This window comes from Chromobacterium sp. Ag138 (assembly GCF_055181315.1).
In genome coordinates this window covers 4,973,642-5,086,673 of record NZ_JBUPWA010000001.1, presented here as the reverse complement: position 1 = coordinate 5,086,673, position 113,032 = coordinate 4,973,642, and the positions used below count along the sequence as shown (strand labels likewise).

104 protein-coding genes and 5 tRNA genes (1 of these 109 only partly in view) are annotated in these 113,032 nt (G+C 62.6%); 43 read left to right on the top strand and 66 right to left on the bottom strand.

Annotated elements, in window-relative coordinates:
- A protein-coding gene (gene clpB, locus ACY3GB_RS23580; RefSeq protein WP_463090884.1) for an ATP-dependent chaperone ClpB crosses the window boundary here: on the bottom strand, positions 1 to 1,028 show its 5' portion. Its footprint begins 1,552 nt before the window's first position; only the first 1,028 of its 2,580 coding nucleotides appear in the window; the start codon lies at positions 1,026 to 1,028; the stop codon falls past the left edge of the window.
- 165 nt (positions 1,029 to 1,193) lie between these two features.
- Between clpB and ACY3GB_RS23575 the strand changes: the two genes are divergently transcribed.
- Together ACY3GB_RS23575 and mnmC are read left to right on the top strand one after the other, a co-directional pair.
- Complete coding sequence (locus ACY3GB_RS23575; protein WP_463090883.1) at positions 1,194 to 1,667, top strand: hypothetical protein; 474 nt, start codon at positions 1,194 to 1,196, stop codon at positions 1,665 to 1,667.
- A 99-nt stretch (positions 1,668 to 1,766) separates the two neighbouring features.
- A complete protein-coding gene (gene mnmC, locus ACY3GB_RS23570) occupies positions 1,767 to 3,749 on the top strand; it encodes a bifunctional tRNA (5-methylaminomethyl-2-thiouridine)(34)-methyltransferase MnmC2/FAD-dependent 5-carboxymethylaminomethyl-2-thiouridine(34) oxidoreductase MnmC1 (RefSeq protein ID WP_463090882.1) in 1,983 nt (660 codons plus the stop codon).
- Positions 3,750 to 3,755: 6 nt separating this feature from the next.
- Here mnmC and ACY3GB_RS23565 read toward each other — a convergent pair whose 3' ends face one another.
- Positions 3,756 to 4,181: an acyl-CoA thioesterase gene (locus ACY3GB_RS23565; protein WP_463090881.1), complete on the bottom strand. Its 426-nt coding sequence runs from the start codon at positions 4,179 to 4,181 to the stop codon at positions 3,756 to 3,758.
- 379 nt (positions 4,182 to 4,560) lie between these two features.
- On the opposite strand from ACY3GB_RS23565, the gene crcB reads away from it, so the two are divergent.
- The 3 genes from crcB (at position 4,561) to ACY3GB_RS23550 (ending at position 7,007) form a co-directional block, all read left to right on the top strand.
- The gene (gene crcB, locus ACY3GB_RS23560; RefSeq protein WP_463090880.1) at positions 4,561 to 4,941 is read left to right on the top strand and encodes a fluoride efflux transporter CrcB; all 381 of its coding nucleotides are present in this window, start codon (positions 4,561 to 4,563) and stop codon (positions 4,939 to 4,941) included.
- Between the two features lie 130 nt (positions 4,942 to 5,071).
- Positions 5,072 to 5,521 carry a hypothetical protein gene (locus ACY3GB_RS23555; protein WP_463090879.1) on the top strand — a complete coding sequence of 150 codons (450 nt, stop codon included), beginning with the start codon at positions 5,072 to 5,074 and terminating at the stop codon, positions 5,519 to 5,521.
- 70 nt (positions 5,522 to 5,591) lie between these two features.
- Positions 5,592 to 7,007, top strand: coding sequence for a Dyp-type peroxidase (locus tag ACY3GB_RS23550; RefSeq protein ID WP_463090878.1), 1,416 nt, complete (start codon positions 5,592 to 5,594; stop codon positions 7,005 to 7,007).
- Between the two features lie 62 nt (positions 7,008 to 7,069).
- On the opposite strand, the gene gltX is transcribed toward ACY3GB_RS23550, so the two are convergent.
- The gene (gene gltX, locus ACY3GB_RS23545; protein WP_463090977.1) at positions 7,070 to 8,458 is read right to left on the bottom strand and encodes a glutamate--tRNA ligase; all 1,389 of its coding nucleotides are present in this window, start codon (positions 8,456 to 8,458) and stop codon (positions 7,070 to 7,072) included.
- Positions 8,459 to 8,544: 86 nt separating this feature from the next.
- Positions 8,545 to 9,171: a LysE family translocator gene (locus ACY3GB_RS23540; RefSeq protein WP_463090877.1), complete on the bottom strand. Its 627-nt coding sequence runs from the start codon at positions 9,169 to 9,171 to the stop codon at positions 8,545 to 8,547.
- A gap of 223 nt (positions 9,172 to 9,394) precedes the next feature.
- On the opposite strand from ACY3GB_RS23540, the gene ACY3GB_RS23535 reads away from it, so the two are divergent.
- Entirely contained in the window at positions 9,395 to 10,822 is a 1,428-nt protein-coding gene (locus ACY3GB_RS23535) for an aminotransferase-like domain-containing protein (protein ID WP_463090876.1), read from the top strand.
- Positions 10,823 to 10,849: 27 nt separating this feature from the next.
- Here ACY3GB_RS23535 and ACY3GB_RS23530 read toward each other — a convergent pair whose 3' ends face one another.
- The 21 genes from ACY3GB_RS23530 to ACY3GB_RS23430 form a co-directional block, all read right to left on the bottom strand.
- Positions 10,850 to 11,629 (bottom strand): hypothetical protein, encoded by a 780-nt coding sequence (locus ACY3GB_RS23530; protein WP_463090875.1) that lies wholly within the window; start codon positions 11,627 to 11,629, stop codon positions 10,850 to 10,852.
- Between the two features lie 111 nt (positions 11,630 to 11,740).
- Complete coding sequence (locus ACY3GB_RS23525; RefSeq protein ID WP_463090874.1) at positions 11,741 to 12,544, bottom strand: EAL domain-containing protein; 804 nt, start codon at positions 12,542 to 12,544, stop codon at positions 11,741 to 11,743.
- An 80-nt stretch (positions 12,545 to 12,624) separates the two neighbouring features.
- On the bottom strand, positions 12,625 to 12,888 hold the full coding sequence (locus ACY3GB_RS23520; RefSeq protein ID WP_463090873.1) for an acyl carrier protein: 264 nt from the start codon (positions 12,886 to 12,888) through the stop codon (positions 12,625 to 12,627).
- 88 nt (positions 12,889 to 12,976) lie between these two features.
- On the bottom strand, positions 12,977 to 14,014 hold the full coding sequence (locus ACY3GB_RS23515) for an IpaD/SipD/SspD family type III secretion system needle tip protein (protein ID WP_463090872.1): 1,038 nt from the start codon (positions 14,012 to 14,014) through the stop codon (positions 12,977 to 12,979).
- Positions 14,015 to 14,095: 81 nt separating this feature from the next.
- Positions 14,096 to 14,965: an IpaC/SipC family type III secretion system effector gene (locus ACY3GB_RS23510; protein WP_463090871.1), complete on the bottom strand. Its 870-nt coding sequence runs from the start codon at positions 14,963 to 14,965 to the stop codon at positions 14,096 to 14,098.
- 20 nt (positions 14,966 to 14,985) lie between these two features.
- On the bottom strand, positions 14,986 to 16,752 hold the full coding sequence (gene sctE, locus ACY3GB_RS23505; RefSeq protein ID WP_463090870.1) for a type III secretion system translocon subunit SseC family protein: 1,767 nt from the start codon (positions 16,750 to 16,752) through the stop codon (positions 14,986 to 14,988).
- Positions 16,749 to 17,252 (bottom strand): type III secretion system translocator chaperone SicA, encoded by a 504-nt coding sequence (gene sicA, locus ACY3GB_RS23500; protein ID WP_463090869.1) that lies wholly within the window; start codon positions 17,250 to 17,252, stop codon positions 16,749 to 16,751. Before sicA ends, sctE begins: the two co-directional genes overlap by 4 nt.
- A 159-nt stretch (positions 17,253 to 17,411) precedes the next feature.
- Positions 17,412 to 18,476, bottom strand: a complete 1,065-nt coding sequence (locus ACY3GB_RS23495) for an EscU/YscU/HrcU family type III secretion system export apparatus switch protein (RefSeq protein WP_463090868.1) — start codon at positions 18,474 to 18,476, stop codon at positions 17,412 to 17,414.
- 1 nt (position 18,477) lies between these two features.
- Entirely contained in the window at positions 18,478 to 19,251 is a 774-nt protein-coding gene (sctT, locus tag ACY3GB_RS23490; RefSeq protein ID WP_463090867.1) for a type III secretion system export apparatus subunit SctT, read from the bottom strand.
- Positions 19,252 to 19,255: 4 nt separating this feature from the next.
- Positions 19,256 to 19,516 carry an EscS/YscS/HrcS family type III secretion system export apparatus protein gene (locus tag ACY3GB_RS23485; RefSeq protein WP_046155940.1) on the bottom strand — a complete coding sequence of 87 codons (261 nt, stop codon included), beginning with the start codon at positions 19,514 to 19,516 and terminating at the stop codon, positions 19,256 to 19,258.
- Between the two features lie 20 nt (positions 19,517 to 19,536).
- A complete protein-coding gene (locus ACY3GB_RS23480; protein WP_463090866.1) occupies positions 19,537 to 20,196 on the bottom strand; it encodes an EscR/YscR/HrcR family type III secretion system export apparatus protein in 660 nt (219 codons plus the stop codon).
- Positions 20,186 to 21,085: a YscQ/HrcQ family type III secretion apparatus protein gene (locus tag ACY3GB_RS23475; RefSeq protein WP_463090865.1), complete on the bottom strand. Its 900-nt coding sequence runs from the start codon at positions 21,083 to 21,085 to the stop codon at positions 20,186 to 20,188. The genes ACY3GB_RS23480 and ACY3GB_RS23475 overlap by 11 nt, the downstream gene beginning before the upstream one ends.
- Positions 21,085 to 22,869 (bottom strand): SpaN/EivJ family type III secretion system needle length determinant, encoded by a 1,785-nt coding sequence (locus ACY3GB_RS23470; RefSeq protein WP_463090864.1) that lies wholly within the window; start codon positions 22,867 to 22,869, stop codon positions 21,085 to 21,087. Before ACY3GB_RS23470 ends, ACY3GB_RS23475 begins: the two co-directional genes overlap by 1 nt.
- Positions 22,857 to 23,312, bottom strand: a complete 456-nt coding sequence (locus ACY3GB_RS23465) for a hypothetical protein (protein ID WP_347369287.1) — start codon at positions 23,310 to 23,312, stop codon at positions 22,857 to 22,859. The genes ACY3GB_RS23470 and ACY3GB_RS23465 overlap by 13 nt, the downstream gene beginning before the upstream one ends.
- A complete protein-coding gene (sctN, locus tag ACY3GB_RS23460; protein ID WP_463090863.1) occupies positions 23,296 to 24,585 on the bottom strand; it encodes a type III secretion system ATPase SctN in 1,290 nt (429 codons plus the stop codon). The genes ACY3GB_RS23465 and sctN overlap by 17 nt, the downstream gene beginning before the upstream one ends.
- 71 nt (positions 24,586 to 24,656) lie before the next feature.
- Positions 24,657 to 26,753 carry an EscV/YscV/HrcV family type III secretion system export apparatus protein gene (locus ACY3GB_RS23455; RefSeq protein ID WP_463090862.1) on the bottom strand — a complete coding sequence of 699 codons (2,097 nt, stop codon included), beginning with the start codon at positions 26,751 to 26,753 and terminating at the stop codon, positions 24,657 to 24,659.
- A 94-nt stretch (positions 26,754 to 26,847) separates the two neighbouring features.
- Complete coding sequence (gene sctW, locus ACY3GB_RS23450; RefSeq protein WP_463090861.1) at positions 26,848 to 28,002, bottom strand: type III secretion system gatekeeper subunit SctW; 1,155 nt, start codon at positions 28,000 to 28,002, stop codon at positions 26,848 to 26,850.
- Positions 27,992 to 29,668, bottom strand: coding sequence for a type III secretion system outer membrane ring subunit SctC (gene sctC, locus ACY3GB_RS23445; RefSeq protein ID WP_463090860.1), 1,677 nt, complete (start codon positions 29,666 to 29,668; stop codon positions 27,992 to 27,994). The genes sctW and sctC overlap by 11 nt, the downstream gene beginning before the upstream one ends.
- 53 nt (positions 29,669 to 29,721) lie before the next feature.
- A complete protein-coding gene (gene invF / locus ACY3GB_RS23440; RefSeq protein ID WP_463090859.1) occupies positions 29,722 to 30,408 on the bottom strand; it encodes an AraC family transcriptional regulator InvF in 687 nt (228 codons plus the stop codon).
- A gap of 283 nt (positions 30,409 to 30,691) precedes the next feature.
- Complete coding sequence (locus ACY3GB_RS23435) at positions 30,692 to 32,749, bottom strand: YopJ family acetyltransferase (protein WP_463090858.1); 2,058 nt, start codon at positions 32,747 to 32,749, stop codon at positions 30,692 to 30,694.
- 279 nt (positions 32,750 to 33,028) lie between these two features.
- Complete coding sequence (locus tag ACY3GB_RS23430) at positions 33,029 to 34,642, bottom strand: hypothetical protein (protein WP_463090857.1); 1,614 nt, start codon at positions 34,640 to 34,642, stop codon at positions 33,029 to 33,031.
- A 483-nt stretch (positions 34,643 to 35,125) separates the two neighbouring features.
- Here ACY3GB_RS23430 and ACY3GB_RS23425 point away from each other — a divergent pair, with 483 nt between their 5' ends.
- From ACY3GB_RS23425 to ACY3GB_RS23390, 8 genes are all read left to right on the top strand, one after another.
- Positions 35,126 to 36,796 carry a HilA/EilA family virulence transcriptional regulator gene (locus tag ACY3GB_RS23425; protein ID WP_463090856.1) on the top strand — a complete coding sequence of 557 codons (1,671 nt, stop codon included), beginning with the start codon at positions 35,126 to 35,128 and terminating at the stop codon, positions 36,794 to 36,796.
- Between the two features lie 135 nt (positions 36,797 to 36,931).
- Positions 36,932 to 38,122 carry a PrgH/EprH family type III secretion apparatus protein gene (locus ACY3GB_RS23420; RefSeq protein WP_463090855.1) on the top strand — a complete coding sequence of 397 codons (1,191 nt, stop codon included), beginning with the start codon at positions 36,932 to 36,934 and terminating at the stop codon, positions 38,120 to 38,122.
- 16 nt (positions 38,123 to 38,138) lie between these two features.
- Complete coding sequence (locus ACY3GB_RS23415; protein ID WP_463090854.1) at positions 38,139 to 38,366, top strand: type III secretion system needle complex protein; 228 nt, start codon at positions 38,139 to 38,141, stop codon at positions 38,364 to 38,366.
- A gap of 46 nt (positions 38,367 to 38,412) precedes the next feature.
- Positions 38,413 to 38,709 (top strand): type III secretion system inner rod subunit SctI, encoded by a 297-nt coding sequence (gene sctI, locus ACY3GB_RS23410; RefSeq protein ID WP_046155928.1) that lies wholly within the window; start codon positions 38,413 to 38,415, stop codon positions 38,707 to 38,709.
- Entirely contained in the window at positions 38,706 to 39,425 is a 720-nt protein-coding gene (locus tag ACY3GB_RS23405) for an EscJ/YscJ/HrcJ family type III secretion inner membrane ring protein (RefSeq protein WP_463090853.1), read from the top strand. The genes sctI and ACY3GB_RS23405 overlap by 4 nt, the downstream gene beginning before the upstream one ends.
- A complete protein-coding gene (locus ACY3GB_RS23400; protein ID WP_463090852.1) occupies positions 39,418 to 40,023 on the top strand; it encodes a type III secretion apparatus protein OrgA/MxiK in 606 nt (201 codons plus the stop codon). The genes ACY3GB_RS23405 and ACY3GB_RS23400 overlap by 8 nt, the downstream gene beginning before the upstream one ends.
- The gene (locus ACY3GB_RS23395) at positions 39,998 to 40,711 is read left to right on the top strand and encodes a hypothetical protein (protein WP_463090851.1); all 714 of its coding nucleotides are present in this window, start codon (positions 39,998 to 40,000) and stop codon (positions 40,709 to 40,711) included. The genes ACY3GB_RS23400 and ACY3GB_RS23395 overlap by 26 nt, the downstream gene beginning before the upstream one ends.
- A complete protein-coding gene (locus ACY3GB_RS23390) occupies positions 40,708 to 41,184 on the top strand; it encodes a hypothetical protein (protein ID WP_463090850.1) in 477 nt (158 codons plus the stop codon). The genes ACY3GB_RS23395 and ACY3GB_RS23390 overlap by 4 nt, the downstream gene beginning before the upstream one ends.
- 141 nt (positions 41,185 to 41,325) lie before the next feature.
- Here the strand turns inward: ACY3GB_RS23390 and ACY3GB_RS23385 are convergent, their stop codons facing one another.
- The 4 genes from ACY3GB_RS23385 to ACY3GB_RS23370 form a co-directional block, all read right to left on the bottom strand.
- The gene (locus tag ACY3GB_RS23385; RefSeq protein WP_463090849.1) at positions 41,326 to 43,101 is read right to left on the bottom strand and encodes an ArdC-like ssDNA-binding domain-containing protein; all 1,776 of its coding nucleotides are present in this window, start codon (positions 43,099 to 43,101) and stop codon (positions 41,326 to 41,328) included.
- On the bottom strand, positions 43,101 to 43,493 hold the full coding sequence (locus tag ACY3GB_RS23380) for a hypothetical protein (protein ID WP_463090848.1): 393 nt from the start codon (positions 43,491 to 43,493) through the stop codon (positions 43,101 to 43,103). The genes ACY3GB_RS23385 and ACY3GB_RS23380 overlap by 1 nt, the downstream gene beginning before the upstream one ends.
- 123 nt (positions 43,494 to 43,616) lie before the next feature.
- Complete coding sequence (locus ACY3GB_RS23375) at positions 43,617 to 44,357, bottom strand: bactofilin family protein (RefSeq protein WP_463090847.1); 741 nt, start codon at positions 44,355 to 44,357, stop codon at positions 43,617 to 43,619.
- Positions 44,358 to 44,412: 55 nt separating this feature from the next.
- Complete coding sequence (locus ACY3GB_RS23370; protein WP_463090846.1) at positions 44,413 to 45,279, bottom strand: hypothetical protein; 867 nt, start codon at positions 45,277 to 45,279, stop codon at positions 44,413 to 44,415.
- A 172-nt stretch (positions 45,280 to 45,451) separates the two neighbouring features.
- Between ACY3GB_RS23370 and ACY3GB_RS23365 the strand changes: the two genes are divergently transcribed.
- Positions 45,452 to 46,393, top strand: a complete 942-nt coding sequence (locus tag ACY3GB_RS23365; protein WP_463090845.1) for a prepilin peptidase — start codon at positions 45,452 to 45,454, stop codon at positions 46,391 to 46,393.
- 99 nt (positions 46,394 to 46,492) lie between these two features.
- Here ACY3GB_RS23365 and ACY3GB_RS23360 read toward each other — a convergent pair whose 3' ends face one another.
- Positions 46,493 to 47,191: a hypothetical protein gene (locus tag ACY3GB_RS23360; RefSeq protein ID WP_463090844.1), complete on the bottom strand. Its 699-nt coding sequence runs from the start codon at positions 47,189 to 47,191 to the stop codon at positions 46,493 to 46,495.
- A gap of 31 nt (positions 47,192 to 47,222) precedes the next feature.
- On the bottom strand, positions 47,223 to 47,735 hold the full coding sequence (locus ACY3GB_RS23355) for a hypothetical protein (RefSeq protein ID WP_463090843.1): 513 nt from the start codon (positions 47,733 to 47,735) through the stop codon (positions 47,223 to 47,225).
- 139 nt (positions 47,736 to 47,874) lie between these two features.
- Here ACY3GB_RS23355 and ACY3GB_RS23350 point away from each other — a divergent pair, with 139 nt between their 5' ends.
- Complete coding sequence (locus tag ACY3GB_RS23350) at positions 47,875 to 48,177, top strand: hypothetical protein (protein WP_463090842.1); 303 nt, start codon at positions 47,875 to 47,877, stop codon at positions 48,175 to 48,177.
- Positions 48,178 to 48,287: 110 nt separating this feature from the next.
- Here the strand turns inward: ACY3GB_RS23350 and ACY3GB_RS23345 are convergent, their stop codons facing one another.
- The 11 genes from ACY3GB_RS23345 to ACY3GB_RS23295 form a co-directional block, all read right to left on the bottom strand.
- The gene (locus tag ACY3GB_RS23345; protein WP_463090841.1) at positions 48,288 to 48,611 is read right to left on the bottom strand and encodes a hypothetical protein; all 324 of its coding nucleotides are present in this window, start codon (positions 48,609 to 48,611) and stop codon (positions 48,288 to 48,290) included.
- An 828-nt stretch (positions 48,612 to 49,439) separates the two neighbouring features.
- Positions 49,440 to 50,846, bottom strand: a complete 1,407-nt coding sequence (gene pilV, locus ACY3GB_RS23340; protein WP_463090840.1) for a shufflon system plasmid conjugative transfer pilus tip adhesin PilV — start codon at positions 50,844 to 50,846, stop codon at positions 49,440 to 49,442.
- Positions 50,843 to 51,790 (bottom strand): ATPase, T2SS/T4P/T4SS family, encoded by a 948-nt coding sequence (locus ACY3GB_RS23335; RefSeq protein ID WP_463090839.1) that lies wholly within the window; start codon positions 51,788 to 51,790, stop codon positions 50,843 to 50,845. The genes pilV and ACY3GB_RS23335 overlap by 4 nt, the downstream gene beginning before the upstream one ends.
- A gap of 49 nt (positions 51,791 to 51,839) precedes the next feature.
- Complete coding sequence (locus ACY3GB_RS23330) at positions 51,840 to 52,433, bottom strand: type 4 pilus major pilin (protein WP_231150719.1); 594 nt, start codon at positions 52,431 to 52,433, stop codon at positions 51,840 to 51,842.
- 70 nt (positions 52,434 to 52,503) lie between these two features.
- Positions 52,504 to 53,604: a type II secretion system F family protein gene (locus ACY3GB_RS23325; RefSeq protein ID WP_463090838.1), complete on the bottom strand. Its 1,101-nt coding sequence runs from the start codon at positions 53,602 to 53,604 to the stop codon at positions 52,504 to 52,506.
- Positions 53,598 to 55,382 (bottom strand): hypothetical protein, encoded by a 1,785-nt coding sequence (locus ACY3GB_RS23320; protein ID WP_463090837.1) that lies wholly within the window; start codon positions 55,380 to 55,382, stop codon positions 53,598 to 53,600. Before ACY3GB_RS23320 ends, ACY3GB_RS23325 begins: the two co-directional genes overlap by 7 nt.
- Before the next feature lie 14 nt (positions 55,383 to 55,396).
- A complete protein-coding gene (locus tag ACY3GB_RS23315; RefSeq protein ID WP_463090836.1) occupies positions 55,397 to 57,133 on the bottom strand; it encodes a GspE/PulE family protein in 1,737 nt (578 codons plus the stop codon).
- 26 nt (positions 57,134 to 57,159) lie between these two features.
- Positions 57,160 to 57,564, bottom strand: coding sequence for a hypothetical protein (locus ACY3GB_RS23310; RefSeq protein WP_463090835.1), 405 nt, complete (start codon positions 57,562 to 57,564; stop codon positions 57,160 to 57,162).
- A gap of 1 nt (position 57,565) precedes the next feature.
- Positions 57,566 to 58,843 carry a type 4b pilus protein PilO2 gene (gene pilO2, locus ACY3GB_RS23305; RefSeq protein ID WP_463090834.1) on the bottom strand — a complete coding sequence of 426 codons (1,278 nt, stop codon included), beginning with the start codon at positions 58,841 to 58,843 and terminating at the stop codon, positions 57,566 to 57,568.
- Between the two features lies 1 nt (position 58,844).
- Complete coding sequence (gene pilN / locus ACY3GB_RS23300) at positions 58,845 to 60,485, bottom strand: PilN family type IVB pilus formation outer membrane protein (protein WP_463090833.1); 1,641 nt, start codon at positions 60,483 to 60,485, stop codon at positions 58,845 to 58,847.
- Positions 60,486 to 60,496: 11 nt separating this feature from the next.
- Entirely contained in the window at positions 60,497 to 60,949 is a 453-nt protein-coding gene (locus ACY3GB_RS23295) for a toxin co-regulated pilus biosynthesis Q family protein (RefSeq protein WP_463090832.1), read from the bottom strand.
- A 187-nt stretch (positions 60,950 to 61,136) separates the two neighbouring features.
- Here ACY3GB_RS23295 and ACY3GB_RS23290 point away from each other — a divergent pair, with 187 nt between their 5' ends.
- The 3 genes from ACY3GB_RS23290 (at position 61,137) to ACY3GB_RS23280 (ending at position 63,884) form a co-directional block, all read left to right on the top strand.
- On the top strand, positions 61,137 to 61,856 hold the full coding sequence (locus ACY3GB_RS23290; RefSeq protein WP_463090831.1) for a DotD/TraH family lipoprotein: 720 nt from the start codon (positions 61,137 to 61,139) through the stop codon (positions 61,854 to 61,856).
- Between the two features lie 71 nt (positions 61,857 to 61,927).
- A complete protein-coding gene (locus ACY3GB_RS23285) occupies positions 61,928 to 62,455 on the top strand; it encodes a lytic transglycosylase domain-containing protein (protein ID WP_463090830.1) in 528 nt (175 codons plus the stop codon).
- 151 nt (positions 62,456 to 62,606) lie between these two features.
- The gene (locus ACY3GB_RS23280; protein ID WP_463090829.1) at positions 62,607 to 63,884 is read left to right on the top strand and encodes an O-acetylhomoserine aminocarboxypropyltransferase/cysteine synthase family protein; all 1,278 of its coding nucleotides are present in this window, start codon (positions 62,607 to 62,609) and stop codon (positions 63,882 to 63,884) included.
- Positions 63,885 to 63,948: 64 nt separating this feature from the next.
- Here the strand turns inward: ACY3GB_RS23280 and ACY3GB_RS23275 are convergent, their stop codons facing one another.
- Entirely contained in the window at positions 63,949 to 64,851 is a 903-nt protein-coding gene (locus ACY3GB_RS23275) for a L,D-transpeptidase (RefSeq protein ID WP_463090828.1), read from the bottom strand.
- A 139-nt stretch (positions 64,852 to 64,990) separates the two neighbouring features.
- Here ACY3GB_RS23275 and rlmD point away from each other — a divergent pair, with 139 nt between their 5' ends.
- The 5 genes from rlmD (at position 64,991) to ACY3GB_RS23250 (ending at position 70,287) form a co-directional block, all read left to right on the top strand.
- The gene (rlmD, locus tag ACY3GB_RS23270) at positions 64,991 to 66,535 is read left to right on the top strand and encodes a 23S rRNA (uracil(1939)-C(5))-methyltransferase RlmD (protein ID WP_463090827.1); all 1,545 of its coding nucleotides are present in this window, start codon (positions 64,991 to 64,993) and stop codon (positions 66,533 to 66,535) included.
- A 267-nt stretch (positions 66,536 to 66,802) separates the two neighbouring features.
- Positions 66,803 to 67,993, top strand: coding sequence for a NupC/NupG family nucleoside CNT transporter (locus ACY3GB_RS23265; RefSeq protein WP_463090826.1), 1,191 nt, complete (start codon positions 66,803 to 66,805; stop codon positions 67,991 to 67,993).
- Between the two features lie 100 nt (positions 67,994 to 68,093).
- Positions 68,094 to 68,723 (top strand): YecA/YgfB family protein, encoded by a 630-nt coding sequence (locus ACY3GB_RS23260; RefSeq protein ID WP_463090825.1) that lies wholly within the window; start codon positions 68,094 to 68,096, stop codon positions 68,721 to 68,723.
- Positions 68,724 to 68,835: 112 nt separating this feature from the next.
- Positions 68,836 to 69,663 carry an undecaprenyl-diphosphate phosphatase gene (locus ACY3GB_RS23255; protein WP_463090824.1) on the top strand — a complete coding sequence of 276 codons (828 nt, stop codon included), beginning with the start codon at positions 68,836 to 68,838 and terminating at the stop codon, positions 69,661 to 69,663.
- A gap of 153 nt (positions 69,664 to 69,816) precedes the next feature.
- Positions 69,817 to 70,287 (top strand): NUDIX hydrolase, encoded by a 471-nt coding sequence (locus tag ACY3GB_RS23250; protein ID WP_011135479.1) that lies wholly within the window; start codon positions 69,817 to 69,819, stop codon positions 70,285 to 70,287.
- Positions 70,288 to 70,354: 67 nt separating this feature from the next.
- Here ACY3GB_RS23250 and ACY3GB_RS23245 read toward each other — a convergent pair whose 3' ends face one another.
- From ACY3GB_RS23245 to folD, 3 genes are all read right to left on the bottom strand, one after another.
- Entirely contained in the window at positions 70,355 to 70,945 is a 591-nt protein-coding gene (locus ACY3GB_RS23245) for a hypothetical protein (RefSeq protein WP_115618364.1), read from the bottom strand.
- A 7-nt stretch (positions 70,946 to 70,952) separates the two neighbouring features.
- Entirely contained in the window at positions 70,953 to 71,816 is an 864-nt protein-coding gene (gene purU, locus ACY3GB_RS23240) for a formyltetrahydrofolate deformylase (protein ID WP_021475696.1), read from the bottom strand.
- 178 nt (positions 71,817 to 71,994) lie between these two features.
- Complete coding sequence (gene folD / locus ACY3GB_RS23235; protein ID WP_463090823.1) at positions 71,995 to 72,846, bottom strand: bifunctional methylenetetrahydrofolate dehydrogenase/methenyltetrahydrofolate cyclohydrolase FolD; 852 nt, start codon at positions 72,844 to 72,846, stop codon at positions 71,995 to 71,997.
- Between the two features lie 224 nt (positions 72,847 to 73,070).
- Here folD and ACY3GB_RS23230 point away from each other — a divergent pair.
- The 6 genes from ACY3GB_RS23230 to ACY3GB_RS23205 all read left to right on the top strand — a co-directional run bounded on the left by ACY3GB_RS23230 (position 73,071) and on the right by ACY3GB_RS23205 (position 74,411).
- Positions 73,071 to 73,147, top strand: a tRNA-Pro gene (locus ACY3GB_RS23230).
- Between the two features lie 18 nt (positions 73,148 to 73,165).
- Positions 73,166 to 73,242: transfer RNA gene (locus ACY3GB_RS23225), tRNA-Arg, on the top strand.
- A 29-nt stretch (positions 73,243 to 73,271) separates the two neighbouring features.
- Positions 73,272 to 73,347, top strand: a tRNA-His gene (locus tag ACY3GB_RS23220).
- Positions 73,348 to 73,392: 45 nt separating this feature from the next.
- Positions 73,393 to 73,468 (top strand) — tRNA-His (locus ACY3GB_RS23215).
- A gap of 26 nt (positions 73,469 to 73,494) precedes the next feature.
- A tRNA-His gene (locus ACY3GB_RS23210) sits at positions 73,495 to 73,570 on the top strand.
- A 166-nt stretch (positions 73,571 to 73,736) separates the two neighbouring features.
- On the top strand, positions 73,737 to 74,411 hold the full coding sequence (locus ACY3GB_RS23205) for a GntR family transcriptional regulator (protein ID WP_021475694.1): 675 nt from the start codon (positions 73,737 to 73,739) through the stop codon (positions 74,409 to 74,411).
- On the opposite strand, the gene ACY3GB_RS23200 is transcribed toward ACY3GB_RS23205, so the two are convergent.
- Positions 74,405 to 75,304, bottom strand: a complete 900-nt coding sequence (locus tag ACY3GB_RS23200; RefSeq protein ID WP_463090822.1) for a LysR family transcriptional regulator — start codon at positions 75,302 to 75,304, stop codon at positions 74,405 to 74,407. The genes ACY3GB_RS23205 and ACY3GB_RS23200 overlap by 7 nt on opposite strands.
- A 100-nt stretch (positions 75,305 to 75,404) precedes the next feature.
- On the opposite strand from ACY3GB_RS23200, the gene ACY3GB_RS23195 reads away from it, so the two are divergent.
- Both ACY3GB_RS23195 and ACY3GB_RS23190 read left to right on the top strand, forming a co-directional pair.
- Positions 75,405 to 76,247, top strand: coding sequence for a pirin family protein (locus tag ACY3GB_RS23195; protein ID WP_463090821.1), 843 nt, complete (start codon positions 75,405 to 75,407; stop codon positions 76,245 to 76,247).
- A gap of 95 nt (positions 76,248 to 76,342) precedes the next feature.
- The gene (locus ACY3GB_RS23190) at positions 76,343 to 77,203 is read left to right on the top strand and encodes a pirin family protein (protein WP_463090820.1); all 861 of its coding nucleotides are present in this window, start codon (positions 76,343 to 76,345) and stop codon (positions 77,201 to 77,203) included.
- Between the two features lie 68 nt (positions 77,204 to 77,271).
- On the opposite strand, the gene ACY3GB_RS23185 is transcribed toward ACY3GB_RS23190, so the two are convergent.
- The 4 genes from ACY3GB_RS23185 to ACY3GB_RS23170 all read right to left on the bottom strand — a co-directional run bounded on the left by ACY3GB_RS23185 (position 77,272) and on the right by ACY3GB_RS23170 (position 86,766).
- The gene (locus tag ACY3GB_RS23185; RefSeq protein WP_463090819.1) at positions 77,272 to 82,209 is read right to left on the bottom strand and encodes a hemagglutinin repeat-containing protein; all 4,938 of its coding nucleotides are present in this window, start codon (positions 82,207 to 82,209) and stop codon (positions 77,272 to 77,274) included.
- A 246-nt stretch (positions 82,210 to 82,455) separates the two neighbouring features.
- Positions 82,456 to 84,162: a ShlB/FhaC/HecB family hemolysin secretion/activation protein gene (locus ACY3GB_RS23180; protein WP_463090818.1), complete on the bottom strand. Its 1,707-nt coding sequence runs from the start codon at positions 84,160 to 84,162 to the stop codon at positions 82,456 to 82,458.
- A gap of 224 nt (positions 84,163 to 84,386) precedes the next feature.
- Entirely contained in the window at positions 84,387 to 85,454 is a 1,068-nt protein-coding gene (gene alr, locus ACY3GB_RS23175; RefSeq protein WP_463090817.1) for an alanine racemase, read from the bottom strand.
- A gap of 4 nt (positions 85,455 to 85,458) precedes the next feature.
- Positions 85,459 to 86,766 carry a D-amino acid dehydrogenase gene (locus ACY3GB_RS23170; RefSeq protein ID WP_463090816.1) on the bottom strand — a complete coding sequence of 436 codons (1,308 nt, stop codon included), beginning with the start codon at positions 86,764 to 86,766 and terminating at the stop codon, positions 85,459 to 85,461.
- Between the two features lie 138 nt (positions 86,767 to 86,904).
- On the opposite strand from ACY3GB_RS23170, the gene ACY3GB_RS23165 reads away from it, so the two are divergent.
- The 3 genes from ACY3GB_RS23165 to ACY3GB_RS23155 all read left to right on the top strand — a co-directional run bounded on the left by ACY3GB_RS23165 (position 86,905) and on the right by ACY3GB_RS23155 (position 89,178).
- Positions 86,905 to 87,393 (top strand): winged helix-turn-helix transcriptional regulator, encoded by a 489-nt coding sequence (locus ACY3GB_RS23165; protein WP_231150695.1) that lies wholly within the window; start codon positions 86,905 to 86,907, stop codon positions 87,391 to 87,393.
- A 121-nt stretch (positions 87,394 to 87,514) separates the two neighbouring features.
- Complete coding sequence (locus tag ACY3GB_RS23160; protein ID WP_463090815.1) at positions 87,515 to 88,642, top strand: methyl-accepting chemotaxis protein; 1,128 nt, start codon at positions 87,515 to 87,517, stop codon at positions 88,640 to 88,642.
- A 68-nt stretch (positions 88,643 to 88,710) separates the two neighbouring features.
- Positions 88,711 to 89,178, top strand: coding sequence for a YbaK/EbsC family protein (locus ACY3GB_RS23155; RefSeq protein ID WP_463090814.1), 468 nt, complete (start codon positions 88,711 to 88,713; stop codon positions 89,176 to 89,178).
- 3 nt (positions 89,179 to 89,181) lie between these two features.
- Here ACY3GB_RS23155 and ACY3GB_RS23150 read toward each other — a convergent pair whose 3' ends face one another.
- The 10 genes from ACY3GB_RS23150 to ACY3GB_RS23105 form a co-directional block, all read right to left on the bottom strand.
- On the bottom strand, positions 89,182 to 90,225 hold the full coding sequence (locus ACY3GB_RS23150; RefSeq protein ID WP_463090813.1) for an ABC transporter ATP-binding protein: 1,044 nt from the start codon (positions 90,223 to 90,225) through the stop codon (positions 89,182 to 89,184).
- A gap of 1 nt (position 90,226) precedes the next feature.
- Positions 90,227 to 91,831 carry an ABC transporter permease gene (locus ACY3GB_RS23145; RefSeq protein WP_463090812.1) on the bottom strand — a complete coding sequence of 535 codons (1,605 nt, stop codon included), beginning with the start codon at positions 91,829 to 91,831 and terminating at the stop codon, positions 90,227 to 90,229.
- A gap of 72 nt (positions 91,832 to 91,903) precedes the next feature.
- On the bottom strand, positions 91,904 to 92,896 hold the full coding sequence (locus tag ACY3GB_RS23140) for an extracellular solute-binding protein (RefSeq protein ID WP_463090811.1): 993 nt from the start codon (positions 92,894 to 92,896) through the stop codon (positions 91,904 to 91,906).
- Between the two features lie 125 nt (positions 92,897 to 93,021).
- Positions 93,022 to 94,311 (bottom strand): flagellar assembly protein T N-terminal domain-containing protein, encoded by a 1,290-nt coding sequence (locus tag ACY3GB_RS23135; protein ID WP_463090810.1) that lies wholly within the window; start codon positions 94,309 to 94,311, stop codon positions 93,022 to 93,024.
- Positions 94,311 to 95,033 (bottom strand): LPP20 family lipoprotein, encoded by a 723-nt coding sequence (locus ACY3GB_RS23130; protein ID WP_046167980.1) that lies wholly within the window; start codon positions 95,031 to 95,033, stop codon positions 94,311 to 94,313. The genes ACY3GB_RS23135 and ACY3GB_RS23130 overlap by 1 nt, the downstream gene beginning before the upstream one ends.
- A gap of 113 nt (positions 95,034 to 95,146) precedes the next feature.
- Positions 95,147 to 96,061: a GlxA family transcriptional regulator gene (locus ACY3GB_RS23125; protein ID WP_463090809.1), complete on the bottom strand. Its 915-nt coding sequence runs from the start codon at positions 96,059 to 96,061 to the stop codon at positions 95,147 to 95,149.
- Positions 96,054 to 96,959, bottom strand: a complete 906-nt coding sequence (locus ACY3GB_RS23120; protein ID WP_463090808.1) for an EamA family transporter — start codon at positions 96,957 to 96,959, stop codon at positions 96,054 to 96,056. The genes ACY3GB_RS23125 and ACY3GB_RS23120 overlap by 8 nt, the downstream gene beginning before the upstream one ends.
- Positions 96,946 to 97,158: a DUF1737 domain-containing protein gene (locus ACY3GB_RS23115; RefSeq protein WP_463090807.1), complete on the bottom strand. Its 213-nt coding sequence runs from the start codon at positions 97,156 to 97,158 to the stop codon at positions 96,946 to 96,948. The genes ACY3GB_RS23120 and ACY3GB_RS23115 overlap by 14 nt, the downstream gene beginning before the upstream one ends.
- A gap of 144 nt (positions 97,159 to 97,302) precedes the next feature.
- Complete coding sequence (locus tag ACY3GB_RS23110) at positions 97,303 to 97,857, bottom strand: isochorismatase family protein (protein ID WP_463090806.1); 555 nt, start codon at positions 97,855 to 97,857, stop codon at positions 97,303 to 97,305.
- 98 nt (positions 97,858 to 97,955) lie between these two features.
- Positions 97,956 to 98,576: a LysE family translocator gene (locus tag ACY3GB_RS23105; RefSeq protein WP_463090805.1), complete on the bottom strand. Its 621-nt coding sequence runs from the start codon at positions 98,574 to 98,576 to the stop codon at positions 97,956 to 97,958.
- A gap of 184 nt (positions 98,577 to 98,760) precedes the next feature.
- Between ACY3GB_RS23105 and ACY3GB_RS23100 the strand changes: the two genes are divergently transcribed.
- From ACY3GB_RS23100 to ACY3GB_RS23085, 4 genes are all read left to right on the top strand, one after another.
- Complete coding sequence (locus ACY3GB_RS23100; RefSeq protein WP_463090804.1) at positions 98,761 to 100,203, top strand: aminotransferase-like domain-containing protein; 1,443 nt, start codon at positions 98,761 to 98,763, stop codon at positions 100,201 to 100,203.
- Between the two features lie 242 nt (positions 100,204 to 100,445).
- Complete coding sequence (gene infA / locus ACY3GB_RS23095; protein WP_021478917.1) at positions 100,446 to 100,709, top strand: translation initiation factor IF-1; 264 nt, start codon at positions 100,446 to 100,448, stop codon at positions 100,707 to 100,709.
- A 182-nt stretch (positions 100,710 to 100,891) separates the two neighbouring features.
- Complete coding sequence (locus ACY3GB_RS23090; RefSeq protein WP_463090803.1) at positions 100,892 to 102,211, top strand: glycoside hydrolase family 19 protein; 1,320 nt, start codon at positions 100,892 to 100,894, stop codon at positions 102,209 to 102,211.
- Between the two features lie 192 nt (positions 102,212 to 102,403).
- Positions 102,404 to 103,558, top strand: coding sequence for a methyltransferase (locus ACY3GB_RS23085; RefSeq protein WP_463090802.1), 1,155 nt, complete (start codon positions 102,404 to 102,406; stop codon positions 103,556 to 103,558).
- 67 nt (positions 103,559 to 103,625) lie between these two features.
- On the opposite strand, the gene ACY3GB_RS23080 is transcribed toward ACY3GB_RS23085, so the two are convergent.
- The 4 genes from ACY3GB_RS23080 to uvrA all read right to left on the bottom strand — a co-directional run bounded on the left by ACY3GB_RS23080 (position 103,626) and on the right by uvrA (position 107,838).
- Positions 103,626 to 104,000: a hypothetical protein gene (locus tag ACY3GB_RS23080; protein ID WP_463090801.1), complete on the bottom strand. Its 375-nt coding sequence runs from the start codon at positions 103,998 to 104,000 to the stop codon at positions 103,626 to 103,628.
- A 139-nt stretch (positions 104,001 to 104,139) separates the two neighbouring features.
- Entirely contained in the window at positions 104,140 to 104,451 is a 312-nt protein-coding gene (locus ACY3GB_RS23075; protein WP_463090800.1) for a thioredoxin family protein, read from the bottom strand.
- 55 nt (positions 104,452 to 104,506) lie between these two features.
- Positions 104,507 to 104,953: a VOC family protein gene (locus ACY3GB_RS23070; protein ID WP_463090799.1), complete on the bottom strand. Its 447-nt coding sequence runs from the start codon at positions 104,951 to 104,953 to the stop codon at positions 104,507 to 104,509.
- Positions 104,954 to 105,006: 53 nt separating this feature from the next.
- Positions 105,007 to 107,838, bottom strand: coding sequence for an excinuclease ABC subunit UvrA (uvrA, locus tag ACY3GB_RS23065; protein WP_463090798.1), 2,832 nt, complete (start codon positions 107,836 to 107,838; stop codon positions 105,007 to 105,009).
- Between the two features lie 155 nt (positions 107,839 to 107,993).
- Here uvrA and ACY3GB_RS23060 point away from each other — a divergent pair, with 155 nt between their 5' ends.
- Positions 107,994 to 109,355 (top strand): MFS transporter, encoded by a 1,362-nt coding sequence (locus ACY3GB_RS23060; protein ID WP_463090797.1) that lies wholly within the window; start codon positions 107,994 to 107,996, stop codon positions 109,353 to 109,355.
- Positions 109,356 to 109,432: 77 nt separating this feature from the next.
- Here ACY3GB_RS23060 and ACY3GB_RS23055 read toward each other — a convergent pair whose 3' ends face one another.
- Positions 109,433 to 110,107: an OmpA family protein gene (locus tag ACY3GB_RS23055; RefSeq protein WP_463090796.1), complete on the bottom strand. Its 675-nt coding sequence runs from the start codon at positions 110,105 to 110,107 to the stop codon at positions 109,433 to 109,435.
- A gap of 346 nt (positions 110,108 to 110,453) precedes the next feature.
- Between ACY3GB_RS23055 and ACY3GB_RS23050 the strand changes: the two genes are divergently transcribed.
- The 3 genes from ACY3GB_RS23050 (at position 110,454) to ACY3GB_RS23040 (ending at position 112,873) form a co-directional block, all read left to right on the top strand.
- Positions 110,454 to 110,924, top strand: coding sequence for a single-stranded DNA-binding protein (locus ACY3GB_RS23050; protein WP_463090794.1), 471 nt, complete (start codon positions 110,454 to 110,456; stop codon positions 110,922 to 110,924).
- 913 nt (positions 110,925 to 111,837) lie between these two features.
- Positions 111,838 to 112,038: a hypothetical protein gene (locus tag ACY3GB_RS23045; RefSeq protein ID WP_463090793.1), complete on the top strand. Its 201-nt coding sequence runs from the start codon at positions 111,838 to 111,840 to the stop codon at positions 112,036 to 112,038.
- 490 nt (positions 112,039 to 112,528) lie between these two features.
- Positions 112,529 to 112,873 carry a hypothetical protein gene (locus ACY3GB_RS23040; RefSeq protein WP_463090792.1) on the top strand — a complete coding sequence of 115 codons (345 nt, stop codon included), beginning with the start codon at positions 112,529 to 112,531 and terminating at the stop codon, positions 112,871 to 112,873.
- Positions 112,874 to 113,032 lie beyond the last annotated feature (159 nt).

Genomic DNA, 113,032 nt, shown 5'->3' with positions numbered 1-113,032 from the left:
ACCGACGGCTCGCCGACCAGCACTTTCTGGAAGCGGCGCTCCAGCGCGGCGTCCTTCTCGATGTACTTGCGGTATTCGTCCAGCGTGGTGGCGCCCAGACAGTGCAGCTCGCCGCGCGCCAGCGCCGGCTTCAGCATATTGCCGGCGTCCATCGCGCCGTCGGCCTTGCCCGCGCCCACCAGCGTGTGGATTTCGTCGATGAAGATCAGCGTCTGGCCGTCATCCCTGGCCAGATCGTTCAGCACCGCCTTCAGCCGCTCTTCAAACTCGCCGCGGTACTTGGCGCCGGCGATCAGCGCCGCCAGGTCCAGCACCAGCAGCCGCTTGTTCTTCAAGCTTTCCGGCACTTCGCCATTCACGATGCGCTGCGCCAGCCCTTCGACGATGGCGGTCTTGCCGACGCCCGGCTCGCCGATCAGCACTGGATTGTTCTTGGTGCGGCGCTGCAGCACCTGGATGGCGCGGCGGATCTCGTCGTCGCGGCCGATCACCGGATCCAGCTTGCCCTGGCGGGCGCGCTCGGTCAGATCCAGCGTGTATTTTTTCAGCGCCTCGCGCTGGCCTTCGGCGTCGGCGCTGGACACGCTCTCGCCGCCGCGCACCGCGTCGATGGCGGCCTGGATGGAGGCGTGGCTGCCGCCATGCTCTTTCAGCAAGCGGCCGGTCTCGCCCTTATCCTGGGACAGCGCGGACAGGAACAGCTCGCTGGCGATGAAGTCGTCGCCCAGCTTCATCGCGATCTTGTCTGTCACATTGAGCAGATTGGCCAGCTCCCGCGACACGGTGATCTCGCCGCCATTCCCCTGCACGCGCGGCAAGCGCTCCACCGCCAGCTTGAGGCCGGCCTTCAGCGCCGGCACATTGACCCCGGCGCGCGCCAGGAGGCCGCCGATGCCGGCTTCGGCGTCGTCGAGCATCGCCAGCAGCAGGTGCTGCGGCTCGATGAAAGGATTGTCGCCCGCCACGGCGAGGCTCTGGGCATCCCCCAGCGCTTGCTGGAATTTCGTGGTCAGCTTGTCGAATCGCATGGTGTCGGCTCCCCGGATGATCTGTCGATGACTTACATTTTGGGGAGGCCGATGGCCATTTCAAGAGTTGCCAAACAGCAACTATTGACTAGGCTCAAATTACAAACTCGGCATACAAATACGCCGAAAACAAATCCATTGCCATGTTTTTAAAGGGGAAACGTCATGAAAAGCAGTACTCTGCTCGTCGCTGCCCTGTCGCTTTTTAGCGGAGAAACTCACGCGGACGATATTTCGCTCTTGCTATTTGGCGCTTCCCTTCATCATGGCTGCACCACCTGTAATCTGAATCAAGACAACCCTGGCGCCGGCCTGGAGTGGGCATTCTCTGGCGACCAGGATCATGGCCGCTGGTTCGCCCGGGCCGGCGCCTATCGCGACTCTTTCCGCAAGGAGGCCAATTTCGTCACGCTGGGCTGGCGGCGCGAATGGGAAGTCTTCGGCCCGGTCTTCGCCGGCATCGGCCTGCAAGCCGGCTATCTGCACGGATCCGGCCATAACGGCCCGGCCGCGCTGCCCACCATCAGCCTGGGCGGCAAATCCTTCGCGCTGGAGGTCGGCTACTTGCCCAGAGTCAACGTGGGCAGCCACCACCCCAAGACCTCGGTCACTACCCTTAATCTTCGGTGGACCTTTTGACCTTGCCGGCTTGGACGCACTTGATCGGCATGAGACAATGGCGGCAAATCGACCTACCCTTTCCGCGGGCCCGCCAGGGTCCGCGGGCTGACCACATCAATGACCCACTCCCACGCACAACTCGTCTGGCAGGACGGCCAACCCATGTCCGCCGTTTTCGGCGACGTGTATTTCTCCCGCGCCTCCGGCCTGGAGGAAACGCGCCACGTCTTCCTGCGCCACAACCAATTGGAAGCGCGCTTTGCCGCGCTGCGGCCGCATGACTCTTTCACCATCGCGGAAACCGGCTTCGGCACCGGGCTTAATTTCCTCTGCGCCTGGCAATGCTTCGACGCGCGCGCGCCGGCCGGGGCCAGGCTGCATTTCGTCAGCGCGGAGAAATTCCCGCTGACGCCGGCCGATCTGGCCCAGGCGCTGGCGCTGTGGCCGGAGCTATCGGCATTCTCGGCCCCGCTGCTGGCGCAGTACGACATTCTGACGCCGGGCTGGCACCGCTTAGTGCTGGCTGGCGGCCGGGTGACGCTGACGCTGATGATAGGCGACGTGCTGGACGTGCTGCCGCAGCTCGACGCGCGCGTGGACGCCTGGTTCCTTGACGGCTTCGCGCCCGCCAAGAACCCTGATATGTGGCAACAGCCGCTGTTCGAGCAGATGGCGCGCCTGTCCTCGCCGGGCGCCAGTTTCGCCACCTTCACCAGCGCGGGCGCGGTGCGGCGCGGCCTGGCCGCAGCCGGTTTCGAGGTCAAGAAAGCGCCGGGCCACGGCCATAAGCGCCACATCGCCCACGGCGGAATCGCCATGCCGCCCGACGCCGGCTGGCAGGAGCCCTGGTTCGCGCGGCCCGAACCGCGCTGGCGCGAGCGCAGCGTCGTCGTAGTCGGCGGCGGCCTGGCCGGCGCTTCCACCGCCAACAGCCTGGCCCAACGCGGCTGGCAGGTGACGTTGATCGAAAGAATGCCCCAGCTCGCCAGCGCCGCCTCTGGCAATCCGCAGGGCGTGCTGTACACCAAGCTCTCCCCCCATTTGACGCCGCTGACCCGGCTGGTGTTGTCCGGCTATGCCTACAGCCTGCGCGCGCTGCGCGGCCTGCTGCCGGAAGGCGACGACTGGCGCGCCTGCGGCGTGCTGCAGCTGGCGCATGACGCCAAGGAAGCGGACAAACAACGGGGACTGGCCGGGCTGGAACTGCCCGAAACCGTGATGCGGCCGCTCGACCAGGCGGCGGCCAGCGAGCTGGCCGGCACGCCGCTGCCGTCCGGCGGGCTGTTCTTCCCCCAGGGCGGCTGGGTGCACCCGCCCGCGCTGGTGCGCAAGCTGGCAGAGCACCCGAATATCGTGATCAAGACCGGCCGCACCGCGCTGACGCTGGATTACGATCCGTCTCAGCGCAGCTGGACCGCAAGCGACGAGCGCGGCCCGCTGGCGGTGGCGTCCGTGGTGGTGCTGGCCGGCGCGGCGGAAACCGCGCAATTCGACAGCACCCGGCATCTGCCGCTGAAAAAGATTCGGGGACAGGTCACCAGCGTCGCCGCCAGCGAGGCCAGCGGCCGGCTGCGCACCGTGCTGTGCGGGGAAGGCTATATCTCGCCCGCCCGCGGCGGCCGCCACTGCCTGGGCGCCACGTTCAAGTTCGATGCCGACGACCTCGCCGTCCATGACGACGAGCATGCGGAAAACCTGGCGATGCTGGCCGAACTGGCGCCTGAGCTGCGCGCCAGCCTGGAGAAGGACGCGCCGGAACAACTGGAAGGACGCGCCGCCTTCCGCTGCACCAGTCCGGACTATCTGCCGCTGATCGGCCCCGTGGTGGCCGCCCGCGACTTCGTCCGCGCCTACCGCGAGCTTGCCCGCGACGCCAGCCTGCGGCCGGATGCGGCATGCCCGTGGGCCGATGGCCTGTACGTCAACGCCGCCCACGGCTCCCGCGGCCTGATCACCGCGCCGCTGTCGGGAGAAATCCTGGCCTCGCTGCTGGAGGAAGAGCCGGCGCCGTTGCCTGCCGACCTGATGCGGGCCGTCCATCCGTCCCGCTTCCTGCTGCGCGACCTGATCCGCCGCAAGCTGGAGCTGGACGCGCTCTGACCGGACTCAAACCGTGGCCGTAGAACGCTCTATCGCCTCCCGGATTTCGTCCGGGATCGGCACCGACTTCTCGGCCTTGTAGTCCACCCAGACCAGCAGCACTTCGGCGCTGGCGTAGACCACGCCCGGATCGTCGCGGCGATAGAAATGGTGACGCAGCTTCAGGCTGCTGCGCCCCAGCTTTTCCAGCTCGATGGTGATGTCCAGCGTGGCGGGATAAGTCAGTTGCTTGCGGTAGACGCAGCTGGTGCTGGCCAGCACCGGACCGACGCCCTCCGGCTCGATGCCGAAGCCCATCCCCTGCAGCCACTCGATTCGGATCTGCTCAAGGTAGCGGAAATAATACGTGTTATTGAGATGCCCCACCGCATCCATGTCTCCCCAGCGCATGCTGATGGTGCGCGTGTCCAGCACCGGCAACGGCGTCGTCAAGGCTAGCTCCCGACTGTTTGAAAGACATCATGATAACGGCAAAAACAGGATGCCAGGCCTATTTGCCGATTCTTTTGCGAAAGTGTTAAATGCAGGCCGTTTTGATTACACCCCGTCACACAAGCCATCAACAATCGTGCTACGGGAAAGGCTGCCGCATCGGGATAATGTGTCTTGTCCGGTTCACGCTCCCCAACGGGATCGCGAGCGGGACATGATCGATGCCAGGTCTCGGACCGAGCCTCGATCACCTGAGCGAAGGTGCAATTCAGAGCCCCCCCCTGGGGCTCTTTTTTTTGCCGCCGCGCGCCAAGCCGCGCTAGGCGAGCCCACGGTCCCGATGCACAATGGCCATCATCTTCTTCCAACCCTTGCCGCTATGTGGAAATCCATACTCGCCATCGCCACCGGCGCCGCAGTCGGCGCGCTGTTGCGCTGGTTCCTGGGCTTGCGTCTGAACAGCCTGTTTCCCTCCCTGCCCCCCGGCACGCTGGCGGCCAATCTGATAGGCGGCTACATCATAGGCGTGGCCGTGGCCCTGTTCGCCGACATGCCGTCGCTGTCGCCGCTGTGGCGCTTGCTGATCATCACCGGCTTCTGCGGCGGCCTGACCACTTTTTCCACCTTTTCCGCCGAAGTGGTGGACTTGCTGCGCCAAGGCCAGTTGCAGCCCGCATTCGCCGCCATCGCGACGCATGTCAGCGGCTCGCTGCTGATGACCATGGCCGGCATCGCCAGCTGGCACTGGCTGAGGCGCTAGCACGAAGACGAGGCCATAGATCGCCAAACCGGGCGGCTGTGATTTCAAGCGCTACGTATTCGGCACCATATCGAACAGACTGTCTGCTTTCTATGTTTCAACCTCGAACCAACCTATTGCGGAGGAAACCATGACCAGTCCCCTCACCCTGATGATGCCGGTAGCGCCCCACGCGGACCTGATCGCCTTGGCCGCCACCGTCCAGGAAAATGAAAAGAAACTGCATGACGCCTTGACGACAATCGGCACCGTGCACTACGCCCGCACCCTGTTGCTGGACCGCGCCGTCCCCAACCTTCAACCCGGCATCAATCCCAGCAAAGCCTATGTCCTCGCCGTCATCACCGAATACGACGGCAATTTCGACAAATACATCCAGGACTTCGTGAAAGAGGTCGGCCCCATCTTCGATGCCTTGCTGCGTTTCGTGGACGGAGCGGAGAAGCTGATTCCGGTGGCCAACAACACCGCCGCCTTCACCGCCTTCATCGCCAAGAACGACGCCTCCCAGCACGACCTGAACCAGGGCTTGTACCAAGCCTACGATGCCACCGTGCAAGAGATTCTGGCGTCCCTGTAATTTCTCCGTCTTTCCATGCGGCCGCCTGCGCCTTTCCCGCAGCTGGCCGCATTCCGTTCCCGGAGCGGCCATGACCATATCCTACGACGATGTACAAGGCACCATCCTGCGCGGCTACCGGGTGGAGCGCGCCCGCCACTTCATCCTGCGCATCGACGACAAGGCCGGCGCCGGCGATTTGATCCTCAAGCTGGCGGACGGCCGACTCGGGCTCCCGCCCATCGCCACCGCCCAGCGCGGCCAGCAAAAGCCTGTCCACTTTCTGAACATCAGCTTCACCCGCGTCGGCCTGTCGCGGCTGGGGCTGAGCGATGCCCAGCTGCAGACTTTCGACGCCTCTTTCTACAAGGGCGCCACCGATCCGGGCGTCGCCGCCGACGTCGGCGATTGCGACGACAGCGCGCCGCAAAACTGGATAGGAGGCCTGAGCGACGGCAGCCAGGTACACGCGCTGCTCAGCCTGTGGGTGGACGGCGGCGAGGCGCAGCTGGAGTCGGCGTCGGCCATGCTGCGCAGCGCCTTCGCCGCGTCCGGCGTGACCGAGCTGTCGGCCCAGGATGCCGTGGCGCTGCCAGACAACCGGGTGCACTTCGGCTACCGCGACAGCATCGCCCAGCCCACCATAGACGGCGCCCCGCCGCGCAAGCGGGACATTCCTGACGATCAGCCGGTGGTGGCCACCGGCGAATTCCTGCTCGGCTATCTCAACGAAAGCAATGGCAAGTACACCGTGCAGCCGGAAGAGCTATCCCTCAACAGCAGCTTCGCCGCCTTCCGCATCCTGGAGCAGGACGTGCCCGGCTTCGAGCGCTTCCTGCAGACCTACGCCGCCCAACTGGGCATCGATGCGGAAATGCTGGCGGCCAAGGTCTGCGGCCGCTGGCGCAACGGCAACCCGCTGACCCTGATGCCGAACGATGAAGGCGCCACCCTGCCGCCGGAGCAACTCAACGCCTTCCACTACGTCGACCCCGCGCTGGACAAGGACGACACGCTGGGCTTGAAGTGCCCGATCGGCTCGCACATCCGCCGCAGCAATCCTCGCGACGGCGCCGTGGTGGGCGCCGGCAGCCCTTCGCACCGCATCGTGCGGCGCGCCATGCCCTATGGCCCGGAATACGATCCGGCCAAGCCGGATCAGCAGAAACGCGGCCTGGTCGGCTATTTCATCAACGCCAGCCTGAGCAACCAGTTCGAGTTCGTGACCAGCCAGTGGATACTGGACTCCCATTTCGTCAAATCGGCCACCGGCCCCGGCGGGTCGGAGCAAGGCAACGCGTTCTTCAACATCAGCGGAGAAGATGTGTTCCTCGGCGTCAACCACGTGGAGCAAAGCTCCTTCACCGACGCCCAAGCCGGCCGCAAGGGACAGAACAACAAACGCATCACCGGCTTTCCCCGCCTGATCCACACCCGCGGCGGCGCCTATTGCTTCTTCCCCAGCATCAGCGGCCTGCGCTACCTGGCGCAGCTGGCCTCCGGCTGAGGGCAAACAAAACCCCCGCGGCCCATCAGGGCGGCGGGGGCGATGATGCCAGCCGGACAGAATCAGCCGCGGATGCGGCGCAGCACTTCTTCCTTGCCGATCAGGGCCAATACCGCGTCAACCGAAGGCGTCTGGGTGGTGCCGCACACCAGCACGCGCAGCGGCATGCCCAGTTGGCCCATCTTGATGCCCTCGTCGGCGCAGAACGGCTTGAACAGCTCGTGGATGGATTCGGCGGTCCAGGCTTCCAGCGCGGCCAGACGGTCGGCGAAGCGGCCCATGCGCTCGACGGCGTCGCCGGCCAGATGCTTTTCCACGTCGGCGGCGGCCGGTTCGCGCTTCCGGTAGAAGTAGTCCACTTCCAGCGCCAGCGCGTTCAAGTCCTGCACCCGCTCCTTGACCAAGGCCAGCACGTCGCCGATGGCCGGGCCGCTGGCGGTGTCCACCTTGGCGGCGGCCAGGCGCGGCGCGATCAACTCGGCCAGGCGGGCGTTGTCGGCGGCCTTGATGTGCTGCGCGTTCAGCCACATGAACTTCTCGTGGTTGAAGCGGCTGGCGGACGGGCTCACCGCCTCCAGGCTGAACCACTCGACGAACTGCTCCATGCTGAAGAATTCGTCGTCGCCGTGGCCCCAGCCCAGGCGCGCCAAGTAGTTCAGCAGCGCTTCCGGCAGAATGCCCTTGTCGGCGTAATCCACCACGCTGACCGCGTCGCGGCGCTTGGACATCTTCTGGCCGTCCTCATTCAGGATCATCGGCAGGTGGCCGTACACCGGCAGCGGCGCGTTCAGCGCCTGCAGGATGTTGATCTGGCGCGGGGTGTTGTTGACGTGGTCGTCGCCGCGGATCACGTGAGTGATGCGCATATCCCAGTCGTCCACCACCACGCAGAAGTTATAAGTGGGGCTGCCGTCCGGACGGGCGATGATCAGGTCGTCCAGCTCTTCGTTGGAGATCTCGATGCGGCCCTTGACCGCGTCGTCCCAGGCCACCACGCCGGAAAGCGGGGTCTTGAAGCGCACCACCGGCTGCACGCCTTCCGGGATGGACGGCAGGGTCTTGCCGGCTTCCGGACGCCAGCGGCGGTCGTAGCGCGGCTTGTCGCCGCGGGCTTCCTGCTCGGCGCGCATCGCTTCCAGCTCTTCCTTGCTGCAGTAGCAGTGGTAAGCGTGGCCGCTGGCCAGCAGCTGCTGGATCACTTCCTTGTAGCGGTCGAAACGATGGGTCTGGTAGAACGGGCCCTCGTCATAGTCCAGGCCCACCCAGTGCATGCCGTCCAGGATCGCCTTCACCGATTCCGGCGTGGAACGCTCCAGATCGGTGTCTTCGATGCGCAGCACGAACACGCCGTTGTTTTTGCGGGCGTACGCCCAGGAGAACAGCGCGGTGCGCACGCCGCCGATGTGCAGGTAACCGGTGGGGCTGGGGGCGAAACGGGTACGGATCATGATGGGTTGGGCTCTGAGAAAAACACAAAGGCGTTATTGTACGCCGCCAACAAAAAAGCCCGCAAACGCGGGCTCGGGAAAAATCGGGTTCAGGCCATCAAGGCGGCCAGGGAGTTGGCTGGCAACATCTCCGCCAGCAGCCATACCGCGGTCAGCGCCAGCATCGCCGCCATGCTGCAATTGAAGGCCCGCAGCCGCAGCGGCGAGTCCAGGAAACGGCGGATGGCGACGCCGGAGCCGGCCCACACCGCGATGCATGGCAGGCTGGTGACGAAGGACACCAGGGCGAACACGCCGGCCGCGTGCCAGGGATTCATCTGAGCCGGCAGGAACACCATCACCAGGTTGAAGCCCATCAGCCACACCTTGGGATTCAGCCAGTTGAACATCAGTCCGCCCCAGAAGCCCATCGGCCGCGCGCCGGCGTCTCCCGCCTTGGCCTTGCCGGCGCGGGCCAGGTTCCAGGACAGCCACAACAGATAAACGCAGCCGGCGATGGCCAGGTAAAGCTGCAAGGACGCCATCAGCGACATCAGCGCGCCGAGGAACAGCGACAGCAGACCGATCTGCAGCGACAGGCCCAGCGCCATGCCCAGCAGGGACGGCAGCGTGCGGGAAAAACCGAAATTGACGCCGGACGAGGCCAGCACCAGATTGTTGGGGCCTGGGGTGATGGACATCACCAGCAGGTAAGTGACAAGCGCAAGCAGATTCATGACGACTCCCGAAACCGCGGCCGGCAACGCGCCGGATCCTCCGGGGCAGATCCCCGATTCAAGGTCGTCATATTAGGCGTTTTGACTGGACAATTACAGATTCAGAAAAATAGAATTGAGACCATAACAGTTTTTGATTGACCAAACTGTTATGGTCGGTTTCATTCAAAACTGTACCGACGCCCGAACCATTCTGTATCCCACACCTGCCGAGGAGCCCAGCATGAGCGGCGAGACGCTGTACCAGCAACTGGTCAACGAATGGACAGAGCTGATCCAAAACGGCACCGTGCGCCCGGGCGAGCGCCTGCCCTCGGTGCGCAAGGCCTGCGCGATGCACAAGGTCAGCCCGTCCACCATCCTGCAGACCTACCGCATGCTGGAGGACCGCGGCCTGATCGAGGCCCGGCCGCAATCCGGTTTCTACGTCAAAACGGCCGCCAGCCTGCCGTTGCCGCGGATGCGCCGCCAAAGCGCGGTTCACCACACCGGAGAAGTGGTGGACCAAATCGAAGCGGTGATGGGCGTGCAGAACCAGGCCGACTTCATCGACCTGTCGCTGGCCAGTCCCCGCGGCAGCGACTTCTACCCCACCACCCGCTTCAAGCACATCATGGGGCGGCTGCTGCGCCAGCAGCCGGAGCTGACCACCGACTACCCCTTCCCGCCGGGCTCGGAGCGGCTGCGGCGCCAGATCGCCCAGCGCGCGGTCAGCTGGGGCTGCGTGCTGGCGGCCGACGAGCTGGTGATCAGCAACGGCTGCACCGAGGCGCTGCAACTGGCGCTGCGGGCCGTCTGCAAGCCCGGCGACACGGTCGGCGTGGAGTCGCCGACCTATTTCGCGCTGCTGCCGATGCTGAAGGACCTGGGCCTGTCGGTGATCGAGATCCCCACCCATCCCACCAGCGGCCTGGCGCTGGACGCGCTGGAACTGTTGTTGTCGGAAAAGCGGCTGAACGCCATTGTCGCGATGCCCACCGTGCACAATCCATTGGGCAGCACCATGCCGCCCGAGGCCAAGCGGCGGCTGGCGCAACTGGTCAACGACTATCAGGTGCCGCTGATCGAAGACGCGCCGCACGCCGAGCTGTTCTACGGCGCCGCGACGCCGGACGCGGTCAAGGCCTACGACCGCGACGGTTGGGTCCTCTTGTGCTCAAGCTACAGCAAGACATTGGCACCGGGCTTTCGCATCGGCTGGATCGCGCCGGGCCGCTTCCTCAGCGAGGTGCGGCGGCTGAAATTCTCCAGCAGCCTGGGCCAGCCGGCGCTGCTGGAGGAGACATTGGCCGAATACCTGGAAAGCGGCGGCTACGATCACCACCTGCGGCTGATCCGCCGCCACTTCATCAGCCAGATGGAAAAACTGCGCGGCGCGGTGGCTCAGCACTTCCCGGACGGCACTCGCGCCACCCTGCCCTCCGGCGGCTGCCTGCTGTGGGTGGAGCTGCCCAGCCACGCCGACACCATGCAGCTGTTCCGCGCCGCGCTGGCCGAACGCATCACCGTGGTGCCCGGCGCGATGTACTCGGCCAAGGGGCGTTACCGCAACTGCCTGCGGCTGTCGTGCTGCTATCCGTGGAACGATGCCTACCAGCGGGCGCTGGTCCGGGTGGGGGAACTGGCGGGAGAGCTGGCGGACAGAGGCTGATCCCCGCTCCAAGCCGCCGACAGACTGTCAGTCTTCCGCGCTTGGCGCCAAACTCTGCGGGCTCGCCTTGCGCCGCGGCGGCGACGCCGGGATCAAAGAGGAATTCAACGCCGCGATATCCATGAATTCATGCAACATATCCAGGCTGCGAGTGGTGGCCTCCTGCTTGACCAGGATGTTCTGCTCCTCCATTTGCAGCGTTTCCCGGATCGCCGCCAGGATTTCCCCCTTGGAGCGCAAGCCTTTGTCCTGCTCGATCTCATCCAGCTTGTGCAATAAGTGCTGCACGATCATCCGCGGCGAGCCGTCACGCTCCTGCTCCGCCTGATGCTCGTACGACTTCAACAGATCGTCGATCTCGCGCGCGATGATTTGCACCTGCGGCTCCGGCTTCACCTGCTTGCGCTCCCAGTGCGACACCGCCACCTTCCGCCGACCGAACAACTGGGCGAAAGAATCCTGGTTTATCGACAAGCGCAAGCGCAATGTCGGCATATCCACCTGGCCGAACGGAAAGCGCTCCGGGTGCGCCGCATACCAGCGCACCAGATTGGCGATCGCGCCGTCCACCGGCAAATCCGCGTTCTTCTTGACGATGGTCGACCACCGGCCATGAGTCTGAATGCCCAAGGCCGCCAGCGCCTGGGCGACGGTCGCGCCGAAATACTCTTTGAAAGCATCCAGATCGCGCCCGACAATCGGCCTATCCTCCGGGAAAGCCAGCACCACCGGCAACCTGGAGGCGATGGCGCCGCCCAACTGCTCGTTGCCGCGTTCAATCGGAAGAAGCGATTTCTGTTCAGTCATGTCCACCCCAATGCGATTATGCGGCTTGGCGCCGCAGAATCGATGGAGTATACCCTAGCCATAGACAGAACCGCTTCCTGTTCCCATCTCGCTTGACAGTCCCATCCGGGCTTAGCGCTCCGCAACGCTTTTCGTCAGCAAGGACAGAAAATCGGCGCTGGATACCGCCGGAGAGAACAGAAAGCCTTGCCAATAGTCGGCGCCCATATCGCAGATAGCCGCCAGTTGCTCCGCGGTTTCCACCCCCTCGCAAACGCTTTCCATGCCCAGATCGCCAATCATCTGAAGCAGATTGCGCATGATCAGGCGATCGCGCTCGCAAGCCACTATCTGCCGGGTGAGGCTGCAGTCGATTTTGACGCTGGTGGCGGGTATCAAACGTAAATATTCCATAATCGAAAACCCGGTTCCGAAATCGTCGATGGCGATGCGCGCGCCCAAACGGCGCAACTGCGCGGCGATGTTGGCGATCAAGGCCATGTCCTTCGGACGATACGACTCGGTAATCTCAAACTCTATCCACGCCGGATCCACCTCCATCTCATCCATCAGGCTCGCCACCCGGCGCGGCAGCTGCGGAGTCATTTGCCGACCCGACAAATTGACCGCCATCCGGAAACCCGCCGGCAACGGCGCGGCGCTTTGCCAAGCCTTTATCTGCCGGAGGACAGATGCCAGGCTCCAGTCGCCCAGTTCGACGATATAGCCGCTCTCCTCCGCCAAGGGAATGAAATGCGCGGGGCTGACCGCCCGCCGCGCCTCCACGCTGTCCCAGCGCATCAACGCCTCGGCGCCGGCTATCCGCAAAGCATTGCAAGATAATTGCGGCTGATAGCACATTCTGAATTCGCCATCGCGCAGCGCGTTCGCCAGCGCCGCCCTGCCAGGCAACGCTTGCACGTGTTCATGCATCATCTAGTCATCTCGCTCGAACATCCGGCTCAAGCAGGCTGCGCCATCAGGAGATGGCAGCTCAACACCGGAATCCCCCCGCCTCAAACCCCATGCTCAACCCGCGCGCCCACCAAGCGCCTGACAGCGGCATACACATCCGCTACCGTGTCGATGGCGGCGACGTCCTCGGCGCGGATTTCTATGCCGAATGCCTCATTCAGCCCCATCACCATTTCCAGCAATTCCATGGAATCGGCGTATAGCTGATCCACCAGGCGGGCTTCGGGAGTCAGATAGCGTTCATCCACTCCCAGGGCCATATGCAACACCGTTCTTGCCCGATCCTCCACCTCGTCCACAGTCATGCCATTCCTCTTTTCAAACCAATAAATGTCGCAGGCGCTCTTATCTCTCAAAACCTAGCCTACGCTGAGCCAGCCTCTGCCGTTGCAATTAAATCTGCAGAAATAACTTATCCGTTTCCAAGCAAGCCGTAATAGTACTGCTTAGTACCTTCACCATATTGTCAAAGGTAGAATTCGCATTGCTGTATTTTTGAGTCAGTACCTGCAAGGTATTCTTCAACTGCTCCGCCTGCGAGTCAAAGCCGGATTTCCACGCCTGAAATGCAGCGCTATCCAGGCTGCCCGGATTTTTCAAGCTATTCAGATTCTCTGTCATCTTATCCAGCACCGACGTATCTATCTTTACTTGATTGCCTTCCAACTTCAACCCATTAGACGCCCCACTATCCTTGCCCGTCATATCTTTAAACCATTTGGCAGCATCATCTCCTTTGTACAAAACCAAATCGCTCTTACTAACTACATCACCCAGCGCATCCGTCATATCCTTCACGTGCAAGTTAATCTTGTCCGCTTTACCATCCCCGCCCCTGACAGACTCAACCCACCCCCCTATCTTGCCCAAGACCATATCGCTGAAGTTCTTGTAAAAATCGGTATAGGTACTGACAATCTTTTGATATTGCTGCAAGTAATTTTTATTCAGGCTGTCAATGCCATCGTGAACCTTCCCCCATAGCTCAACATCGCTAAAAAGAGAAGCTTGCCTCCCCTCGGCAAAATCCCGCACGTCTTCTTTGGCCAATGGCGGCGCCAATCGCGCCATTTGCGGAAAACTGGAGAACAATGACCTCACATGCGCCGGCACCTTCACGCCACTGGCGGACAAGGCGCTCAAATTGGTTTTCAGCTGATGCGCGGCCAACTCCTTATCATCCAACATATCGGCATCTGGCAATAGCCCCATATCCAATGCATTCTGCACAGGAAACAATGTGTCACGCATGTGGTTCGCTGCATGCAAGGTGTGAACCAGCTGCGTAGCTTCAGCAGGCAAATTGGAACGCATGCCATGCTTAACCTCAACACCCGGCTTGGTTGGCGAATCAGCCGATGGATCTGCACTAACTATGAACTGAGACTGCGGCATCGGTACCGGCTTAAAATCCTTAATCCCATCAAGCATGTCCCACCTCTACTCCCCAATATGAAATTACTTAAACACCGAGCGCATCCCACCGGCCTATCAAGCAAGCCATCACGGACATCAAGCGCGTATATTCCCTGCGATCTCACCCATTGTGGCTGCTATATTCTGAAAAATCTCTCGCACTTGGTTGATCAGGTTCTGAATCTGCTCGCTAGCGCCTTTCTTCTGCTCTTGCTCATTTTGGGCTACCGTGCCTGCCGACTTCCCAATCGCTTCATCTATTATTGCTTCCGCCTGCTTGTAAGTTCCCATTAAATTAATCGGGGCAGCAAAAATCGTAGCAAAACCTTGTGCGGAAGTGGAAAAGAATTCACCACGAATCTCCAGCTTCTTGGCATTTACATACTCAGGGGATTTTTCCCCAGGCGCTTTTTGCTGCCCATTCAAACCTTCATTTTTGAGCTTGGCCCCATAAAAACTCATGCTAATCTGCACGCCGCCTTGAATAAATGCCGCAGTCATCGCATACATGCCCTGCTGGCGAATATCGGCGGCTTGATGCTTGGCCGCAGCAAAACTGATTTCAATGAATTTGCTTTCCATTTTACTATTAGCAGCGCGTATCTTCGACATCACATCAACTAATAAGATCATGATCATAGTGAATGCATTAGACATCCCACTGACATCAAAACTTGGATCATCTAGTTTTTTGGAAATAGATTCAGCGCTATAAGACAAATTCAGATCTTGCAGCTTCTCATCCCAGAACTTCATTACCCCTACCGTCACCTTAACTTTAGGCGTAGTTAAATCAGGGCTACCAGGAGATAAATACGAACCATGCCCACCAGTACCGACAATGACTATAGAAGCGAAAGCAACTGTCCCCCCTGATGCGGTAGGGGACGTCCCTCTCAACGAATCTATGCCATCGTTAGGTAAAAAAACTGCGTTACCGGTATAATAACTCTCTATCGCGGCCATTTATTTATTCCTCCAAGTAGTCAAGCGTGGCTGCGCCGCAGCACATGGCGACCAGCATCTTCGTTCTGCTTCAAGCTAGATGAGATGGTTGCAATCAAATCTTGGCCGATTTTAAAGCTAGCCCCATAAGTCTCCACCGCCTCATTCATCCACTGTTTGATTTTGTCCAGCTCCGCCCTGCCTAGCACGATATCCGCCAATGCATCGCTTTTCTTTTTCTCAGCAACGCCGCGTGCGCCAGATGTGGCGCCATCAGCAATAGCCAGGCCACCTTGCGAATAATTAATCATTTTCTTGACACGCAAGGTCTGCCATTCCATTTTTTGAGTCTCATTCAGACCAGCAGGCATATTTTTCTCGCTTGCTAGAAAATCCTTGCCTTTCTGCATGACACGAGAAAATCCTTTGCTTATACCGCTGGAAAGATTTTTCAGCACTTGCGGCACTAAATTCTTCATTTCATCTGTTATTAACTTCCCGATCACATCGCCCATTTTGCTGGCTATGCTTTTACCCACAGTAGCTACCAGCGCCATGACGGCGACCATCGCAATGGCCGCGATGATCCCCCCCACAATATGCCCAACCATCTCAGCGGCATCCTTGCTCACGCCGAAACCTTCTAGCATCTTGCTTATCATTTTGCTCAAAGCCTCCATCAGGGGCTTTAATATCGCATCCATCAGAGGCTTCATCGCGGCCTCCATGAATGACTTTCCGGTTATCGCTTTCCCCACCTCATCCGCAACCATCAGGCCCAGGCCTACAGCGGCCAACGCCAGGCTAGCGCCTCCGGTAAAAATAGCGCCAACTACGCTAACTGCAGTCAATATAAATCCCAATATTTTCCCCAAACACCCCAAAGCCTCCGACTTACGCTCCTCTTTTTGAAAATCTTCTGACTTTTTCTCCATCTCTTTCTGGCGCGACTCCTGCATTGCCTTAAACAAAGCAAGGTCGTTACTTAAGCTTCTCTCTGCATTTTCGCCCACCAGTTTGGAAAATTCCGCCAACTGCTCAGTCAACTGAGCCATATTCGTCAGATGCAGCTTTGCTCCATCCTTGACTATTTCGCTATTACCATTCTTATTAATGATTTCGGAGTACTTCCTATCTGCAAGAGCAGCCTTTTCATTAGCTACCCTTCCTGCTTCTGCCGCAGTATTCGCAGAAGTATCAGCCTTTCCTTGCGCAGTTTTATAAGCAGCCTCTGCGTTATCATATGCGGCTTTAGCTTTGCCATACTCAGGATCATCCTCAGCCAACCCATTCCATTTGTTCTTGGCCACATCCCTATCACTCTTAGCCTTGTCAGCGGCATCCTGATCATTTTTTGCAGTTTCATTCTTTTGCTTAAAATCTTGCGTTGCCTTATTCGAATCATTAACCAAATTGGTAAACTCTTGTGAGCTTTTTTCGCCTGCCAATCTTTGCGACTCCATCAACGCCTTCCATATCCCTAACTGAGCTTCCAGGCGCTGCACATTAACATTGCCTAACAATTTAATCAGCTCCCCCAGAATCTTGACTAACATCCCCCCCTTATCCAAATCGCTTTTTGCTTTAAATGTAGGAACTGTCAAGCCAGGAGCAGAATACGGTGACGTTGTATATTTTACGCTCTCCTTCGTGTTCGTTTCCTTATAATTCAACACATCAGCAGTTGACAGATGGATTGTATCGATGAATGCCCCTGGCTTTCGCACCTTATCGGATATAACATTCAGCATCCGCTGATGCTCCGAGGGGTAGTTTATATTTGGATTAGTAGGATCAATACCACTCATGCCGGCTCCTCATTATGCTCACCAACCTCTGCATCTTCAGCATCCTTCAATGCATCCAGATAGACTTGCGCCTTCGCTCGCAGGGTTTGATCATCGCCATATTCACACACCAGTTCAAAGCACTGCTTGGCCTTAAATGCCTTGAGCAAGCCCAACTGGCATTGCCCGATAAAAAACAATGGCCGATAATCGCCTTTTGCTTGCGCAAATGCCAACGCATACAAATCAGCCGCCTTTTGAAACTGTTTTTTTAGCTGATAAACCGCAGCCAGACCGATAATATAGTCCGGATTATAGAAGTCATAGATACAGAGAAAGCGAAAGAAAGTTTCAGCATCGTCCAGCTTTCCTTTCTGATAAAAATCGTATGCATGCGCATACAAGCCATCCATCATATCCTGCGGTATGCCATTAAGGTCTTTCAAGGTAGCGCCTTCGCGCACTGCCTCCCACACCATCTCGGCATACTTTTTTTGGTCTTCAATATCGTTCAAATTCATTATTCCGCTCCCAAGTAATCTACGTTCATCCGGGAAATTTCAGCGGGAAACGGCTATGCAAGCATTCGCATACAGCAAGAACCGCTGCCATCATTAAACCCGGATCAGCAACAACAAACATTCAAGAATCGCTCATTGCGATCAATCCAATCCCAAGCGCTAAATCGCATCCTGCTCATCCTGCTCGAAAAACTGCCGGCCTGCGCTCTCCACCTCCTCCAACCACACCAGCAAGCGCAGCACCGCATCGATCTCCTCCATGCTGATGAAGGAGTAGCGGCGATGACTGGCGAAAATGCGCCGCGCCAGCGGGATATCGCGAATCACCGGCACCCCCACCTTTTCGGCATAGGCCCGCACCGCCAGCGCGCGCTGGTTGGTCTCCAGCACGGAAACCAGCGGAATCGGCGACAACTCGGGTTTGAAATAAATGCCGATGGCGATGTGGGTGGGGTTGGCGACGATAAGCCGCGAGTTGGAAACATCCGACTTCACCTGCTCGGACAGGATTTCCATATGCACTTCGCGCCGGCGCGACTTGACCTCGGGATTGCCTTCCTGCTCTTTCATCTCGCGCTTGACCTCTTCCTTTTCCATCTTCATGTCCTTCATGAACAGGAAGTATTCGGCCAAGGCGTCCAGGACGATGATCAAGGCGATACAGCCCAGACAGGTCAGTACCAAAGACAGCAATAGCTCGCGCCAGATGACCGCCATGTCCATCGGGACTCCATGAAGCTGGGCAAACAGCAATAACTTGTGCTTGCGCCAAACCACCACCGCGGCCACCGCAAAGCTGGCCAGGTATAGCAGCGCCTTCACCACCTCCTTGACCGTCCGCAGGCTGAACAGCTTTTTGAAGCCCTCCACCGGGTTCAGCGCCGAAAAATTCAGTTGCAATGCCTCGGTGGCAAGCACAAAGCCGCTCAACAACAAGGAAGGCAAGGCGGAAGCCAGCACGCACAGCAGGAAAATCGGCAGCAGCAGCTTGATGCCCAGCCATACCACCGCCATCGCGTAGCCCTGCATGCCCAATTGGAAGCCATGCGCGATCGCCTGGCGGAATACGCCCATCAACTCCACCAGCGAGCCAAAGGACACCAGGTAGACCACGCCGGCCAGCGTCAGGCAAGCAACGATCAAGTCCTTGCTCTTGAAGGACTGGCCTTTCTTGGCCGAATCCCGCAAACGCTTATGGGTGGGCTTTTCTGTCTTGTCGGCCATCTCAGCGCGGCGCCGCCAGCCAAATGGACAAGGCTTCCGGCCGAATCGACAGCTGCGACACCGCGCCCGGCAGCACCGGCGCGAAGTAAAGCAGCAGAATCAACAGCGCCACTGCGCTCTTCACCGTCATCGCCACCGAGAATGCGTTTAGCTGCTGGGCGAAACGCGACAGCAGGCCCAGCGCCATTTCCGTCAGCAGCAGCGCCGCCACCAGTGGGCTGGCCAGCACGATGGCCTTGGCCATGACCCTGCATATCAAGCCCAACACAGGAAACAAGGCCGGCATGCCGGCGGAGAGCGGATCGCACAAGCGATAGCTTTGCGCGAACAATTCCAGCATCAGGCTCATCCCCCCGCCCTGCAGGTAGATGACCGCCGCGAACAGGTTGAACAGATTGGCCAGCTCGGAGGTGTCGACGCCGTTGGCGGGATCGACGCTGCTGCTGAAAGTGGCGCCGCGCTGGTTGTCGATGATGCTGCCCAACGCATGGAACGCCCAGAACGGCCACGCCAGCAGAATGCCCAGCAGCAGCCCCACCATCGCCTCGCGCAGCAACAGCAACGGGAATGGCGGCATGTCGGCAGGCAGCTCCGCCGCGACCGGATGCGGCCACAAACCTTGTGCCACCAGCATGGCTACGGCTGTCCGCGCCACGCCGGTTAGCACATTGTTGTTGAGGAAGGGCAGGATGAAGAAAGCCGGCCCCACCCTGGCGAAACCCAGCGCCGCGGTGGCCGCCCAGCCATGGATATCGAAGAACAGACCCAAGGGCATGCGATCAGCCCTTGCTCAGCGCCAAACGCATCGCCTCGCGGGCGAAACCCAGCAGCGTCTCGCCATACCAGCCGGACAACAGGAACAGGCACAGGCTGACGCTGAACAGCTTGATGCCGAACGGCAGCGTCTGCTCCTGCAATTGCGTGACGGTCTGAAACAAGCCCACCAGCAGACCGATGACGGTGGCCACGATGATGGGCCAAGCCGACATCAGCAACACCAGGTACAGGGCCTTGTTGCTGGCGAATACCAATTCATTCATGAAAGCGCCCCTTCAAGCCGTCAGCCCGGCAGGTCCAGGTACTGCTGCACCAAGCCTTTGGACAGCAGCGTCCAGCCATCCAGCGCCACAAACAGCACCAGCTTGACCGGCACCGAAATGGTGACCGGGCTCATCATCATCATCCCCAGCGCCAACAGCACGCTGGAGATCACCAGATCCACCACCACGAAAGGCAGGTACAGGTAAAACCCTATCTTGAAAGCGCCCTTGATCTCGCTCAGCGCATAGGCCGGCAGCAGCGCGAAGATGGACGGCTGCTCGGAGGCGGCGGCATTGCCCTGCTCCTGCTCAAACCGCTGCGCCTGCGCTTTTTCGAAGAAACGCACCAACTCAGGATCGGAGTATTTCTGCAGATAGGCGCGGTAGCCATCCAGGCCATTGGCGACGAAGTTGCTCACCGAGTCGATGCTGGAGAAGCTGACATGCTCGTCCTGGTAATAGCTGTGCGCCTGCTGGGCGATAGGCATCATCACAAACATCGACAGCATCAGCGCGATGCCGTTGAGCGTCATATTGGACGGCACCTGTTGCAGCCCCAGCGCGTTGCGCACCATCACGAACACGATGGAAAACTTGATGTAACAGGTGCCCGATGCGATCAGAAACGGCAGCAGCGTGGCGAACGCCATCAAGGCGATCAGCGACATGTCATTCGACATCGCCCGCGCCCCCCAGCCACTGCGCCACCTCGATGCCCAACTGCCCATCCAGCTGCACCAGCTCGCCCCGCCCCAGCAGCGCGCCATTGGCTCTCACCTCCACCCGCCGCTCGGCATCGGCCGCCAACGGCAGCAATTGTCCCTGGCACAGCGTCCGCAATTCATCCAGCGTGACCTGGCTCTGCTGCAATACAAACTCAAGCCGAACCGGCAATTGGCCAAAGCTCCCCATGGCCGCTTCGCTTGCCTGGCCCGCCTCTTCTTCCTGCCACTCCATCCTGATTTCCCCATCGAGTTGTTGATAACGTCCCACTACAACGCCGTTGCAGGTCACCCGAGCCGCCGGCTGCTGAATCAACAACATGTCGCCTAGGCGCACGCTCCGCAGCAAATCCAGGGAGATATCGCTCCCGCCTAGCTCGAAGCGCAATGGCAGCGGCAGGCGCGCAAGCGGGTCGGCCGCTGCCATCATCGGACTTTCCGCCGCCAAGACCTTATCCAGCCATACCGGACCTTGCGGCGTCTCCACGCGCAATAGTTCGCCGCGCGGCAACGCTGCCCCGCCCACCTCATCCCCCACCCTCAGCCTGCGATAGGCCAATTCGGGCATCGGCCACTCCAGCGGCGGCTCGCAAGCGGCGATCAATTGCGCCACCATTCCGTCCTCGACGGCGCCGCTGGCCAATCCGGCCAGTTCAGGCGCCACCTGCTCCAGCCAGATCCGCGGCTCCAGCCAGCCGTGCCAGCGCCGCTGCTCATCCCCCACCGGCAGCCATCGGCCGACGCGCGGAGCGGCCTCCATCGACGCGTTCCAGCCTTGCTCCCGCCAATGCGCCGCCAATTGCGCAAGCATCCGGGACTGCCGGTCCACCCGGCGCAACTTCAACATCAATCGTCCTCCTCCTGCTCGGCCTGCGGCTGGGAGTCTTGCCGCTTCTCGCCGCCATCGCGTCCAAGGCTCCACTGCCGCGGGTTACCTGACTGCCACTGATCGCTCAGCCGCTGCTGCACCAGGCTGTCCGATGGCAGTAACTGCAACTGCAAGCCGGCGGTTCCCGCCTGCGTTTGAATCGTCACCGCATGCTCGCCTCCCCAGCGTTGAAAGCGGTAACTCAGCCCCGACGGCGCTGGCTCCGTTTCGGCGGGTTTGACCGGCGCGCTCTTCCGTTTGTCCGAGGGCAACAGCGGCTCCGGCTCGGCCTCGCGCGGCCTTAACGGCAAGGCTTGGATCCCCGCCGCCCCATAGGCCATGACATCCGGCGTCGCCTCCGGCGGTTTGCGCGGCGTGGCGGCAGGCCTTCGCGGCGGCGACGACAAAGGGCCTGGCATGGAACTGGGCTCTGCCGCCGGTCGCCAATCGCTCACCGGGGGTGCGCTGGCCAGAGCCGGCATGATCGCTAGCGCTTGCCGACTGTCCGCCTTGGCAAGCGGGTGCTCCCAGACAGGCTGGGGCAAAACCTCGTACGCCGCCTGCAAGCCGTCTGGCGCGAATTTCGTCTGTGGCATCGGTTCGGATTGCGTTTGCCGTCCAACGGCGGTTCCCTCGGCCAGCGCAGAGGGGGGCATGGCGGAGCTCGCGTCATGGCTGGCTCGACGCTCCCCACGCGCATCGCCGGCTGGCGGCGCTTCCGCTGTCTTCTCGGCTTGCGGCGAAAGCTTGCGTTCCAGAACCGGTTCCGCATGCGAAGCGGCTCCCTCTGCAGGGGCTTTCATCGCAGGCCGACTGCCGGCGGCGAACCGCGGCGATGCCAAGCCCGCCGCCGGCTTGTCCGCGACAGAAACCACAGGCGGAGCGTCGGGCTCCCGCCCACCATGCGAAGAGATCGGCTCCCTCAACGGAGTGGAGCTTGTGGCCAATGCGAAACCACTCGGCGCCGGAACGACATTTGGCGACTCCACGACGACAGGCAGCGGCCGGCCCTGAGATGGCGGCCGCTCCGCGATCTGCTCTCCCGCCAGCTGTAACGGCTGTACCGGCAAGCCGGCATCAATCCGTGGCGCGGCTTCGGTCGTCTGTGGCCGACTCAAGACTGGCGGTTCCCCCGCGGGCGCCGGCAAACGTTGCGGTGGAGGCGAGGAAGCCGTGGCTGGCAGACTGGCCCCGACGACATCCATCTCCTGGTTCTTGCCGCGCGGACTCGGCTCCAACTTGGCCTCCCGGTGCGGCTCGTCGATCTGCGCCGCCGACGATCGCCGGTCCGCTGCCTCGCCTTTCCCGGGCAAGGACGGCAACGTCGACGGCGTCGGCTCCGTTTCCGCGGCCCCGTCGGCATCGGCCTGGACAGGCCAGGCCATGGCCGCGACCTTGGCCTCAACCGCCAACGCCACGGCCGCCTGAACTGGATGCGGCGCATCGCGAGCGAAACGCTGCGGCGGGGCCGGTCGCAGCGTCTGTCCGGAATCTAACCGCCCTGTCTCAGGGGAGCGCGCGCCGCCGGATTGCAAGCCGCCGCCATGGCTCAACGCGGGCGTTCCGCCCCACGGGGGATCGGCGCGGAGCGGCAACCATGGCTGCAGACATGCTTGCGCCTGGCCATCCTCATCCTTCCGCTTGGCCTCCTGGCTCCACCCCTCTTCCAACCTGGCAATCCAGTCGTCCATGCCTTCGTCCTCGCCGCCCAGGGCAAGCTTCATTGCCGCGCCATGGACGGCGCTTGGCGTCACGGTTCCCATTTCGTCCTCTCCTCCAGTTCGCTTTCTTCTCGCCGGATAGCTTCCAGGCGCTCCTGCCGACGTCTGAGTTGCGCCCAACGCTGGTATTTGTCTTCCTTGCGCAGCCAGAACCGGTGCAGACCGGCTTGCTCCTCCCGCTGCTGCGCCAATTGCCCACGCTGCTCGCGCAATTGGCCGATCTGCAAATCCAGGTCCTGCATGCGATGACGCATCACCGCCTGCTTGCGGTGCAGGGCGAACAGCTGGCTGCGCTCAAGCACCGTTCCCGCCGGCCGCTGCGCATGCAGCAACTGGCGCAGGCCCTCGATCTGCGCGCCCATGTCGTCGATTTCCCGCTGCAGGGCGCCATCGCGGCGCGCCAGTTGCGCCAACGCCTGCTCGCAGCGCGATTGCGCAAACCGGCAACGGCGCAACAACGCGCCGATCTTAAGCAACAAGCTCATGCATGCCCTTCAGGGTGGCCGCGAACGGCGAATGCTGGCTCATGGGCTGGCGCAGCCATTGCCTCAACGCGTCGCGCGCCCGCATCGCCCTGTCGTTGTCGGCGTTCTCGCCTGGCCGGTATTCGCCCAGGTCGATGAACACCTGCAGCTCATCCAGGCGCGCCATCAAGCCGCGCACCGCGGCGGCAAGTTGCTGGTGAGAGGCCTCGGTGACCTGTCCCGCCACCCGGCTGGTGCTCTTGAGCGCGTCTATCGCCGGGTAATGCCCTTGCCCGGCCAGCTTGCGGCTCAGGTAGATGTGGCCGTCGAGAATGGAGCGGATTTCATCGGCCAGCGGATCGGGTTCGTCGTCGCTTTCCAGCAGCACGGTGTAAAACGCGGTGATGCTGCCCTGGCCCGTCGCGCCAGGCCTTTCCAGCAAGCGCGGCAAGCTGTCGAACACCGACGCCGGATAGCCGCGCCGCGCCGGCGGCTCGCCGGCCGCCAGCGCCACATCGCGCAAAGCCCGGGCGTAGCGGGTCATGGAATCGACAAACAGCACCACCTGCTTGCCCTGTTCGCGGAAGTGCTCCGCCACCGTGGTGGCCAGGAGCGCCGCGTTGCAGCGGTCCACCGAGGAGTAATCGGAAGTGGCGTACACCAGCACGCAGCGGTCGCGCTTGGACGACTGGCGCAAAGCCTCGACAAATTCAGTCACCTCGCGGCCCCGCTCGCCTACCAGCCCGATCACGAAAACATCGGCCTCGGTCTGCTCGATCAGCATGTGCATCAGCATGGTCTTGCCGCAGCCGGCCGAGGCGAAAATCCCCACCCGCTGGCCCACGCCGCAAGTCAGCAAACCATCTATCGCCCGCACCCCGGTCAACAACGGCTCGCGTACCCCCACCCGCTGCGAATACGGCGGCGGATCGACATCGATCCCCCTCCGCCCCCCAGCCAGCCCGCCGGCATTGGAAAAACGCTCCACCACCTGGCCGGTGGGGTCCAGCACCGCGCCCAGCGCGTCGTCGCCGATCCAGGCCGACAGCGCGCTGCCGGTGGGCTGCAGCACCGCCTCGCGCGACAGGCCGCGCGCATTGCCGATCAGACTCAGCACCGCGCGCGCGCCCTGGAAACCCACCACCTGGGCGCGCGCCACCACCTCGCTGTCCTGCCAGCTGCGGCGGATCTCGCATAATTCGCCAATCGCCACATCCGGCAGGGCCGCCTCCAGAATGGGGCCGGACAGGCGCTGCGGATAAGCCAGACGACGCAACAGACGCGGCGGCCTCATCGCGCCGGCCCTCTGCCGGCCGGGGCCGGCGCAGATACAAGCTCATCAACGGCCGACATCGCTGCTCTCTCTCAAATGGTTTTGATCACATTCACCGACACGCTGTCGGTGATTTCGCCGAAGGACACCACTTCCAGATCCAGAAAGCGGGTTTCAACCAGTTTCTTGATGAAGCGGCGCACATCCACCGACGCCAGCAGCACCATGTCCTTGTGCGCCACGTTCAAGCTGCCCAGACCCACCGCGAACAGATCCATCAGCTCTTCCGAAACGGACGGCTCCAGATTGAGGAAGGCGCCGGCCGAAGTCTGGCGCACGCCCTTGCGCACCACGTCCTCCACCTCCGCCGACACCATCACCGCGCGCAGCTCGCTGCCATGGGCGAACTTGTGGCAGATGTAGCGCGCCAGCGCGCCGCGCACATGCTCCACCAGGTTGATCACGTCCTTTTCGCGCGGCGCCCACAGCGCCAGCGCCTCCATGATCAGCTTCATGTTGCGGACCGATATCCGCTCGGCCAGCAGCCGTTGCAATACCTCGGCGATGCGCTGCACAGTGGCGTGGCGCAGCACTTCCTTGAGCAGATCGGGATAGCGTCCCTCCAGCTGGTCCAGCATGTGCTTCGCCTCCTGGATGCCGAAGTACTCGCCGACATGGCGGGCCAACAGCGCCGCCAGGCACTGGTACAGCTCGTCCAGCGCCGGACGCAGCTGATAGCCCAGCTTGCCCAGCTTGTCTCCCTCTTCCGGCTTCACCCAAGCGCACTGGCCGGCGCCCTGGGGGGTCATCAGCGGCTGGATGCCGAACGCTTCGATTTCGTCCGAATAGTTGACCACCCGCTGCAGATCGAAATGCACGGCAAACGACTCAGCGCGTATCTCGTTGATCAGCAGCGCCACTTGGTTGTCTTCCATCGAGGCCGAGTCGCGCAGCAGCATGTCGGGCAGGCGCACGCCGTAGTCGATGAAGAACTGGCTGCGCAGGCGCTCCGCCAACTGCAGGCTTTCCAGTTCGGCGCGCCTGGCCTTGGGCACCAGCAGGATCAAGGGCACCGTTTCGGTCGCCACCTGATCCAGGTTTTCGATCAGGCCCAGCGAGCTTCCCTGGCCCGCGCCCTTGGCTGCGCCGCCCGCCGGAGCCGGCGTTTTATCCTTGCCGCCTTTGCCGGACTTGCCCGCGGCGGACGCCTGCGGCGCGGCGGCGGCCTTGGCCGCTTTCCACCGGAAATAGAACAACGCCCCCAGCGCGCCGGCCAGGATCAGGAACACCAGCAAGGGGAAACCCGGCAACATGCCCACCGCCAGCGCCAGGCCCGCGGTCACCACCAGAACAAAGCGGTTGCCCAGCAGCTGGCCCACGATATTGCGGCCCATATTGTCGCTGTCGCCGTTGACCCGAGTGACGATGAAGCCCGCGCTGATCGCGATCAGCAGCGCCGGGATTTGCGCGACCAGGCCATCGCCGATGGTCAGCATGGTGTAGGTGGACAGCGCGGCGGACAGGCTCATGCCGTGCTGCGTCACGCCGACGGCGATGCCGCCGATGAAGTTGACGAAGATGATGATGATGCCGGCGATGGCGTCGCCCTTGATGAACTTCATCGCGCCGTCGAACGAGCCGTACAGCTGGCTTTCCCGCTCCAGCACGCTGCGGCGCTCGCGCGCGGCGTCGGCGTCGATGATGCCGGCCCGCAGATCGGCGTCGATGCTCATCTGCTTGCCGGGCATGCCGTCCAGCGAGAAGCGCGCGGCCACCTCCGCCACCCGCTCCGAACCCTTGGTGATGACGATGAACTGCACGATAGTGACGATGGAAAACACCACGAAACCCACCGCCAGGCTATCGCCGATCACAAACTGGCCGAAGGTGGCGATGATCTCGCCGGCGTCGGCCTCGATCAGGATCAGACGGCTGGTGCTGATCGACAACGCCAGCCGGAACAACGTGGTGATCAGCAGCACCGATGGAAACGTGGAGAAACTGAGGATGCGGTCGATATAAAACGACCCCATGAACACCAGCATCGCCAGCACGATGTTGAGGCCGATCAGAAAGTCCACCAGATAGGTGGGCAGCGGGATGATCAGCATCGCGATGATCATCACCATCAACAACAGGATCAGCAATTCAGGCCGCGAGCGCGCGCCGTTCAACAAAGAAGTCAACACCGTCGTTCATCCAGAAAGTCAGACGCTCAAAGCGCCTTTCATAAGGGAAAGCAGCAAGCGAAATCCTGCGCGGCAGGGCTTGGCTGGCAGCTCTCTACCCTGCGGCCCGCCCCTCGTTGCGCCGCTCCACTTTTTCATGCCGGTAGGCGATGCCCGCCAGGTGCCGGAACTCATCCAGCAGCGCATCCATCCATTCCTCATCCGGAAACAGCCTGGGCGGCAATGCCTTGCAGGCCTGATACAGCGCGTACAACAAAGACGAGCGGTCGGCATGGCGGCTCAACAGCGCCGTATCCCCCACGGTTTCCGCCAAGAGCTCGTCCACTTGCTGCGGCTGCTGCAAGAGCGACAGCAGCAAAAACAGCCAATCGGCCTCGCTGGAGTTAAACCCTCGCACCAGGGGGTTGCCGAGCAACTTTCCGACAAACAGGCCATCGGCGGAGCGCAGCAGCTTGAGCTGGGTCAGCCTCCCGAGCAGATTTCCGAACTCCAGCCGCGAGCAACTGGGGTCCAGCGAATCAATATCCGCCAGCAAAGCGCCCTCGATGAAGTCCAGCACCACGCCCCGCTGCGGATAACCGTAGCTGGCGACCCAATCCTGATAAATCGCCGCCTCCGACGCCTCGCTCTGCAGGAACTGGCGGTAACTGGCCCGCAACAGGCCTGGATTCAAATCCAGGGCCTTGCCGAACAGCTTGGCCTTCAGCGCGCTGTTGACGCCCGCTTTCAGCTGCTGCGGATCGGCCTCTTCCTCCGCCTGGGCCAGCAGCGCCTGCAGCCGCATGCGCGATACCTCGTCCAGTTGCTTGCGGCGCGCCAATTGACGCAGCACCAGGATCAGATCGCTGTCGTCCGGAAACTGCGAACGCACCCTGCGCAGCAGCTCCTCGGCCGGAACCTCATGCGACTGGACCACCTTGAGCACTGCCTCGGCCTTGGGCAGCGCGTCCTCGTCCAACACCCGCTCGAAGCTGTCCGCCAGATTGCCCCGCTTCTTGTCGTAATCGCGCCGGCTGCGAAACTGGGTCAACACCGCCGCCATTTCATCCGAAGACTGGGCCGCGCGCTGCAGCAGCGCCGCCGGGCTGGCCTCTTCCGCCAGTTCCGCCTCGGTCAGTTGCGCGTCGGCCTGCCGCGACTCGCTCTGCTGCAAGGCATCGCGCCGGGCTTCTCGCTTGGCGTCCAGCTGGGCCTGCTGCTTGAGCGTGCGCAAGCCGATGCTTGGCGCGAGCCGGGCATTAATCTCCACCGCCAGCGCCCCCGCCGCTCCGGCCCAGGTAGTCGCGCACTTTCTGCTGCAGCGGATCCACATCCAGGCCTTGTTGCTTGGCGATGCCGCCAAATAGGTCGTTGGCGTCCGGCGTCAACGGATCGGCGATCTCGCGCGGCTGGATCAGAAACACCCGCACGGTGTTGGACAGGCTCTGGCGCTGATAACGGAACATCCTCCCCAGCACCGGCAATTGCCCCAAGACAGGGATCGATGCCTGGTCGTCGCTGCTGGCGTCGCGGGTGAAGCCGCCGATCAGCAGGCTCTTGCCCTGCGGCACCCGAGCCACCGTGCTGATCCGGGTCCGTCCCACTTCCGGCGTGGCGGCATCCCTGTTGTCCTGGCTATAGTCCGGCGCCCGCGCCTCCCGGCCGTCCTCGATATTCAGCGACATTTCGATCTGGCCGTTGGCCGCGAAGCGCGGCAGCACGCTGACCAGCGTGCCATAGGTGACATGCTGCAAATCCACGCTGCGCTCGCCCACCAGCTTGGTGTAGAAGGTGCGGTTGTTGTCAAAGATGGCCGGCACGTTTTCCTGGGTCAGCAGCACCGGCCTCGACACCACATTGGCCTTCTTCTTTTGCGACAAGGCCATCACCGATGCGATGAAGCGGGTGCCGTCCAGCGTGCTGAGCGAACCGTTGGCGTTGAACGACACCCCCAGCTTGTTCCCCACCGACACCTGGCCGCGCCAGTCAACGCCCAGTTGGTCCAGATCATCCTTCTCCATGTCGATGATCCACAGCGACAGCTCGACATGGCGCTTGGCCACATCCAGCGCCGCCACCAGCCCTTCGATGAAGCGCACCTGCTCCGCCGAGCCCTTGACCAGCAAGCTGTTGGTATCCGGATAGGCGATCACCTTGATGTCGCCGGCGGCGGCGGGACGGGCGAACGGATCCGGCGGCATGGCGCCGGCTTGAGCGGATGCGGCTTTGGCGTCCGCCAAACCGGGCAAGGGCGGCAAACCGGCCGGCAGCGACGTCTTCGCGGCGGCATCGTTTGCCGCGGGAGCGGACGATTGCGACGCCAGCACCGACTTCTCCTCGCCCGCCAGCAGTTTTTCTATCACCGTGGCCATGCCGGGAATGACGATTTTCTGATCGCGCATCTCATAGCTGCGATCGCCGACAAAAGTATTGCTGAGCTTGATCACGCCTATCTTCTGCCGGCCCAGGTCCATGCCCTCGCTCTGCTTGTCCATGAAGCTGGCGGCATTGCTCACCATATCCACGTATACCGGCGGGCCAGACAGATAGAAGGTGCCGCTGCGATTGTCGCCGCGCAGCGGATAGCGCTTGTCGTACAAGCCGGATTTGCGCAGAAAGCCGTTCAATGTGGTCAACGAAACATTGCGCAACAGCACCACCGAGTTGCGCGTCTCGCTGGAGTCGTAAACGTAGATGGCCTGGCCGTCGTAGTACCAGATCAGGCTCAGCTGCTGCGTCAGCTTTTCCAGCAAAGCCTGGGCATTGCCCAGGTCGAACTCGCCGCTCACCTGCTTGCGGGCCGCCTGCTTGCTCAGAATCACCGGCTTTTTCAATTTGGCGGAAATAGCATCGAACAAGGCCCGCAGGCCGTCCTGGCGGGCGACATAACCCGCGCCATCCTCCGTTCGTCCGGAATCCGGCGCGGCATGCGCCAAGCCAGGCTGCAAACAAGCCCATCCCAAGCACCATGCGCACAACAAAAACTTGTTCATTTGACCGTCAGTTGGATGAGATTGGACAAGGCTCGCGGCGATACGCCATACAAATCCTTGATTTCATTTGAAAAATGCGCAGCCGAGGCATACCCGTGCTTGAGCGCGAGCCGAGTCAGGCTTTCCTTGCTCTCCACCGCGTCCAGCAGCGAGCGCGCCGCCCGCCAGTCGCGCAGCGTCGTTTTGGCGGCATTGCCCAGCGCATGCCGGCATAAACGGCGAAAATGGGAACTGGATACGCCATAACGATCGCCAAGCATCTGCAGCTTTCCGCCGCACTCAGAGTTGGACAGCAGAAAACGCACCAGCCAATAGCTCTCATTGCGGCGCAGCAGCGCCAGCAACGCGGCAAAGGATTCCGTCGGCTCCAGCAGTTGGCGCAAAAACCAATACTCGCAACGGCGCTTTTCGGACCAGATCGACAAGTCGTCCAGAAGCAAGCATCCGCAGCGCCTCGCTTCGTTCACCGGCGCCAACGCGCGCGCCTCGTCGATGAAAGCCAGCAGCTTGGCCAGCGGCTCCAGCCTGATGGGATGAAAACTCAAGCTCCCCGACTGCACCGACAAACGCAACCGATCCAACAGCAGCAAGCCCTGCCAAGCTGCCGGCAACGCCAAGCTTTCTCCGCCTGTCGACCAACTCAATTTCAACTGAGCGCCGTCGCCTGCCAGCGGCAATAACAACCAGGCCTGCTGGCCGGCGATCTCGCGCCGCCCTGCGGTTTCCAAGGTTTGCAAAGGGTGAAGCACATGGATCTCTGTCATCGCGCCGGCTCCGGGCTACGGCAATTGCCGGGATGACAGCAGTGTGCGTGAGGAGAGGGAGGGAATCCTGATGGGATTGTGATGAAGCGCAATGCTGCGAATCGACGGAGCACCATCACGTAAAAGCGCCTCAACAACCTAGCCCGGCATGGGGAAATTTCTCAGCCCATACTCGCTGCAGAGATAGAACTAATATTTCTGATCAATTAATATTAAAGTTACGTAGCCTTTCCAGCTCTATCAATCTTTTTTCATGCATTGATTTGATAATATTTCGCCCGCCAGACGTTTCCTCAATATATTGCTGCTGACGCTCCAGTAGTGTCTGGCCTTTTTTATTCACCAATTCACCACCGTTCTCATTAACATTCAAATACTGTTTCAGCCTAGTGCGGCCTTGCGTATGCTTATAGAAAGAAGGCGGCATCAACTTATCCACCTCGGGCCCGGATAAGTAAGAACCATTCTCCGGCTCAAGTTGGCCTGCAATATTCGATGCATGCAAACCATCGACAATCACAGACTCCTTATGAAGCTTTTTTGCCAAAGAAAGGCTAAACATCCCGCACTCCGCATCACTACGCTGAATATCCATTTCAAATGCAGAAAAACTTGCATCTTCCAGCCCCTTCAAATTCACTTCAGTACTGGCAAGCAAAAACATTGGCCCACGATTTTTCAAATTTGCCGGTTCAAAGAACAGTACCGATGGCTTGCCATCTACAACTTTATAATCCAAAACTGCAAAGTGTATGCCAGCCCCCCTATTCAATATGACACGCCCTGACAATGCGCCCCGATCTATCTCGGATTTTATAAAACTCCCAATATCTTGAGGACTATCCCGATAAGAGAGATTGACGCCAGGCTTAGTTTCATTTGCCACCCGAACCAAATCCGGCATAAACTTCCTGTCCAAAGCAGCAAACTTTTCCGTCAACCACCCCTCTCCACCCAAGCTATTTTCGACTTGAGAAATGAATTTACTCAACTGTTTCTGATAAGCATCTTTCGTGGTGGCAGGCTGCCCATTCTGGTGATCGACTTTACTTAAATCACTACCGTTCCAGCTATTGTTCGCACTATTTACCTTAGAGAATTCGCCTCTATCAAATGAAGACAATTGCTCATTGGTCTCCGCAAACTCTGAATACGTTGACTCATGATTCAGGCTGAATTTGGGCTCATTCCTTCGAATCATGTCAAGAATGCCTGAACCAAAAACACCTCCCGTTCCGAATCCAACATCCAAACCTACAGAATTAAATTTTACATCCTCAGCCCCCAAGGCCTGAAACAGTTTAAATTTCAACACTGCCACATAACGCTCGCTCATCTGCTCTGGAAAGAAAAGAACAAGCGATTTTTTCCCATCAACTACCTTACAGTCCAGCACTGCAGCATCAGAGCCATCTTTTCGGCTCAATGCCAATCTGAATGACTCACTACTCTCCAAGACCTTGCCTTTAACAATTTTATTGAAATCTCTTGCATCCCATGTCAAGCGGTCTTTGCCATTAGGGGAATTAGCTGCTTGTGCAATCTTTGAATTTCGAGCGCTGCCCAAGCCAGCATGCAAATAAGATTGGTTGCTTTCCAGAAGAGCATGCGCAGTAGACGAATTATCATTTTGCAAAAAAGCTTTAGCAGCGCCTTGCATATTTTCTTTTGAGAAAACGCCAGCTTCAGGAGGAAATTTATCCCACCAAGCTGGCACCTGCCCCTTCTCACTAAATGTATTTACATGATCCTTTACCAGCCCAGGGATCGGATCTAGATGTTCGCCATCGCCATCAATCCTAGCAGCCGCCATCAAAAGGATCTTGGGAGAATCGTTAGGAAAATCTTGCCTCAGTATACTCCCTTTAGCGGCAAGGCCTTGTTTACTTAGAAAATCTTGGCTCGTCTCACCCATAATGACAGCATTTTGGGCACAACTTCTGACTGCATTTGCTACCGCATACCTGCTGCTATCTGCACCATACATCACCGAGCACAATCCCTCTTGCGCACAGTTGGCAACCTCGCCCTTGCCCAGCGCCAAGTTCATTAAAAGCTCTATGCTCTCACCACATCCACTCTCCGCCCTTACCGTCAAGGCAGATAAATATGATTGTACGGTATGCCCTTTATCAAGCCCCTGACTGAGGGACAAGTTCTCATTAACGTTGCTAAAAAGTTCATTCGTGACACTCTGATGTAATGGGTGGGCATACAACGATGCCTTGATAAAATTCCCAACAGATGGCGACATAGTCATGGTCTTTTCAAATCAAAATCAAATAAAATACCTATTTATGAAAGCAATCAGATTCTTGCCAATTCCATGACAGCCCCTTTAAAATAGACATAGACTATTCGTACTCCTTCACCGCGCCTTCATAAAGCTTTACTGTTTGGCCTCTCAACCCACCATCATTTGGAATACCGGTCCTATCCACTGATTATTCAAGGTGATTTTCCACCAAGCATGCAATGGCTGATTGCTATGTAATCGCAATAGTTTTCTGAAGCCACGTATCACGCACTATGAATTGTTTCATTTCATTAAACTTAGAGTCTCTACTAATAAATTCTGTTTGCTACACATATTATCGTAGAGCGCCGCACTTCCATCTTTATCCCAGAATAATTTATTGATTACTTGCTCTGGGTTTTGATACAACTTTAAAGAAGCTTCTTTAAGATCATCCGCTCCATCATGATAAGACGTCATCAATTTTAAACTATCACCTTCCCCAGCTTGAGGTAAAATAAGATAGCGAACACCGTGCTGTTGACATATTGAAATTGACCCCTTCCCCTCTGCCAAAACCAATTGCGACTTGGACATTACTAGATTATTAACATCTGACGGCAACTGTCCAGTGAAAATAGTCAGCGCTTCCCTTTCATCGTATTTACTTAACTCACATCCCATATCACTCGATTGTATTTCTATTGAATCTTCCGGCCTATTTGGAAGATCTTTGCTGCCAACAATCAGAACAACCGCTCGCTTTCCGTCCGCCCCTTCCTTCAGAGCTGCTCTCATCCCAGTCAATAGATCTTCCCGACTCTCAGAGGGAACCTGATGGAAACCATATATGTATCCAATGGGGTGAGATTCACTTTGCTCTAACAATGTAGAAAGGTTATTTTTAACCACTTCTTCTAATGAACTATGTGAAATAGCCGCCTCATCGATCTTAACGGGATATATTGCTCCAACCTCGACTCCTTTAGGAAAATCTACTGCTTCTGCATTTTTATATACTGCCCGAAATGACCCATGATCCTTATCCCCCATTTGTATTTCAGTTACATTCCTTCCTTCAATTTTCGTAGAAAAAATAGCAGTACGGCTATCCACTGCCCCAGATAAAACCAGAGAACTCTTCCCATTCATCATATCGCTAATATTATTTTTGTCAGACTCCAAGTCTAAAAAATCCACTTTATCACTCAATTCTGGGCATAGCTTTAATAATTTATCACTAGCAGTCTCAACCTCCTGCATTCCATGTGAAAATGAAAATACCTCCAATCGTTCACCATCCTTTAATTCGGTACTCAATTTAAGATTCGGACCATCATCAGGATTCGCGGAGAACGCAGCTAGTCTTAGCTCTGGGTCAAAATTATTAAGAATATCTTTCACTTCACAGTCATTTGTATTGCAACCTTCCATTTCTTTAGGATATGTAACCCGCCCATTTTTAATTTCAACACCTTTAGATACTCCCCCGCTAGTAGCAAAAAATTTTATGAATTCATTTTCATGAAACTCTTTTCCGCCGGGAACAGCAATAGCCAACGTAACATCTTGCCTAAATGGCTTTTTCTCTTCATTCGTCAAAATAGTCAACCTCTTCCCTTCCACCCCCATATCAGAAAGATGTTTCACCATCTCACTGATCGGACGAGAGTTGATTGCCTGCTCGCCATAATTTGGCGAGTTTGGCAAAAAAAACATAATATTATGAAATGAACTACAGTAATCCTTTAACCGCCCGATTTTTTCTTCATGGCTATATCCACCAGAAATTCCAGAGTTCAATTCTGACACTAAAGATGGTGTCTGCTCATGACTATCAGCCCGCGTAGTGGACTGAGCAGCGACACTACTGGATCGAAATAAATTAGCATTATTAATAGCCCCCACATAAGTCATAACATTTCCTCCGCAGAGTAAAGCTCTGCAAAATTTAAAATAAATAATTCATTTTATAAAAATGGAATACCCTTAAATATTCAGGCTAAGTCCACTGTCAAAATAAAGACATGCGAATGTGAAGTATTTTTGAAAAATCTCGCTCCACTTATTTCCTTGTCCGCAGCCAACCGCTCAAGCATTAAAACCTGCCAATAAACTCGCCCACTGCGCAATGGAACGAAGATGAGTTGGAATTGGTGCTTACCCTCGACCAGACGGGCTAAACCATAGCGCACACCTCTGGCGGAAACTTGCAGAAAACGCTCCCCGCCTCTCACCGCCCGCCACCACGCCGCAAAATTCGCAACTGACGGGAATCCCATTGTCAACCCACACCCACACTGATAATATGTTTGATATGATATGCACTATAGCGAACATTTGCCAAGAAAGGCATGCGCTGTAAGAACTTGCGGCGGCGTCCGCGACAGGGGGAGAGAAATGGTGAACAACGACGGCTTCATCAACCGGCAATTTGTGTTTGGCGACTTCATCCTGCACTTCGACGGCAGGCTGACTCATCACGGCCAGGCCTTGCCCATACCGCCCAAGGAACTGGCCGTGCTGACCGCGTTGCTGGAAGCCGCCGGCGAGCTGGTAAGCAAGGATGCGCTGCTGGACCGGGTATGGCCGAACGGCGACGTCAACGAGGAATCTCTCACCCGTTGCATTTGCGCGCTGCGCCGCCTCCTATTGGAAAACAAGAAGCAACGGTATATCGATACTATCTACGGCAAAGGCTATCGCTTCTGTCGTCCGGTAGCGGTCGTGACTCAACACCGCCCAACGGACGCCAGCTCCAGCGCCTCCGTCGCTGTGCTTCCCTTCCGCGCGGAAAACCAGCTAGACAGCCAAGCGCTGCACGGCGCGCTGGTGCAGAACCTGGCGCGTTACGCTCCCTTCGGCTTGTGCGTGTTGCCCGCCACGCTGACTCGCCATTGCCATGGAGTGGCCGACATCCACGCCCTGCTGGAACAGCTGTCTCCCGATTACTATCTGGCCGGGCAAGCGCAAGGCGCGGGAGAAACCTGCATCTTGCGGGTCGAGTTGATCCGCACGCGCGGCCATCAATTGGTTCACCATGAGAGCATCGCTCTGGCCGGCCTGCACCCGATGGCGCTTCAAGCCCGGCTGAGCGATCTGCTGGTGCAGCGCATCCCCGATCTTCGCGGCGGCCATACCCGCGAATTAGGCTCCCTGGATACCGCCATCCCTTATCTGAACGCCATGCATGAGCTGCGGCAGCACTCGCCATCCAGCCTGCGCCGAGCGCTCAGCCAATTGCATCAATGCACAAGCCATACCCCGGGACATGCGCCGTCCTGGCGCGGTCTGGCGGAATGCTACCTCTCGTTGGCCCAACTCGGTTTGTTCGATCAGGACGCGGCGCTGACGCAGGTCCGTCTGGCAGTGGACAAGGCGGTGGAGCTGGATGCCGCGCATCCGCAAACGCTGGGACTGCTGGCGCTACTGGGCAGCCTGCGCGGCGAACGCGCGCTGGCCGACGCGCTGTTTGAGCAAGCGCGGCTGCTGATGCCGCAATCGGTAGAGGTGTGCTACTACCATGCCTGGCACTTGTTTTTGTCAGGCCAGCTCTCCCAGGCGCAAGCGGCGCTGGACACCTGCCTTGAACGCGATCCTTCCCGCATCGCCGCTGGCGTGCTCAAGCTGTGGCTGGCCTTCTACCAAGGCCGCGTCGATGAGGCGGTGGATCTGGGGCAAAGCCAGCTGCGCCGCTACGGCCAGAACCACCCGGTGCTGCAGAGCCTGCTATCGCTGATGCTGTCGCAACGGCGCCAACACCGGGAAGCGCTGGAATTGGCCCTGGCCGTGCGCGCGGCCGGCGAGGAAGCAGGCTTGCTTGAACTCAACCGCTGCTGCGTCGAATACGCCAGCTCGGGCGACCGCGCCCCGCTGCAGGCATTGCAAATCGACAACCGCCACATGCGCGCCAGCCTGCTGCCGCTAGTGCTGGCGCGCGATGGCCGGGAAGCGGCCAAGCAATTATGGCAGCAGTTGCAGGCCGGAAATTACCCCTGGCTGCCGGCATGGAGACAGGATCCCCGCTTGGCGGAATTGTTCGCGCCGCAGGCGGTATCGACTGCGGCATGAGGCTCGACCTGCCGCCAGCTTGAATCTGATCAAGACCGCCAAGATTGATCGGCTTTTCATCAGGAATGATTTGGCCGCCGCGCCTACAGTGGCAGCGAAGATCGGGACCTTCCCGCAGCGCTTGATAAAGACACCATGCTTGTAGAAGACAACCACCCATTCGAGCCGGCCGCCGTTGTCGCGCGTCTGCTCAATAGCCCGCTGCGCGGCTGCGAATTCCTGCTGCGGCCCGGCAGAACGCTGTTTCTGGTAGGCCCTGGCGATGCGCTGGCCGATCCGCGCCAATTGCCGGAACTACCTGGCGACACCTTGTATGTGCCGCTGGATCAGGACGGGATCAACTTTGAAGTACTGGTGGACAATGCCGCCACCATTCGCGAGTTAGGCACAGATGAGGTGGCGGAGTACCCGGCTGATTTCAACCAGGTATTGCGGATAGGGGGGCTGGAGCTCGCGCTGCGGCCGCAGCAACTGGCTTGGTTGCCGGAAATTCTCAGCCATCCCAAGGGCGCGGCCCTGCTCGCGTCCCCGGCGCCAGACCGCCGACGCGCCCGCTGGTGGCCGCTGCTGGCGCTGACGCTGGCGGTGGTCGCTACCGGAACCGCGTTGTTGGGCGGCGCCTATGGCAGCTGGAGCGACACGCCGCAACGCCAGACCGAACAACTAGCCGTCTTGCTGGGCCGTGATGCCCAGCGCTTTCAAGTCCTGCCTGGACACGATGGCCAGCTCTATGTCGTCGCCAACAACGAACGTGACCGCAACTGGGCGCAACAAGCCTTGCTGCGCAGCGACTTTTCCCATCCACCGCAGGTGATCGGTCCTAGACAGGAAAACGACCGCCTGGCCCGCTGGCTGGCGGACAAGCACCCGGAGCTGGCCTATTTCCGCCTGCAACTGCGCGATCCACGACATCCGCAGCTCTGGATCAGCCAGCAACGCGCCATGCTGATCGCGCCGGACAAGCTGCGGCTCAATGCGCAACTGGCGGAACAGCTGCCGTACGCCGATCAGGTGGAGCTGGTAGCGATGGACGACGCCGCCGCCGCAGGCGAAGCGGAAGCCGGCCTGGCGCGGCTGGCGTTGCCCTTCCGCCGAGAAAATCATCCGGACAGCGTCACCTTCGTGATTTCCGGCACGCTGGAAGACGGCGAACTGCAACGCGCGCGCCAATTCATAGACGGCTACTACCGCCAATGGGGCAGCCGCTACGTGCAGTTCGCCATTGAATTGAAGGACGACTGGCTCAAGGGCAAGTCCTTCATGAATGGCAACCAGGGCTACGTCAAGATGGACGCCGGCCACTGGTATTTTCCCAAACCGCTTTAATCGAAGGAAACCGATCATGGCGCTTTATATCGACGATATCTCAACCAGCTTCAATAACACTACCAACTTGCAAACTGCGGTCGATACCTCGCTGACCAAGCTCAAGGCTTCTCCATCAGACCCCACCCTGCTGGCCGACTACCAGAGCAAACTGTCGGAATACAACCTGTATCGCAACGCCCAATCCAACGTGGTCAAAGCCTTCAAGGACATTGACGCCGCCATCATCCAGAACTTCCGTTAATCCGAAGCGCCGGCTCTCGCGCCGGCATCCTTCCAGGAATTCCTATATGAATCCCATCTCAGGCGTGCAAGCGCCAGCGCTGATTCGCGATATCAGCCCAAGCAGCCAGCAAACCGTATCGTTGGAAGATCGGCTGATCCACGCTTTCGCCGAATCCGCCGTCGCCACCGGCGCGGAAAAAGACCAGATCATGCAAAAGATCGAACAGGCCAAGTCCCTCTCCAACCCCGCCGAGCTGTTCCAGTTGCAGCAGCGCACGTCCAACTATAACCTGGAAGTGTCCATGCTCAGCACCCTTGCCCGCAAAGGCGTGGGCGTAGTGGAAAGCCTGCTCCGCTCATGATGCGCAACAGCCTGAAAGCGGCATTGCTGGCGCTGCTGCTGAGCGGCTGCCAGCAGAAGGATTTGCTGAAAGGACTGGACCAGCAGCAGGCCAATGAAGTGATCGCCGTGTTGCAGCGGCACAATATCGAAGCCGACAAGCAGGACCGCGGCAAGACCGGCATCAGCATCGTGGTGGCGCAGCCGGACTTCGCCGCCGCCGTCGATTGGCTGAAGACCTACGACCTGCCGTCGCGCCCGCGCATGGAGGTGGCGCAGATGTTCCCCGCCGATTCGCTGGTATCGTCGCCCCGGGCGGAAAAAGCCCGGCTGTACTCCGCCATCGAGCAAAGGCTGGAGCAGTCGCTGCAGACCATGGACGGCCTCCTGTCCGCCCGGGTGCATGTCAGCTACGACCTGGACGCCGGCGAGGGCGGCCGCCCGCCGCAGCCGGTGCATCTGTCAGTGCTGGCGGTTTACGAACGCGATATCGATCCGGAACCGATGATCAACAATATCAAGCGCTTTCTGAAGAACAGCTTCGCCGAAGTGGAGTACGACAATATTTCGGTAGTGCTATCACGGCGCAGCGAGGCGCAACAGCAGCAGGCCGGTGCCCCGGAAGCCGGCAAGCTGAATGGTTTGCCCCTGCTGCTGGCCGGGCTGGCGGCCACCGCCATGATGGCGGCGGCGGCCGTCTGGTTTTGGCTGCGACAGCGGGAGAAACCGGATGGCTAGGGCTCCGGCAATATCGCATGCCGGCAGCGACGATCAGGCTTCGCTGGTACGCGACATCCTGTTCAACCCTTTAGGCTATATCGATGCGCAACGACTGCGCTTGCCCGCGCGGCTCGACAATCCTCAGGCGCGCGGCATCGTCAACGATTTGTTGATCAACGGCTATGGGCTGGACATCCGCTGGCCCGCCGGCCCTCTCGACAACATCGCCCGCCACTATCTGCGCCACTGGCGGCAACTGCCGCAGGTCGCCTACCTGATGGGATGCCAGATGCTGCGCTCAGGTTTGGGTTGGCAGGGCGCCATGCTTCGATTGCCGGTCTGGGCGCAGCATTTCGCTCGGTTAGAACTGGATGCGGCACCTTGTCCCCGTCCTGAACGGGCCATTCGCCACAGCGATTTGCTGCAGGCGGGCTATAGCCAGTTGCTGGCCTGGCAGCAGCAGTTGCCCACCGCCCTGGCGCAGAGGCTGCCGCTGCAATTCCCCCCCATGGTGGATACCGGGACGGCATTCGCCTCCCCCAAGGCCCTGTTACTGGCCCTGGCTTTACAATATGCACGGAGACATCCTTTTGCCCCGCCAGCCGACCATCACTGACGGCGTGCTGATCCGCAGTCCGCAACTGCGGCGGCTGCGCCGGATCGACAATCTGGACCAGCAGGCCAGAAAACGCGCGCGCCAGCGCCTGAACGATGCCGAGCGAGAGGCTGACGCGATCCGTCGCCATGCCTATCGGGACGGTTATCAGCAAGGCATGCTGGCCGCGCTGGACCAGTTGGCGGCCCACCTGGCAAACAGCCAGGCGCAGGCGGCGCACTGGCGCGAGCGTCTATCCGAAGAGGCTCGGGCGATGCTGACCGCGGCAGTGGATCACCCCGACACCCTGCTGCTGCTGCTGGACGAGTGGCTGCGCACCAGAGATGGCCCATCAGGAGACGCCGTCCTGCATTTGCAGCTTCCCAAACGCGCCCGGTCGCAGCAAACCGCGTTGATGGCGCTTTTGGCCGACAACTGGCTCGGCGCCATTCAGATCGACTATCACGACGACGATCGCTTCATCATGCGCTGCGCCGACCAGGCGGCCGAGTTTTCGCCGGAACAGTATCTGGAGCCCGCCAGCCGCCAATTGTCGCATCGCCTCAATGCCTTGCCGCAAGAATGCCGGAAGCTATCCGCCGCCGCGCTGGAGCGATTTCAACGGCAGCTCGGCCCGCGTCTGTCGGCACTGGCCGCCGGCGGGGAGCAATCTCATCTCGACGACGATCGCCAGGACCCCATCGCATGATCCACAGCATCATCAACAGCGCAATCAACGCCTCTGCAAACCCGGTAGTCGATGCAGTCATCCCGCTGCAGCAGCGTCTGGCGGATGCGTCGCCTATAACCTCCGCCACAGATGCGCCCGATGTCGGCCAAGATGCGGCCTTCGACTCCCAGACGATCGCCCTGCTGGCCGCGCTGCGGCAATTGCCGCCGCCGGCGTCAAACGCCCCGACGGACAAGCAGGCCCACATCGACGCCATCGCCAAACTGCTGCGCCAATTCAAGAATCCAAACGGCGCGCCCGCGTTCGCCACCCTGGAACAGCAGCGCGCCGTTCTGCAGCGCGCGCTGACGCTGACCAGGCCGGGAGACCCGCTGCGCGCCTCTCTGGAGAGGGCTACGATGAGCGCCATCAATCTGCAATTCCAGATGAAACAATGGATGCAGGACGTCATGCTGTCGGACGGTTCGCCGCCCGAGTTCCAGAATTGGTAAGGCCCGCCAAGCGGGCCTTCATGTTTTCCTCCAAGAGCCGCCAACAAAGCCTCGCGAAACACTTGAAGCAAAGCCTGTCGGGCAGTGCGGCAAGTCGACGCAACGCAGGGTTAGCGGCTTGAAACAGGTCGCCAGGCCAGATCAGGCGTCTATATAGTCTCCATTGAGAACGGTCTCGATGAAGTCGCAAAATCTGGCGTGGCTCAGAACCCGCCGCTTGCCGCTGGCCAGGCGCACCACCCAGCCTCCTCCCGCCGACTGCGCATCGATGCAAGCCTGGCCTTCAACCAGTTTGAGTCTATCGCCAATCTTGGGTTGATAGCCCACCAGCGGCGCGAAATAGCTTGCATAACCGCTGATATCGGCGGCGTCCGACTCAATGCTTGGCTGAAAATCCACGCGCCAGCCCGCAGCCTCCGCCGCTGCCAGCAAACGCTCGGCATCGCTATGCTCCCCATCTTCCTGGCATGCGAGATAAACCATATCGGGACTCATGCGCGAATTTTCATCGACAATGCGCTCCGTCATGCCCAGAGCGATCAAGGCGCCGTGCCTCACCCCGAGCCAACTGCCTTTTCCGCTCCGCAGCGGCTGCGCCGACACTCGCCTCTGCTGCCCGATGTCCGGCTCGGCGGACAAAGGCCGGCAAGCGCTTTCCATATCGATAGCCGACGCGGCTCTCATCTGCCTCCGCAAACCATCGTCGCTTTCCAGGAAACCGAGCACGACGGCTTCCCGTTGCTCCAGAAACAGCGACAGCAGTTGTCGGCCAGTCAGCTTGGCATCATCGAAAGCGCCGGATGCGATGCTTTGCCGGGCCCAGGCCTGAAATGCCTGGTGAATCGCTGCGTCGGTGCCAGGCAGCACTTCTTGGCAGCCAAAATGCGCCGACAGGCATTGCGCCAACTCCTCCGCGGTCAGCAACGACGCCTCCATCAATAGCGCGCCGCGCAAGGCGGCGCAGGACAGAACAGCGCCGTCTTCCGGCCCGCGCGCCGGCTGCTTGGCGCCAAGCAGCGAATGGCGGCGAATGAAGTCGTCTTCGGCCGCTTGGAGGCGCGACAAGCTGGGCGAATGCCGGCAAAGCCAGGCCACGATGCGCTCAGCGGCAGCCGCCGCGCGAAAAGCCTCAAGCGGATCCGCGCGCAGACGCTCCCCCCAAGACGCGAGGTCGTCATCGGCGTCCGCGGCAAGCTGGCCGCCGCACCCTGCCAGATCCGACAGCCAAAAAGCGGCGATGCGCGCGCTAGCCGCAAGTCCGCCGGCGCCATGCGGGCCGGCCGGCATCAGCCGATGCGCGCGCCAAAACGCGATCCGGCGCAAGGCCTCGCCGGCATACGCTCGCATGTCGGCAAAACCGTCCGCCGGCGCAGGCGGCATCGCGCAGTCCATGGCTGCCCAGCCCCCTAGCTCCCGCAAGACGGCATCGACCAGCTGCCGGAAATACTCGCCGCCGCCGCTTCTCTGGGAGGGAACGGCCAAGGGCGGCAAGCCGGCAATGTCCGCGCCATTGAAAACGGAACAGCCTTTCAGAACATAGGCCAGCGTGCCCGTCGCCTCCCCCTCTGCACCGGACGCCTTGCAAGCCATGCGCTCGGCGGAGCCGGGAATAGGCTGGGCATAGATGGTCAACCCTGCCCGGGCCCCGTCGGCTAGTTGCATCGCTTCGCCCCGCTGCTCGATCTGCCTCCAGCTAAGCCAGCGGGGATCGTCGCTGCCAGACGGCATCGCCATTTCCAGCAACAAACGGTTGATGCCCTGATACCTGGCGCCGGACAAGGGGTTGAACGGCGCCGCCAAAACGCCTCGGCCGCCACGGAACCAGCCCCGGCCCTCGCTCGCCAGACCGAGATGCCGCTCAATCATCCGCGCAGCCTCTTCGGCGTAACGGCGCTGTCTGAATTCTCGCGCGCCCATTACGCGGTCTCCGCCTGGTACAGGCCGCTGATCGACAGATGCAGCCCCATCCTCGCGCGCCCCGTCATCGAAGCAAGCGTCTCCAGTCCCGCCAGGTAATCCGCCGCTATCTGCGCGAACACAGCGTCGCCATCCACACGCGACATCGCGGCGATCGCGGCAAGCCCCTGCTCTCCCAATGGCGAGAAGTCCACCTCATGATCCTCCGCCAGCAACAGCAGCATGCACATTCGCTCGATGGAAGCCTGCATGAATGGCAGAAATGACCAGCGCGCATCCTCTTCGTCATCCTCGTTCACAACCGACAACCCGCCTTCCAACCCCAAATCGACAACATCCATCGCTGACAGCGCATCAGCAGGCACTCTCAAGGGAAATCCCTCTTCACGCATCGCACGCCCCACCCAAAACACAAATGTAATTTTTATAAGAAAAATCTGAATATCGAGTCATCTGCCGCGACACGCCCCAGACTCGGGAAACCCGCCGGCTTGACGTCGCGGGCCATGCCGCTCCTAAGCACTCGCCGCCAGCGAGCGCACGCCCGACAGCATTTCGCGCTCGATCTCCAAACCGCGATACAGGCTTTCGATATCCATCGTCTCCTGAGCGGGAGCCATGGCCGCCATTCTGGCCAACGGCGACACGGGCGCTGGCGCCGGCGATTCAACCGGCAGCACGGGGATGGCATCGGCCAGAACATTGCCTCCCTCCAAAGCCCCAAGCCTGTCGCCAGGATGAGGGGGGTGATCCAGCAAGGCGATCTGCTCGACCCGCCGCACCATCCCCGATAACGCTGAACCGATGTCCTGGCGCAAGGTATGGCGGTAATTGACCGTGCCGCTGACTTGCGCGGTCGGCATCAGCAACACGTGGTCGGCATAGATGTCGCCGTCAAGATTGCCGGCCACCACCACCACCCGTGCATGCAGATCGCCATCGACATCGCCGCCCTGGCTCACGATCACGATGGGATCGCCGCCTTCGACCGCGCCGTTCGGCATCAGGCTGCCGACGACGCGGCCGGAAACCTTGACGCCCCTGCCAATGAAAATATCGCCATGAATTTCCATATCGATCTCGATCAGGGAACGGATCTGCTCCCGCGTGATGGTCGGCGAGCTTCCTTTCAGCGTTTCGCTGATGGCCTCCTCCGTCGCGCCGGCCTCCTCTTGCGCCCGCTCTGCTTGCGCAGGCGGATGCAGCTTGCTGGCGGCGTCATTGCCCAACAGCATTTTGGCGAAGAATTTACGCATGACTTAACCCCTTGTATGCCAAGCCGGGAGATTTGGACTCCCGCCTGCGGCCCGATTAGAAACCAACTTTGTAATGCCCGCGGTCCGTTTCCACGGTCTGAGCTTGCTGATCAATGCTCTGAATCACTTCGTCATTCTTGAAGCGATCGCCAACCTGCAATTCAGCCATCGCGCCATTGGCTCTGCGCACCCACACAGATGTGGAGGACATGCCCACGACCTTGCTCGCATCGCGAGCAGCGCGGGGCTTCTTCCCGACTCCGCCTGCGCCCGCCTGATGCGGGCTGGCGGCGCGGCTGCGATCGGATAAAGCTTTCACTTCTTTCTCCAAGCGCGCGACCTTGGCCTCAAGACTGTCCTCCGTCCGCGCAGGCTTGGAAGTCAAAACCCGCTCCCCGTCCGGATGATGAGCCGGCATAACCTTGGCCACCGGCACAGACGCCGTCTGTCCGCCATGGCCGCCAAGCTCGGCAGCCGGCCGAGCATGCACAGTAGCCTGGAAGTTCGCGGCGGGCATGGAAGCCTGCTGCGCCGCCGGCCTCGCCAATTGCGGAAGAGCCACGGCTTCAAGCCGCGGCGACGATTGCGCCGGCGGGAGCCCGCCCATGGCAGCCATCGTAGGCTCCGCGCCCTTCGCCGCAGCTGGAATGGGCTGCAAACCGATAAATCTCTGCCAGAGGAACAACGCCGCCATGGCCGCCAGCAACCAGCCGATCAACGCCAACAGCACCACCTTGCGCAGATCGCGGACGGGCTTGTCGCGTTCGGGCTGGCTCGCCTTGCGGCCTTCGCCCTGAGTGCTCCGCTTCGCGTCTTCCTGCCCTTGCCCACCGCGGATCACGGGCGGCTCATCCTCGAAACCCAGCCGGTCTCCATCCAGCGCCAGGCTTTCCGCATCGCCGAAATCATGTGCCCTTCTCACCTTGCCCCCTCATCGCCATGTGATCATTTCATTTTCAAAGATGTTATATTAAGATACATACTTAATCAAACATTATAAAATGCAAAAAAGAAAATAGGCGTCGATCCATCCGACAAGCTCCCCAGCCGTCATGGATGACGCCGCATCAGACGTCCTTTCAATTGGAAATGCCATGACGATCACTCAGAAAAACCTGCTTGCCATTGGCGGCGCCATCATCTCGCTGTCGGCGATGTTTTCCTGGCTTGGCCTGAACGGATCGCGCGCCGGCCAAACAGCCGGCGCCTTGATGATATTGGGCATGACGCTGGGCAGCTTCCTCAATGTGCTGGCCTTCCGCCTGCCCAAGATGCTGGAATACCGCTGGCGAATGGAGTGCGCGGACGCAAGCGGCCAAGCCATCGCCCAAACCGCGGCGATGACGCTCTCGCGACCCCGCTCGCACTGCCCCGCCTGCCAGACGCCTCTGGCGGCCTGGCAGTTGATGCCCGTGCTGGGCTTTCTGCTTGTGCGCGGACGATGCGCCAGCTGCGCCGGCAAAATAAGTCCGCACTATCCGCTGGTAGAGCTCGGCTTGGGATTGGCCTTCGCATGCACAGGCTGGCATTACGGCATCCAGCCCATCACGCCCGCCTATCTGGTCCTCATATTCCTGCTGGCCGCGCTGGCGCTGATAGATTGCTACGCCAAGCTGCTGCCGGACGTGCTGACGCAGGCGTTGCTTTGGTCTGGACTGGCCTGCAATCTTTTCCAGCTCTTCGTCCCGCTGCGGGACGCCGTGGCCGGCGCAATGGCCGGCTATCTGGGCATGTGGCTCATTGCCGCCGCTTTTCGCCTGTGCGCAGGCAAGGACGGACTTGGCCGCGGCGACTTCAAATTGATGGCCGGCATCGGCGCCTGGTTGGGATGGCAACAGCTCCCGCTGATTCTTGGCGCGGGAGCGATCGGCAGCGCGCTGTGCGGCGGCCTCATCATCCATTTCAAGCGGATGAGCCGAGACACGCCCCAGGCCTTCGGCCCTTATCTGATCGCCGCAGCCTGGCTTGCGATGTTGCGAGGCAATGAAATCATCGACTGGTATTTCAATCTGGCGGCGGGCCATCACGCCAGGTAGGCCGAACCGGCGCGATTGCGGCGCCGAGAGGACTACGGGAGCGTCTGAACGGCCAAAGAAAAGCCAGCCAAGCGACCGCCCAAAGAAAAACCGCCCGAGCTAGGCGGACGGCACCGATCTGGAGTGGCGGGCATCCTTCATCACCTCGGTCGGCGATTCGCCAGCCAACAGCCTTCTCACCAGCTCGCGCTCAAACTCCCCCAACACCCCCATTCTGCGCTCCACCCGTTCCGCCAACCCCTTGGCCCCATGCGCCTCCTCCAGCGAGACATTGATCATGAGGTCCTTGCGGTACTTGGCGTTGCCGCGCATCAGGAAGAAGGCCAGCAGATTGCGGTCGATATTGACCTCTTCCGCTTGAGGCGGATTCGTCTGCTGCGAACTGGCCGCCACCTTCTGCCTCTCTTTGGCCGCGATCGGCGTCACATCGGCAGGCTGGATCGCCATGTCAACGACAGCCCGAGTCAGTTGCGCATGGCCGGCAACCGCGGCGCGCCTGACCGCCTGCGCATCCAGCGCGGTAATCGACGCGCTGCTCATTGGAAACAGAGTCGATAGCGGTATCGCCCCCAAGGCATCCATCTCGGTCAACGCCACCGTGCGCAAAAAGAATTTCGCGACATTGCTCTCCGTCATCGAGGGCGGCGGCACGCCATCTACAAAGGCAAGCTCTTTCCATGCATCGAACTGCTGCCGCATCGATGCCGGCACTTCACCCTTGAAATAGCATGCTCGCAATTCTTCCGGCAGAACAACCGCAAATTGACGCTCATACACAGGTATGTTCACCGTAGACATCTGTCACACCCTTTTGCGTTAGACCCGACCATCACCGAATGACACCTCGCTCTTTGAGCGCCGGCATCTCGCCCGTGGCGACATGCTCCATCCGGGACTTCAGCGCCAGCAGCCGGTCCAGACTGGTGGCGCCGGAAACGGACAAGCTAGGCATCGCCGCCTGCTGCAAGACCGCCGCCTCGACATCGCTCTTGGCAACCACGAAATTGACGATGGGGTCCCGATCCGGCGAATGGGTTTTGGAAAAGCCCACGACAACAAACACCTGCCCGATAGGCACGCTCCCATCAGGATGCCGGGCTACTCCGCCCTGCGTCAGGCACACCTCGTCACCTGATGCGATGCGGCTCATATACGCCACATAACGCCTGACCTCTGCCAGGCTCATCACGCCTGCCGGCTGGAACTGCGGCATGCAGCGCTTCGCCAGACTGGATGCCACGGCCGCCGTTTCCGCGATGACATAAACAGAGGCGGAGGAAAATGATTTTTTTAGCTTTGCCCAATAGCCAGCCACCAAAAATACGCGTCCGTCATCGTACATGTCTTTTCCCTTCACTCAGTTTACCTGAGCAACCCAAGCTCGCGGGCACCACCAGGTGGTTACAGTTTCTTTTAGTTTCATTACTACTAGAGTGTACCACAAGGCCGAAAAAATTCATTTTCAAGGAATGTAAGCAATCATGAACCTAACGCCGTCGATTCTTGGCTTGAATACCAATTCGATACCGATGCTTGCCTGTCTAGGCCAGGCTAGGCAAACCTTAGAATTCCATCCACTGAACCGCATCAGCAATCTCCTCGCGGAATGTATCATCTGCAAGGCAATACCTTACAGCTCAGGAATATTTGGATGCGGCGCGCTTCCCCTTTCCAGATGGCAGCGATCTGCCAAAAAGTGGAGTGACCGCGAAAAAGAAACCGAAATGGATTATCGCCTCGCGCCATGCGACGGAAAGCGCAAATCATCCATTGTCGCGCATTGATGGAAAAGCCGGAACCCTGCCAAGAAAGCCTTGAAACCTGACGAATAACCTGGATGCCAGCAGGGCCTAACCCGTGGCGCGTGATCATATATGACGCCGACAAGCCTTTGTCACGAGCTCCCCGAGACAAACACCTCCTGCAAAGCGCCCTGCAACTGGCCAACCGCGCCATCTATCCAACAGACGAAATCACAAGCGCTCACCTCCAGCACCCGCAACTCCTCGACAAAATCAGGATCATCACGATCCAGGGCAGTCCAATAAATCATCGTCTCCAAGCTATGAGTCAAATATCCATTGACCCCAACTCTCCGCACCAGATCGTTTGCTCCATCCTGAGTCAGTACGCCAGCCTTCATCGCTTCGTCGATCAAACCAGCCAGTAGCAGGGTTTTTTGCGCAATGTCCTTCAGCACCGCTTGAATTTTCTTCATACAAAACCTTTATCACCCTTCCAACCCTATCCAAGGAAGCTTCAGCCACTGCGCCAGGTGCGATGCGACAGGCTTCCATAGCCATCATCGCCCTGTAAACACATGATTGTGCCCATCCCAGCCACCCACGCTCTCGTGGGAAATGTGCCCGCCATGCCGACGGCGCCCGATAATTTCCAATTGGCATGCAAAGCCATGCCAGCAATCTGACAATCATGCTGATGGCAATGCAATTTTCACATAATAATTTATTAAGATACATACTTTAACACAACTTTTTGGTAAAAAAACGCCTAATAATGCACTGTAAGAAGAACAGTTTTGCCATAAAAAACATTTTCCGCCGCTCAGGCATTTTGATGCCGAAGAATTTGCCAGCACGCATCAACCCGCCCGCAATCATTTAATATCCGACACACCCCGCCGCGCCGATCGCGAATCAACAGCGGCCTGAAGCAGAATACTCATCATTCACATAGAAAATAAGCTCATTTCTGTAAGTTATATTAAAAAATAATCCCACACCAGCGCGTGAACGCAGCGATCAGACTCATTCAATGCATTAACTACAACATGGGGGATGACGGAATATTACGGACGGAGGCATCAGATTAACTCATGCCAAAGCAGCACAGCGATCGCGCAGGGGCAACTGCGCCTTGCTGGCGGAGAAGATAATAGAGAGGAGAAAAGAAAGAGCTTGGAGAGGTGTCGGTCTTATGGGCGCGTGTCAAGAGACGGATCAAACATCGCGCGCGGAGCCATGCGATGATCCGCCGCTCGACAAGGAGCTGGCGGATCGGTTGCGGCGGCGCGGCGTTGGAATGCTTACTGGGTGCAGGTTGCCACCGCCCGCCAACATCCGCCTTGCGCATCGCCGGTCCAAATATACCATCCCTCGCGATTGCTCAGATCGATAGGCTGCTCCTGCTGGCGTGACTTGCCCGCATCGGAGTCAGGCCTTGGCGAATCGTAAAAGTCCAGCGGCGCGCTTTCCTCAGGGGAAAAGGTGTATTGCGCGTAATTACGATGCTTCCCGTCCTCGAGAAAAGGAGGCCAGCCGGTGACGTAATACCCGCCCGAGACCAAGCGGAAACCCGCTGGACAATAGGCGATAGATGCCTGGCCAGGCGACGGACGGGTAGCATGGAAACCGCAGGCCTCGGTTGCGGCCGTCACCGTCTTGGTTTGCGAAAAACCACCGGGGTGCCAGCGATTGGACTGACAAGACAACAGCGCTCCTTTGCTGGTTCGCGCGACCAAGCCATCCGGATTGCAACGTTCCCCTTCGACCGCCACCTTGCCCAATTGCACGTATTCTCCAGCCTTGATGCGCTGGCCAACCGATAAGGTTCCGTCCACTCCAGCATCTTGACCCACGGTCAAATTGCCTCGGGCATCGATATTGCCAAATGCCTTGATGCTGTCGGTGGCCTCCACATTGGCTATTGTCAACTTGCCTAGCCCGGTGATGTCCTGGGCCGAATGGATGTTGTTGTTCCCCATGTTCAAACTTCCCGTCATCGGCCTGGTGCCATCCCGTCGCAAAAACTCGTCGAAATCGGCGCGCAGATAGCCCCCTCTGACCGCTACGATCCCCCCCTGCGGCTCTTTCACATCTTTCGCGTCTTTCACTGGATTATCCAGCGTGACAATAGACGTGCCGGCGCTGTCCGGAAAAGTCAGCTTGCTGTTATCAGGCAGAATGGATACGCCGCCATTGATGCCTATGGTTCGCGCCGCAGCCGCCGCAGCCATGTAATCAACCCTGTCGATCACGCCTGGATAGGGCAAAAGCAGCGGCTTGTCGACATAAGTGAGCGCATTGACGTTGCAGGTTTCCTTGACGTTGCACTCGCTGCCTTTGCGCAGCTCGATCCGATAGCTGCCTCTGGGGACCGCCGGCGGCCTATCGCCAAATCCGCTCATGCCAGCGAACTTGGCGATCTCGGCGGCGGTGGGATGGATCGTGTCCGCGGCGATCTGCTCCCCATTCACCACCAGCGGCACGCGGCGGGATGCGAACAGCGCGTCGACGATCTGGGGATGATAGTGAACGACATAGCTGTTCACCCCCTTTCCCAGTTCGGCCAACGCTCCGCCCAGTATCTGACCGCGGCTTTCCCGCCACTCGTTCACCTGGCGCACGCCCCAATACGCCAAGCACATTCCGATCAGCGCCACCGCGATGGCCAGGCTGATCAACAGCTCACCCGACTGTCTATTGCGCATCATCCTCTCCCGCTCTGGATATTCATGCGGCGCTGTATATCGACCTCGCCTTCCAGCCGCGCGTACTCGCCTTTGCTGATGAACTGATAGACATCCTTGCGCTCGCGCACATCCAGCGAGCTCACTTGCGGGATGCCGCTGTCCAGACGCTGATGGAACACCATGCGCAGGGCGTCGGCGATGAACTTGTCGGCCTGGCTTTCGCCGCCGGCGCGCGCCAGCGAAGCCAGCCGGCGCAAGGCGGAAGGAATATCTCGCGAGTGGATGGTGGACAGCACCAGATGGCCATCCACCGCGATCCGCAGCAGCTCGGCGGCGCTGTGCGGATCGCGCACCTCGCCTATCATCAGCATCGAGCGATCCCGCGAAGGAAAAGAACGCAAGGAGGTGGTAATGGCTTCGGCGAAGCGCCGGTCGAACTGAATTTCCCGTCCCGCGCTGCAATCGGTCACATCGATCTGGGTGCAATAACCATCGCCATGCCATCCTTCAATGACGATTTCCACCGGATCTTCCACCGTCTGCGCGAAGCCGCCGAACATCTCCAGCCTGGACACCAGCATCGCATTCAAGGTGGTGGTCTTGCCCGAACCGGTCAAACCGGAAAACAGCACCAGCCCGCCGCTCTTCTTCAGTTCATCGGACAGCATCATGTTGACATGGCAATCCAGCAAGCGCAGGTCGCCCAGCCTCGGCGCCTTGTTCATCACCAGCCGGCAGGCGTAGCGATACGGCTGCATGCGCTGCACCCGCCAGCGCATGCCCGCGGTGATGACTGTGAAACCGGTGCGCTGCCCCACTTCCTGCTGCCCGGTCAGCACCGCCTCGGTCAGCCTCATCAAAAAAGGCTTGTACTCCTCGCTGGGACGGAGCTGCCCGGGAAACAGCACGCTGGATTGCCAGTCGCGCACATGCAACTGGACATCGGTAATGATCTGTTGCGTCATCGCTTGGATACTCTCGCTGCCGCCCCGCCCGTGGACGGGGCATGCCCTGTCACTTGGTGAACTTGAAGTTGATCGTTACGGTTTGCCCATCCCCCCCTCCCTGGCACAACTTGCCCAGTTTGAGGACATCCAAGGCTTGGCCCTTGGTCATGTCTTTCACCGCGTCCGTACCTATCGTGATCTTGGTGAACAAGGCCTGAACGTTCGGTATCAGCTTGGCGCAGGCATCGCTGGAATAGCCGGCCGAGGTGATTTCAATGCCGTCCTTGTTGTCGTTGGTGCCAAACAAGTTGACGGGGCTCCAGTCCACCGTGCCGCCAAACCGGTTCAGGATGGTTTTTCCATCACTGCCGATGCGATCCGGAGGGGACAGCTTGAGGTTGATGGCGGCGCTAGTATCCAGCCCCGAACTATTAGCGCCGCTGCCGAACACGCGCAGGGCGTTCGAAACCGCTTGCTGGATGTCCGAGGTTTCCGAGTTGACCTTGATGTTGGTCATCACGGTCGGCACCACCAAGAAACCGACAGCCAAAATGAAGGCGATGATGCCGACGGCGACGGATAGCTGGATCAGGTCGATTCCGGCTTGATGTTTAAGCGCCCCGCTTCTGGCAATCAGTTTTCTTTCCGATGGATTCTTCACGATTCTCTCCAAATTATGATTAATAAAATATCGTTTATAACGAACAATTTATTTTTGTCGCCGAATAAAATCACCCCCCGCTGGTCATTTGTTGAATCTGATTGCTCGCCTCCAGCGCAGTCATCATCATCCCGGCGATCGTCAGCAGGATGAAGCCGCCCACCATCACCACCAGGATGTTGCGAATGATGGCCGAGCGCTCCTCGATCATGGTCGAGATGTCTTCAATGGTGCCCAGGCCGATCTTGCGGATGCCATCCTCGAAGTTGCTGCGCTCGGCGTACTCGGATATCCGGTCAAAAATCTCTTCGGAAAACAAACCAGTATCCATCGCCTTCAGAATGCTGCGGTTAGCCGTCAGCGATACGCGGATGCGCGCCAGATGCCAGCGCATCCAAGGCGTGGCGGCCTGCTCCAGCAACAGCACCGCGTCGAACACCGCGGTATTGGCTTGCGCCAACGCCGCCAGGGACACCAGGAATTCGCTGGCCTTCAGATCGCGATACAGCGAATAAGGCAGATAGCGGTCAAGCCGGCTGCGCAAAGGGCTGGCCCAGCGCGGCAATGACCAGAAATAGGCGCAGGTCAGCACCGTCGGCAAGCCGTAGATCAGAAACCAGAAATCCCGGATCGCCGCCGACAGGTAGTACAACACCTTGCCTACCAGCGGAAACCGCTCCGCCGGCATGATCTGCTCCATGATGGGCATCATTCCGACGGCCACCCCCAACTGAACGGCCGTCATCAGCAGCAGCAGGAAAATCGGCAGCGCCACCGCCAGCTTGATCGCCCTGGCGTTCTTCTCGCGGATCTTCACCACCTTGGACAGAAAACGCAGCGCCCCCGGCAAGTCGCCGCGTTCCCCCGAGCCGATCACCATCAGGTCATCCGCGGGAATAGTGCCCTCCCAGGCGCCGCGCAGATTCATCGACGCCGCCCGTTGCCGCCAATGGGCGAACAGCGGCGCCATCGCATTGCCGCGCTCGCGCGCCAACGCGTGCTTCTGGGAAAACAATTCATAGGGGTTGGCGCCATCCTCGATCGAATCGGCCAAATCGCCGTAAAACTTGGCGCGCAGCTTCAGAAACTTTCTCTTGGCTCTGGCCAGGCTGGCATGATTCGCATCGCCGGCGGCGGCAAGCCCGAACAGCCTCTTCAGCGGCCTCAGCATCCCACGCTCCCCGCGGCGAGGTAATCCACGCGACCGGACATGATCGCCTGCAGCAATTGCGCGCTGATGCGCAGATCGGGCCGCAGCCCCTTATCCGCCAGCTCCGCCGGCATGCCGGCCAATTCTCGCTGCAACAGCCTGCCGTCCCACACCTCGCTGAACCATGCCTCGCCGGCATAGCCATTGCCGCAGCAAGGCGTATTGGCGTTTCGCGTCCGGATATTGCCAAAATCCACGCTGCGGAAATTGCTCACCCGCTCAGCCAGCGCCAGCGCCGCCTGTTCCGCGCCGACCGGCTCGCAGCACAGCGGGCATAGAGTGGGAACGCGAATGGCATGAATGCCCAGCGTCAGCCGGCCCCTGGCCCAGTCATGCTGCTCAGCCAGCAAGGCCATCAGCACCGACTCCGCCGTGGCGTTCTTTCCGGGATAAACCGCCAGCACCGGCGAATAACCAGCGCGCAGTTGACTCGGGGAGGGATCGATCAACACCGTCGGCAGGCCCGCGGCCGGCGTCTCCGCCACCCTCACCCCCTGCCTCCAGAGCTCGGCCATCAACGCCGCCGCCGCCGCCCGAGCCATCTCTCCGGCGACGAACACGATCGCCCCCGTCCGGCGCAGCTCCGCAACCAGCCGGGCGATCGCGCCGCGATCCTCCAGCCCAAATGCCGACAAGGCAGCCGGCTTGTTGCGCCCCCCACCCTCGCGGCGGCATTCCGCCGCCCATACGCCAGGGTCGCCCAACTCCGGCACGTTGCCCCACATCTCCAGAAAACGCGCGGCCGGACCGGGTTCCAGCACGGCCACCGCCTCCATCCCGAAGACAGTCTCCAATAAAAACAATCGCTTGCCATCGGCCATCGGCGCGGCATAGGCGCGCGTCGCGTCGGCGATATCCGCGGCGTACGCGATGTCCGGCTCGGCCACGATCTCTTCCCACAGAAAGCGGCGCGCGGCCCAGCGATACGCATAGGAGGCCAGCAGCAACACCCGGCAAGATTGCCCCGCCGCATCGAGCTCGGCATGGATCTCCGTCACGCGGCGCACCGCGTCGTCTCTCGCGCCATCCACCACGATCAGCGCCCGCGCGCCCATGGCCGCCCCTTTCAGATAGAAATAACCGTCGCGGCCCAGTTGATCGCTGCGCCGGGTCGCCTGCGGCAACTCGCTGCGGGCGCTCAGCGGAATTTTCGCCAGCTCGTCAAAAGACTGGCCGCAGACTTCCACCGGCCAATGCGCGGCCGCCTGCGCCGCATGGCAATCGTCATTCACCAGTCCCAGCGCATCCAGATTCTGAAAAATTTGCCGCGCATCCCGGCCCAGCAAGCCGCGCTCCACCGTCCGCCGCGCCCATAAAGGCACCGGCAGATCCTGGCGGCCTTCCTTGGGAGACGCCGGCGCGCCGGGCGGGCTCGCCAATTGCACCAGCGGATCGCGATATCCCATATCAAAGACTTCGGCCGACCCTGCGCTCTCGCCGCGCACCTCCAGCGCCAGGCGATGCAGCAAGGCCCTCCGTTCTTCGCTCAGTCCGTTGGCGCGCTTGACCGAGGGCGGCGTCGCCGGCAGCGGCGTCAATAGCTGCCGCTCATCGTCCTGCGCTTCCTCCGCCGCCTCGCGCGTACGCCAAGCCGCCTCGGAAACCGCAGGCTCAGGCTCAGCGCCCCAAGCCGCCGCCGAAGCCTTGACCGCCGCGAGACCCGACGCGGCCTCCCCTGCCGCGCGGCCATGACGAAACCTGCCCAGCAAGCCTTTGAAAACATCCTCACCATTGCTCATATTCGTTCCTTCCATCAATCAACCAGGCTCAAGGGACGATATTTCTTGAGCTTGCGGAATGCCGATTCCACATCGCGCGGATCCAGCAGCCCCCGGGACATTTTGTAAATGGCATGCTCCATCGCTGTCTTCCCCAGCATCACGCCATCGTAAAGCTTGCCGTTGCTCTTGGAGCGCCAGTACCTTTCCGCCTCCCAAAAGCGGCCGTCGCGGATCATCGGCAGCATTTCCTCGGTCACTTCGCACACCTCCGCCACCACGGTCTGCCCGGCGGTGCCCAAATGGCGGCATTGCGGGCAGCCCGCCCCCTCCACCCGCACTTCGCCGATGTCTATGCCCAGCGAGGCGATCACCATCAGATACTCATCGTCCAGCACGTCTGTGGCCATCAGGCTGCAGGCGGGGCACAGCACCGGCACCAGCTTCTGGTAAACCAGCGCGGTCAGGAAATCCGGCGCCGCCAGCGCGTGGATGGGAATGCCGATCTCCTCGTCGGACAGCCGGGGAATCACGCCAAAGCCGCTTGAAGCGTGCACGGTGGACAACACCTGATGGCCGGTCTGGGTCATCGCCTTGGCGAAAGAGCCGGTTTCGGCGTCGCGGATCTCGCCGCTCATCACCTTGTCGGGATCGCCGCGCAACAACACCTTGGCGGCGGCGCCGAACGCCGTCTCGCTGCCATCTTTCCTGGCGTCCTCGGCTTTGCGCTGGATCGGTATCTGCGTGACGTGCGGCTGGATGTATTCGACCGGGTCCTCGATCGAAAAGAACTTCTTGCCCGAGCTTCGCTCGTAAGTCATCAGCGTTCTCAGCGTGGTGGTCTTGCCCGAGCCGGTTTCGCCGGCGATGATGGTCAGGCCCGGCGAGCGGTAGACCGCATCCTCCAGCACCTCCACCTGGTCCGCCGAATAACCCAGTTCCAGCAGCGTGAGAATGTCTTTCTCCACCGCCTCGTTCAGCAGAATCCGCAGAATGACGTCGACGCCGCGGTTCTCCTTCACGCTCTGAAAGCGCAGCTGGTAATTGCGTCCATGGACGCTCAGATTGATCGAGCAGCTCTGATGCTTGTTCTCGTCGAAGTGGTTATGGCTGCGGCTGCTGGAGTCCGCGCGCGAGTTGTACGCTGTCGACACCGCGTCCATCATGGCGTTGAAGTCCCGCAGCAGCCGGTCCTTGGGATCGCTGTCCCTCAGCTTGCCGTGGATGCGATAGCGCACCAGGACCTGGGCGCCTTCGCGAAATTCGAAGTGGATGTCGGTCGCCCTCAGGTCTATCGCCTTTTCGATCACCATGTCGAAATTGCGATAACCGCCGGTCTTGGCGTCGCCATTGCGTTGGCCAGCGTCCCCGCCGTGCTGTTGCAGCTGGGAGTGCATCAACAGGATTTCCTCCATCCCGCCGACAAACACCCCGTAGCAACTGAGCCTGGCCCGCGCGCGAACGCCCGCGTCGAACCGTTGCAGCAGATCGCTCTGCTGCAGCTGGCGATAGCCAGCCTCTTCCAACAACAGGATGTACTGCCTGGCCTTGGCCGAAACCAGCACCAGCGCGCTGTTTTCATAGCCGGACAAGACCAGTTCGCCCTCCTGGCGCCAGCCGTGATGCCGGATGGCCTCCGACCTCAGCGTCGAGATTCGCCGAACCGGCAGCGCCGGCGCGGCGGACTGCGCGCGCGTGGCCGGTTCCGCGCGCCGCGAGGATGCCGGCTCGGCGCCTGGACGCCCTCCCACTTCAGCAAGCCATTTCCACATGAGGAACCTCCCCCGCTTCCGCGCGTTTACCGCCGCTCGGATGTCGCGGCCCCGGCATCCATCAGCAACCGTGTCCGTCTTCCGCCGCGGGCGACATCGACATAGTCGTCTCCCACCGCCAGCACTTTCCAGGTCAGCAGCTTGTCTCCTTCCCTGACCATCTTGCCGTATTTTCCGTCCACCAACAGATAGGCCTTGCGCACCGCGCCATTGCCCTGGATGAACATCACATCGAAGGTTTGCGCCGCGCCGCTCCGGCCCGGCAATGGCGCGGCCGGGACCGCAGCGCCGGGCATCGGCAGCGGCGGCATCGTTCCCGCCGACGGCATCGCCGCGGCCGGCGCCGCCATGCGCGCGAGAGAGCTTTTGGCGAATGTATCGATCGTCTCGGCCACCGCGAATGGCGGCAGAACCAACAGCAATGCAAGCAATTTATTGAACATAAAACGTACCTTTTGCCGAGAATTGCGGGCTCTCGTCGCTCAGCGTCACCGCTATCTCATCGATGGCCATATTCCCGGAACGCTCCATCAGTCCCGCCACGGAATCCAGGAATGCGAGATGGCCCTGCATTGTCCAAGCGCCCTTGGCCACCTGGGGCGCAGCCTTTTCCTTCTCTGTCAGCCCTGCGGGAAGGGGCACCAGGGGCTCGGCCTTGTCCAGCGTCACCTGCAATGCCTTATCCCCGGCTTTACCGGACTTGCCGTAATCTTCCAGCGCCTGCATCCTCACGCCGGTCTTGAGATAAAACTGCGTGATCGGCACCGGCGTCACCTTGTCGGCGATGGCAGTGAACGCCACGCTTTCCAACGCCGCGTTCATGCCCTGAAACTGGACCCGAGGCCGCTGCGCCAACAAGGTGGCGAAACTCCCGCCTTCGCCGCGCTGCCAGAGCGCGTCGCAGGCCGCAGCCTTGCATGACAGCCGCGCCATCTTCCAGCCGCCGGTTTCCCTCGGCAGCTGCAAAATGGCGGCCTGCATGGTTCGGGCATACCCCGTGCCGCGGCTCAACGATGGAGACTGCAACGCCGCCTGCGTCTGCGCGCGATACTCCGCCCCCTGGTCCGGCCGCGCAGTTGCGATGGCGGCGAGCTTGGTCTGCAGCTCTTGCTCTCGTCCGTGCATCCACCACTTCACGCCGCCGCCCACACAGGCAAGCGCCACCGCCAGCAGCGCGGCCACAACCATCCGGCTGGGAGGCAGTGGACGCAGGCGATAGGCGGCCATCGCCTCCCGGCTCAGCGAACCGGCGACCTCCTCCAGCCTGAGCGGTCGGGTCGTCTCCAATTGGCCATCGGCGATGTCGCCAAGAATCGTGACCCCGGTTCCCACTTCCTGAATGAACTGCCGCGCAGCCTCCGTCGCATCTTCTCTGGCGACCAGCCGGTCCTCAACCGGCTTGCCGTCATGGATACCGATCAGGATCACCCTGTCCGCGTCATCCGGATCGCTGTGCAGAAACAGGATGTTCTGGTCGTCAGAGCTCTCCCGCAGCAAGCCGGCCAGGGCGAAGAACTCGGACTTCCGCCTCCGGCCTGGCAAGGAAGCCAGGCCAACCACCTGGGAGCCGAGGAGATTGCGCAGCACCAAGTACTGCCTGGCCCCTCTTCTGGCGGCAAGCTCCCGCACCTCGTCGGATTCCTTGCTCAAGCCAAGCAAAGCTTCCCACTGCATTCCGACCACCAGATTGCCGAGCAGCACTCTGGCCATGTCACACGCCCTCGGTCAGCTGGGGGGAAATCACGACGATGGTTTCCTCATCGTCTTGCGAAGCGGACTTGGTGCCGCCCTGGTAAGCGATGACGCCATTGCGGCTGGTTTTATTCTGAGCCTGGCGGAAACCGCTCAGGATCAAGGTCTGCCCGGACTTCAGCGAAGCCCGCTGCATGGTTTGCACAGAGGTGGTGATCGGCGTCTGAATCGAGTTGTCGCCAGACGAGACCTTGTCCAGTTTCTGAAGCTGGGACAAATCGATCTGGATCTGCAGCATCACGCTGCTGTTGTCCAGCAAGGTGGGCAGCAGATTCATCACGAAACCGGTCGTGACCAAGCCGGGCTCCAAGCCAACGCTGGGCGCCGAGCCGCTCACCCCCGGCGTGGAGGTGATCCGCGCCAGGTATCCCTGATTGCTGGTCACCGCCACCGGCGCCGGCTGATTATTCAAGGTGACCACATTGGTGTTCACCACGGTGCTGACCCGGCCCTGCTGGCTGAGCGCTTGCAGCAGAATCCGCGAGCCGTTGAATTGGCCGGAATTCATCGTGACGCCGAACACGCCGCCGTTCGCCTCAGCATCTCCCGCCATCTTGAAGGTGCTGCCCCAGCCGCTTTGCGCCGCCCGGTAAACCAATTGCCAGTCGATGCCGGCGGAGGATTTCTCCGTCAAATGCACGGAGAACACCTGAACCGACAAGCTGACCTGGCGTCCCAGCACCGCGTTCTCGCTGTCCACGTAGCGGCGCACCCGCTCGACCACGTCCGCCGAATCGGTGACGGTGATGGAACTGGTCATCTCCGAAGGCATAGCCTTGCCCAACGGCGACAGCATGCTGTTGACCGTGTCGCTCAGCCTGTCCCAGTACCTCATCTCGGAACTCATGCTGACCGAGGAGTCGGAGCCGAAACTCAAAGCGGAGCTGCCGCTGGCGCCGCTTGAGGACCCGCCCGTGGTACTTTGCGAGCTTTTGCCCACTTTCGCCGAATAGCTGGAAGCGCCCGGCATGGTCTTGATCTGGAACGTCCGGGTAATCAGGCGCGAGAATTCCACCGCGCCATTACGGTAGCTCCAATTGGTGCCGGTCCTGTTCGCCACCGCGTCCAATAGCCCATGCAGGGTGCCAACGTAATTGATCTGAGCGCGCGGCTCCCCCTCCGTTATCGATATCGCGGCCGCCGGCCCGGCCAAGGGATAGGCGCCCGCGCCCATGCCATATGGCAGCGGAGTCGAAGCGGGCTGCGCCGCCGGATTGAGGGGCGACTGGCCGCCGGCTGCCGACTTAGCCAGAGAAACGCTGAAGATATCCCTGGCCAGCCGTATCGCAATGCCTTGCTCCCTGGCGATCTGCTCCGTCACCAACGACAAGGGCAGCGCCCTGCCGGAAGAAAAGCTCGCCGCCTGATCGAACCGCGCCGGCAACGCATCCGCCTCATCCAGCACCACCGACCGCTGGGCGAACCATGCGCCGCCATCCCTTTCCACCAGCGCCGACGACGGGTACGCCAACTTGGCCTCCGCGCTGCGCAGCGCATTTTGCGTGTCCGCGACCCTGTCATCGGTGCTGCGCAACAGCCCTGGCGTGCCGCAGCCGGCAAGCAGGCACAGCCCGCCAACCGCGATCGCAAATTTTTTCATCGCAAGCTTCCTCATCGTGTCGCGTGAATCACCCGAATGACCTTGTTGGCCTCATAAATCTTGATGCGCACCGGCGAGTCGGTGTTCTGCAAGGACTTGGCCACCTGCTCCATCACCTCGAGAAAGGTCCCGCTGAAGGTTGCGGGGTAGTCGATTGGGAAGTCCCGCTCCAGCTCCCAGGCCAACACCCAGCCATTCGCCTTGGCGAAATCGCGCAAGGCGGCGGAAACCCGCCCCTTCCCCGGGATCAGCCTGAGCGTGTCGCGCCCGGCTCCAGGCTCTGCCGCCCGCGCCGCCGGAACCGGATCGTTCGCCAGCGCCTCCGCGAAGGTCGCGCTGCCGCCATAGAGGCTATTCGGTTTCTTCTCGATCTTTCCCGAGCCATCGCCCAGGTAGAGAAAACCCGCCTGCGCATTCGCAATCAGCGCCAGGCTGGATGCAGCCATCACCACGTTCCACTTCATAACGCCGCCTATAAATTTACTTTAATACATACTATATCAAACAACTTAATAGACAAGCCAAGCGCAAGAATCGGACTCCGCCCCGCAGGGATACCAACAAAGCCTTGGCAGGAAAATATCCGCAGCACTATAGCATAGTAATTTTTTGTTTGATATAGTTAGTATTCAACCAAATAAAAATCAAGACATGGACGCTACCAAGACATTAATGGCCATCGCCACCGCCCTAGCCATGGCAGGCTGCGCGCTGCCCGCCGCCAAATCTCCGGGAAACGGCGCCGAGCTGAACATGCTGGACAAGGCACTGGAAGGCGCCTCCCTCACTCCGCCGGCGCCGAACCGGACGGCAGCCGACGCAAACGACGGCAACAGCGCGCAGACGGGTAAAACCCGCCTGTCGCGCAAGCCGGACGACAACTTGAACCGGCTCTACTCCGCCGACTACAGCGGGCCACCCAGCGGCATTCTTCAAGACATTGCCGATACGGTTGGCTGGCGCTTCGAACAGCGCGGCACCCCCGACGCCAACGCCGTCGTTCGCGTCAGAAGCGCGTCTCAGCCTGCCATGGCGGTTTTGCGCTCGATCGGCGAGCAATTTCCCTATGCGCTGGTTGTCGATGAGCGAGCCCAAAGCATCATGCTGGACTACACCAGGCTGATCATCGATCCCCAAGGCGCCAGTAAGCCACAGACCCAGAAATACTCGATGGATGGGGGCATTTTTTCCAGCCGCCGCTTTGCCGCGCGCATCGCGGATGGCTACAAGCGAAAAGGATTCGACTGCCAGATCAAAACCATCGGCCGCAAGTTTCAGATCCAGCTAGGACCATTCATCGACGACGGCAGCGGCGAACGCAGAGTACGCGATGTCCTGGGGCCGCTCAAACGGATCAGCCAGACCGCCTGAGCGCCCTGCACGGGTGCCACCGATGAAAACAGGAGATTGGGCAATGCCTGGCCAACCATGGGCGCAACGCAATGAAATCGATTTCAAAAACGCAATCGCCGCCTCGCCGGCTTCGACTCTGCTGGCTGCCGCCGCTGGTCGCGGCGCTGCTCGCGCAGCCCGCGCTGGCTGATAACCCCTCCGAACACTTCAACGTCCAACGCACCGCCAATTGCGCGCTGGACGCCTCGCGCCGCTTCAGCGTGCCCTACCTGCTGCTGATGGCGCTGAAAGTCAAGGAGTCCGGGGTCCAGTTCAGCAACCCCTACATCACCGGCCGCAACCGCAACGGCAGCAGCGACATCAGCTACTGGCAGATCAACGACAACTGGCTGCCCAAGCTGGCGCGCTACGATATCGACCGCGCCCGGCTATATGATCCCTGCGTCAATGTCCAGGTCGCCGCCTGGCTGCTCTCCTCCGAAGTGAGGCGCAGCGGCAGCTGGGAAGCCGGCATCGGCGCCTATCACAGCCCCACTCCGAGCAAGGCCCAGCCATACGCCGCCCACGTCTTGAAAATCTGGGCGGAGCTGCGGCGCAGCCATCCTGGGTGGAACTAGGCAAAGCAAGACTGATCGACAATGGATTAAATAGATTCAAAAGTTATATCCAGCATCATCGATATCTCCTTGTGGCAAGCGCGCGGCGGCATTAAGGTAAGCAATCATGACAAGCGCCTGCAGCCACCCGCCCACTCAACCGGAGCCCACGATGAAACTGGAAACCCTCGCCGTCCATGCCGGCTACAGCCCCGACCCGACCACCAAGGCGGTGGCGGTGCCGCTGTACCAGACCACCAGCTACGCCTTCGACAGCACCCAGCATGGCGCCGACCTGTTCGACCTCAAGGTGCAGGGCAATATCTACACCCGCATCACGAACCCCACCACCGACGTGCTGGAAAAGCGGATCGCGGCGCTGGAGGGGGGCATAGGCGCGCTGGCGGTGGCGTCCGGCATGGCTGCGGTCAGCTATTCGATCCAGACCATCGCCGAATCCGGCGACAACATCATCGCCACCCGCACCCTGTACGGCGGCACCTACAACCTGTTCGCCCACACCTTCCCGCAGCTGGGCATCGAGGTCCGATTCGTCGATTACAAGGACCCGGCCGCGATCGCCGCGCTGGTGGACGATCGCACCAAGGCGGTGTTCTGCGAATCGATAGGCAATCCGCTGGGCAATGTGGTGGACTTCGCCGCCTTCGCCGACGAGGCGCATCGCCACGGCCTGCCGCTGATCGTCGACAACACCGTGCCCTCGCCCTATCTGTGCCGTCCGTTCGAACACGGCGCCGACATCGTGGTCCACAGCCTGACCAAATACCTGGGCGGCCACGGCAACAGCATAGGCGGCGCCATCGTCGATTCCGGCAAGTTTCCATGGGGACAACACAAGGCGCGCTTCAAACGGCTGAACGAGCCGGACGTCAGCTATCACGGCGTCAACTACGTGGAAGCGCTGGGCGAGGCCGCCTACATCGCCCGCGCCCGCGTGGTGCCGCTGCGGAACATGGGCGCGGCGCTGTCGCCGTTCAACGCCTTCCTGATCCTGCAGGGCATAGAAACGCTGGCGCTGCGGATGGACCGCATCTGCGACAACGCATTGAAAGCGGCCAGTTTCCTGAAGGAAAGCGCGGCGGTGGAATGGGTGGAGTACGCCGGCCTGCCGAACCACCCCAGCAAGCCGCTGGCCGACCGCTATCTGGGCGGCCGCGCCTCGGGCATCCTGTCCTTCGGCATCAAGGGCGGCGCGGCGGCCGGCGGCCGTTTCATCGACGCGCTGCAGCTGGTGACGCGGCTGGTGAATATCGGCGACGCCAAGTCGCTGGCCTGCCACCCGGCCACCACCACCCACCGCCAGCTGTCGCCGGAGGAACAGCTGCAGGCCGGCGTGCGGCCGGAGCTGGTGCGGCTGTCGATCGGCATCGAGCACATCGACGACATCCTGGCCGATATCGGCCAGGCGCTGAAAGCCGCGGCGCAGTAAGCGCGCCGCCAAACGCATCCGGGCCGCGATCGCGGCCCGGATGCATTGACTCAAACCAGCGGACTCAACCCGCCTTGGCCGCAGGACGGACGCGCTGGCCGGCCCTGGCCGACGGCGGCCCCGGCTGGCGCTCGTTCTGCGGCTGGCTGGCCGCCGGCGCGGCAGGCGCGGACGGAACCGGCGGATTCATTTTCGACAGCCAGGGCAAGGCGCTCAGGTTGCCGTTGATGTCGGTTTTGGCGCTCTTGCAGCTCAGGCAGACCGGCTTGCCGTCGCGCTGCTTCAACGCGTTGTCCACCCGCTGGCCGAACAGGGCCTGCTGGTGCTGGCGCTGCCAGGCCAGCAGCGTGTCCGCCAGGTACGGCAGCGAGGGATCGCTCTGTCGGTAGTGGTTGCGGTAGACGGTCAGCCACAGCTGGCCGGCCTCGTCCTCGCTCAAGATGATGGTCTGGTAGGCGACGGTGACCGCGTCGCCGCGGCTGACGGTGCCGGCCAGCTCCAGCGCGTCGTTGTTGCGCAGCCGGACACAGCCGTGACTGCGGAAGCCCGGCACCGAGCCCGGCGCGTTGGTGCCGTGGAAACCCAGGCCCAGGCTGTTCTCGCCGAAGCGCACGAAGACCGGGCCCAGCGGATTGTTGGGGCCCGGCGGCACCACGGTCTGCACCTCCTTGCCGTTGCGCCGCATCTCTTCCTGGATGGACTTGGGCACGTGCCAGCTGGGCGCGCGGTAGATGCCGGTGATGTCGAAGCTGCCGGTCGGCGTCTGGGTCAGCATCTTGCCGACCGCCACCGGGAAAATCCGCGCCAGCTTGCCATCCTGATAGAGGAATAGCCGCGCCTGCGGCAGATTCAGCACCAAGTGGCGGCCTATGGGATTGACCGCGACATCCGGCGCGGGCATCACCGCCGCCTGTACGGGAACAGCCAGCCACCATCCCAGCGCCAGCACCGACAACCGCTTCAACATACCGCACCTTCTGTAACCATGATTCACGCTGCTGATTCTAACAGAAAGGCGGCGAATTCCGAGATCGTAAAAAAACCAGCAAGAATCGCCGGTTTTTGAGAAAATCCGCGTTTTACCGTTTGATTTTGCAAGCAAGACGATGACGCACGCACAGACTATTGCCCTGGTCGAATCGCTGGACCACGAAGGCCGGGGGGTCGCCCACGTTGACGGCAAGACCATCTTCATCGATGGCGCGCTGCCGTACGAAAAAGTTGTCTACAGCAGCTACCGCAAAAAGCCCAGCTACGAAAACGCCAACACCTCCGCGGTGCTGAAGGAAAGCTTCATGCGCGCCGAGCCGCGCTGCCCGCACTTCGGCGTCTGCGGCGGCTGCTCGATGCAGCACGTGGAGTTCACCGCCCAGGTGGCGATCAAGCAGCGCGTGCTGGAAGACAACCTGAAGCGCATCGGCAAGGTCAAGGCGGAACGCGTGCTCACTCCCATCGCCGGTCCGGCCTGGCACTACCGCCATCGAGCCCGCATGTCCGCCCGCATGGTGGCCAAGAAGGGCGGCGTGCTGGTGGGCTTCCATGAGAAAAGCTCCAGCTACATCGCCGAGATGCGCGAGTGCCACATCCTGCCCAAGCACATCTCCGACCTGATCATGCCGCTGCGCGCGATGATCGCCACGTTGTCCATCAGCCAGCGCATGCCGCAGGTGGAAGTGGCCGTCGGCGACAAGCTGGACATCCTGGTGTTCCGCAATATGGACGCCATCACCGACGCCGACTTCGCCATCCTCAAGGCGTTTTCCGACACGCACGGCGCCGCCGAGCGCCCGCTGCAGATCTGGCTGCAGCCCAAGGGCCCGGAGACCTGCTACCCGATCTACCCGCTGGACGCGCCCAAGCTGACCTACAGCATGCCGGAGTTCGCGGTGGAAATGCCCTATTACCCCACCGAGTTCACCCAGGTGAACCCGCAGATCAACGCGGTGATGGTGGCCCGCGCGCTGAAGTTCCTGGATCCGCAGCCGGGCGAGCGCATCGCCGACATGTTCTGCGGCATCGGCAACTTCACGCTGCCCATCGCCCGCTCCGGCGCGATCGTGCACGGCATGGAAGGCAGCCAGCCGCTGGTGAAGCGCGCGGTGGAGAACGCCACCCACAACGGCTTGCAGGACAAGGTGAGCTACGAGATGGCCAACCTGTTCGAGGTGACCGAGGAATCGTTCGCGGCCCTCGGCAAATTCGACAAGATGCTGGTGGACCCGCCCCGCGACGGCGCGGTGCAGCTGCTGAAGGCCATCACCGAGGACACCGCGCCCAAACGCATCGTCTACGTGTCCTGTAACCCGGCCACGCTGGCGCGCGACGCCGGCATCCTGGTCAATACCAAGGGTTACACGCTGAAGGCGGCCGGCATCATCAACATGTTCCCGCACACCGCCCACGTCGAGTCCGTGGCCTGGTTCGAAAAGACCAGCCCCTGCAAGACGCGCAAGGAAGTCGAGGAGATCGAGGCGATCGAAGCCGCCGAACGCGAGGCCGCCAAGGCGGCGCGCCTGGCGGAGGAAAACGCGGAGAAGGAGCGCAAGGCCGCCGAGCTGGCGGAGAAAGCCGCCGCCAAGGAAGCCCGCCGCGCGCATTATTTCGCCGAACAAGCCCGCCGCGAGGCGGAGGAAGCCCAATCGGGTCAGTAGACATGAAAAGCGGCCCGCCTCTGGCATTTGCCGGAGCGGGCCGCTTCTCTTTATCTAAAGACAGATTGTTTGATCTAAAGACAAGTATTATTCTCCGCTTCAGCGCATTGTGCTCACGCCGATGGCATTCGCTCCAAGCGCATGCCGCCCGGCGCGGCGCTGACCGCACTTTTATAAAAACCGGCGCAAGGCCCGCGGCATCAGGCGGGACCGGAACCATGCTCGATACCTGCCTAGGCAGGGGGAAACCCACAAAGCGACTTCATCATGCATATCGTCCAATTCATCATCGGCCTGATCGTGGTACTGGCCCTCACCCAGTTGGTCGCCCGCGACCGCAAGAACATCAAGATCCGCTCCGTGATCCAGTTGCTGGTCATCGAGATCGCCCTGGCGTTCTTCCTGCTCAACACGACGTATGGCCTCGCCATCGTCGGCAGCATTTCCGGCGTCTTCACCAAGCTGATGGACTTCGCCGGCGAAGGCACCAAGTTCGCTTTCGGCGGCATTCAGAACAAGGATGAATTCAGCTTCTTCCTGAACGTGCTGATGCCCATCGTGTTCATCTCGGTGCTGATCGGCATCCTGCAGCACATCCGCGTGCTGCCGGTGGTGATCCGCGCGATCGGCTTCGTGCTGTCCAAGATCAGCGGCATGGGCAAGATCGAGTCGTTCAACGCCATCAGCTCGATGATGGTCGGCCAGTCCGAAAACTTCATCGCCTACAAGAACATCATCCACACCTTCGACGAGAAGCGCATGTACACGCTGGCCGCCACCGCGATGTCCACCGTGTCGATGTCCATCGTCGGCTCCTACATGCAGATGATCGAGCCGCGCTTCGTGGTGACCGCGCTGGTGCTGAACCTGTTCAGCACCTTCGTGGTGCTGTCGCTGATCAACCCCTACGACAGCGCGCTGGGCGAGGACGAGCTGATCAGCAGCGACGCGCACCGCGTGTCCTTCTTCGAGATGCTGGGCGAGTACATCCTGACCGGCTTCAAGATCGCCGTGATCGTGGCCGCCATGCTGGTCGGCTTCATCGCGCTGATCGCCTGCGTGAACTTCATCTTCACCTCCATCTTCGGCATCAACTTCCAGACCATGCTGGGCTACGTGTTCTGGCCGTTCGCCTGGCTGATGGGCGTGCCGGCGCACGAGGCGCTGACCGCCAGCAGCATCATGGCCACCAAGCTGGTGACCAACGAGTTCGTCGCCATGCTGGAGCTGAAGAACCAGGCGGCGCACCTGTCCAGCTACACCCGCGGCGTGCTGTCCATCTTCCTGGTGTCCTTCGCCAACTTCAGCTCGATCGGCATCATCGCCGGCGCGGTGAAGGGCCTGGACGAAGAGCGCGGCAACATGGTGTCCCGCTTCGGCCTGAAGCTGGTCTACGGCTCCTCTTTGGTGAGCATCCTGTCGGCGCTGATCGCCGGCCTGGTGCTGGCTTCCTACTGAGCCCCGCCCGCTCCGTCAAACCGCCCGCCCCTGCGCGGGCGGTTTTGTTTTGCCCCGCCCTGCCGCATAATGGCCGCCTGACCTACTAGAAGAATCCGCCATGTCGCACAAGCCGCTCAGCGAGCAAGAATACCAACGCCTGTCCGCCACCCTCGCCCGCTTCGCCGGCCACGGCTGCATGAGCCTGGAGCGGCTGGACGGCTTCTTCGCCGCGCTGCTCGCCGGGCCGGAAGCCGTGCGCCCGGCCGAGTGCCTGCCGCTGATCCTGGGCGACGCTTTCGACGACGAATCGGCCTTCCCCAGCGAAAAAGCGCTGGAACAGTTCGTGGCGCTGCTGCGCGGACACTGGCAGGACATCGCCGAAGCGCTGAAGCAGGGAGAGTTCCAGCCGTGGCTGGACGCCGACGCCGCCGGCCAGACCCTCGGCAACGACTGGGCCGAAGGCTTCGCCGCCGGCATGGAGCTGCTGAACGACGACTGGGGCCTGCTGTTCGACTCGCCCGACAACGCGCCGCTGCTCGAGCCGATCATGATCCTGGGCTTCGAACGCCATCCCGACCCGGAAATGCGCCCCTTCCTCGACGCCATCGACGCCGAGACCCGCGCCGAGCTGTTGGCGTCGCTCTCCCCCTCCGTGCATGGCATCCATGATTTCTTCGCCGCCATCCGCCGCCAGCTGGAGCAGGAAGAACAGGAACTGGAACAGGCAGAGCCGCGCCGCCCGCGCTGAACGATACGGTAAACCGGACAGCTGGCTTGCGCGTTAAGAAACGGTCATTCTTCCAAAGCGGGCGCGGCGAATCCGCCGCCCGTTTCTTCCGCGTCCTATCCAAGGGGGAGCCATGAACGCGACCGAAGCCTTGCTGTTTGCCGTGATCCAGGGCATCAGCGAATTATTTCCCGTCAGCAGCCTGGGTCACGGCGTGCTGATACCCGACTGGCTGCACTGGTCGATCAACCGCACCCATCCCGACTTCCTGCCCTTCATGGTGATGCTCCATCTGGGCACCGCCGCCGCGCTGCTGATCTACTTCCGCCGCGACTGGCTGGACCTGGTCGGCGGCTGGCTGAAAGCCGGCGGCCGCGCCAGCAATCCGCACGCGCGCCTGATGTGGCTGGTGATCGCCGGCACCATACCGGCCGGCCTGCTGGGCCTGCTGCTGGAGAAGCAGCTGCGCGCGCTGTTCACCAGCGCCACCGCCGTGCTGGTTTTCCTGGCGCTGAACGGCCTGATGCTGCTGTGGGGCGACCGCCTGAAAAAGAAGACCGCCTCGCACGAGCTGTCCGAGCTGACCTTCGCCGGCGCGATCAAGATAGGCGCCGGCCAGGCGCTGGCGCTGCTGCCGGGCTTTTCCCGCTCCGGCGCCACGCTGGTGGCCGGCCTGGCCCACGGCCTGGATTACGCCTCCTCCGCCCGCTTTTCCTTCTTGCTGGCCACGCCCATCATCACCGCGGCGGGCATCCTGGAAATTCCCAAGCTGGCGCACCACAGCGGCTCCGCGCAATGGGGGCTGCTGCTCGCCTGCGGCGCCGTTTCGGGACTGTGCGCCTATGCCAGCACCTGGTTTCTGATGCGCTACTTCAAGAAAACCGAAATCGAGTCGCTGCGTCCCTTCGGCTTTTACTGCCTGCTGGTCGGCCTTGTCGGTTTACTGGTCAAACTTGTATGAATGCGCTGGACTTGGCCATGCCTTGATATAAAATGGCATGTGACCAGTAATTCTACTTATTGAAATACAGATGGCGCCGCCAAACGGCGCTATCTGTGTTTGGAATGCTGGCTCGAGGCGTCAGACCTCATCAAATAATGACATTTTGGAAGAATGAACGTATTGGAAGACCGTAAGAACGAACGCCTGCCCAGCGACCTGGCCAGGCGCGCCACCGCCATCATCGAGATGCCGGACGGCGTGCTGGTCACCGCCAGCCGCGGCGGCCGCTACAACCTCCCAGGCGGCAAGGCCAATCGCGGCGAACTGCGCTCCCAGGCGCTGATTCGCGAGATCCGCGAGGAAACCGGCCTGCGCATCAACTCCATGTTGTACCTGTTCGACCACATCACCCCGTTCAACGCCCACAAGGTCTACCTGTGCATCGCCCAGGGACAGCCGAAGCCGCAGAACGAGATCGAGCGCATCGCGCTGGTGTCGTCGCCGGATACCGATATGGATTTGTTCGTCGAAGGCCGGGCCATCCTGCGCCGCTACGCCAGGCTGCGCAACGAGGAAACCGCCAAAGGAGAGGCGCTGCGCGCATTGCTGGGCCTGGCCCGCTACATCGCCAAGGTGGACTGAGGGCTCAAACCCTCAAAACAAAAAGGACACGCGTGCGCGTGTCCTTTTTTCTTGCCCGCGATGCGGTTTATTTTTTCACCGCCGACGCGGCATCGCTGGCGGCGCCCTGCTGCCGCATCATCTCCACCATCTCCTGGGGAAGCTCCACCCAGCCCGCAGTCTTGGCGAAAGACAGCGTGGCCGCCAGCAACAGCAGCGACAAGGGCGCGAACAGCACCACGCCGGCCAGAGTGCGCATCACAGACACCTGCGCCACCTTGGACAGCGCGTTGACCAGCACCACCAGTCCAAGCAGCGACAACAGGATGTCGATCACCTTGGCGGCATCTCCCGGCAGCCAGCTGGTCAGCGGCTCCACGAATTGCAGGCCGCTGGCCACCACCACCAGGCCGAACAGCGAACCGCTGACTTCGCCCTTGCCCCAGCGCAGCCAGACGCCCATGAAGCGGGCGAACAGCAGGGTCTGCAGCCAGGTGAACAGCACCATGAAGCCGATGCGGCCGGCGATATTGCCGCCCAGCTCGGCGGTATCGCCGCTGGAGACCGCGCCCATCAGCGTCAGCAGCAGCGCCGGCTGCCACCAGGCGTACTGGTAGGCGGCCAGCGGCTTGACCCGCAGGCGCAGCAAATCAAGCACATCGTCGATCAACAGGCGCATGGCATCCTCAGTCGAAAACCACGGTCTTGTTGCTGTACGACAGCACGCGGTTGTCCAGATGCCAGCGCACGGCGCGGGACAGCACCACTTTTTCCAGATCGCGGCCCTTCTCCACCAGATCCTCCACCGTGTCGCGATGCGAGATGCGGGTGACTTCCTGCTCGATGATCGGACCCTCGTCCAGATCCTCGGTCACGTAGTGGCTGGTGGCGCCGATCAGCTTCACGCCGCGCGCGAAAGCGCGGTGGTAGGGCTTGGCGCCGTCGAAGGCCGGCAGGAAGCTGTGGTGGATGTTGATCACGCGGTCCGGATAGCGCTCGACGAAGCCGCTGGACAGGATCTGCATGTAACGGGCCAGCACGATGAAATCGACGCCGGCCTCTTCCAGCAGGCGGAACTGCTCGGCCTCGGCCTCGGCCTTGTTGTCCTTGGTGACCTTGATCACATGGAAGGGAATGCCGTTGAATTCCACCAGGCGGCGGCAGGTTTCATGATTGGAGATCACCAGCGGGATGTCGCAATCCAGCTCGCCGATGCGCCAGCGGTGCATCAGGTCCACCAGGCAATGCTCGTACTGGGATACGAAGATGGCCATCCGCGGCTTGCGCGCGGACAGCGACACCTTCCAGTTCATGCCGTGCTCGTCGGCGATGGGCTGGAACGCGGCGGCGAAACTGTCCATCGGCAGCGTGAAGCCGTCCAGATCCCACTGCACCCGCATCAGGAACAGGTTTTCGCTGGTGTCCTGATGCTGGTCCGCATGCATGATGTTGGCGTTGTAGGTCATCAGGAAATTGGCGATGGCCGCTACCAGGCCCTTCTTGTCCGGCGCGCTGATCAACAGCGTCGCCGAGTGCTTGTCGTGACTCATGAAGCAAATCCGTAAATTAGTTTTACATGATACTAAAACAGCCGCGGACGGCTGTCTGCAAATTCGCGCGCGGCATGACGCGGTCAAGCCGCCGCCGCGGAAAACAAAATCGCCACAGCCCGGCGCGGCGGCGGCTGTGGCGAACTGGCTGGCGGCCGCCGCTCGGGCGGCATTCGGCTCAGGCGTTCAGATTGGCGGAATCCAGCGTATTCTGCAACAGCGTCGCCACCGTCATCGGCCCCACGCCGCCCGGCACCGGGGTGATGAAGCCGGCCCGCTCGCGCGCGACGTCGAATTCCACATCGCCGCACAGCTTGCCGGAGTCCAGCCGGTTGATGCCCACGTCGATCACCACCGCGCCCGGCTTGATCCACTCGCCCTTGACGAAGTTGGGGATGCCGACGCCGGCCACCAGAATGTCGGCGCCAGCCACTTCCTCCGCCAGATTCTGCGTCGCGCTGTGGCAGACGGTGACGGTGGCGCGCGCCAGCAGCATTTCCAGCGCCTGCGGACGGCCTACGATATTGGACGCGCCGACGATCACCGCCTTCTTGCCCTTGGGATCGATGCCGTACTCTTCCAGCAGCGTCATCACGCCGCGCGGCGTGCACGGCCGCAGCAGCGGCATCTTGATCGCCAGGCGGCCTACATTATACGGGTGAAAGCCGTCCACATCCTTTTTCGGATCGATGCGCTCGATCACCGCCTGCGGATCGATCTGCGCCGGCAGTGGCAATTGCACCAGGATGCCGTCCACGCCGGCGTCCGCATTCAGGCCATCGATGATTTCCAGCAATTGCTGCTGGCTGGTGGATGCCGGCAAATCATAGGCGACGGAACGGATGCCCGCCTTTTCGCAGGCCTTTTTCTTGCTGCCCACATAAACCGCGGAGGCCGGATTGTCGCCGACCAGGATCACCGCCAGCGCCGGCGCCCGCTTGCCCTGCCCCAGACGCTCTTCCACGCCCGCGCGCACCATGTCCAACAGTTTTTCCGCTACCGCCTTGCCATCGATCAATTGTGCCGACATGCCTGATTCCCATATTGGTGCAATGAATAACGGCCGCTATTCTCGCATTAATTGCGCAGTGCAGTAAGGGCGCTCGGCGGATTATTTTTCTTAAGATCAAGATAAATAAAGAAAAAACAAACACGCTATTCCAGCGCGGCGAAAACACCCCGGAAAGCCCCGAAAATATTTGCACAAAGCCGTTGACAGTCCCATGCCTCATCCGTATAGTTGCGGTCTCTGTTCGGGGCGTAGCGCAGCCTGGTAGCGCACCTGATTTGGGATCAGGGGGTCGCGAGTTCGAATCCCGCCGCCCCGACCAGACACAATGCCCGATAGAGCGCCCGTAGCTCAACCGGATAGAGCACCAGCCTTCTAAGCTGGGGGTTACAGGTTCGATTCCTGTCGGGCGCGCCAGCCGCTTAAGCGGCGGCAAACAAACAGTGGTGGATATAGCTCAGTTGGTAGAGTCCCGGATTGTGATTCCGGTTGTCGTGGGTTCGAGTCCCATTATCCACCCCACAATTTGCAAGATTGCGGCATCGCCGCGGTCGCACTGTTTCGACGGTGGATGTAGCTCAGTTGGTAGAGTCCCGGATTGTGATTCCGGTTGTCGTGGGTTCGAGTCCCATCATCCACCCCAAGGTTTCGACCATCGCGTCATCAGCGGTGGATGTAGCTCAGTTGGTAGAGTCCCGGATTGTGATTCCGGTTGTCGTGGGTTCGAGTCCCATCATCCACCCCAGAAACAGCAAAGCCCGACCTCGTGTCGGGCTTTATCTTTTCCCGCCTCCGCAATTATAGAATTGCGACAAAAATGTTCAGTTTTGCCGCTTGCCAGTACAGTGAAGCTCCGTATAATCGAATACATTTGCATGTATCCGATTGACTGACAGATAAGCCCATCCACCATGACCACCCTGCAGCCGATCAAGCGCCAGACGCTTACCAGCGCCGTCACCGAATCCCTTCGCCGACGCATCCTGTCCGGCGAGTTCGCCGACGGCCAACAACTGCGCCAAGAGGCGCTGTCCAATGAATACGGCGTCAGCCGGGTGCCGGTGCGGGAAGCGCTGCGGCAATTGGAGGCCGAAGGGCTGATCCAGATCATCGATCACAAGGGCGCGCTGGTGTCCAAGCTGTCGCTGGAAGACATCCTGGAGTTGCTGGAAGTGCGGGCGATGCTGGAGTGCTCGCTGCTGAAGGCCGCCATCCCCTGTCAAAGCTCGGCCGACCACGACGCCGCCCAGCAGACGCTGCGCGAGTTCGAAGTCGCCCTCAACAACAATGACGTGCGCCACTGGGGCGAGATCAACTCCCGCTTCCACCTCGCGCTGTACCGCGCCGCCAAGCGCCCGAACACGCTGGCGCTGATCGAGCAGCTACACAACAAGACCGACCGCTACACGCGGATGCAGATCCTGTTCACCCGCACCATGGAGCGCGCGCACGAAGAGCATACCCGGCTGCTGGAGCTATGCCGCCAGGGCAAGGCGGACGAGGCGGCGGAATTCCTGCGCTTCCACATCCTGTCCGCCGGCCACGCGCTGGAAAGCTATCTGAAGGGCCAGCAGGCCAATCACTGAGCGCAGCCGCTCCGCCAATCGGCGGCGGCCCGCCGCAACGCTTCGGCCAGATACAGGCAGGCGGGCCCGGCTGACGCAGGCTCGGCCAGCACCAGGTACAGCGAGGCCTTGCGCACCGCTCCGCTCTTCAGCGGCAGCAGCTTCAAGCTGCCGTCGGCCAACTGCCGCCGGATGCGGTGCCGCGCCAGCCAGGCGAACGCCAGGCCGGCCTCCACCATCGCGATGCCCGTCTCCGGCTGCGACACCGTCCAGCGCTGATGCGCGCCCAGCCAGCCTTCGTCCCGCGGCTGGCGAATGCCGGAATCGCGCAGCACCACCTGCACCTCGCCGCGCAGCCTTTCGCCATCCAGCTCCGCGCCCAGCGCGTGCAGGCGATGGCTAGGTGCCGCGCAGGCGATGAACTCCGCGTCCAGCAGCCAGTCGCCCAGAAAACCCTGGGGCACGCGCCCCGCCACCGCCAAGGCGGCATCGCCCTGGTACAAGGCGTCGTCGGCGCCCGACATCACCACCTCATGCAGCTGCAGCCGCGTCTCCCGGCAGTGCCCGGCGAAATCGCCGCAGGCGGCCAGCACCACCTCGGACGGCAACAGGCTGTCCAACGCCACCTTCAGCTCCGGCTCCCAGCCCCGGCGCAGGCTGCCCGCGCGGCGCTCCAGCCTGTCGGCGTGGCGCAGCAGCTCGGCGGCTTCGCGCAGCAACACTTCACCCTCGCCGGTTAGCCGCATCCGCCGCCCGTCCTGCCTCAACAAGGCCACATCCAGCTGCTCCTGCAGCCTGGCCACCGCGTAGCTGACCGACGATTGGCTGCGGTGCAGCTTCTCCGCGGCCTGGGCGAAACCGCCCTCTTCCACTATGGCCCGCAACACCTGCCACTGCTCCAGCGTCGTTTTCATGATTCATCATATTTTTAGATATGTATGCGTTGAATTTTGCGCTTTTTCATCTGATTTTTCACTGCAAGAATAAGGCAATGCATTCAGACCGGAGAGCAAAATGAGCAAGACCAGCCGTGAAGTGGAACACATCATCAATGGCCGCGAGGTATCGGACGGCGCCGGCGTGCGCCTGCTGCGGGTGCTTACCGCCGACCTGCAACGGCGGCTGGATCCCTTCCTGATGCTGGACGAGTTCCGCTCCGACAATCCAGACGACTACATCGCCGGCTTTCCCAGCCACCCGCACCGCGGCTTCGAAACCATCACCTACATGCTGGCGGGCCGCATGCGCCACCGCGACAACGCCGGCAACGAGGGCCTGCTCGGGCCCGGCGGCGTGCAATGGATGACCGCAGGACGCGGCATCGTCCATTCCGAATTGCCGGAACAGGAGAACGGCCTGATGCACGGCTTCCAGCTGTGGCTGAACCTGCCGGCGGATCGCAAGTTGTGCGAACCGTGGTATCGCGACATTCCCGCCGCCGAAATTCCATCGGTCCCGGCCGCCGGCGACGCGAGGCTGATAGCGGGCAACTGGCGCGGCCAGGCCGGCGCGGTGCAGCGCGACGCCACCGAACCGCTTTACCTGGACCTGCATCTTGATGCCGGCGGCGAAGACACGCTGGAAATCCCGGCCGGCCACAACGCCTTCCTCTATGTTTACCAGGGCGAGGTCGCCGTCGGCGCGCGGCAGCGCGGCGTCAAGGCCAGGCAGATGGCGGTGCTGGACAATCGCGCCGGCAACGACGGCGTCGTCGTGCGCGCCGCGGCCGACAGCCGCCTGCTGCTGATCGCCGGCAAACCCCTGGGCGAGCCCATCGCCCAGTGGGGACCGTTTGTGATGAATACGCGCGAACAAGTGGAAGAAGCCATCAGCGATTTCCGCGACGGACGCTTCTGATCCGCAACTCATTCCAGCGCCGCCGGCAAGCGCCCGCGCGCGGCGAACGCCGCGACACGGCATCAGGGCTTTGCCGGCTGCCAGGAGAAACCGCCATGTCATTGCTTACCCAGACCATATCCAGCCAGACCCGCGACATCGGCTTTCCGGTGCGCCGGCTGTTGCCCACCCGCCAGGCGCGCCGCGTCGGCCCCTTCGTGTTTCTCGATCACATGGGCCCGGCCCATTTCGCCGCCGAAGGCAGCGCCGGCGATGTGCGGCCCCACCCTCACATCGGCCTGGCCACCGTCACCTACCTGTTCTCCGGCGCGATGATGCATCGCGACAGCCTGGGCACGGTGCAGCGCATCGAGCCCGGCGCGGTCAATCTGATGACCGCCGGCAGCGGCATCACCCACTCCGAGCGGGTGCCGGCCGACATCCGCCGGCAAGGCGCGGCGGTGGAGGGCATGCAGTTGTGGCTGGCGCTGCCGGACGAACTGGAGGAATGCGAGCCGGCCTTCGCCCATTACCCGGCCGAGGACTTGCCGCGCTGGAACCAGGGCGGCGTGGAGCTGAACCTGTTGATGGGCGAAGGCTGGGGCCGCAGCGCGCCGGTCGCCTATCCGCTGCCGGTATTCTACGCCAGCGCCGTCATGCCGGCCGGCGCGAGGCTGGCGCTGCCGGAAGGCGTGGAAGAACTGGCCGCCTATGTCGCCTCCGGAGAGTTGGAGGTAGACGGCGCCGCGCTGGGCTCCAATCAGCTGGGCCTGCTGCGAACCGGCCAAGGCGGCGAACTGCTCGCGCTCAGCGACAGCCGGGTGATGCTGCTGGGCGGCACGCCGCCGGCCAGCCCGCGCTATCTGGACTGGAACTTCGTATCCAGCCGCCGCGAGCGGCTGGCCCAGGCGCGCGCGGATTGGATCGAGCAGCGTTTCCCGATGGTGCCGGGCGAGACCGAGTTCATTCCCCTGTAGTAACAGCCACTCCAAAACAAAACCCCCGCCAGTATTCTGACGGGGGTTTTCGCGGTTGACCACGCGCCTTACTTGCTCTCGATGCCGCCCTTCACCACGGTCAGCGCATTCTCGTGCTCGGCGCGGATCAGCGGCGCCTTGCCGGAAGTCACATCGCTGACCGCCTGCTTCAGGATGCCGGACAGAGTGCTGTTCAGCTTGACCCCGCCGCCGCCGTTGTAGCGCTCGGTGGCGATATCGGCGGTTTCCACCTTGGAATCGCCCAGATCCACCTTGCCGTTGGCGGACGAGACGGTCGCGCCGGTCAGCTGGGTCTTGCCGCCCACTTGCAGCGCCACGCCGTCGGCGCCGGCGATGCCGGTGACGGCGCCGACCGAGTTGTCGCGCTTGACGCTGACGTCCACGTCGGCCTTCAGCTCGGTGCCCTTGTCCTGGGCGTTCAGCAGCTTATCCTTCAGCGTGTTGCCGCCTTTGCGCGCCAACGTGTCCAGCGTGCCGGACTTGGCCGGGCCGGAAGTCGGCTGCTCGGGCAGGGTGACGGTTTCGCTGCTGGCGTTGAAGCTCACCGCATTGGTGGTGTCTTCCTTCAGGCCCTTGTTGAAGGCGAAGCTGTCGTACTTCTCCTTCACCTTGTCGGACGCGGCGTTGACCAGTTCGGTGCCCTTCTCCTTCACCTTGTCTTTCAGCGGGCCGGCCTTGTCGGCGGCCTGGTCGACCAGGCTGGCCTCCTTGCCGTTGGAGCTGTTGACGCCCAGCGCCACATCCACCTTGACGCTGTTGTCGCGGTCCTGACGGCTTTCCAGCGCCAGCTTGCCGCCCACTTGGCCAGCGACGGTCTTGCCGCTGACGTTGGCGCCGGCCAGCGTCGCGTTGCCTTCGGCGTTCAGCTCCACCTGCTGCTTGCCGGTGATGGAAGCATTGGCGTTGCTCAGCTTGTCCTGCTGATCCACCTTGACGCTCAAGCCCGCGCTCACCTCATGCACGTTCTTGGTGCTGTCCGGCTTGATCTGGCCGTTTTCCTTGTCGCTGCTGGCCTTGTTGCCGCCGCCGATATTGCCGGCCACGCTCCAGTTGTTGCGCTGGCTGCTGGACTGCGCCGACTCCAGGCGGACATCGCCCTGGCTGTCCAACTTGACGCTGTCGCCCTGCACCTGGGTGCCGCTCAGGCGGACGCCGCCGCTGCCGGCCTCGATGCTGGCCTTGCCGCCGCTGGCCACGCTGCCGCCAGCTTGGCTGCGGCTGGACTCGTCGGTGCTGGCGTAATTGCCGCCGGCGCCCACGTTGAAGCCCTGGCTCGCCTTCTCCTGGCCGTTGCTCTGGCTGCCCCCGGCCTTGACGTCGAAGCCCCACTGGCTGCCGGATTTGTCGGCGCTGGATTCGGCGGCCTTGAACTCCACCTTGTCGCCTTTCAGCGCCACGTCGCCGCGGCTGGCGATCTTGTCGCCCTGCAGCGCCAGCTTGCCGCCGGCCGTCAGCGCCACGCCGGCATCGGCATCCACGCCGCCGGTGACGGCGGCGCTGGAGTTGGCTTGCTGCTTGTCCACGCTCACCGCCACCCCGCCGCTGCCGCCGACATTCTTGCCGCCGCCTTCGATCGGGCTGGTGGTGATGGCCAGATTGGCCTTGCCGCCCACGGTGCGCTGCTCGCTGCTGCTGGTGTTGTTCGCCTGGGTGAAGCTCAGGTCGCCGCCGGCGTTCACACTGGCCGCGCCCTTGCCGCCGGCGATGGCCACGCCCTGGTAGGCGGCGTTGTTGTCCACGTCCACCTTGACGCCGTTGCCGGCGCGGATGCCGCCCGTCACCGCGGTGGAGCTGGACGAAGCGCTGGTCACCGTGCTGCCGCTGCCAGCCGCCTTGACGTTCACGTCCTCGCCAGTGGTGGTGTAGACGCGCACGCCGACATCAGCCTCGGTCTTGCTGCCGCTCTGGCTCTGGGTATTAGCCGCGGCGGTGAACTGGTGGCTGTCCGCCTTGATCTCCACCGTGTTGCCGGCCTGGTACTGGGTGCCCTGGTCGCTGAGTCCGGCCTTGGCGTCCACCTTGACGTTGCCGCCGTTCAGGCTGCTGACCTGCGCGGTGCTCGACTGGCTGGTTTCCGAGCCGACGCCGGCCTTGACGCCGACATCCACGCCCAGATTGGCCGCGCCCAGATTGCCCGCGGCGCCTGCCGCGCCGACCACATCGCCCTTGACGACTTTTTCGCCGGCCGCCACCAGCGGGCGGGTCACGCCGCTGTAGTCGGCGTTGACGCCCACTTCCACGCCCCAATGGCTGCTGTCGGTCGTGGTTTTCTGGGTGCTGTTGGCCGCCTGGTTGTCGATTCGGCCGCCAGCCAGCTTGATGTCGCCATCAGCCTTGACCTGTGTGCCCTGGTTGCGGATGTCGCCGTCGCCATTGCCGGCGACGATGCTGACGCCGCCCTTGGAGCTGATGGCGCTGACTTGCGCTGTGCCGCTCTCGGACTGGCTGCGGGTGTTTTTCTGGTCCACGCCCAGCGCCAAGCCGGTCTTGTCCAGGCCGGCGTCGATATAGACGCCGCCGCCGGTGACGCTGCTGCTCTTGCTTTCCTTCACCGTGTCCTGCGCCGCGCTCAGGCTGACGTTCTGGCCGCTGAGGGCCGCGCCGCCGGCGCCGGCGTTCAGCTTGGAGCCGGTCACCGCCAGATCGCCCTGGGCATTGAGCGCCACCTTGTCGCCGGACAACGTCGCCGCCTGGTTCTGGGTCGCGTCGCGATCCACGCTGCTGCTGGTGTGCTCGATGCGCACGCCGCCGCGGTACTGCTTGTCGCCGGTGATGTCGCCGACGCCACGCAGCGCCAGCTCGGTGTCCTTGCTCTGCACGGTGTCGCGGGTCTGCGACGCCGCCACCTTGATGTCGCCGTTCGCGGAAACATTCAATTCGCCGCCGGCGCGCACCTGGCTGCCGCTGATCGCCACGTCCTTGGCCGACTGGATGGTCAGATTGGTGTCGGACTTCAGCTCGGCGTTGACCGCCTGCTGCTGGCTGGCGTTGCCCTTGCTGCTGCTCTTGGTGATGTTGAAAGCGGTGCCGCTGCGCTGGTCGGTGCGGGTTTGCGACTGGTTGACCACGCTGTCGATGCTGACATCGCCGTTGCGGCTGATCGCCACCGCGTCCTGCTCGCCGCGGGCGCGGCTGCCGGAGATGGCCACGCTGTCCCCCTGCAGCGTCAGCTTGCCGCCGGCGGTCAGGTCGCTGCCGGTGTTGACGGTGTCGCTCTTGCCGTTGTCGCGGTTGCCGCCGCCGCCGATGCCGCCCCAGTACACCTGGTCGTTGCGCTGGTTGTTCTGGCTCACGGTCTGCTGCACGCCCAGGCTGAGCGCGCCGCCCGCGTTCAGGCCGGCGTCGCGGCCGGCGGCCAGCTTGGCCGCCTTGGCGTCGATGTCGCCGCTGGCGCGAATGTTCAGATCGCGGCCGGCGCGCAGCTGGCTTTGCGCCAGGCGTTGCTCGCTGGAAGCGTTGTCCCAGGAGCCGGTTTCCAGGCTGGCGCCGTCGTTCTTGCGGTTGCCCTGGTCGCGGCGGGTATCGGTTTCCGTCACGCCGCTCAGCTTCACGCCGCCGTCGGCCTGCAGGCGGATGTCCTGGCCAGCGCTGACGCTGCCGCCGCGGATGGCGATCTGGCCGCGCGGCTGCGCGCCGTCGGCCGCCTGATTGTCAGCAGCCGATGCCGCCGCGGTCAGCGTGGCGTCCTGATCGGCGCGAATACGCACGCCTTCCTGGCGCTGGGTGGTTTCGTTCTGGTCGCGGTTGTACGCCCAGGAGTTTTTCCAGGCGTGGTTGCTGCTGCTGGATGCGCTTTCCGCCAGCTGGCTGTCCAGTGTCACGTCCTTGCCGCTGACCGCCACATTGCGGCCGCTAATGTCGGTGGCCGCCAGCGTGACGGCATCGCCGGCGCTGAGCGCCACATCGTCGCGCGCGCTGATGGCGCTGCGCTTGATGCGGATGTCGCTGCTGTTGCTGGCGGTATTGGTTTCGCCGGTTTTCCAGATGAACCAGCTCTCGTCATGGCTGCTGTCCTGGGTGGTGGAGGTCTCCACGCGGCCGCGGCTGTCGATCTGCCGCGCGGCCAGGGCCACCTTGCCTTCGCTGGCGTGGATCTGCGCGCCTTCCAGCGCCAGTTTGCCCTGATTGGCCACCACCGATACTTCCTGCGCGCCGTTCAGGCTGCCGCCCACGTTCACGCCAGCGCCGTCGGCGGTGCTGATGATGTTGATGCGACCGGCCTGCATCGCGCCCAGGAACACGCTGTCCAGCGAGCCCACGCCTTCAGGCGCCTTGTCGCTGCGGATGATCTTGGCCTCGTCGCCCTGGTAATCCACCAGGTTGAAGCCGGCGCGGACATTGATCCGGTCGCGCGCGGAGACATTGCCGCGCACATCGATGCGCGGCGCGATCAGGTCCAGCACATTGACGCCGCTCAGGCCGGCGCCGTTGACGCTGAGCGCGTTGCCGTTCATCGCCGCCTGCAAAGAGGCGATGGCGCCGTTTTCGATATTGGCGTTGCCCACCAGCAGCGACGCGCGCGGGGTATTGATGAAGCCGCAGCCGCTGCAGGTAATGCCGTTGGGGTTGGCCAGCACATAGTCGGCGGCCTTGCCGAACACTTCTTGCTTGCCCAGCAGCAAAGACGGATTGCGGCTGATCACTTCATTGAGGATCACGCTGGCCTCGCGCCCGCCCAGCAAGGCGTTGGCGCCCAATTGGCCGGCCAGCTGCGATTGGCCGCCGGTGGCGGAGTTGTTGAACACCGCGCCCGGCTTGCCGACATTGAAATCCTGGTACTGGTTATGCGACAGGCCCGCGGCGCTGGGCGCCACGATATTCACCACCGCCGCGCCGTTGGCGGCGTTGCTCACCTGCGGCTGCGCGCCGTTGCCGCCTGCGACGATGCCGGCTGCCAGCGTGGCTTCCGCCACGCAAAACGCCAGGGTCAGCGCCGCGGCCACTTTCCCCGTTGCCGATAATCCGAAATTTATTTTTTTCTTCATGATTTGAGTCCCGTTCATCTAGAGAACAAGCAGATCCGGCCTCAGGCCGCTCCATCCAACCCATGTCACGCGGGCATCGCCATGCCTGCCAGCCGATGCTTCCCCACGCTAAAACATACGTTTGATTTCCAATCTACGTCTCTTTTTAAATCAATTCAAATGAAATACTGCCAATACCACTTAGTCGCGGCCGGACCTAATTTCTTTCAAAAGAACTTTTACATAGCAAAATAAATACCTTTGGCATCACCAGGACAGCGCTAGCCTGGCTAACACTTGATGGCCTTCCTGTTGCCAATCGGCCGGCTTGCGCAAAGGCCGGCTGTATTCCAGATCCAAGCTGGCCTTGCGATAGCTGAGCGCCAGGCCCAGGCTGGCGCCGGCGATGCTCTGCCACTGCTGGATCGATCGGTGCGGCAATACCCGGCCGCCGTCCAGACCGACGCGCGGCGTCACGCCGACGCCGGCCATCTCGAAGCGGCGCGACAAGGTATTGCGCCAGGACCAGCCGGTCTCCCCGGCCAGAGTGTTGCGGCGAAAACCGCGCACCGCGCTGGCGTCGGACACGTCCATCTGCTCGACGCCGGGCAGGTAGTCGCGGCTGGTCTGGCCGACCAGCACGCTGTTGAGCTGGTACGGCCCGCCGGGAAAGGCCAGGCTTTGGAACCAGTTCAGCGACGCCTTCCACTTGGTGAACTGCGGATTCGGGCCGTCCGGCGAACGCGGGTCCGGCGCGCTGGCGCCCAGCCAACAGGTGCCGCGCTGCACGCCGGCATCGGCGATCAACACCCCGCCGCTAAGCAGCTGCAGACGCGACAGGCCCAGTTCGGCCACGCTCAGCGTCGGGCTGGTGATGTCGATCTCGCTGTCGAGAAAGTAATTGCGCACCCGCTTATGCGTCAGCTGCGCCATCAGCGAGGTGGTCTGATCCTGGCCGCGGCTCAGCACCCGGTCCACGCGCAAGCCGCTCTGCGCGGTGCGGCCGGACAGATTCACCGCGCTGTACTGCAATTGCAGCGGGTTCAAATAATCGGCGCGGCTGGCAAAAGCGCTGAAAGTCCAATATCCGTAAGGCAGGGAGTAGAACAGCGATTCGCTGCGGCTGTGCCGCACCGCGTTGTCGTTGCTGGTGCGCTGCGCCGACACGCTGACGAAATCCGACAAGCCCAGCGGGCTGTCCCAGGACAGCCCTACCCCGGCCTGCACCCGGCCGGTGCTGTCGCGGCCGGTATTGTCGGCGTTGAAGCTCAGCCGCCAGGGCGCGTCCATATTGTTGCGCAGGCTCAGGATGGAGCCGCCCACCGTTTCGCCGGGCAGGATGTCCAGCGTCGCCTTGCTGGACGGCAACCGGTTGGCTTGGTCCAGTCCCTGGTCGGCGTCATGGATGTTCAACGGCCGGCCGACCACGCCGGGAAACAAGGTGGCCGGATTGCTGCGCCTATCGGCGCTGACGATCTTTTCCACCCGGCCCTCGTGCACGCGCAAGGTCAGCACGCCCTGTTCGTCCGGCCCTTCGGCCGCCACCCGCGCGGCGATATAGCCCTTCTTCAGGTAAAGCTGGGTCAAGGCGCGGCTGTAGCGGTTCAGCTCCTCATTGCTCAGGCAATCGCCCGCCAGCTCGCCCAGCGAAGCCACTTCCTTGCGGCTCAGCAGCTTGATGCCGGCCAGTCGCACGCCCTTGACGCGCAGACAGTCCAGCTCGCTCATGCCCTCCGCTTCCTGCCGATGCATGGTATTGCTGTCCGGCAGCATCTGCCGCAGCCGCTGCTGCTGGATGATGGCGTCGAAGCGGCGGCTATTGTCCTGCAACAAGCGCCGCGAATCGTTTTCCATCTGCTGATGCATGCTGCCAGACATGCCGGGCACTTCCGCGGCCTGCGCCGCCACGCCCCAGCAGACCATCCCCGCCATTCCCCAGAGCCTTGCCGAAGACAGTTTTTTGTATTTAATCATCACCGAATTCTTAACTATTTTTAACAAAGGAAAACAGAAATCCCATTGCGCGTCCAGGATAATGAGAATAACTATCAAATAATGACAAAATTACCCAAGCTTGATGCCAGCCTTGCGGCGCCGACGCAACACAAGATGCAATATAAATAAAAAACCCGGCCAATGGCCGGGCTTGTCCCTTAGTCGTTTGATTCTGAAATATCTTTCAGAAGATCAGCAAAAACTTATTCGAATGCGAAGTGGGCGCGCTTGATATTGCACAGCAATTCATAGGAAATGCTGCCGGCGGCGGCGGCGACCTCGTTGACCGATACCGCGTCGCCCCACAATTCCACTTCGCTGCCGATGCCGGCCTCGGGCAGATCGCTGAGATCCACGGTGATCATGTCCATCGACACCCGGCCGATGATGCGCGAACGGCGGCCATCCACCGCCACCGGGCTGCCGCTGGACGCCAGCCGCGGATAACCGTCGGCATAGCCGCAGGCGATCAGCCCCACCCGGGTCGGGCGATCGGTGACGAAATTGCTGCCATAGCCGATGGGCTCGCCGGCGGCCAGTTCGCGCACGCCGAAGATCCGGCTGCTCAAACGCATCACCGGCTTCAACCCATCGCCGTGCGGGTAGCCGGCCGGCAAGGGATTGGCGCCGTACAGCACAATGCCGGCGCGGCCCCAATCGCGGCGCGCGCGCGGATGGCACAGCAGGCCGGCGGAATTGGCCATGCTCTCCTCCCCCGGCAGACCGGCGATGGCGGCGTCGAAAGCTTCTATCTGCGTTTGGGTCATCGGCACGCCCGGCTCGTCGGCGCGGGCGAAATGGGTCATCTTCACGATGCTCTCCGCCTTGCCGCTGTCCCGCAGCCGCTGCCAGGCGGCGCGGTAATCCTGCGGCAGGAAGCCCTCGCGATGCATGCCGCTGTCCAGCATCAGCCAGACGCGGAACGGCTCGGCCGGATTGGCTTCCTCCAGCATGCGCAGCTGGCCCTCGCTCTGCACCACCAGCCACAAGCGATGGTGCTCGACCTCGGCCAGCTCGGCCGCTTCGAACACCCCTTCCAACAACAGGATGGGCGCGGCCACGCCGGCGGCGCGCAGCTGCAGCGCTTCCTCCAGACAGGCGACGGCGAAGCCGTCGGCGATATCGGCCAGCGCCTGGGCGCAGCGCACCGCGTTGTGGCCGTAGCCATTGGCCTTCAGCACCGCCAGCGTCTTGCCGCCGTGGGCGGCGCGCGCCAGCAGATAATTGTGGCGCAGGTGGTCCAGCCGTATCGTCGCGATCAACGGGCGCATCGAATCAGGCCCCTTGCGCCGCGGGACGGATCACCGGCACCACCAGGGTTTCGCCCTGTTTGGCGTAGCGCTGCATCGACAGGCCGTCGACGCTGATTTCCGGCTTGGCGCCGGTGATCAGGTCGGCCAGCACCTTGCCGGAGCCGGCGCACATGGTCCAGCCCAGCGTGCCGTGGCCGGTGTTCAGCGACAGGTTGGCGAAACGGGTGCCGCCGACGATGGGCGTGCCGTCCGGCGTCATCGGCCGCAGGCCGGTCCAGAAGCTGGCCGCCTTGATGTCGCCGCCGTTCGGGTACAGATCGCCCACCACCATTTCCAGCGTCTCGCGGCGGCGCGGGTTCAGTTCCAGGTTGTAGCCGGACAGCTCGGCCATGCCGCCGACGCGGATGCGGTCGTCGAAGCGGGTGATCGCCACCTTGTAGGTTTCATCCAGGATGGTGGAGCTCGGCGCGCCGGCCGGATTGGTGATCGGCACGGTCAGCGAGTAGCCCTTGACCGGGTAGACCGGGATGTCGATGCCCAGCTCTTTGACCATGTCGCGCGAGTAGCTGCCCATCGCCACCACGTAATGGTCGGCGCGCAGCAGCTCGTCGCCGACGCGCACGCCGGTGATGCGCTTGCCGTCGTTCTCGATGCCGTCCACGGTCACGCCGAAGCGGAACTCCACGCCCTTGGCGCGGGCCAGCTCCGCCAGCCGGCTGGTGAACAGATTGCAGTCGCCGGTTTCGTCATTGGGCAGCTGCAGGCCGCCGGCCAGCTTGTGCTTGACCGCCGCCAGCGCCGGCTCGACGCGGACGCAGCCGTCCGGGTCCAGCACGTTGAAGTCCACGCCGCACTCGCGCAGCACGGCGATGTCCTTGGCCATGCCCTCAACCTGGGCCTGGCTGCGCAGCAACTGCAGCGTGCCGCCCTGGCGGCCTTCGTACTGCAGGCCGGTTTCGGCGCGCAGCTCCTTGATCTTGTCGCGGCTGTACTCGGCCAGGCGCATCATGCGGCCCTTGTTGACCGCGTAGGCTTTCTCATTGCAGTTGGCCAGCATCTTGGCGATCCATTGCAACTGGTACAGGCTGCCGTCCGGGCTGATGGCCAGCGGCGCATGGCGCTGGAACATCCACTTCAGCCCCTTCAGCGGAATGCCGGGCGCCGCCCACGGGGCGGAGTAACCGGGGGAGATCTGGCCGGCGTTGCCGAAACTGGTTTCCAGCGCCACGCCTTCCTGGCGCTCCAGCACCGTCACCTGGCAGCCGGCCTTGGCCAGATACCACGCGGTGGATACGCCCAAAACGCCGCCGCCCAGCACGATTACCTTCATTTCTGTCTCCGTTTGTAGTCTTGCCACTACCAGATAGTGAATTCCGCTAGTATATGCATTGACATCTGGTTTTTTTCACTGAAATTGATAAGAATCAAATGATCTTTCTCAAATCTTTTTCATGTAAACAGTGAAAACATGAAGCCACTTACCGCCGCCGCCAAAGCCCTGGACAAGATGGACCGGAAAATCCTGCGCATCCTGCAGAAAAACGGCCGCATCGCCATGACCGAGCTGGCCGAAAAAGTCGGCCTGTCCACCACGCCCTGCACCGAGCGGGTGCGGCGCATGGAGCGCGACGGCATCATCGAAGGCTATTACGCCCGCCTCAATCCGCACGCGCTGGGCGGCTCGCTGCTGGTGTTCGTGGAAATCAAGCTGGAAGCCAAGTCCGGCAATATCTTCGACGCCTTCCGCCGCGAGATCATGAGCATTCCGGAAATCCTGGAATGCCATCTGGTGTCCGGCGATTTCGACTACCTGATCAAGGCGCGCATTCCGGACATGTCGATGTACCGCAAGCTGCTGGGCGACATCCTGTTGCAGCTGCCCTCGGCGAAAGAATCCAAAAGCTACGTGGTGATGGAAGAGGTCAAGGAGACCTTGCAGCTGCCGCTGGCGGAATAAAAACCATAAAAATCAATGCGCCGACTTTGATTTCAGGCAAAAAACCTTGCATTCCCTCTCCCCGTCGGCCAAACCACAAGCAGCGGCAAATTCAGTAAAAACACGTAGGCGGGAGAGCGGAATGTTTGGCTTCACAAAGACGGCGGACAAAGCCGAAGACACGGCGCGCCGAGTGCGCCAGCTGGAAAGCGTGCTTGACCACGCCGACAATCTGATCATGCTGTGCGACACCAGCCGCGACAACGTGATTTTCTACATGAACAAGACCGCGCGCGAAGCGCTGGGCAAGCATCGCGACATGATGAATCAGAAGTTCCGGGCCGGCGTCGACGTCAATCATGCCCACGGCCACAGCATCCACCAGTTCCACCGCGATCCGGAACACAACCGCCGCATCCTGGCCGACCTGGCCAGCCGCAAGATGGCGCAGCACGTCGCGATGATTCCAGTCGGCGAAGTCATGTTCGAAACCAAGGTGTTTCCGATCTGGGATTCGGCCCACCCCGATCAGTTGCTGTGCTTCATGGCCAGCTTTCAGGATGTCTCCTCTGAAATCCGCGCCGAAAAATTGCAGGAACAAGGCAATCAGCGCCGCGAATTCCTCGAGGCCCGCATCAATGAGCTGTCGGAAAACATGCAGGCGATGAGCGCCACGATCCAGAATGTGGCGGTGCAGACCACGTCGGCGTCGGAATCGGCCGAGCTGATGCTGGACGAAGGCCGCAAAGGCGCGGCCATCGTCAACGAAACCAGCGGCAGCATGAAGAGCGTGGGCGGCATGGTGCGCAACACCGCCGACAGCCTGGAATCGCTAGGCCAGCGCTCGGTCACCATCGGACAGATCATCAGCGTGATCAAGGATATCGCCGACCAGACCAATCTGCTGGCGCTGAATGCCGCCATCGAGGCGGCGCGAGCCGGTGAAATGGGCCGCGGCTTCGCCGTGGTGGCCGACGAGGTGCGCAAGCTGGCTGAACGCACCACCAAGGCCACTCAGGAAATCGGCGACATGATCCGCGACATCCAGAACGAGGTGAAACAGAACGTGGAGGCCATCGAGCGCGGCCGCCAGCAGGTGGACGCCACCGAGAGCGACTTCCTGCGCGCCGAACAGGCGCTCGCCACCATCGTCGGCGAAATCAACAATATGCGCGACTTCGTTGTTCAGATCGCCAACGCCGCCGAAGAGCAGGCCGCCACCTCGCAAGACATCGCCGACAAGCTGACCGCCATCGTCCAGCAGACCTGATGGCCTAGCGCCTTTGGTTCTCATCGGGAATAATGGACCGGCACCCATTTTCCCGACGAGAACCGCCCATGAGCCTGGAATCGGTCAAAGCCTTCTTCGCCGCCCGCCAAGCGGACATCGCCATCATCGAGCTGGACGTCAGCACCGCCACCGTGGCCGAGGCAGCCGCCGCCCATGGCGTCGAGCCCGGCCGCATCGCCAAGACGCTGGCCTTCCGCCTCAGCGATGGCCGCGACGTGATCCTGGTCGCGCGCGGCGACGCCCGCATCGACAATCGCAAGTTCAAGGACGCCTTCGGCAAGGGCAAGATGCTGCCGCCTGACGAGGTGGAAGCCATCACCGGCCACCCGGTCGGCGGCGTCTGCCCCTTCGGCCTCGCCCGCGAGCTGCCCATCTACCGTGACGTGTCGATCCAGGCTTTCGACGAAGTGCTGCCGGCGGCCGGCGCCGTGCACAGCGCGGTGCGGATCAGCCCGGGCCGGCTGGGCGACATCACCGCTGGCCAGTGGGTGGACGTCTGCCAGGCTTTCGCCTGAGCCTCACTCTCGGGGGAACGCCAGCAGCGGCTGCGGCTGCAGCCGGATGCCCACCATCTCGCCGACCGCCAGCGGCCGCTCATGGCCCAGCTCGGCCAGCAGCCGCCGGCCGGACAGCAACTCCAGCGCGTAATGGCTGACCGTGCCGCGCAACACCCTGTCCACCACTCTCGCCCGCAGCGGGCTGCCCGGCTCCGGCAGCACCGCGTCGGGCCTCAGCAGCACCTCCACCTCGGCGCCGTCGTCGAAGGGCAGGCCCTGGTCGCATCTCAGCTCCCCGGTTTCCAGCCACACCGCGCGGCCGCTCACCCTGCCGGGCAGAAACGCGCCCTGGCCGATGAAGCCGGCCACGTAGCGGTTGGCGGGACGATGGTAAAGCCCGTCCGGCGCGTCCCACTGCTGCAGCCGCCCCTGGTGCAGCACGCCCACCTGGTCGGCGATGGCGAAGGCCTCGTGTTGGTCGTGGGTGACCATCAAGGCGGCGATGCCCTGCGATTTCAAAATGGCGCGCACCTCGCGCGCCAGCCGCTCGCGCAGCTCGGCGTCCAGATTGGAAAACGGCTCGTCCAGCAGCAATAGCCTGGGCCTGGGCGCCAGCGCGCGCGCCAGGGCCACCCGCTGCTGCTGGCCGCCGGACAGCTGGTGCGGATAACGCGCGGCTTCGTCCTCCAGCCCCACCAGGCTCAGCGCCTCCGCCACCCTGGCCTTGCGCTCGCCTCTCCCCAGAGCGGACAGGCCGAAAGCCACGTTGCCGGCCGCCGTCAGGTGCGGAAACAGCGCATAGTCCTGAAACGCCATGCCGACGCGGCGGCGATGGGCGGGCACATTCACGCCCACGCCGAACACCGTCTCGCCCTCCAGCCGGATGCGGCCGGCCGACGGCGTCTCGAAGCCGGCGATGCAGCGCAGCGCGGTGGTCTTGCCGCAGCCGGAGCCGCCCAGCAGGCAGGCGATCTCGCCCCCCTCCAGCGCGAAGCTCATGCCGTCCAGCACCGGCTTGCCGGCGAAAGCCAGGCTTACCGCGTCGAATTCAAGCGTCTTGTCCATCTCACACTCCAGGCTTCTGCCGCGACAGCAGCAAGACCGGCAACAGGCCGGCCAGCACGATGGCCACCGAGGGCAAGGCCGCGCGCTGCCACTCGCCCTCGCTGGTCAGATTGAAAATGCGCACCGCCAGCGTGTCCCAGCCGAAGGGCCGGGTCATCAGCGTGATCGGCATCTCCTTCATCGCGTCGACGAACACCATCAGCATCGCGGTGAAGAGGCCGCCCTTGAGCAGCGGCAGGTGCAGACGGAGCAACAGCCGTCCGCCATGGACGCCCAGGCTGTTCGCCGCCTCTTCCTGGCTGCGGCTGATCCGCTGCATCGCCGCGTCCAGCGCCGAATGAGCCACCGCCAGGAAGCGAGACGCGTAGGCCAGCATCAAGACCAGCAGCGTGCCCTTGAACACGGCGGACGCGCCTTCCGGCAGCCAGCGGCCGAAATGCTCGAGCAGCAGATTGTCCAGCGCCGCCACCGGCGCGAACACGCCCACCGCCAGCACGGTGCCCGGCACCGCGTAACCCAGCGTGGCCAGCCGGATCCAGGGCCGGCTGCCCGGATCGCGCCGGCCGGCGAAAGCCAGGCACAGGGCGATGGCCGGCACCAGCAGCGCCGCCATCGCCGCCAGCGACAGCGAACTCTTCAGGCTGTCGAGCAGATCGGCGTCCAGATCGCTGGCCAGATGGCTGGCCGCCCAAACCAGGATCTGGCCGAAGGGCAAGACGAAGGCCAGCGACAGCGCCAGCGCGCAGAAGACGCAGGCCAGCCAGCCGCGCGCGCCGGCCAGGCGGATGCGCGGCAACGGCGCCGCCCTGCCCGCCTGGGCATAGCCGCGCTGGCCGCGTGCGCGCTGCTCCAGCCATAGCAGAACGAACACCAGCAAGACCAGCAAGGACGCCAGTTGCTTGGCGGCGGGCAAGGAGAACAGGCTGAACCAGGCCTTGTAGATGGCCGAGGTGAAGGCGTCGAAATTGAAGATGGCGACGGTGCCGAAATCGGCCAGCGTCTCCATCAGCGCCAGGCCGAGGCCGCCCGCGATCCAGGGCCGGGCCATCGGCAGCGCCACCTTGAAGAAACCGGCCAGCGGCGACAGGCCCATCGACTGCCCGACTTCGAGCGCGCGCCGGCCCATGCCGGCGAACGCGTTGCGCGCCAGCAGGTAGACATAGGGGTAGAAAGCCAGCGACAGCACCGCCACCACGCCAGGCGTCGAGCGGATGTCCGGCACCCAGGACGAGCTGCCGAAGGCCTCGCGCAGCCAGCTCTGGAACGGCCCGGTGAAATCGAACAGGCCCAACTGGGAAAACGCCATCACATAGGCAGGCATCGCCAACGGCAACATCAGCGCCCAGGAGAAAAACCGCCGCCCGGGAAAGTCATGCACCGCGGTCAGCCAGGCCAGCGGCACGCCCAGCAACAGCACCCCGGCGCCGACGCCCAGCAGCAAGACGGCGGTGTTGCGCAGCAGCTCCGGCAGCGCGTGCTCCGCCAGATGGCGCCACACTTCGGCATCCGGCTCCAACAGGCCCAGGGCGATCACCGCCAGCGGAATCAGGGTAAGCAGGCTGGCGGCGGCGGCGGACGCGCGCCAGCGCGAAACGGTAAACGGCATGCGATGCGATCCAACGGCGGCGGGCACGCATCGTCAGGACGGCGGGCCCGGTTCAACACAAATCGCGGCGGCTTACTTGTAGCCGGCGCGGTCCATCAGCTTGACCGCCTCGGCCTGCCGGGCGCCGGCATTGGAGACGTTGATGTAGTTGTGCTTGAAATCGCCCCAGGCCGCCACGCGGGCGTCGGGCTTCACCTTGGGATTGACCGGGAATTCCAGATTGACGTCGGCGAACATGTTCTGCGCCTTTTCCGAGCTCAGCCACTCCAGGAATTTCACCGCGCCCTTCTCATTCCGGGCATGGCGGGTGACGCCGGCGCCGGAGATGTTGACATGGGCGCCCTTGCCGGCCTGGTCGGCCCAGAAGATGCCGACCGGCAGCTTAGGCGACTTCTCCATCATCCGGCCGTAGTAGTAGGTGTTGGCGATGCCCACCTCGCACTGGCCGGCGGCGATGGCCTCCAGCATCTTGGTGTCGTCGGGGAACGGCGCGGCGGCCAGATTACCCACCCAGCCCTTGACCACCTGCTCGGTCTTGGCCGGGCCCATCTCGGCCAGCATCATGCCCACCAGCGACTGGTTGTACACCTTCTTGGAGGTGCGCAGGCAGAGCTTGCCCTTCCACTTGGGATCGGCCAGATCGGCATAGCTGGACAGCTGGGACGGCTTCACCTTCTGGGTGTTGTAGAAGATGGTGCGGGCGCGGATGGACAAGCCGTACCACTGGTTGGCCGGATCGCGCAGGTGGGCGGGAATGTTGGCGTCCAGCACCGGCGACTTGACCGCCTTCAGCAGCCCCATGCGCTCGGCCTGCCACAGATTGCCGGCATCCACCGTCAGCAGCAGGTCGGCCGGGCGGTTGCGGCCCTCGGCGCGCAGACGCTCCATCAGCGGGCCTTCCTTGTCGGACACCAGCTTGACGTTGACGCCGGTCTCCTTCTTGTAGGCGTCGACGATGGGCTTGAGCAGTTGCTCTCCGCGCGCGCTGTAGACCACCAGGTCCTCCGCCAGCGCGGGGCCGGCCACGGCCGCCAGCGCGGCGGCCAACATCAGTTGCTGTTTCAAGGTGTATCCCCCGTTCGATTGAGACGAAAAGCGAAGTGCGGGATGCACCGTAACACCAGCTGATAATACTTATCAATACAAAAATAAATTGCAAACAGCGGAACTTTGAGCAGAAAAAACCGCCATCAGCGCGCCGTTCCGAAGCGGACGTAATCCCCCTCCGCCACGCGGGCGCCTCCCTGCGCCACGCCTATGGAGAAATTGGGCTGCACCTGGGTCAGGGTCACATCGCCGTTCAGGCTCTCCGGCATGCCCAGCTCCCGGCCGGAAATCAGATCGCGCAGCGGCTGCCCGCTCGAGCGCTTGTACAGCAGCAGCTTGTCGCCCACCGCCATGCCGTCCAGCAGGCCGGCGTTGATGTAGACGCGCTTGCCCTCCAGCCTCACCACGCGCGCGGAGAACGGAATGCAGGAGATCACGCTCTCGATGCGGTCCGACACGTTGTCCAGCCACCTGTCCACCTGCCTGCCGTAGTCGCTCTGCCAGAACGCGACGGAGGCGAAGGGCTGCGGCATGGTCGGAATCACCGGCCCTTTCGAGTTGACGATGCCGCTGACCCTATCCTTGGCGATCAGCGAGCCGGTCAGCCCGTCGTATATCCAGAACTCCAGATCGAACTGCCGCTGCGTGGGCACATACTTGACGCCGGCGCCGAACATGCCGGCGAAGGGGCCGTTGTAGAACGCTCCCTGCTGGCTGGTATTGTTGGATTCGAACAAGGACCTGCGCACGCCTTTGTCCATCACCGAGGTGGACAACACCCGGCCCGCCACCACGAATTGGACGTTCTCCCGCTGCCCCAGCTGGCTGGCGACCTGCCAGCCGGCATCCGGCTCGGAAACGCGGCTGTCGGCCAGCACCGAGACGGTATTGGCGTCCTTCACCACCAGCATGCTGTTGTGCACCAGCCTGCGCGCCAACTCAGTCGGCAGCGCGGTGGCCAGGTCCGGCATATCGGACGCGTCGGCCGGATGCGCGACGTCGAAATACGTGGTCACCAGCTTGCGCCTCAGCGACCGGCCCACCGGCATCTGGCAGGACGGATCACCGCGCCGCTCCGCCGCGGGAGCCTGCGAGGCCTTGGCCGGGCCGGTGTCCACCTCGACCTTGACGTGGTAAAGCTTGCCCTGCGCGTACTCGTTGACGACCCGCACCGCGCCCTGCACCGGGGACAAGGCCCTCAGCGTGCTGGATTCGCCCTGCCGGCCGGCATCGACCAGCTGCGTCGACTCGATGCGCGCGCCCTGCCGGATGGAGAGCAGCTTCAACGCGTCCTGCATCGCCATCTCCCGCGCGGCGACCGGCCCGTTGTCCAGCGGCGCCACGCCCTCGGCTGTCAGGATTTCAGCGTGCGACGGGCCCGACAAAACAAATGCCGCCGCAAGGGCGGCGGCACGGATAGCGATTCGCGTCATTACTGGGTCACGTAGAAATTGTTGCTGTAGCGGGCTGGCGAAACGGTCATGACGGCGGGCGCCGGCGCGGCCGCCGGGGCCGGCACGATCTTGGTGGCGCCGCAATTGGCTTCCGGACAGAGGGCGCCGGCGGCGCCGGTTTCCTTGGACGCCTGCATCACGCTGCCGGTCTTTTCCATCGAGTGGCGGAATTGCTTGTAGAACTCCTGGTCCAGCGTGATCTCGGCCACCGCCTCGCTGGTGCCGTCCGGCTTCATCACGGTGGAGACGATGGTGACGCCGCGCAGATAGGCGTCGACATAGGTGCGGAAGCTATCGCTGTTGGCGATCATATTGGACACCGAGCTGTTGCCGACCAGCTTCATGCCCTGCACCTGTTCCGCGATCGCGCGGAAGGCGTCCAGCCGGGCGGCCCGCATCGCCAGCAGCTTGCGCTGCGACGGCGTCAGGCTGTTGGTGTAGGGCGCGGCGCCGGAGCCGGTCACGCGGACGACGATGGGCTGGAAGGGATTGACCTCCTTGACCACGACCCTCACCTCCTCGCCGCTGGCCGTCTCGTCGCCGGAGCCGACATAACCGACGCCCGACGGCACCGAGCCGCTCTCCTTCATCGGCATCGGCGCGGACATCGCGGATGTCTGCGGGGCGGGCGTGGCGCAGGCGGTCAAACCGGCCACCAGGGCGAACAAGGCGAGGCGAGACGTACGACGGACTGTATTCATGGCAATTACCGATAGGTGTTGATGGAATGGTATGAACCATTCCCGGAGCTCGTCAACCTGAAACATCGGCAATAACTGATGAAACTTGAGAAGCGGACGGCATGCGCGGCCTCTCAGTCATGCGCGGCGGCGGCCCGGCTCATCTGCCTGGCCGAGGAAAAACCAGCCGACAGCGCCGCCTTCTCCTTGCCCAGGCCGGCCGAACGCCACTGCTGGGCCAGCGCCAGCCGCAATGCGCGGTGGTAATCGTGCGCCGAAACGCCGGCCTGGTCGCGGAACAGCCGGGACAGATGGCGCGCGCTGACGTGGACCTTGGCCGCCAGCTCGTCCAGCGGCCAGTCCCGCACCGGGTCGGCGCAGATCAAGTCCTGGGCCCGGTGCAGCGCCGGGTGCAGGTGGTTGCGCCAGGCCAGCCATGGCGACAGCTCCGGGTCCTGCGGCGAGCGGCGGAAATACACCACCATCTCGCGCGCCACCGCGCGGGCGATCGCGGGGTCGGCCAAGTCGGCGATCAGATGCAGCGCCAGATCGATGCCGGCGGTGATGCCGGCGCTGCTGTAGCAGGGGCCGTCGGCGACGAAGACCCGGTTTTCCTGCACCCGGGTCGCCGGCGCCAGCGCGCGCAGCCGCTCCAGCAGCGTATGGTGGCTGGTGCAGGCCCGGCCGTCGAACACCCCGGCCTCCGCCAGCAGCAGGCTGCCGGAGCAGACGCCGGCCCAGCGGACGCCCGGCTGGCGCCGGCGCTCGGCCAGCCAGGCGACGATGCGCCTCGCCTCCGGCCGGGCATAGGCCTCGATGGACGGCGTCGATCCCGGCACTACCACTACCGCCCCCTCCTGCAGCGCGTCCGGCAACGGCGCCAGGCCGCCCAGCGGCAGGCCCAGCGAAGTGCCCACCGCTTCCGACGCGCCTACGTAATGCAGGCGAAAATCTGCGCCCTGCAGCCCCGCCAGGCGGAAAGCGTCGGCCGGCCCGGCCAGATCCAGCAGCAGGACATTGGGCGACAGCACGAAATAAACGTCACGCACGGCTGGTTCTCCAGGAAGCGGCCAAGGCCAGCAGCCTGCCGCCGAACACCGTCGCCAGCAATCCGGCCATCAGCAGCGCGCTGCCTGCCAATTGCGCGGCGGTCAGGCTCTCGCCCAGCAGCCAGTGCGAAGCCAGCAGCCCCACCACCGGCACCAGCAGGGAGAACGGCGCCACCTTGGCCGCGGCGTGCCGCGCCAGCAGGCGGCTCCACAAGCCATAGCCGAACATGGTGGCCACGAAGGCCAGGTAGGCGACGGCGAACAGCGACTGCCCGTCGAAGCCGCGCAGCGCCGCCGCGATGCGCTCGCCGCCTTCTATCTGCCACGACAGCAGCAGGAAAGGAATCGGCGGAACCAGGCTGGACCAGATCACCAGCCCCAGCGGCTCCACTTTGAAGCCGTCGCGGCCGATCGCGCGCACCACGATGTTGGATGCCGCCCAACTGGTGGCCGCGGCGATGGTCAGGCCGAAACCCAGCGCCGTCATATTGCCGCCCTTGCCCATGCCTATCAGCGCCAGGCCGCCCAAGGCCAGCGCCAACCCCGCCAATTGGCTGGCCTGCCAGCGCTCGCCCAGGAAGACCCGGGCCAGCAACAAGGTGAAGAAAGCTTGCGACTGCAGCACCACCGAGGCGAGGCCGGCCGGCATGCCGAGCTTGATCGCGGTGAACAGGCAGCCGAACTGCCCCACCCCTACCGTCAGCCCATACAGCGCCAGGTAACGCCACGGCAGCGCCGGCCGCTTGACGATGAACACCGCCGGCAGCGCCACCAGCGCGAAGCGCAGCGCGCCCAGCAACAGCGGCGGCACGCCGGCCACGCCCCATTTGATCACCACGAAATTCACGCCCCAGACCAGCACGATGGCCAGCGCCTGCATCATGTCAGCCAGCGGCATGATCGCTCCCCGGCCACAACACCGCCTGCGCGACGATCACCCGCTCGCCGTTGAAAGTGGCGGCCGGCGAGCCGTACAGCCGGTAGCCCAGCGCCAGCGCTTCGCTGACCCGCTTGCAAAAGGCCGAATCGTCCGGCCCGGTCAGCAGCCGATATGCGGGCAGGCCATCAGGCGGAATGTCCGCTAGATGTTGCGACATGCGTTCTCCTTATTCAGACAAATCCAATGACGACACCTTATGACATGCCGGTCTCAAGCGGCAAGCGCCGGCGGCCTTCATGCAACCCTCGCCGCCCGCGCGGCGTTTGGCGCGATGCGCCCGGACGCCGCGCGGGCCGGCCAATCAGTCCTCCATCCGCCGCAGCGCCTCCTCGACCGTGACGATGGCGGCGAAACGCCCGGCCAGCACCAGCTCGGTGCGGGCGCGGATGTCGGCGGCGCTGTAAACCACGCCGCTGCCGGCATGGGTCATCGGGAAGGTCAGCGTCGCCTCGGTGACGAAGTCCACCTCGTAACCCAGGTCGGACCCCACGCGGGTGGTGGTTTCGCAGCACTGCTCGGTGCGGATGCCGGAAATGACCAGCTTCTGGATGCCATGCTTGATCAGCCAGCTCTGCAGGCCGGAATCGGTCAGCGCGTTGTGCACGTGCTTGACGAAGGTAGCCGCAGGCTGATGCGTCATCCAGTCCAGCGGCCGCACCAGGCCGGAAGCCGCGGAAAACGGACCGTCCGCGCCCGCTTCGTGCAGGATGTTGATCACCGGCACGCCGCGCGCCTGAGCGCCGGCGATCAGCGCCTGTTGCGCTTCCCGGTAGGCCGGCAAGTCCTGCTCGGTCCAGAACGGGCGGTGACGGAAGGATTCCTGCACATCGATTACCAGCAATGCGGTCTTTTTCATTTCGCCTCTCCCGGCGGTGTGGATATGGACAGCATCGTAAGGCCGACAGCGCCAGGAAATAAGGCCGCAAGCGGACAAGCGCCTGCCAAAAAAGGACATCATGCCATCGGGGCGAGCGCCGGCGTCAGTTCGTCATAGAGCAGCCAGAGCGCGGTGACGGCCATCAGCGCGCCCATCGTCAGGTTGTAAAGCAGCAAGGCGCGCGGCGCCGCCAGCCAGCGCCGCAGCTTTTCGCCGCTCCAGGCCCACACGCTGATGCAGGGCAGATTGACTACCGCGAAGGCCAGCGCCAGCAGCGAAGCCGCCAGCCAGCGGCCGCCTTCGCCTGCCGGCATGAACAGGATGGACGCGTTCAGCACCATCACCCAGGCCTTGGGATTCAGCCACTGGAACAAGGCGGCGCCGACGAAGCCGAGCGGCCGCGCCTGCTCGCGCGCCTCGGGCTGGCCGGAGCGGGCGATCTGCCATGACAGCCACAGCAAATAGACGCAGCCGGCCACCGCCAGCGGCAGCCGCCAGGCGCTGAGCCAGCCCAGCATCTGCGCCAGCAGCATGGCGACGATGAACACCTGCAGCGCGCAGCCCAGGCTGATGCCCAGCATGTGCGGCACCGTGCGGCGGAAGCCGAAATTGACGCCGGACGAGGCCAGCATCAGGTTGTTGGGGCCCGGGGTGATGGACATCAGGGCGATATAGGACAGCAAGGCGAATTCTGGCATGGCGGTTCTCCGGCGAAACGGCAAGCGGCGACAAGCCCTTGCCCACCTCGACATGCTATGCGGACCATCCTTATGGATACAGATTCAAAAATTCATTATTGATCTGGTTACAGATTGATCTTTTCAGCCACTGTCACCATCCACTATGATGAGCGCTGTACTTCTCCCCCGCCGAAAGCCGACGATGCAGAACAGCGCCTCCACCCTTTACCAGCAATTGGCAGACGACCTGTCGCTGGCGATCAGCCGCGGCACGCTGCCGCCGGGGTCGCGGCTGCCGTCGGTGCGGCGCACCGCGCACAATCGCCAGCTCAGCCTGAACACCGTGGTCAGCGCCTACCGCGTGCTGGAAGACCGCGGCCTGATCGAGGCGCGGCCGCAATCCGGCTATTACGTGCGCGCGCGGCTGCCGTCGCCGGCCAGGCAGGCCGGCACTCAGAGCAGCCCGGCCTCGCCGACCAAGCACGCGGTGCTGGACCTGATCGGCACCGTGCTGCAAGCGCAGCAGAGCGAGGGTTTCATCGATCTGGCCCTGGCCTGCCCGCGCGGCGGCGATTTCTATCCCGGCAACAAGCTGGCGCGGCTGATGGGCCAGATCCTGCGCCGCCAGCCCGGCATGGTCAGCACCTACGCGCTGCCGCCCGGCCCGGAGAAGCTGCGCACCCAGATCGCCCGCCGCGGCATGGACCTGGGCATGACGCTGCAGCCGGACGACATCATCCTCACCCATGGCTGCATGGAGGCGCTGCAGCTGGCGCTGCGCGCGGTCACCCGCCACGGCGACGCGGTGGGCCTGGAGTCGCCCACCTATTTCAACCTGCTGCCGCTGCTGGCCAGCCTGGGGCTGAAGGCGGTGGAGATTCCCACCGACCCGCAGACCGGGCTGTCGATAGACGCGGTGGAGGTGCTGCTGGCCGAGGGGCGCATCCAGGCGCTGGTGGCCATGCCCAACGTCCACAATCCGCTGGGCTGCTGCATGCCGCTGGAAAACAAGAAACGGCTGGCCCGGCTGGTCAACCAGCACAAGGTGCCGCTGATCGAGGACGCGCTGTACGCCGAGCTGCAGTTTTCCGACACGCTGGCGCCGGCGGTGAAGTCCTTCGACAACGATGGCTGGATCATCGTCTGCGCCAGCTACACCAAGACGCTGGCGCCGGATTTCCGCATCGGCTGGATGGAGGGCGGCCGCTTCGGCGCGGCGTTGCGCAAGCTGAAGTTCGCCTCGTCGGTGGCGCAGCCGGCGGTGCTGGCCGAGACCCTGGGCGCGTTCCTGGAGTCCGGCGGCTACGATCACCACCTGCGCACGCTGAAGCGCCGCTACGCCGCCCACGTGGAAAAGGTGCGCGGCCTGATCGCCCGCCACTTTCCGGCAGGCACCCGCGCCACCCAGCCGCAAGGCGGCTTCCTGATCTGGCTGGAGCTGCCCGAAGGCTGCGACAGCGTGGCGCTGTTCCACGCCGCGATGGCCGAGAAGATCAGCCTGATTCCCGGCCCGCTCAGCTCGCCCGGCGGTCGCTACCGCAACGCGATGCGGCTATCCTGCTGCTACCCGCTGGACGAACGCTACCTGGCGGCCCTGGTGCGCGTGGGCCAGCTGGCCGGCGCGCAGCTTGCGGGCGCGAGCTGAGCGCTTTTTTCCGCGATGAGAACAAAACAGCTGACCAGTCTGCCCGCTTGGCGGTACAATACCGGCTTGCCTCTGGATTTCAGCTGTCGAGCCCCGCGCGGCCCGACGCTTAGCCTCGCCTCTTGGGCTCGCCTCGCGCCCATCCCGCAAGGTCACCGAACTGAAGCTAAAACGCCTCGCTGCGGCAGTCGAACCGACAGCCACGCGAAGCCATTTCATTACCGTATGAGAAAGGAAACGCTATGTCCAAGGAAGACATGATCGAACTGGAAGGCGTCGTCATCGAAATGCTGCCCGAGTCGCGCTTTCGCGTGAGACTGGACAACAATATGGAGATTCTGGCCTACGGCTCCGGCAAGATGAAGATGCACCGCATCCGCGTGCTGCTGGGCGACCGCGTCACCGTGGAAATGTCGCCGTACGATCTGACCAAAGGCCGCATCAACTTCCGCCACCCGACCGCCAACCCCGGCGCCGGCCCGCGTCCGTCGCACCACCGCCGCTGAGCGCCTGCGGCCGTTTTTCGGCCCTGTGCGCTCCGCCTCGGCCCCTCGGCTCTGGCCCCTCGCCGCCCGGCGCTTCCTCTACGGATTGAACTAGCGGCACCCATTCGCATTTGACATACTTCATATTGGTTCCATAGTGGTATTACGTGCCGTCCGGCATGCCCCACCATCGAGGAACCGATATGAAATTATTCGCATCCCTTGTCCTGTCGCTGCTGACGGGCTCCGCGCTCGCCGCTCCATGGAACGCCGGCGCCGCCTACCAGAAAGGCCAGACCGTCCAATGGCAGGGCCGCGACTGGCAGGCCAAATGGCCCACCCGCGGCGAAACCCCGGGCGCCAACCCCAAGGGATCGTGGGTCGCCCATGTCGGCGGAACCTTGCGCAAGCTGGATGACGCCGCGCCGCCCGTTCCCACCCTGCAGCAAGCGCTGCAACACGAAGCCGACCTGACCAACAACGACTTCTTCCGCAAGGTGAAGGCGTCCATCCGCACCCTGCCCAACGACCAGGTGGAGCAAGTGGCCCCCGGCCGCGCCGCCAATCCGGCCAACGCGCGCCGCGTCGAGCGGCTGCTGCCGCCGGCCAAATGGGACTACTACTTCAGCCGCCGCGACCCCAGCTACACCTACACCCGCTTCCTGCAGGCGGTGGCCAAATTCCCCGGCGTCTGCGACGACTACAGCGACGGCCGCGACGCCGACGCCATCTGCCGCCACAGCCTGGCCACCATGTTCGCCCATTTCGGCCAGGAAACCGGCAACCACGACTCCAGCGACACCGTGCCACAATGGCGCCAGGGCCTGGCCTACCTGCGCGAGATGGGCTGCACCGACAGCGGCAGCGCCTGCGGCTACAACACCGAGTGCGACGATCCGGTATTCAGCAAGGTGTGGACCTGCGGCAAGAACGCGGACGGCAGCTGGAAAAAATACTACGGCCGCGGCGCCAAGCAGCTGTCGTACAACTACAACTACGGCCCCTTCTCGCAGGCGATGAACAACGGCGACCAATCGGTGCTGCTGCAGAACCCGGACCTGGTGGCCAGCACCTGGCTCAACCTCGCCTCCGCCACCTTCTTCTTCGTCTATCCGCAGCCGCCCAAACCCTCGATGCTGCATGTGATTGACGGCACCTGGGTGCCCAACGCCGCCGACATCGCCGCCGGCGCCGGCAACAACTTCGCCACCACCATCCAGATCATCAACGGCGAATGCGGCGGCGGCACCGAGCGCCAGGCCGCGCAGAACCGCATCGACTACTACAAGCAGTTCGCCCACGATCTGGGCTGGGACTACGGCAACGAACAGCTGTCCTGCGCCAATATGCAGCGCTTCACCTCCGCCAGCTCAGCCGCCTACAACATCTACTGGGAAAAAGACTGGCAGTGGCAGCACGACTACCAGTGCCAGCTGGTCAGCTACCAGACGCCGTACAGCGCGCTGCAGGCCGGCAACTACCAGCGCTGCGTGGAAGACAACTGGGGCGTCAAGCTAAAATAAGCCCCTTCGCCGCGCCGGACCGCCCGCGCGGACCGGCGCGTTTTCCAGATGACGGATGGCCCCGTTGCGTTTACCATTCAGCCCTTCCCCGCAGTCCCGCACACCAAAGCCCGCCGCCTCGCGGCGAGTCGCAGCCCATTGGCCCTGCGCAGACGCGGCTCCGCCCTTGGCCAACCTTATCCGACGCACGACATGACCCAGACTCCGCAGCCCGCCGCCCCAGCGCACCCCATCGCCCACTGGCAGAAGGACGGCGCCGAGCGCAGCGCCCGCTGGCGCTCCGAAGCCGGCCTGCCGCCGCCCAAGCGCATCGTGATCGCCGACGACAGCCTGTCCGCCGACGCCGCCTACAAGCTGGCCTGCGAAGGCGGCACCCTGCTGTGGCGCGGCGACTACCAGAACGCCCGCCAACTGCTGCAGGCATTGGCGCGGCGCGTGGACCGCAAGGGCGCCAAAACCGGCGCCACGCCGCTGGAATCGTTCCACCTGCACCGCCAGGCCCAGGGACGCCGCGCGCAGATCCTGTCGCGGCTGGTGCTGCCGCTGGACGCCGACTACGCCATCCCGCTGCGCCGCGCGCCCGACCTGCGCCAGGCCTGCCTGGAAGCCTACGGCGAGGGCGGCGAAGCGTCGCTGGTCTCGCTGCGCGAGCTGCTGGGCCTGATCGGCGCGCACGAATGGCGCAAGAAAGGCGTGGAAGTGAAGGCGCTGGCCGCGCGCATCCACCCGCACTACGGCGTGTTCGCGCCGATTCGCGGCGAATACGTCGACCTGGCGGCCGACGCCCCGCTGCCGGGCGCCGAGCTGGCCTTCGACATCGGCACCGGCAGCGGCGTGCTGGCGGCGCTGCTGGCCAAGCGCGGCGTGGCCCGCGTCGTCGCCACCGACCAGGACGAGCGCGCGCTCGCCTGCGCCGCCGACAATCTGCAACGCCTGCGGCTGGACGGCCAGGTGGAGTTGCGGCGCGCCGACCTGTTCCCGGAAGGACGGGCGCAGCTGGCGATATGCAACCCGCCCTGGCTGCCGGCCAAGCCCAGCTCCGCGATCGAATACGCGGTCTACGACCCGGACAGCGCCATGCTGCGCGGCTACCTGAACGGCCTGGCGGCGCACCTGCTGCCCGGCGGCGAAGGCTGGCTGATCCTGTCCGACCTGGCCGAGCACCTGGGCCTGCGCTCGCGCGAACAGCTGCTGCAATGGATAGACCAGGCCGGACTCGCCGTGCTGGGCAGGCTGGACGTCAAACCCAGCCACAAGAAGGCGGTGGAGCAAACCGACGGCCTGAGCGCGGCGCGCCGGGCCGAAATCACCAGCCTGTGGCGGCTGGGCGCCAAGCCGCAAGCCTGAGCCTGGCGGCGGGCCGGACGCCCAAAGCATCCGATCCGCCCCGACACGCCGCTCCGGCCCGCCGGCGCTAGCCCTGCTTCGCCATCCTCAACACCCGCTTGATCTGGCCCCGGGTCCAGGCGCTGCGCGCGGCATGCGGCGCGCAGATGTCCGGATGGGTCTCGCTGTCCGCCACGCGGTACAGGCCCTGGTATGTCCAGCTGTCCGCGCCCTGTTTCAGGAAGACCGGGATCGCCCCGCCCTGGCTGGCCAGCTGTTCGCCAGCCGCGCGCTCCGGCGGGCAGGAATTGCACAGGATCACATCGGGCGCGTCCGGATTCAAATCCGGACGCAGGCAGGCGGCCACCACCCTGCCCTTGTGGCGCGGCAAGTAGGAATGCTTGTTGCCGCCGACCTCCGCGCGGATTTCCTCGCGGGTGTAGCTTTTGCCTTTTTCAAACATGGATATCTCCAGACCATGCCCAGGCCGGGCATCGCCCCTTGCGACGCCCTTTGGCGGGACGGACATGCAAGATATCCAAATGCGCTTAAAAACCGGCTAAAAGCGGAGGCCATCCGCGCAAAGCCGGCGTCAAAACCGTTTACGCGCCAGCCGGCAGCGCCTTCAGATCGTCCAGGCTCTGCGGCCGGACCGCGCGGCCGATCTCGACGCCATCGCGCAGCAGGATGAAGCTGGGCCACAGCTTGACGCCGTACAAGCGCCCCAAGCGCCTGCCCTTGCCGTCCTCCACCGCCAGATGGCGCAGCCGCGGATGCGCGGACAGATATTGCGCCAGCAGCGGCTGCGCGCCCTGGCAATGCGGACACCAGTCCACGCCGAACTCCAGCAGCGTCAGCCCCGGCAGCGCCGCCACCTCCTCCGGGGAGGGGTTATTAACCAGATAGTGCGCCATGGTCTGCTCCAATGAAAAAACACCCGCTCGCGGCGGGTGTCTTGAACGACTCGGATCAAACGGCCAGTTGGCCGCCCAGCTTCAGCTTGCCGATCAGCCAGGTGTGGTCGTAGCTGACGATCTCGAACGGATTGCCGAACGGATCGACGAAGGACAGCGCGCAGAAGAAACGGTGGTCGTGCACCGAATCGCGGGCGATGGTCTGGCCTTCGCGATTGGTGACGCGCTCGCCGGCCAGCTGGTCTATCCATTCGACGAACTCCTGGCCGCTCACCACGAAGGCGACCGCGCCCTGGGCGTCGGACGGCGCGGCGTTGGCGTCCTCGCTGATGGCCAGCCGGACGCTGCCGCTGGCATTGGCCAGCATCGCGGTATTGTGCTCGCCATCGGTCTTGTAGCGCGCGTCGGGAACCATGCCCAGCACCCGCTGATACCATTTCAGGGCCAGCGCGGCATCCTTGACGCGGATGTGGATGTGATCGATCTTGCCTAAGCTCAGCATGCCTACCTCTTGATGTTCGGTGGTTCCGCGCCGGACGAGCCGGCGCCTTGGTTTTATTTCTTGTCTCGTTCCAGCAGCGGCGCCAGATAGCGTCCGGTATGGCTGACCGGATTGGCCGCCACTTGTTCCGGCGTGCCGCAGGCGATGATCTGGCCGCCGCCGGCGCCGCCTTCCGGCCCCAGGTCGATCAGCCAGTCAGCGGTTTTCACCACGTCCAGGTTGTGCTCGATCACCACCACCGTGTTGCCGCTCTCGCGCAGGCGGTGCAGCACCTGCAGCAACAGGTCGATGTCGTGGAAGTGCAGGCCGGTGGTCGGCTCGTCCAGAATATACAGGGTTCGGCCGGTATCGCGCTTGGAGAGTTCCAGCCCAAGCTTCACCCGCTGCGCCTCGCCGCCGGACAGCGTGGTGGCGCTCTGGCCCAGGCGGATGTAGCCGAGGCCGACGTCCATCAGCGTTTTCAACTTGCGCGCCACCGGCGGCACCACGGCGAAGAATTCCAGCGCCTGCTCCACCGTCATCTCCAGCACTTCCTGGATGCTCTTGCCCTTGTACTGCACTTCCAGCGTCTCGCGGTTGTAGCGCTTGCCGTGGCAGACGTCGCAGGGCACGTAGATGTCCGGCAGGAAGTGCATCTCCACCTTGATCACGCCGTCGCCCTGGCAGGCCTCGCAGCGGCCGCCCTTGACGTTGAACGAGAAGCGGCCCGGGCCGTAGCCGCGCTCGCGCGCCAGCGGCACGCCGGAGAACAGCTCGCGTATCGGCGTGAACAGGCCGGTGTAGGTGGCCGGGTTGGAGCGCGGCGTGCGGCCGATCGGGCTCTGGTCGACGTTGATCACCTTGTCCAGCTGGTCCAGGCCCTTGATCTCGCGGTACGGCGACGGCTCCTCGCTGGCGCCGTTCAGGTCGCGCGCGGCGATCTTGTACAGCGTGTCGTTGATCAGCGTGGACTTGCCGGAGCCGGACACGCCGGTGATGCACACCAGGCCGCCCAGCGGCAGGTTCAGCGTCACGTCCTTCAGGTTGTTGCCGGTGGCGCCGATCAGCTGCAGCATGCGCTCTTCGCCCAGCTCGCGGCGGCCGCCCGGCAGCGCGATCTTGCGGCGGCCGGACAGGAAGGCGCCGGTGACAGAATTCTCGCTGGCGGCCACGTCGGCCGGCGTGCCGGCCACCAGCACTTCGCCGCCGTGCTCGCCGGCGCCGGGGCCCATGTCCACCAGGTAGTCGGCCTCGCGGATCGCGTCCTCGTCGTGCTCCACCACGATCACGCTGTTGCCCAGGTCGCGCAGCCGTTTCAGCGTGCCCAGCAGGCGATCGTTGTCGCGCTGGTGCAGGCCGATGGACGGCTCGTCCAGCACGTACATCACGCCGGTCAGGCCGGAGCCGATCTGGCTGGCCAGCCGGATGCGCTGCGCCTCGCCGCCGGACAGGGTGTCGGCGGAACGGGACAGGTTCAGGTAATCCAGGCCCACGTTGTTGAGGAAGGACACCCGCTCGCGGATCTCCTTGACGATCTTCTCCGCCACCGCCTGTTTCTGGCCGGTGAATTCCAGCGTCTCGAAGAAATCCGCGGTTTCCTTCAGCGGCAGCTGGTTGATCTCGTGCAGCGTGCGCGTGCCGATGAACACGTGGCGCGCCTCCAGCCGCAGCCGAGAGCCGCTGCAGTGCGGGCAGGCCTGGTTGTTCTGGTACTTGGCCAGCTCCTCGCGCACCGCCATGGAGTCGGTTTCGCGGTAGCGGCGCTCCAGATTGGGGATGATGCCCTCGAAGGGATGGGCGCGGGTGAACTTGGTGCCCTTCTCCGACATGTAGCTGAACTCGATGCTGTCGCGGCCGGAGCCGTGCAGCACCACGTGCTTGACCTTCTCCGGCAGGTCGTCGAAAGCCAGGTCGGAAACCGAGAAGCCGTAATGCTCGCCCAGCGCCAGCAGCATCTGATAGTAGAACTGGTTGCGCTTGTCCCAGCCCTTGATCGCGCCGGAAGCGAGAGACAGCTCCGGATGCGCGACCACGCGCTTGGGATCGAAGAAAGTGATCTCGCCCAGGCCGTCGCACTTGGGGCAGGCGCCCATCGGGTTGTTGAACGAGAACAGCCGCGGCTCCAGCTCCGGCAGGCTGTAGCTGCACACCGGGCAGGCGAACTTGGCGGAGAACCAGTGCTCCTTGCCGCTATCCATTTCCACGGCGATGGCGCGGCCTTCGGCGTGGCGCAGCGCGGTCTCGAAGCTCTCGGCCAGCCGCTGCTGCATGTCGGCGCGCACCTTGAGGCGGTCTATCACCACTTCTACGGTGTGCTTCTTGTTCTTGTCGAGCTTGGGCACCGCGTCCAGCTCGTAGACTTCGCCATCCACCCGCACGCGGACGAAGCCCTGCGCGCGCAGGTCGTCGAACAGGTCCAGGTTTTCGCCCTTGCGGCCGACGATGACCGGCGCCAGGATCATCACCCGCGTTTCTTCCGGCAGCGCCAGCACGTGGTCCACCATCTGGCTGACGGTCTGGCTGGACAGCGGCACGTTGTGCTCAGGGCAGTGCGGATCGCCGACGCGGGCGAACAAAAGGCGCAGGTAGTCGTGGATTTCGGTGACGGTGCCGACGGTGGAGCGCGGGTTGTGGCTGGTGGCCTTCTGCTCGATGGAGATCGCCGGCGATAGGCCCTCGATCAGGTCCACGTCCGGCTTTTCCATCAATTGCAGGAACTGCCGCGCGTAGGCCGACAGGCTCTCCACGTAGCGGCGCTGGCCTTCGGCGTACAGCGTGTCAAAGGCCAGCGAGGACTTTCCGGAGCCGGACAAGCCGGTAATCACGATCAACTGGTTGCGCGGCAAGTCCAGGTTGACGTTCTTCAAATTGTGGGTGCGGGCGCCACGGATGCGGATGCTGTCCATAAGAAGCTGTTACTCACCGTCGTCAGGGAACCTGTTAATATACCCGACTTGGCCGGGACGGCTCCACTTGTCCGTGCAATGACCGTGCAAACGCGTCATCCAATTGCGCGGCGCGGTCGTTAAAATCCAGATACGCAAAACCGAAATCTCACCGCATGAATGCCACTGAATTGCGGGCCAGCCTGGGGCTGGCCGGTATCTACGCCCTGCGCATGCTGGGCATGTTCCTGATTCTGCCCGTCTTCGCGATCTACGCCAAAACCCTGCAGGGCGCCGACAACCACACGCTGATCGGCATCGCGCTGGGCAGCTACGGCCTGACCCAGGCCATCCTGCAGCTGCCGCTGGGCATGCTGTCCGACCGCATCGGCCGCAAAAAGGTGATTTACGGCGGCCTGCTGTTGTTCGCCATCGGCAGCTTCGTCGCCGCCGGCGCACACGACATCGCCACCCTGACCGTGGGCCGCGTGATCCAGGGCGCCGGCGCCATTTCCGCCGCCATCACCGCGCTGCTGGCCGACCTCACCCGCGAAGAAAACCGCACCAAGGCGATGGCGATGATAGGCATGTCCATCGGCACCACCTTCGCCGCCAGCCTGGTGCTGGGTCCGCTGCTGGCCAAGTATATCGGCGTCAACGGCATCTTCGCCCTCACCGGCTTCCTGTCGCTGGCCGCGCTGATCGGCGTGTGGCTGGTGATTCCGGACCCGGCGCAATCCCGCTTCCACTCCGACACCGAGGCCAACGCCAAGCGGCTGCCGGCGGTGATGAAAAACGGCCAGCTGCTGCGGCTCAACTACGGCATCTTCGCGCTGCACGCCGCGCAGATGGCGATGTTCGTCACCGTGCCGTTCGCGCTGATCAAGACCGCCCATCTGGACAAGTCCCAGCACTGGCAGGTGTATCTGCCGGTGACGGTGATCGGCTTCATCCTGATGGTGCCGGCCATCATCTACGGCGAAAAGAAAGCGCGGCTGAAGCCGGTGTTCGTCGGCGCCATCGCGCTGATGACCGCCGCCCAGCTGGGCATGGCGCTGGCGCTGGACAGCTTCTGGCAGATCGTCGGCTGGCTGTCGCTGTACTTCATCGCCTTCAACATTCTGGAGGCGACGCTGCCGTCGCTGATCTCCAAGATCGCCCCGGCCGACGCCAAGGGCACCGCCATCGGTGTCTACAACACTTCGCAGTCGTTCGGCCTGTTCCTGGGCGCCGCCGCCGGCGGCTGGCTGTACAGCCATTACGGCCCGGCCGGCGTGTTCGGCTTCACCACCCTGCTGATGCTGTCGTGGCTGGTGTGGTCGCTGGGCATGCAGCCGCCCAAGGCGGTGCGCTCGGTGATGCTGCACATCGGAGAATCGTGGCAGGGCGACGCCGAGGCGCTGTCGCGCGAGCTGGCCGGCGTGGCCGGCGTGCACGAGGCCGCCGTGGTGCTGGCCGACCGCGTCGCCTACCTGAAAGTGTCGCAGCAGCAGTGGGACGAGGCCGAGGTTCGGCGCTTGATAGACGCCACGTTCTAACCCCCTCTTCCAGCCTGAATGCGACAAGGGCGGCTACCCGATCGGGAGCCGCCCTTGTTTCGTTTCGCCGTCCGCGCTTACCTTTGCGGCTGCGCCGGCTCGGCCACGAAGATCTCGACGCGGCGGTTCATCGCGCGGCCGGACACGGTGCCGTTGTCGGCCACCGGCTCGCGCGAGCCGCGGCCGTCCACGCCGATGCGGTTGATGTCCACGCCGCGCGACGCGATGTAGCTTTGCGTCGCCTTGGCGCGGTTGACCGACAGCGGGTTGTTGATCGCGTCGCTGCCGGTGTTGTCGGTATGGCCGATGATGTTGACCGAGGTCACCGGGTTTTGCTGCAGCGTGGCGGCCAGCTTGTCCAACACCGGCTTCAGGCTGGGCTTCAGCGCGTAGCTGCCGGTATCGAAGGAGGCGTCGGCGGGGATGTTGAGCTTCAGGCGGTTGTCGGCAGTCTGACTCACGCCGATGCCGGTGCCCTTGGTCGCCTGCTCCATCGCTTCCTTCTGCTTCTGCATGTGCTGCGACCACAGGTAGCCGCCGCCCGCGCCCAACAGGCCGCCGATCGCGGCGCCGGTGGCCGCGCTGCGTCCGCCATGGCCGCCCGCGGTCAACGCGCCGATCGCCGCGCCCACGCCGGCGCCGATGGCAGCGCCGCCGCCCACGCCCTTCTGGGTGTCGCTCATGTTGGCGCAGCCGGACAGGCCGGCCACGCTCACGGCAACCAGCATCGATACTATTGTGTTCTTCATCATGTCATCATCCTTTCAACAAACCCATGACAGACCGCCGCGGACCGATACAGTTCCCCGCTCGCGGCCAAGCGCATCATTCCAGGCGGAAACCCTTCAGCTTGCGCCGCATCCGGAACAAAGCAAAGCCGATTGGCGTGTATAATACGGCCCATTCGCCAAACCTGCCCCGACACCCAGTCCGCCCGCTGGCCTTTGTGCAAGCGCCCAGCCAGAAAATCCGTCTTCGCGGTAGTATGGATGGCTGCGGCAACGCCGCCTCCGCGCGGACAACGGGAAGCAGACGCGCCGCCATTCGGGCCTCGCTCGCGGCGCAGGCCAAGCAGCTTGAACTTATCCGGAGAATTGAATGAACAGCATCACCTTTGACGGCCGCCTGGCCGCCGACGCCGAACTGCGCTACACCCCGAGCGGCGAGCCCGTCCTGTCGTTCCGCGTGGCCAGCGACATCGGCTTCGGCGAGCGCAAGAGCACCAACTGGTTCAGCTGCCAGGTATGGGGCAAGCGCGGCGAGTCGCTGAAGAACTACCTGGCCAAGGGCCAGCAAGTGACCGTGTACGGCCAACTGACCCTGCGCGAATGGCAGGACAAGGACGGCAACAAGCGCCTGTCCCCCGACGTGCGCGTCAACGAGCTGAGCCTGCAAGGCGGCCGCAGCGAAATGGGCGCCTCGTCCGGCGGCGGCATGGGTGGCGGCATGGACGACGGTTACGGCTACAGTGCCCCGGCCCCGCGCCAGGAAGCCCCGGCCGCCCCGCGCCGCCAGGAGCCGAAAGCGGCCCCGCGCATGGACGACATGGACGACGACATTCCGTTCTAACCGGAATAAAATGTTAGAGTATTAAATTAGACTGGAAATTCTCTGTGCAATCAGTAGATTGCACTTGGTTTTCCGGTCTTTTTCTTTGCGTTCAAAATTTACATCACCGGAACCGTGCAGCTGTCGTAAAGTCCCCCTATCTGACTCGACAAGAGATGCACGGTAACCCAGTTTTCCATTCGAGAAGTACGGATGCAGTCCGGTGAGCGCATACTCATGCTCGTCTCCGGTGGCCCCCTCGGACTGCCGGCCCCCCTCGCCACCCGTTACGTCCTGACCCAGTTCCGTCCCAAGGCCTGAAAGTCAGCCGCATCCGCCAACGGCTCTCCGCCTTAGCCAGTGCCTACACATTCTTTGCCAAGCATGGCATCCAACTCGATGAGCGGGCGGCCAAACGTCAGTTCTTAAGCCAGGAGGAATTGGTGGCCGATCCCATCATTGCGCGGATCGTTGACGACTCGCGCCGGGATGCCGCATTGGAGGCCTTGCAGAGCTTCCTCCTGCGCGCACGTACCGTCGCACCGGCACCCAGCCGGCCCGATGCTTCAGTTGTCCCTGGAGAACGCCTCGGCTTCACGCCAGAGCAACGTGCCCTGTTCTTACGGGTCATTCAGCCTGGCTGTTGTGACACACCATTCATCGCCGTCACGATGATCCGGAGAATCCGCGCACCTCGGCACCGGCTACCAAGATCCTCGGGCGCCTGCTGCTCCTTGATGCCAAGCTGCGTGATTCGCTCGATGAATGGATTACCCGCCACCGGGCAAATCGACAGCAGTTTCCCGCGGCAGCCAAGCATCCTTACCTCTTTGTCAATTATCGTGGCGAGCCGCTAGGCAGCCGGGGGCTCCGTCTAATCGTTGAGACGCTACGTCGCCATCATCCTGTCCTGGCAAGACTATGCCATCACCTCTTGCGTCACGACTGGAACGATCGCTGGGTCGAATTGAATGAGGAAGAAGGCGGTGATCCGGAAATAAGTCTGCGCGATCAAAAATATGCGATGGGCTGGAGCCCCACTTCAGCGATGCCATTCCGCTATGCCAGACGCGCCATCCGGTATGCCGCCAACAAGAAACTATTGCGAATACAACAGAAGGGTTGGAAGAAATGAGTCATCCCGTGCAATCCACATTCAATTTCACCGATCCCTCATGGGAGGTCAGTGACTAGACTACGGTCTTGGCCCTTTCAGGTGCAAGCATCGATACCTCGGGTACGCAATGGCGGTTGAGTGCGACGGAAGTCTTAAACTGGGACTTGATGCCATTACAACAGGGCTCGGCATTAGTATCCACCCAAGCCTATTTCTGAACTTCATCCGCCGAAGCAGCCCACGCTATGCTCATGGGCAATTCAATTGACTAAAGGCATGCTTCATTTCCGCAAATAATGTAATCACCAATATTAATGACTCCGAAAAATATGGTTTCGCATTATTTGAAGCTCTGCATATATACCTGAGAGAAAGCTTTTCCGAAGGTACAGTTTCTAATTATCTAGACGCCTACCGGCGCTGGCATCTGTGGTGCACCGATGCCCAATGCGAAGGATTCAATGAGGAAATCGCGGCGGAACTGGAGAGCCGTACTATCGGTGGCAGCTTGAAAGGCGCGGCAGTATTACGCGACGACCCCAATGAAGGCCCTCTGCGCCAAATTGAAATAGAAGCTCTGATAGCACATCTGCACCGTGCTGGCGAGACCACCGCACTGGATATTGAGCAGCTTGCCGCAGCATGGTTGTTTCTTGCCTTTGGTACAAATCCCAAAAATCTCATCCTTCTGAACGAGGAGGATTTGCTTAAAACAAAGCAGGGTGACGAAAGCACCATCTATGAACTCCGCTTGCCACGAATTAAGAAAGGCCAAGCCAATGAACGTAACGGTTTCAAAACTCGCTCGTTGCTGCCTGAAATCGGTCGCTTAGGCGGAAGTCCGTTCGAGTGAGACGACCGATAAAATGCAAAGTGACAGCTGGGCTCTGGTGTTGGTCATGAATCGCAGCGATTTTGAGCTCTGGTAGATCGAACCCTTCACCGCTCACGACGGCATGATCATCTACGGTCGTTCCGATGCGGTACTCAACCCCGGCGGCGTGCGCATCGG

Excerpts from the sequence above, each read along its gene's own strand:
- ACY3GB_RS23575 (WP_463090883.1), top strand. The coding sequence starts at position 1,194 with ATGAAAAGCAGTACTCTGCTCGTCGCTGCCCTGTCGCTTTTTAGCGGA.
- mnmC (WP_463090882.1), top strand. The coding sequence starts at position 1,767 with ATGACCCACTCCCACGCACAACTCGTCTGGCAGGACGGCCAACCCATG.
- crcB (WP_463090880.1), top strand. The coding sequence starts at position 4,561 with ATGTGGAAATCCATACTCGCCATCGCCACCGGCGCCGCAGTCGGCGCG.
- ACY3GB_RS23555 (WP_463090879.1), top strand. The coding sequence starts at position 5,072 with ATGACCAGTCCCCTCACCCTGATGATGCCGGTAGCGCCCCACGCGGAC.
- ACY3GB_RS23550 (WP_463090878.1), top strand. The coding sequence starts at position 5,592 with ATGACCATATCCTACGACGATGTACAAGGCACCATCCTGCGCGGCTAC.
- ACY3GB_RS23540 (WP_463090877.1), bottom strand. The coding sequence starts at position 9,171 with ATGAATCTGCTTGCGCTTGTCACTTACCTGCTGGTGATGTCCATCACC.
- ACY3GB_RS23535 (WP_463090876.1), top strand. The coding sequence starts at position 9,395 with ATGAGCGGCGAGACGCTGTACCAGCAACTGGTCAACGAATGGACAGAG.
- ACY3GB_RS23530 (WP_463090875.1), bottom strand. The coding sequence starts at position 11,629 with ATGACTGAACAGAAATCGCTTCTTCCGATTGAACGCGGCAACGAGCAG.
- ACY3GB_RS23525 (WP_463090874.1), bottom strand. The coding sequence starts at position 12,544 with ATGATGCATGAACACGTGCAAGCGTTGCCTGGCAGGGCGGCGCTGGCG.
- ACY3GB_RS23520 (WP_463090873.1), bottom strand. The coding sequence starts at position 12,888 with ATGACTGTGGACGAGGTGGAGGATCGGGCAAGAACGGTGTTGCATATG.
- ACY3GB_RS23515 (WP_463090872.1), bottom strand. The coding sequence starts at position 14,014 with ATGCTTGATGGGATTAAGGATTTTAAGCCGGTACCGATGCCGCAGTCT.
- ACY3GB_RS23510 (WP_463090871.1), bottom strand. The coding sequence starts at position 14,965 with ATGGCCGCGATAGAGAGTTATTATACCGGTAACGCAGTTTTTTTACCT.
- sctE (WP_463090870.1), bottom strand. The coding sequence starts at position 16,752 with ATGAGTGGTATTGATCCTACTAATCCAAATATAAACTACCCCTCGGAG.
- sicA (WP_463090869.1), bottom strand. The coding sequence starts at position 17,252 with ATGAATTTGAACGATATTGAAGACCAAAAAAAGTATGCCGAGATGGTG.
- ACY3GB_RS23495 (WP_463090868.1), bottom strand. The coding sequence starts at position 18,476 with ATGGCCGACAAGACAGAAAAGCCCACCCATAAGCGTTTGCGGGATTCG.
- sctT (WP_463090867.1), bottom strand. The coding sequence starts at position 19,251 with ATGCCCTTGGGTCTGTTCTTCGATATCCATGGCTGGGCGGCCACCGCG.
- ACY3GB_RS23485 (WP_046155940.1), bottom strand. The coding sequence starts at position 19,516 with ATGAATGAATTGGTATTCGCCAGCAACAAGGCCCTGTACCTGGTGTTG.
- ACY3GB_RS23480 (WP_463090866.1), bottom strand. The coding sequence starts at position 20,196 with ATGTCGAATGACATGTCGCTGATCGCCTTGATGGCGTTCGCCACGCTG.
- ACY3GB_RS23475 (WP_463090865.1), bottom strand. The coding sequence starts at position 21,085 with ATGTTGAAGTTGCGCCGGGTGGACCGGCAGTCCCGGATGCTTGCGCAA.
- ACY3GB_RS23470 (WP_463090864.1), bottom strand. The coding sequence starts at position 22,869 with ATGGGAACCGTGACGCCAAGCGCCGTCCATGGCGCGGCAATGAAGCTT.
- ACY3GB_RS23465 (WP_347369287.1), bottom strand. The coding sequence starts at position 23,312 with ATGAGCTTGTTGCTTAAGATCGGCGCGTTGTTGCGCCGTTGCCGGTTT.
- sctN (WP_463090863.1), bottom strand. The coding sequence starts at position 24,585 with ATGAGGCCGCCGCGTCTGTTGCGTCGTCTGGCTTATCCGCAGCGCCTG.
- ACY3GB_RS23435 (WP_463090858.1), bottom strand. The coding sequence starts at position 32,749 with ATGACTATGTCGCCATCTGTTGGGAATTTTATCAAGGCATCGTTGTAT.
- ACY3GB_RS23430 (WP_463090857.1), bottom strand. The coding sequence starts at position 34,642 with ATGACTTATGTGGGGGCTATTAATAATGCTAATTTATTTCGATCCAGT.
- ACY3GB_RS23425 (WP_463090856.1), top strand. The coding sequence starts at position 35,126 with ATGGTGAACAACGACGGCTTCATCAACCGGCAATTTGTGTTTGGCGAC.
- ACY3GB_RS23420 (WP_463090855.1), top strand. The coding sequence starts at position 36,932 with ATGCTTGTAGAAGACAACCACCCATTCGAGCCGGCCGCCGTTGTCGCG.
- ACY3GB_RS23415 (WP_463090854.1), top strand. The coding sequence starts at position 38,139 with ATGGCGCTTTATATCGACGATATCTCAACCAGCTTCAATAACACTACC.
- sctI (WP_046155928.1), top strand. The coding sequence starts at position 38,413 with ATGAATCCCATCTCAGGCGTGCAAGCGCCAGCGCTGATTCGCGATATC.
- ACY3GB_RS23405 (WP_463090853.1), top strand. The coding sequence starts at position 38,706 with ATGATGCGCAACAGCCTGAAAGCGGCATTGCTGGCGCTGCTGCTGAGC.
- ACY3GB_RS23400 (WP_463090852.1), top strand. The coding sequence starts at position 39,418 with ATGGCTAGGGCTCCGGCAATATCGCATGCCGGCAGCGACGATCAGGCT.
- ACY3GB_RS23390 (WP_463090850.1), top strand. The coding sequence starts at position 40,708 with ATGATCCACAGCATCATCAACAGCGCAATCAACGCCTCTGCAAACCCG.
- ACY3GB_RS23385 (WP_463090849.1), bottom strand. The coding sequence starts at position 43,101 with ATGGGCGCGCGAGAATTCAGACAGCGCCGTTACGCCGAAGAGGCTGCG.
- ACY3GB_RS23380 (WP_463090848.1), bottom strand. The coding sequence starts at position 43,493 with ATGCGTGAAGAGGGATTTCCCTTGAGAGTGCCTGCTGATGCGCTGTCA.
- ACY3GB_RS23375 (WP_463090847.1), bottom strand. The coding sequence starts at position 44,357 with ATGCGTAAATTCTTCGCCAAAATGCTGTTGGGCAATGACGCCGCCAGC.
- ACY3GB_RS23365 (WP_463090845.1), top strand. The coding sequence starts at position 45,452 with ATGACGATCACTCAGAAAAACCTGCTTGCCATTGGCGGCGCCATCATC.
- ACY3GB_RS23360 (WP_463090844.1), bottom strand. The coding sequence starts at position 47,191 with ATGTCTACGGTGAACATACCTGTGTATGAGCGTCAATTTGCGGTTGTT.
- ACY3GB_RS23355 (WP_463090843.1), bottom strand. The coding sequence starts at position 47,735 with ATGTACGATGACGGACGCGTATTTTTGGTGGCTGGCTATTGGGCAAAG.
- ACY3GB_RS23350 (WP_463090842.1), top strand. The coding sequence starts at position 47,875 with ATGAACCTAACGCCGTCGATTCTTGGCTTGAATACCAATTCGATACCG.
- ACY3GB_RS23345 (WP_463090841.1), bottom strand. The coding sequence starts at position 48,611 with ATGAAGAAAATTCAAGCGGTGCTGAAGGACATTGCGCAAAAAACCCTG.
- pilV (WP_463090840.1), bottom strand. The coding sequence starts at position 50,846 with ATGATGCGCAATAGACAGTCGGGTGAGCTGTTGATCAGCCTGGCCATC.
- ACY3GB_RS23335 (WP_463090839.1), bottom strand. The coding sequence starts at position 51,790 with ATGACGCAACAGATCATTACCGATGTCCAGTTGCATGTGCGCGACTGG.
- ACY3GB_RS23325 (WP_463090838.1), bottom strand. The coding sequence starts at position 53,604 with ATGCTGAGGCCGCTGAAGAGGCTGTTCGGGCTTGCCGCCGCCGGCGAT.
- ACY3GB_RS23320 (WP_463090837.1), bottom strand. The coding sequence starts at position 55,382 with ATGAGCAATGGTGAGGATGTTTTCAAAGGCTTGCTGGGCAGGTTTCGT.
- ACY3GB_RS23315 (WP_463090836.1), bottom strand. The coding sequence starts at position 57,133 with ATGTGGAAATGGCTTGCTGAAGTGGGAGGGCGTCCAGGCGCCGAGCCG.
- pilO2 (WP_463090834.1), bottom strand. The coding sequence starts at position 58,843 with ATGGCCAGAGTGCTGCTCGGCAATCTGGTGGTCGGAATGCAGTGGGAA.
- pilN (WP_463090833.1), bottom strand. The coding sequence starts at position 60,485 with ATGAAAAAATTTGCGATCGCGGTTGGCGGGCTGTGCCTGCTTGCCGGC.
- ACY3GB_RS23295 (WP_463090832.1), bottom strand. The coding sequence starts at position 60,949 with ATGAAGTGGAACGTGGTGATGGCTGCATCCAGCCTGGCGCTGATTGCG.
- ACY3GB_RS23290 (WP_463090831.1), top strand. The coding sequence starts at position 61,137 with ATGGACGCTACCAAGACATTAATGGCCATCGCCACCGCCCTAGCCATG.
- ACY3GB_RS23285 (WP_463090830.1), top strand. The coding sequence starts at position 61,928 with ATGAAATCGATTTCAAAAACGCAATCGCCGCCTCGCCGGCTTCGACTC.
- ACY3GB_RS23280 (WP_463090829.1), top strand. The coding sequence starts at position 62,607 with ATGAAACTGGAAACCCTCGCCGTCCATGCCGGCTACAGCCCCGACCCG.
- ACY3GB_RS23275 (WP_463090828.1), bottom strand. The coding sequence starts at position 64,851 with ATGTTGAAGCGGTTGTCGGTGCTGGCGCTGGGATGGTGGCTGGCTGTT.
- rlmD (WP_463090827.1), top strand. The coding sequence starts at position 64,991 with ATGACGCACGCACAGACTATTGCCCTGGTCGAATCGCTGGACCACGAA.
- ACY3GB_RS23265 (WP_463090826.1), top strand. The coding sequence starts at position 66,803 with ATGCATATCGTCCAATTCATCATCGGCCTGATCGTGGTACTGGCCCTC.
- ACY3GB_RS23260 (WP_463090825.1), top strand. The coding sequence starts at position 68,094 with ATGTCGCACAAGCCGCTCAGCGAGCAAGAATACCAACGCCTGTCCGCC.
- ACY3GB_RS23255 (WP_463090824.1), top strand. The coding sequence starts at position 68,836 with ATGAACGCGACCGAAGCCTTGCTGTTTGCCGTGATCCAGGGCATCAGC.
- ACY3GB_RS23250 (WP_011135479.1), top strand. The coding sequence starts at position 69,817 with ATGAACGTATTGGAAGACCGTAAGAACGAACGCCTGCCCAGCGACCTG.
- ACY3GB_RS23245 (WP_115618364.1), bottom strand. The coding sequence starts at position 70,945 with ATGCGCCTGTTGATCGACGATGTGCTTGATTTGCTGCGCCTGCGGGTC.
- purU (WP_021475696.1), bottom strand. The coding sequence starts at position 71,816 with ATGAGTCACGACAAGCACTCGGCGACGCTGTTGATCAGCGCGCCGGAC.
- folD (WP_463090823.1), bottom strand. The coding sequence starts at position 72,846 with ATGTCGGCACAATTGATCGATGGCAAGGCGGTAGCGGAAAAACTGTTG.
- ACY3GB_RS23205 (WP_021475694.1), top strand. The coding sequence starts at position 73,737 with ATGACCACCCTGCAGCCGATCAAGCGCCAGACGCTTACCAGCGCCGTC.
- ACY3GB_RS23200 (WP_463090822.1), bottom strand. The coding sequence starts at position 75,304 with ATGAAAACGACGCTGGAGCAGTGGCAGGTGTTGCGGGCCATAGTGGAA.
- ACY3GB_RS23195 (WP_463090821.1), top strand. The coding sequence starts at position 75,405 with ATGAGCAAGACCAGCCGTGAAGTGGAACACATCATCAATGGCCGCGAG.
- ACY3GB_RS23190 (WP_463090820.1), top strand. The coding sequence starts at position 76,343 with ATGTCATTGCTTACCCAGACCATATCCAGCCAGACCCGCGACATCGGC.
- ACY3GB_RS23185 (WP_463090819.1), bottom strand. The coding sequence starts at position 82,209 with ATGAAGAAAAAAATAAATTTCGGATTATCGGCAACGGGGAAAGTGGCC.
- ACY3GB_RS23180 (WP_463090818.1), bottom strand. The coding sequence starts at position 84,162 with ATGATTAAATACAAAAAACTGTCTTCGGCAAGGCTCTGGGGAATGGCG.
- alr (WP_463090817.1), bottom strand. The coding sequence starts at position 85,454 with ATGCGCCCGTTGATCGCGACGATACGGCTGGACCACCTGCGCCACAAT.
- ACY3GB_RS23170 (WP_463090816.1), bottom strand. The coding sequence starts at position 86,766 with ATGAAGGTAATCGTGCTGGGCGGCGGCGTTTTGGGCGTATCCACCGCG.
- ACY3GB_RS23165 (WP_231150695.1), top strand. The coding sequence starts at position 86,905 with ATGAAGCCACTTACCGCCGCCGCCAAAGCCCTGGACAAGATGGACCGG.
- ACY3GB_RS23160 (WP_463090815.1), top strand. The coding sequence starts at position 87,515 with ATGTTTGGCTTCACAAAGACGGCGGACAAAGCCGAAGACACGGCGCGC.
- ACY3GB_RS23155 (WP_463090814.1), top strand. The coding sequence starts at position 88,711 with ATGAGCCTGGAATCGGTCAAAGCCTTCTTCGCCGCCCGCCAAGCGGAC.
- ACY3GB_RS23150 (WP_463090813.1), bottom strand. The coding sequence starts at position 90,225 with ATGGACAAGACGCTTGAATTCGACGCGGTAAGCCTGGCTTTCGCCGGC.
- ACY3GB_RS23145 (WP_463090812.1), bottom strand. The coding sequence starts at position 91,831 with ATGCCGTTTACCGTTTCGCGCTGGCGCGCGTCCGCCGCCGCCGCCAGC.
- ACY3GB_RS23135 (WP_463090810.1), bottom strand. The coding sequence starts at position 94,311 with ATGACGCGAATCGCTATCCGTGCCGCCGCCCTTGCGGCGGCATTTGTT.
- ACY3GB_RS23130 (WP_046167980.1), bottom strand. The coding sequence starts at position 95,033 with ATGAATACAGTCCGTCGTACGTCTCGCCTCGCCTTGTTCGCCCTGGTG.
- ACY3GB_RS23120 (WP_463090808.1), bottom strand. The coding sequence starts at position 96,959 with ATGCCGCTGGCTGACATGATGCAGGCGCTGGCCATCGTGCTGGTCTGG.
- ACY3GB_RS23115 (WP_463090807.1), bottom strand. The coding sequence starts at position 97,158 with ATGTCGCAACATCTAGCGGACATTCCGCCTGATGGCCTGCCCGCATAT.
- ACY3GB_RS23110 (WP_463090806.1), bottom strand. The coding sequence starts at position 97,857 with ATGAAAAAGACCGCATTGCTGGTAATCGATGTGCAGGAATCCTTCCGT.
- ACY3GB_RS23105 (WP_463090805.1), bottom strand. The coding sequence starts at position 98,576 with ATGCCAGAATTCGCCTTGCTGTCCTATATCGCCCTGATGTCCATCACC.
- ACY3GB_RS23100 (WP_463090804.1), top strand. The coding sequence starts at position 98,761 with ATGCAGAACAGCGCCTCCACCCTTTACCAGCAATTGGCAGACGACCTG.
- infA (WP_021478917.1), top strand. The coding sequence starts at position 100,446 with ATGTCCAAGGAAGACATGATCGAACTGGAAGGCGTCGTCATCGAAATG.
- ACY3GB_RS23090 (WP_463090803.1), top strand. The coding sequence starts at position 100,892 with ATGAAATTATTCGCATCCCTTGTCCTGTCGCTGCTGACGGGCTCCGCG.
- ACY3GB_RS23085 (WP_463090802.1), top strand. The coding sequence starts at position 102,404 with ATGACCCAGACTCCGCAGCCCGCCGCCCCAGCGCACCCCATCGCCCAC.
- ACY3GB_RS23080 (WP_463090801.1), bottom strand. The coding sequence starts at position 104,000 with ATGTTTGAAAAAGGCAAAAGCTACACCCGCGAGGAAATCCGCGCGGAG.
- ACY3GB_RS23075 (WP_463090800.1), bottom strand. The coding sequence starts at position 104,451 with ATGGCGCACTATCTGGTTAATAACCCCTCCCCGGAGGAGGTGGCGGCG.
- ACY3GB_RS23070 (WP_463090799.1), bottom strand. The coding sequence starts at position 104,953 with ATGCTGAGCTTAGGCAAGATCGATCACATCCACATCCGCGTCAAGGAT.
- uvrA (WP_463090798.1), bottom strand. The coding sequence starts at position 107,838 with ATGGACAGCATCCGCATCCGTGGCGCCCGCACCCACAATTTGAAGAAC.
- ACY3GB_RS23060 (WP_463090797.1), top strand. The coding sequence starts at position 107,994 with ATGAATGCCACTGAATTGCGGGCCAGCCTGGGGCTGGCCGGTATCTAC.
- ACY3GB_RS23055 (WP_463090796.1), bottom strand. The coding sequence starts at position 110,107 with ATGATGAAGAACACAATAGTATCGATGCTGGTTGCCGTGAGCGTGGCC.
- ACY3GB_RS23050 (WP_463090794.1), top strand. The coding sequence starts at position 110,454 with ATGAACAGCATCACCTTTGACGGCCGCCTGGCCGCCGACGCCGAACTG.